The 115343-nt window shown below is 56.3% G+C and carries 105 protein-coding genes, 1 tRNA gene and 5 pseudogenes (1 of these 111 running past the window's edge); 56 read left to right on the forward strand and 55 right to left on the reverse strand.

The window, feature by feature from the left end; genetic code table 11:
• Positions 1-326: 326 nt before the first annotated feature.
• Positions 327-2360 (reverse strand): choline BCCT transporter BetT, encoded by a 2034-nt coding sequence (gene betT / locus ACOTXR_RS06660; protein WP_045281641.1) that lies wholly within the window; start codon positions 2358-2360, stop codon positions 327-329.
• A 128-nt stretch (positions 2361-2488) separates the two neighbouring features.
• On the opposite strand from betT, the gene betI reads away from it, so the two are divergent.
• From betI to ACOTXR_RS06700, 8 genes are all read left to right on the forward strand, one after another.
• Positions 2489-3076, forward strand: a complete 588-nt coding sequence (gene betI, locus ACOTXR_RS06665) for a transcriptional regulator BetI (RefSeq protein ID WP_058690370.1) — start codon at positions 2489-2491, stop codon at positions 3074-3076.
• Positions 3077-3089: 13 nt separating this feature from the next.
• Entirely contained in the window at positions 3090-4562 is a 1473-nt protein-coding gene (gene betB, locus ACOTXR_RS06670; RefSeq protein ID WP_421767005.1) for a betaine-aldehyde dehydrogenase, read from the forward strand.
• A 13-nt stretch (positions 4563-4575) separates the two neighbouring features.
• Entirely contained in the window at positions 4576-6240 is a 1665-nt protein-coding gene (gene betA / locus ACOTXR_RS06675) for a choline dehydrogenase (RefSeq protein WP_421767006.1), read from the forward strand.
• A 150-nt stretch (positions 6241-6390) separates the two neighbouring features.
• Positions 6391-6954, forward strand: coding sequence for a fasciclin domain-containing protein (locus ACOTXR_RS06680; protein ID WP_014882930.1), 564 nt, complete (start codon positions 6391-6393; stop codon positions 6952-6954).
• A 43-nt stretch (positions 6955-6997) separates the two neighbouring features.
• Positions 6998-7552, forward strand: a complete 555-nt coding sequence (locus ACOTXR_RS06685) for an RNA polymerase sigma factor (protein WP_023332333.1) — start codon at positions 6998-7000, stop codon at positions 7550-7552.
• Complete coding sequence (locus ACOTXR_RS06690; RefSeq protein WP_058690372.1) at positions 7549-8196, forward strand: anti-sigma factor; 648 nt, start codon at positions 7549-7551, stop codon at positions 8194-8196. The genes ACOTXR_RS06685 and ACOTXR_RS06690 overlap by 4 nt, the downstream gene beginning before the upstream one ends.
• Before the next feature lie 274 nt (positions 8197-8470).
• A complete protein-coding gene (locus tag ACOTXR_RS06695; RefSeq protein ID WP_058690373.1) occupies positions 8471-9211 on the forward strand; it encodes an SDR family oxidoreductase in 741 nt (246 codons plus the stop codon).
• Positions 9212-9280: 69 nt separating this feature from the next.
• A complete protein-coding gene (locus ACOTXR_RS06700; RefSeq protein WP_200923840.1) occupies positions 9281-9505 on the forward strand; it encodes a hypothetical protein in 225 nt (74 codons plus the stop codon).
• A gap of 33 nt (positions 9506-9538) precedes the next feature.
• Here ACOTXR_RS06700 and ACOTXR_RS06705 read toward each other — a convergent pair whose 3' ends face one another.
• Positions 9539-10237, reverse strand: coding sequence for a GNAT family N-acetyltransferase (locus ACOTXR_RS06705; RefSeq protein WP_032637241.1), 699 nt, complete (start codon positions 10235-10237; stop codon positions 9539-9541).
• 201 nt (positions 10238-10438) lie between these two features.
• On the opposite strand from ACOTXR_RS06705, the gene ACOTXR_RS06710 reads away from it, so the two are divergent.
• From ACOTXR_RS06710 to ACOTXR_RS06730, 5 genes are all read left to right on the forward strand, one after another.
• Entirely contained in the window at positions 10439-12007 is a 1569-nt protein-coding gene (locus ACOTXR_RS06710) for an ABC transporter substrate-binding protein (RefSeq protein ID WP_014882925.1), read from the forward strand.
• Positions 12008-12104: 97 nt separating this feature from the next.
• Positions 12105-13118 (forward strand): ABC transporter permease, encoded by a 1014-nt coding sequence (locus tag ACOTXR_RS06715; RefSeq protein WP_058690374.1) that lies wholly within the window; start codon positions 12105-12107, stop codon positions 13116-13118.
• On the forward strand, positions 13118-13951 hold the full coding sequence (locus ACOTXR_RS06720) for an ABC transporter permease (RefSeq protein ID WP_058690375.1): 834 nt from the start codon (positions 13118-13120) through the stop codon (positions 13949-13951). The genes ACOTXR_RS06715 and ACOTXR_RS06720 overlap by 1 nt, the downstream gene beginning before the upstream one ends.
• Positions 13944-14780 (forward strand): ABC transporter ATP-binding protein, encoded by an 837-nt coding sequence (locus ACOTXR_RS06725; protein ID WP_014882922.1) that lies wholly within the window; start codon positions 13944-13946, stop codon positions 14778-14780. The genes ACOTXR_RS06720 and ACOTXR_RS06725 overlap by 8 nt, the downstream gene beginning before the upstream one ends.
• Positions 14767-15471 (forward strand): ABC transporter ATP-binding protein, encoded by a 705-nt coding sequence (locus tag ACOTXR_RS06730; protein WP_014882921.1) that lies wholly within the window; start codon positions 14767-14769, stop codon positions 15469-15471. Before ACOTXR_RS06725 ends, ACOTXR_RS06730 begins: the two co-directional genes overlap by 14 nt.
• Before the next feature lie 108 nt (positions 15472-15579).
• Here ACOTXR_RS06730 and ACOTXR_RS06735 read toward each other — a convergent pair whose 3' ends face one another.
• The 4 genes from ACOTXR_RS06735 to budA all read right to left on the reverse strand — a co-directional run bounded on the left by ACOTXR_RS06735 (position 15580) and on the right by budA (position 19448).
• Positions 15580-16053, reverse strand: a complete 474-nt coding sequence (locus ACOTXR_RS06735; protein ID WP_014882920.1) for a cold-shock protein — start codon at positions 16051-16053, stop codon at positions 15580-15582.
• Between the two features lie 131 nt (positions 16054-16184).
• Complete coding sequence (locus ACOTXR_RS06740) at positions 16185-16955, reverse strand: (S)-acetoin forming diacetyl reductase (RefSeq protein ID WP_014882919.1); 771 nt, start codon at positions 16953-16955, stop codon at positions 16185-16187.
• Positions 16956-16975: 20 nt separating this feature from the next.
• The gene (gene alsS, locus ACOTXR_RS06745) at positions 16976-18655 is read right to left on the reverse strand and encodes an acetolactate synthase AlsS (RefSeq protein ID WP_222834799.1); all 1680 of its coding nucleotides are present in this window, start codon (positions 18653-18655) and stop codon (positions 16976-16978) included.
• Positions 18656-18668: 13 nt separating this feature from the next.
• A complete protein-coding gene (budA, locus tag ACOTXR_RS06750; RefSeq protein ID WP_014882917.1) occupies positions 18669-19448 on the reverse strand; it encodes an acetolactate decarboxylase in 780 nt (259 codons plus the stop codon).
• A 105-nt stretch (positions 19449-19553) separates the two neighbouring features.
• Between budA and ACOTXR_RS06755 the strand changes: the two genes are divergently transcribed.
• Together ACOTXR_RS06755 and ACOTXR_RS06760 are read left to right on the forward strand one after the other, a co-directional pair.
• Complete coding sequence (locus tag ACOTXR_RS06755) at positions 19554-20435, forward strand: LysR family transcriptional regulator (RefSeq protein WP_014882916.1); 882 nt, start codon at positions 19554-19556, stop codon at positions 20433-20435.
• A gap of 291 nt (positions 20436-20726) precedes the next feature.
• On the forward strand, positions 20727-21182 hold the full coding sequence (locus tag ACOTXR_RS06760) for a hypothetical protein (RefSeq protein WP_023332323.1): 456 nt from the start codon (positions 20727-20729) through the stop codon (positions 21180-21182).
• A gap of 229 nt (positions 21183-21411) precedes the next feature.
• Here ACOTXR_RS06760 and ACOTXR_RS06765 read toward each other — a convergent pair whose 3' ends face one another.
• The 5 genes from ACOTXR_RS06765 to ACOTXR_RS06785 are packed head-to-tail and all read right to left on the reverse strand — an operon-like array spanning position 21412 to position 25537.
• A complete protein-coding gene (locus tag ACOTXR_RS06765; protein ID WP_058690376.1) occupies positions 21412-22617 on the reverse strand; it encodes an MFS transporter in 1206 nt (401 codons plus the stop codon).
• A 4-nt stretch (positions 22618-22621) separates the two neighbouring features.
• Positions 22622-23650: an alcohol dehydrogenase catalytic domain-containing protein gene (locus ACOTXR_RS06770; RefSeq protein WP_058690377.1), complete on the reverse strand. Its 1029-nt coding sequence runs from the start codon at positions 23648-23650 to the stop codon at positions 22622-22624.
• Positions 23651-23676: 26 nt separating this feature from the next.
• Positions 23677-24195, reverse strand: coding sequence for a carboxymuconolactone decarboxylase family protein (locus tag ACOTXR_RS06775; RefSeq protein ID WP_058690378.1), 519 nt, complete (start codon positions 24193-24195; stop codon positions 23677-23679).
• A 37-nt stretch (positions 24196-24232) separates the two neighbouring features.
• Positions 24233-24715 carry an OsmC family protein gene (locus ACOTXR_RS06780; protein ID WP_014882907.1) on the reverse strand — a complete coding sequence of 161 codons (483 nt, stop codon included), beginning with the start codon at positions 24713-24715 and terminating at the stop codon, positions 24233-24235.
• A gap of 45 nt (positions 24716-24760) precedes the next feature.
• The gene (locus ACOTXR_RS06785) at positions 24761-25537 is read right to left on the reverse strand and encodes an SDR family NAD(P)-dependent oxidoreductase (RefSeq protein WP_058690379.1); all 777 of its coding nucleotides are present in this window, start codon (positions 25535-25537) and stop codon (positions 24761-24763) included.
• Positions 25538-25713: 176 nt separating this feature from the next.
• Between ACOTXR_RS06785 and ACOTXR_RS06790 the strand changes: the two genes are divergently transcribed.
• From ACOTXR_RS06790 to ACOTXR_RS06815, 6 genes are all read left to right on the forward strand, one after another.
• The gene (locus tag ACOTXR_RS06790) at positions 25714-26628 is read left to right on the forward strand and encodes a LysR substrate-binding domain-containing protein (protein ID WP_045268095.1); all 915 of its coding nucleotides are present in this window, start codon (positions 25714-25716) and stop codon (positions 26626-26628) included.
• A 205-nt stretch (positions 26629-26833) separates the two neighbouring features.
• Positions 26834-27118: a hypothetical protein gene (locus ACOTXR_RS06795; RefSeq protein ID WP_058690380.1), complete on the forward strand. Its 285-nt coding sequence runs from the start codon at positions 26834-26836 to the stop codon at positions 27116-27118.
• Between the two features lie 33 nt (positions 27119-27151).
• On the forward strand, positions 27152-27496 hold the full coding sequence (locus ACOTXR_RS06800; RefSeq protein WP_007712977.1) for a carboxymuconolactone decarboxylase family protein: 345 nt from the start codon (positions 27152-27154) through the stop codon (positions 27494-27496).
• A 39-nt stretch (positions 27497-27535) separates the two neighbouring features.
• The gene (locus tag ACOTXR_RS06805) at positions 27536-28219 is read left to right on the forward strand and encodes a cupin domain-containing protein (RefSeq protein ID WP_081046938.1); all 684 of its coding nucleotides are present in this window, start codon (positions 27536-27538) and stop codon (positions 28217-28219) included.
• On the forward strand, positions 28216-29001 hold the full coding sequence (locus ACOTXR_RS06810; RefSeq protein WP_226856260.1) for a flavin monoamine oxidase family protein: 786 nt from the start codon (positions 28216-28218) through the stop codon (positions 28999-29001). The genes ACOTXR_RS06805 and ACOTXR_RS06810 overlap by 4 nt, the downstream gene beginning before the upstream one ends.
• Positions 29002-29420: 419 nt before the next feature.
• Positions 29421-30335 (forward strand): LysR family transcriptional regulator, encoded by a 915-nt coding sequence (locus ACOTXR_RS06815; protein WP_023338151.1) that lies wholly within the window; start codon positions 29421-29423, stop codon positions 30333-30335.
• Here the strand turns inward: ACOTXR_RS06815 and ACOTXR_RS06820 are convergent, their stop codons facing one another.
• Positions 30336-32030 (reverse strand): thiamine pyrophosphate-binding protein, encoded by a 1695-nt coding sequence (locus ACOTXR_RS06820; RefSeq protein WP_014882900.1) that lies wholly within the window; start codon positions 32028-32030, stop codon positions 30336-30338. It abuts the gene before it with no gap.
• Between the two features lie 346 nt (positions 32031-32376).
• Positions 32377-32690: pseudogene (locus ACOTXR_RS06825) on the reverse strand (IS110 family transposase); the annotation flags it as partial.
• A gap of 352 nt (positions 32691-33042) precedes the next feature.
• On the opposite strand from ACOTXR_RS06825, the gene ACOTXR_RS06830 reads away from it, so the two are divergent.
• From ACOTXR_RS06830 to ACOTXR_RS06840, 3 genes and pseudogenes are all read left to right on the forward strand, one after another.
• The gene (locus tag ACOTXR_RS06830; RefSeq protein WP_058690596.1) at positions 33043-33600 is read left to right on the forward strand and encodes a nucleotidyltransferase family protein; all 558 of its coding nucleotides are present in this window, start codon (positions 33043-33045) and stop codon (positions 33598-33600) included.
• A gap of 80 nt (positions 33601-33680) precedes the next feature.
• Positions 33681-33973 (forward strand): annotated as a pseudogene (locus ACOTXR_RS06835) (type II toxin-antitoxin system HigB family toxin).
• A 14-nt stretch (positions 33974-33987) separates the two neighbouring features.
• Positions 33988-34388, forward strand: a pseudogene (locus ACOTXR_RS06840) (helix-turn-helix domain-containing protein).
• Positions 34389-34695: 307 nt separating this feature from the next.
• Here ACOTXR_RS06840 and ACOTXR_RS06845 read toward each other — a convergent pair.
• The 9 genes and pseudogenes from ACOTXR_RS06845 to ACOTXR_RS06885 form a co-directional block, all read right to left on the reverse strand.
• Positions 34696-35400, reverse strand: coding sequence for a hypothetical protein (locus tag ACOTXR_RS06845; protein ID WP_226856258.1), 705 nt, complete (start codon positions 35398-35400; stop codon positions 34696-34698).
• The gene (locus tag ACOTXR_RS06850; RefSeq protein ID WP_226856269.1) at positions 35397-36614 is read right to left on the reverse strand and encodes an AAA family ATPase; all 1218 of its coding nucleotides are present in this window, start codon (positions 36612-36614) and stop codon (positions 35397-35399) included. The genes ACOTXR_RS06845 and ACOTXR_RS06850 overlap by 4 nt, the downstream gene beginning before the upstream one ends.
• A 78-nt stretch (positions 36615-36692) precedes the next feature.
• Positions 36693-36908 (reverse strand): annotated as a pseudogene (locus tag ACOTXR_RS06855) (tyrosine-type recombinase/integrase); the annotation flags it as partial.
• 387 nt (positions 36909-37295) lie between these two features.
• Complete coding sequence (locus ACOTXR_RS06860) at positions 37296-37841, reverse strand: SMI1/KNR4 family protein (RefSeq protein WP_058690598.1); 546 nt, start codon at positions 37839-37841, stop codon at positions 37296-37298.
• 493 nt (positions 37842-38334) lie between these two features.
• Positions 38335-42164 (reverse strand): annotated as a pseudogene (locus tag ACOTXR_RS06865) (RHS repeat-associated core domain-containing protein); the annotation flags it as partial.
• 17 nt (positions 42165-42181) lie between these two features.
• Positions 42182-42619, reverse strand: coding sequence for a DcrB-related protein (locus ACOTXR_RS06870; protein ID WP_058690600.1), 438 nt, complete (start codon positions 42617-42619; stop codon positions 42182-42184).
• A gap of 51 nt (positions 42620-42670) precedes the next feature.
• Complete coding sequence (locus tag ACOTXR_RS06875) at positions 42671-43555, reverse strand: HlyD family secretion protein (protein WP_058690601.1); 885 nt, start codon at positions 43553-43555, stop codon at positions 42671-42673.
• Positions 43552-43767 carry a DUF1656 domain-containing protein gene (locus ACOTXR_RS06880; RefSeq protein WP_058690602.1) on the reverse strand — a complete coding sequence of 72 codons (216 nt, stop codon included), beginning with the start codon at positions 43765-43767 and terminating at the stop codon, positions 43552-43554. Before ACOTXR_RS06880 ends, ACOTXR_RS06875 begins: the two co-directional genes overlap by 4 nt.
• Positions 43760-45742, reverse strand: coding sequence for an FUSC family protein (locus ACOTXR_RS06885; protein ID WP_421767007.1), 1983 nt, complete (start codon positions 45740-45742; stop codon positions 43760-43762). Before ACOTXR_RS06885 ends, ACOTXR_RS06880 begins: the two co-directional genes overlap by 8 nt.
• A 76-nt stretch (positions 45743-45818) precedes the next feature.
• Here ACOTXR_RS06885 and ACOTXR_RS06890 point away from each other — a divergent pair, with 76 nt between their 5' ends.
• A complete protein-coding gene (locus ACOTXR_RS06890) occupies positions 45819-46613 on the forward strand; it encodes an AraC family transcriptional regulator (protein ID WP_058690604.1) in 795 nt (264 codons plus the stop codon).
• Here ACOTXR_RS06890 and ACOTXR_RS06895 read toward each other — a convergent pair.
• Positions 46610-47500: an oxidoreductase gene (locus tag ACOTXR_RS06895; protein ID WP_047626822.1), complete on the reverse strand. Its 891-nt coding sequence runs from the start codon at positions 47498-47500 to the stop codon at positions 46610-46612. The two genes, ACOTXR_RS06890 and ACOTXR_RS06895, sit on opposite strands and share 4 nt — an antisense overlap.
• Before the next feature lie 105 nt (positions 47501-47605).
• Here ACOTXR_RS06895 and ACOTXR_RS06900 point away from each other — a divergent pair, with 105 nt between their 5' ends.
• Complete coding sequence (locus tag ACOTXR_RS06900) at positions 47606-48727, forward strand: YbdK family carboxylate-amine ligase (RefSeq protein WP_014882882.1); 1122 nt, start codon at positions 47606-47608, stop codon at positions 48725-48727.
• Here the strand turns inward: ACOTXR_RS06900 and ACOTXR_RS06905 are convergent.
• The 3 genes from ACOTXR_RS06905 to ACOTXR_RS06915 all read right to left on the reverse strand — a co-directional run bounded on the left by ACOTXR_RS06905 (position 48678) and on the right by ACOTXR_RS06915 (position 55699).
• Complete coding sequence (locus ACOTXR_RS06905) at positions 48678-51812, reverse strand: efflux RND transporter permease subunit (RefSeq protein WP_058690605.1); 3135 nt, start codon at positions 51810-51812, stop codon at positions 48678-48680. The genes ACOTXR_RS06900 and ACOTXR_RS06905 overlap by 50 nt on opposite strands.
• A gap of 9 nt (positions 51813-51821) precedes the next feature.
• Positions 51822-52883, reverse strand: a complete 1062-nt coding sequence (locus tag ACOTXR_RS06910) for an efflux RND transporter periplasmic adaptor subunit (protein WP_058690606.1) — start codon at positions 52881-52883, stop codon at positions 51822-51824.
• 107 nt (positions 52884-52990) lie between these two features.
• Entirely contained in the window at positions 52991-55699 is a 2709-nt protein-coding gene (locus ACOTXR_RS06915; RefSeq protein ID WP_023336856.1) for a cation-transporting P-type ATPase, read from the reverse strand.
• A 488-nt stretch (positions 55700-56187) separates the two neighbouring features.
• Here ACOTXR_RS06915 and ACOTXR_RS06920 point away from each other — a divergent pair, with 488 nt between their 5' ends.
• The gene (locus ACOTXR_RS06920; RefSeq protein ID WP_023332302.1) at positions 56188-56436 is read left to right on the forward strand and encodes a DUF1158 domain-containing protein; all 249 of its coding nucleotides are present in this window, start codon (positions 56188-56190) and stop codon (positions 56434-56436) included.
• A gap of 57 nt (positions 56437-56493) precedes the next feature.
• Here ACOTXR_RS06920 and ACOTXR_RS06925 read toward each other — a convergent pair whose 3' ends face one another.
• Together ACOTXR_RS06925 and ACOTXR_RS06930 are read right to left on the reverse strand one after the other, a co-directional pair.
• A complete protein-coding gene (locus ACOTXR_RS06925; RefSeq protein ID WP_014882877.1) occupies positions 56494-56835 on the reverse strand; it encodes a RamA family antibiotic efflux transcriptional regulator in 342 nt (113 codons plus the stop codon).
• Between the two features lie 32 nt (positions 56836-56867).
• The gene (locus ACOTXR_RS06930; protein ID WP_023332301.1) at positions 56868-57971 is read right to left on the reverse strand and encodes a RomA family MBL fold metallo-hydrolase; all 1104 of its coding nucleotides are present in this window, start codon (positions 57969-57971) and stop codon (positions 56868-56870) included.
• Positions 57972-58161: 190 nt separating this feature from the next.
• Here ACOTXR_RS06930 and ACOTXR_RS06935 point away from each other — a divergent pair, with 190 nt between their 5' ends.
• The 3 genes from ACOTXR_RS06935 (at position 58162) to nfsB (ending at position 59884) form a co-directional block, all read left to right on the forward strand.
• Positions 58162-58752 carry a TetR/AcrR family transcriptional regulator gene (locus tag ACOTXR_RS06935; RefSeq protein ID WP_014882875.1) on the forward strand — a complete coding sequence of 197 codons (591 nt, stop codon included), beginning with the start codon at positions 58162-58164 and terminating at the stop codon, positions 58750-58752.
• Positions 58742-59110: an MmcQ/YjbR family DNA-binding protein gene (locus ACOTXR_RS06940; protein WP_058690607.1), complete on the forward strand. Its 369-nt coding sequence runs from the start codon at positions 58742-58744 to the stop codon at positions 59108-59110. The genes ACOTXR_RS06935 and ACOTXR_RS06940 overlap by 11 nt, the downstream gene beginning before the upstream one ends.
• A 120-nt stretch (positions 59111-59230) precedes the next feature.
• Entirely contained in the window at positions 59231-59884 is a 654-nt protein-coding gene (gene nfsB / locus ACOTXR_RS06945; RefSeq protein WP_014882873.1) for an oxygen-insensitive NAD(P)H nitroreductase, read from the forward strand.
• 27 nt (positions 59885-59911) lie between these two features.
• On the opposite strand, the gene ACOTXR_RS06950 is transcribed toward nfsB, so the two are convergent.
• Both ACOTXR_RS06950 and ACOTXR_RS06955 read right to left on the reverse strand, forming a co-directional pair.
• The gene (locus ACOTXR_RS06950) at positions 59912-60514 is read right to left on the reverse strand and encodes a hypothetical protein (protein ID WP_058690608.1); all 603 of its coding nucleotides are present in this window, start codon (positions 60512-60514) and stop codon (positions 59912-59914) included.
• A 153-nt stretch (positions 60515-60667) separates the two neighbouring features.
• Entirely contained in the window at positions 60668-61537 is an 870-nt protein-coding gene (locus ACOTXR_RS06955) for a helix-turn-helix transcriptional regulator (RefSeq protein WP_063434030.1), read from the reverse strand.
• A 107-nt stretch (positions 61538-61644) separates the two neighbouring features.
• Between ACOTXR_RS06955 and ACOTXR_RS06960 the strand changes: the two genes are divergently transcribed.
• Both ACOTXR_RS06960 and ACOTXR_RS06965 read left to right on the forward strand, forming a co-directional pair.
• On the forward strand, positions 61645-63081 hold the full coding sequence (locus ACOTXR_RS06960; RefSeq protein ID WP_023336854.1) for an MFS transporter: 1437 nt from the start codon (positions 61645-61647) through the stop codon (positions 63079-63081).
• 66 nt (positions 63082-63147) lie between these two features.
• Complete coding sequence (locus ACOTXR_RS06965; RefSeq protein ID WP_023336853.1) at positions 63148-64392, forward strand: mechanosensitive ion channel family protein; 1245 nt, start codon at positions 63148-63150, stop codon at positions 64390-64392.
• Here ACOTXR_RS06965 and ACOTXR_RS06970 read toward each other — a convergent pair.
• From ACOTXR_RS06970 to ACOTXR_RS06985, 4 genes are all read right to left on the reverse strand, one after another.
• Entirely contained in the window at positions 64342-65364 is a 1023-nt protein-coding gene (locus tag ACOTXR_RS06970; RefSeq protein WP_058690610.1) for a LacI family DNA-binding transcriptional regulator, read from the reverse strand. The two genes, ACOTXR_RS06965 and ACOTXR_RS06970, sit on opposite strands and share 51 nt — an antisense overlap.
• Before the next feature lie 75 nt (positions 65365-65439).
• Entirely contained in the window at positions 65440-66582 is a 1143-nt protein-coding gene (locus tag ACOTXR_RS06975; protein WP_058690611.1) for a Gfo/Idh/MocA family protein, read from the reverse strand.
• On the reverse strand, positions 66575-67600 hold the full coding sequence (locus ACOTXR_RS06980) for a sugar phosphate isomerase/epimerase family protein (RefSeq protein WP_032637265.1): 1026 nt from the start codon (positions 67598-67600) through the stop codon (positions 66575-66577). The genes ACOTXR_RS06975 and ACOTXR_RS06980 overlap by 8 nt, the downstream gene beginning before the upstream one ends.
• A gap of 15 nt (positions 67601-67615) precedes the next feature.
• Positions 67616-68851 carry an MFS transporter gene (locus tag ACOTXR_RS06985; RefSeq protein WP_023332295.1) on the reverse strand — a complete coding sequence of 412 codons (1236 nt, stop codon included), beginning with the start codon at positions 68849-68851 and terminating at the stop codon, positions 67616-67618.
• A gap of 205 nt (positions 68852-69056) precedes the next feature.
• Between ACOTXR_RS06985 and ACOTXR_RS06990 the strand changes: the two genes are divergently transcribed.
• The gene (locus ACOTXR_RS06990; protein WP_222834795.1) at positions 69057-69419 is read left to right on the forward strand and encodes a type II toxin-antitoxin system RelE/ParE family toxin; all 363 of its coding nucleotides are present in this window, start codon (positions 69057-69059) and stop codon (positions 69417-69419) included.
• Positions 69407-69706, forward strand: coding sequence for a helix-turn-helix domain-containing protein (locus ACOTXR_RS06995; RefSeq protein ID WP_014882863.1), 300 nt, complete (start codon positions 69407-69409; stop codon positions 69704-69706). The genes ACOTXR_RS06990 and ACOTXR_RS06995 overlap by 13 nt, the downstream gene beginning before the upstream one ends.
• A 110-nt stretch (positions 69707-69816) precedes the next feature.
• On the opposite strand, the gene pheP is transcribed toward ACOTXR_RS06995, so the two are convergent.
• The 7 genes from pheP to ACOTXR_RS07030 all read right to left on the reverse strand — a co-directional run bounded on the left by pheP (position 69817) and on the right by ACOTXR_RS07030 (position 79819).
• A complete protein-coding gene (pheP, locus tag ACOTXR_RS07000; RefSeq protein WP_058690612.1) occupies positions 69817-71205 on the reverse strand; it encodes a phenylalanine transporter in 1389 nt (462 codons plus the stop codon).
• Positions 71206-71307: 102 nt separating this feature from the next.
• Entirely contained in the window at positions 71308-73281 is a 1974-nt protein-coding gene (locus tag ACOTXR_RS07005) for a PhoX family protein (RefSeq protein ID WP_078310105.1), read from the reverse strand.
• 127 nt (positions 73282-73408) lie between these two features.
• The gene (locus ACOTXR_RS07010) at positions 73409-75592 is read right to left on the reverse strand and encodes a TonB-dependent receptor (RefSeq protein ID WP_058690613.1); all 2184 of its coding nucleotides are present in this window, start codon (positions 75590-75592) and stop codon (positions 73409-73411) included.
• A gap of 177 nt (positions 75593-75769) precedes the next feature.
• Positions 75770-76792 (reverse strand): ABC transporter ATP-binding protein, encoded by a 1023-nt coding sequence (locus tag ACOTXR_RS07015; protein ID WP_200923839.1) that lies wholly within the window; start codon positions 76790-76792, stop codon positions 75770-75772.
• Position 76793: 1 nt separating this feature from the next.
• Positions 76794-78368, reverse strand: a complete 1575-nt coding sequence (locus ACOTXR_RS07020) for an ABC transporter permease (RefSeq protein ID WP_058690615.1) — start codon at positions 78366-78368, stop codon at positions 76794-76796.
• Between the two features lie 24 nt (positions 78369-78392).
• On the reverse strand, positions 78393-79409 hold the full coding sequence (locus ACOTXR_RS07025) for an iron ABC transporter substrate-binding protein (RefSeq protein ID WP_014882857.1): 1017 nt from the start codon (positions 79407-79409) through the stop codon (positions 78393-78395).
• A 333-nt stretch (positions 79410-79742) separates the two neighbouring features.
• Positions 79743-79819, reverse strand: a tRNA-Arg gene (locus ACOTXR_RS07030).
• Between the two features lie 278 nt (positions 79820-80097).
• On the opposite strand from ACOTXR_RS07030, the gene ACOTXR_RS07035 reads away from it, so the two are divergent.
• The 3 genes from ACOTXR_RS07035 to fimZ all read left to right on the forward strand — a co-directional run bounded on the left by ACOTXR_RS07035 (position 80098) and on the right by fimZ (position 82982).
• Complete coding sequence (locus tag ACOTXR_RS07035; protein ID WP_047344456.1) at positions 80098-80796, forward strand: EAL domain-containing protein; 699 nt, start codon at positions 80098-80100, stop codon at positions 80794-80796.
• A 24-nt stretch (positions 80797-80820) separates the two neighbouring features.
• The gene (locus tag ACOTXR_RS07040) at positions 80821-81537 is read left to right on the forward strand and encodes a helix-turn-helix transcriptional regulator (protein WP_023336844.1); all 717 of its coding nucleotides are present in this window, start codon (positions 80821-80823) and stop codon (positions 81535-81537) included.
• An 812-nt stretch (positions 81538-82349) separates the two neighbouring features.
• Complete coding sequence (gene fimZ / locus ACOTXR_RS07045; protein ID WP_200923838.1) at positions 82350-82982, forward strand: fimbria biosynthesis transcriptional regulator FimZ; 633 nt, start codon at positions 82350-82352, stop codon at positions 82980-82982.
• Between the two features lie 51 nt (positions 82983-83033).
• On the opposite strand, the gene sfmF is transcribed toward fimZ, so the two are convergent.
• The 6 genes from sfmF to fimA form a co-directional block, all read right to left on the reverse strand.
• A complete protein-coding gene (gene sfmF, locus ACOTXR_RS07050) occupies positions 83034-83555 on the reverse strand; it encodes a fimbria assembly protein (RefSeq protein WP_023332275.1) in 522 nt (173 codons plus the stop codon).
• A 9-nt stretch (positions 83556-83564) separates the two neighbouring features.
• Entirely contained in the window at positions 83565-84572 is a 1008-nt protein-coding gene (gene fimH / locus ACOTXR_RS07055; RefSeq protein ID WP_101706467.1) for a type 1 fimbria D-mannose specific adhesin FimH, read from the reverse strand.
• A complete protein-coding gene (locus ACOTXR_RS07060; RefSeq protein ID WP_078309387.1) occupies positions 84565-87126 on the reverse strand; it encodes a fimbrial biogenesis usher protein in 2562 nt (853 codons plus the stop codon). Before ACOTXR_RS07060 ends, fimH begins: the two co-directional genes overlap by 8 nt.
• Before the next feature lie 14 nt (positions 87127-87140).
• Positions 87141-87833, reverse strand: coding sequence for a type 1 fimbria chaperone FimC (gene fimC / locus ACOTXR_RS07065; RefSeq protein ID WP_078309385.1), 693 nt, complete (start codon positions 87831-87833; stop codon positions 87141-87143).
• A 34-nt stretch (positions 87834-87867) separates the two neighbouring features.
• The gene (gene fimI / locus ACOTXR_RS07070) at positions 87868-88413 is read right to left on the reverse strand and encodes a type 1 fimbrial protein subunit FimI (protein ID WP_014882843.1); all 546 of its coding nucleotides are present in this window, start codon (positions 88411-88413) and stop codon (positions 87868-87870) included.
• 67 nt (positions 88414-88480) lie between these two features.
• Positions 88481-89044, reverse strand: coding sequence for a type 1 fimbrial major subunit FimA (fimA, locus tag ACOTXR_RS07075; protein WP_014882842.1), 564 nt, complete (start codon positions 89042-89044; stop codon positions 88481-88483).
• 309 nt (positions 89045-89353) lie between these two features.
• On the opposite strand from fimA, the gene folD reads away from it, so the two are divergent.
• The 5 genes from folD to ACOTXR_RS07100 all read left to right on the forward strand — a co-directional run bounded on the left by folD (position 89354) and on the right by ACOTXR_RS07100 (position 93920).
• A complete protein-coding gene (folD, locus tag ACOTXR_RS07080; protein WP_014882841.1) occupies positions 89354-90220 on the forward strand; it encodes a bifunctional methylenetetrahydrofolate dehydrogenase/methenyltetrahydrofolate cyclohydrolase FolD in 867 nt (288 codons plus the stop codon).
• Between the two features lies 1 nt (position 90221).
• On the forward strand, positions 90222-90434 hold the full coding sequence (gene ybcJ, locus ACOTXR_RS07085) for a ribosome-associated protein YbcJ (protein ID WP_004143016.1): 213 nt from the start codon (positions 90222-90224) through the stop codon (positions 90432-90434).
• Positions 90435-90716: 282 nt separating this feature from the next.
• The gene (locus tag ACOTXR_RS07090) at positions 90717-92216 is read left to right on the forward strand and encodes a PTS transporter subunit EIIC (protein ID WP_014882840.1); all 1500 of its coding nucleotides are present in this window, start codon (positions 90717-90719) and stop codon (positions 92214-92216) included.
• Between the two features lie 86 nt (positions 92217-92302).
• The gene (malI, locus tag ACOTXR_RS07095) at positions 92303-93319 is read left to right on the forward strand and encodes a Mal regulon transcriptional regulator MalI (protein WP_014882839.1); all 1017 of its coding nucleotides are present in this window, start codon (positions 92303-92305) and stop codon (positions 93317-93319) included.
• Positions 93320-93392: 73 nt separating this feature from the next.
• Complete coding sequence (locus tag ACOTXR_RS07100; RefSeq protein ID WP_045134738.1) at positions 93393-93920, forward strand: metal-dependent hydrolase; 528 nt, start codon at positions 93393-93395, stop codon at positions 93918-93920.
• Positions 93921-94009: 89 nt separating this feature from the next.
• Here the strand turns inward: ACOTXR_RS07100 and cysS are convergent, their stop codons facing one another.
• Positions 94010-95395, reverse strand: a complete 1386-nt coding sequence (gene cysS, locus ACOTXR_RS07105; protein ID WP_058690578.1) for a cysteine--tRNA ligase — start codon at positions 95393-95395, stop codon at positions 94010-94012.
• Positions 95396-95570: 175 nt separating this feature from the next.
• Between cysS and ppiB the strand changes: the two genes are divergently transcribed.
• The 6 genes from ppiB to mnmH all read left to right on the forward strand — a co-directional run bounded on the left by ppiB (position 95571) and on the right by mnmH (position 100046).
• The gene (ppiB, locus tag ACOTXR_RS07110; RefSeq protein ID WP_014882836.1) at positions 95571-96065 is read left to right on the forward strand and encodes a peptidylprolyl isomerase B; all 495 of its coding nucleotides are present in this window, start codon (positions 95571-95573) and stop codon (positions 96063-96065) included.
• Positions 96066-96068: 3 nt separating this feature from the next.
• Positions 96069-96791: a UDP-2,3-diacylglucosamine diphosphatase gene (gene lpxH, locus ACOTXR_RS07115; protein ID WP_045134737.1), complete on the forward strand. Its 723-nt coding sequence runs from the start codon at positions 96069-96071 to the stop codon at positions 96789-96791.
• 136 nt (positions 96792-96927) lie between these two features.
• Positions 96928-97137, forward strand: coding sequence for a YdgH/BhsA/McbA-like domain containing protein (locus ACOTXR_RS07120; RefSeq protein WP_023336837.1), 210 nt, complete (start codon positions 96928-96930; stop codon positions 97135-97137).
• Positions 97138-97307: 170 nt separating this feature from the next.
• Positions 97308-97817 (forward strand): 5-(carboxyamino)imidazole ribonucleotide mutase, encoded by a 510-nt coding sequence (purE, locus tag ACOTXR_RS07125; protein WP_014882834.1) that lies wholly within the window; start codon positions 97308-97310, stop codon positions 97815-97817.
• A complete protein-coding gene (gene purK / locus ACOTXR_RS07130) occupies positions 97814-98881 on the forward strand; it encodes a 5-(carboxyamino)imidazole ribonucleotide synthase (protein ID WP_014882833.1) in 1068 nt (355 codons plus the stop codon). The genes purE and purK overlap by 4 nt, the downstream gene beginning before the upstream one ends.
• 94 nt (positions 98882-98975) lie before the next feature.
• Positions 98976-100046, forward strand: coding sequence for a tRNA 2-selenouridine(34) synthase MnmH (mnmH, locus tag ACOTXR_RS07135; protein WP_058690576.1), 1071 nt, complete (start codon positions 98976-98978; stop codon positions 100044-100046).
• Between the two features lie 87 nt (positions 100047-100133).
• On the opposite strand, the gene ACOTXR_RS07140 is transcribed toward mnmH, so the two are convergent.
• The 3 genes from ACOTXR_RS07140 to ybbA form a co-directional block, all read right to left on the reverse strand.
• Entirely contained in the window at positions 100134-101279 is a 1146-nt protein-coding gene (locus tag ACOTXR_RS07140) for a porin (RefSeq protein WP_014882831.1), read from the reverse strand.
• Positions 101280-101461: 182 nt separating this feature from the next.
• Positions 101462-103876 (reverse strand): putative ABC transporter permease subunit YbbP, encoded by a 2415-nt coding sequence (ybbP, locus tag ACOTXR_RS07145; protein WP_058690575.1) that lies wholly within the window; start codon positions 103874-103876, stop codon positions 101462-101464.
• The gene (ybbA, locus tag ACOTXR_RS07150) at positions 103873-104559 is read right to left on the reverse strand and encodes a putative ABC transporter ATP-binding protein YbbA (protein ID WP_421767008.1); all 687 of its coding nucleotides are present in this window, start codon (positions 104557-104559) and stop codon (positions 103873-103875) included. Before ybbA ends, ybbP begins: the two co-directional genes overlap by 4 nt.
• Here ybbA and tesA point away from each other — a divergent pair.
• From tesA to ACOTXR_RS07165, 3 genes are read left to right on the forward strand one after another with little or no spacing between them, the layout of a single operon-like run.
• The gene (gene tesA / locus ACOTXR_RS07155; protein ID WP_014882828.1) at positions 104530-105153 is read left to right on the forward strand and encodes a multifunctional acyl-CoA thioesterase I/protease I/lysophospholipase L1; all 624 of its coding nucleotides are present in this window, start codon (positions 104530-104532) and stop codon (positions 105151-105153) included. The genes ybbA and tesA overlap by 30 nt on opposite strands.
• A 28-nt stretch (positions 105154-105181) precedes the next feature.
• Positions 105182-105952 (forward strand): SDR family oxidoreductase, encoded by a 771-nt coding sequence (locus tag ACOTXR_RS07160; protein ID WP_014882827.1) that lies wholly within the window; start codon positions 105182-105184, stop codon positions 105950-105952.
• Between the two features lie 58 nt (positions 105953-106010).
• Complete coding sequence (locus ACOTXR_RS07165) at positions 106011-106865, forward strand: co-chaperone YbbN (protein WP_014882826.1); 855 nt, start codon at positions 106011-106013, stop codon at positions 106863-106865.
• Positions 106866-106951: 86 nt separating this feature from the next.
• Here ACOTXR_RS07165 and fetB read toward each other — a convergent pair whose 3' ends face one another.
• Both fetB and fetA read right to left on the reverse strand, forming a co-directional pair.
• Entirely contained in the window at positions 106952-107734 is a 783-nt protein-coding gene (fetB, locus tag ACOTXR_RS07170; RefSeq protein ID WP_058690574.1) for an iron efflux ABC transporter permease subunit FetB, read from the reverse strand.
• A complete protein-coding gene (gene fetA / locus ACOTXR_RS07175; RefSeq protein WP_014882824.1) occupies positions 107727-108398 on the reverse strand; it encodes an iron efflux ABC transporter ATP-binding subunit FetA in 672 nt (223 codons plus the stop codon). The genes fetB and fetA overlap by 8 nt, the downstream gene beginning before the upstream one ends.
• A gap of 136 nt (positions 108399-108534) precedes the next feature.
• Between fetA and ACOTXR_RS07180 the strand changes: the two genes are divergently transcribed.
• Both ACOTXR_RS07180 and ACOTXR_RS07185 read left to right on the forward strand, forming a co-directional pair.
• Positions 108535-109449 carry an SPFH domain-containing protein gene (locus ACOTXR_RS07180; RefSeq protein ID WP_008499312.1) on the forward strand — a complete coding sequence of 305 codons (915 nt, stop codon included), beginning with the start codon at positions 108535-108537 and terminating at the stop codon, positions 109447-109449.
• Entirely contained in the window at positions 109446-109898 is a 453-nt protein-coding gene (locus ACOTXR_RS07185) for an NfeD family protein (protein ID WP_023332259.1), read from the forward strand. Before ACOTXR_RS07180 ends, ACOTXR_RS07185 begins: the two co-directional genes overlap by 4 nt.
• Here the strand turns inward: ACOTXR_RS07185 and cueR are convergent.
• A complete protein-coding gene (cueR, locus tag ACOTXR_RS07190; RefSeq protein WP_014882822.1) occupies positions 109895-110305 on the reverse strand; it encodes a Cu(I)-responsive transcriptional regulator in 411 nt (136 codons plus the stop codon). The two genes, ACOTXR_RS07185 and cueR, sit on opposite strands and share 4 nt — an antisense overlap.
• A gap of 108 nt (positions 110306-110413) precedes the next feature.
• On the opposite strand from cueR, the gene copA reads away from it, so the two are divergent.
• From copA to ybaK, 3 genes are all read left to right on the forward strand, one after another.
• Positions 110414-112912, forward strand: coding sequence for a copper-exporting P-type ATPase CopA (gene copA / locus ACOTXR_RS07195; protein WP_058690573.1), 2499 nt, complete (start codon positions 110414-110416; stop codon positions 112910-112912).
• Positions 112913-112962: 50 nt separating this feature from the next.
• Entirely contained in the window at positions 112963-113757 is a 795-nt protein-coding gene (locus ACOTXR_RS07200) for a TraB/GumN family protein (RefSeq protein WP_058690572.1), read from the forward strand.
• A gap of 199 nt (positions 113758-113956) precedes the next feature.
• Positions 113957-114436, forward strand: a complete 480-nt coding sequence (gene ybaK, locus ACOTXR_RS07205) for a Cys-tRNA(Pro)/Cys-tRNA(Cys) deacylase YbaK (protein ID WP_014882819.1) — start codon at positions 113957-113959, stop codon at positions 114434-114436.
• 89 nt (positions 114437-114525) lie between these two features.
• Here ybaK and ushA read toward each other — a convergent pair whose 3' ends face one another.
• A protein-coding gene (gene ushA / locus ACOTXR_RS07210) for a bifunctional UDP-sugar hydrolase/5'-nucleotidase UshA (RefSeq protein WP_045269147.1) crosses the window boundary here: on the reverse strand, positions 114526-115343 show its final stretch. Its footprint extends 835 nt past the window's final position; only the last 818 of its 1653 coding nucleotides appear in the window; the start codon falls outside the window, past its right edge; the stop codon is at positions 114526-114528.

Consider the following 115343-nt stretch of genomic DNA (forward strand, 5'->3'; position numbering starts at 1 on the left):
ATCCGCGAAATTTTAATCAGCGAGTCAGCTTGGGAAGAAATGACCTGCTTATTCGCACCTTCCCTAGGATTTTTCGTGACATCTTTTACGATTTTCCCAAGTGAAAACTGACAAACACTGAACATTCTTTACATTAAAAACAGTCCAGGCAGTTCCAAAACTCGCAGTTAAATAAATAAAATCAATAACTTGAGTTATTAACCGTTCCCAGATCAATTTTCTCGTCGCAAATTAACAATAATGGTCGCGGCTTCATGCAGGCAAAAAAAAGGGCAAGGTTTGCTAACAACCTTGCCCGTAGATCATCGGAAGACGTTTGAAGGAAATCAGGTATCCGGGAACATCACGCTATTCCCCGGCGCTTCCCTGTGCAGATGGATAAAGTTCAGGTGGCGTTCGTACTGGTCCAGAATGTCCGTAATCACCTGCTCCTTGCTGTAGTCCATCAGGTCGTTCCCCTGGCTACCTTCCAGCAGGAAGGTCTCCAGCCGGTAATAGGTCGACTTCCCGCTGCGCGCCCGGTAGGTAAACCCGGGCACGGAATACTGCTGCGGCCAGATCTGGTAGACGAAGTTTTGCTCGTCGCCCATGTGCACCAGCAGATCCAGGTGCCCCAGATTTTCGCCTTCATCCGGCGGCAGATTTTTCAGCTCCACGTAGGCACCCCGCAGGCGCAACTCCTGTGCGACTTCCTCCATCGCCGGGAAGCAGACCGTCTCCATCATCTGTTTGGTGTAGCGCGTGCCCGGGTAGTTCATCAGGCGCGACAAGCGCTTTTTCCAGCTCAGCCTGTCCTGCGCGCCCATCGGACGCGGCGCGGTATCACGGCTGGCGCTGACGCGGCGGTAGTCTTCCACTTTGAGCGATTTATACAGCCCAGCCATCACGAAGAAGATGACGAAGCTAAACGGCAGGCCCATGATCACCGTCGTGTTCTGCAGCGCCGAAATACCGTTGGTCATCAGCATACCGAGCGTCAGAAGACCGATGGCGACCGACCAGAAGATGCGCAGCCAGTTCGGCGCGTCGCTGTTGATGTCCTTCAGCTTCGAGGTGAAGTTGCCCAGCACCAGCGCGCCGGAGTCCGCTGAGGTGACGTAGAACAGCAGCCCGGTGATGGTCGCCACGGAGGCGCTAAAGGTGAACGCCGGGTACTGCGCCAGCAGGCTGTAGAAGCCGCGCTCCGGGTGCGCCATCGCTTCCTGAGCAAAACCCGCATTGCCGTGGATGATCTCGTGCAGCGCGCTGTTGCCGAAAATCGACAGCCACAGCAGGGTAAAGGTGAACGGGATAATCAGCGTGCCCATCACGAACTGGCGAATGGTGCGCCCGCGCGAAATTCGCGCCAGGAACAGGCCGACAAACGGCGACCACGCAACCCACCACGCCCAGAAGAACAGCGTCCAGTTATTCATCCACTCCACCGGACGGTCGAAGGCGAAGCTATTGAGCGTCATCCCCATAAAGCGGTTCACGTAGTCGCCCACGTTCAGCACCAGCGCGTTGAGCAGGAACGAGGTGTCCCCCATAAACAGCACAAACAGGATCAGGCCCAGCGCCAGCGCGACGTTCAGTTCGGAGAGCACGCGGATGCCCTTGTCCACGCCGGAGGTCACCGAGATGGTGGCGATAATCACGGAGAGCGCAATCAGCGCCGCTTTCGCCGCCATTGAATCCGGAATATCAAACAGCACGCTTAGCCCGTAGTTGAGCTGCACCACGCCGATACCGAGCGTGGTCGCGATGCCGAAGATGGTGCCAATCACCGCTGCGATATCAACGGTGTGACCAATCGGCCCGTTAATTTTTTTGCCAAAAATCGGGTACAGCGCAGAGCGGATAGTGAGGGGCAAATTATAACGGTAGCTAAAGTATCCGAGCGCCATCCCCATCAGGGCGTACATCGACCAGCCCGTCAGGCCGTAGTGGAACAGCGTCCAGACCATCGCCTGGCGCGCGGCCTCCATCGTCTGCCCTGCCCCTTCCGGCGGCTGCATATACTGCGTGACCGGTTCAGCCACGGAGAAGAACATCAGGTCGATGCCGATACCCGCAGCAAACAACATTGCGGCCCAGCTCAGCAAACTGAACTCGGGCTTGGACTGCTCTGGCCCAAGCTTCACCGAACCGAAGCGCGAGCAGGCGATGCAGACCACGAAGACAATATAGAGCGTCGCCGCCAGCAGATAGTACCAGCCAAAGGTCTTCGACACCCAGTTCAGGGTGCGCCCAATCCACTCGGCGGAAAAATCACGAAAGAAGATCGTCGTCAGGGAAAACAACAAAATCAGCCCGGCGGAAGTATAAAAAACGACCGGGTTGATTTTGTCTTTTTCTCTGTCTTGTGAAAGGTCTGTCATCCAGTATCCCCACTGTTTTTGTAACTATTAAAATCCAAATCAGCAACAATTAAGACACATTTTATATTGAACGTCCAATCAAAAACCGCTTTAATGTATTACCAACGCTGATGAATGGAGTGGCAACAATGCCCAAAGTGGGGATGCAGCCGATCCGGCGCAGGCAGCTTATTAACGCCACGCTGGAAGCAATAAATGAAGTGGGAATGCACGACGCAACCATCGCACAGATCGCCCGTCGGGCGGGCGTTTCCACGGGGATCATCAGTCACTATTTCAAAGACAAAAACGGTCTGCTGGAAGCGACCATGCGCGACATCACCGGGCAGTTGCGCGATGCGGTATTAAGCCGCTTGCACGCCCTGCCGGACGGCAGCGCGGAGCAGCGATTACAGGCGATTGTCGGCGGCAATTTTGATGAAACCCAGATCAGCAGCGCGGCAATGAAAGCCTGGCTGGCCTTCTGGGCGAGCAGCATGCACCAGCCGATGCTCTACCGTCTGCAGCAGGTCAGCAGCCGCCGCCTGCTGTCGAACCTGGTGTACGAGTTCCGCCGCGAACTGACGCGCGAGCAGGCGCAGGAAGCGGGCTACGGGCTGGCGGCACTGATCGACGGGCTTTGGCTGCGTGCCGCACTGAGCGGCAAACCGCTGGATAAAACGCTGGCCCAGTCGCTCACCAGCCACTTTATCAGCCAGCATTTACCGACCGAATAACCGAGGAGAAAGTATGTCCCGAATGGCAGAACAGCAGCTTTATATCAATGGTGGTTATACACCCGCCACCAGCGGTCGCACCTTCGAGACCATCAACCCGGCCAACGGTGAAGTCCTGGCGAGCGTTCAGGCCGCCGGGCGTGAAGACGTCGACCGCGCCGTGGAAAGCGCAACACGCGGGCAAAAAATCTGGGCGGCGATGACCGCCATGGAGCGCTCACGCATCCTGCGTCGCGCCGTGGATATCCTGCGCGAGTGTAACGACGCGCTGGCGAAGCTGGAAACCCTCGATACCGGTAAAGCGTATTCCGAAACCTCGACAGTGGACATCGTCACCGGCGCGGACGTGCTGGAGTATTACGCAGGGCTGATCCCGGCGCTGGAAGGCAGCCAGATCCCGCTGCGCGACACCTCATTCGTCTACACCCGCCGCGAGCCACTGGGCGTGGTGGCGGGCATCGGCGCGTGGAACTACCCGATCCAGATCGCCCTGTGGAAATCGGCCCCAGCGCTGGCGGCGGGCAACGCGATGATCTTCAAGCCGAGCGAAGTGACGCCGCTCACCGCCCTCAAGCTTGCCGAAATCTATACCGAAGCGGGTCTGCCGGACGGCGTGTTTAACGTCCTGCCAGGCGTAGGCGCGGAGACCGGCCAGTACCTGACCGAGCATCCGGGCATCGCGAAGGTCTCCTTTACCGGCGGCGTTGCCAGCGGCAAAAAGGTGATGGCCAACTCGGCGGCCTCGTCCCTGAAAGAGGTGACGATGGAGCTGGGCGGCAAATCGCCGCTGATTGTTTTCGACGATGCGGATCTGGATCTGGCGGCAGACATCGCCATGATGGCCAACTTCTTCAGCTCCGGTCAGGTCTGCACCAACGGCACCCGCGTGTTCGTGCCCGCGAAATTTAAGGCCGCGTTTGAGCAGAAAATCGTTGAGCGCGTGGGCCGCATCCGCGCGGGCGATCTGTTCGATGTGAAAACCAACTTTGGCCCGATGGTCAGCTTCCCGCACCGCGACAGCGTGCTGCGTTACATCGCCAAAGGTAAAGAAGAAGGCGCGCGCGTGCTGTGCGGCGGCGACGTGCTGAAGGGCGAAGGGTTTGATAACGGCGCGTGGGTGGCCCCGACCGTGTTCACCGACTGCACCGACGAGATGACCATCGTGCGCGAGGAGATCTTCGGGCCGGTGATGTCCATTCTCACCTATCACACTGACGAAGAAGCCATTCGTCGCGCCAACGACACCGACTACGGCCTGGCGGCGGGCATCGTCACCGCCGATCTGAACCGCGCCCACGGCGCGATTCATCAGCTCGAAGCGGGCATCTGCTGGATCAACACCTGGGGTGAATCCGCTGCGGAGATGCCGGTCGGCGGCTATAAACACTCCGGCATTGGCCGCGAGAACGGGGTGATGACGCTCCAGAGCTATACCCAGGTGAAGTCCATCCAGGTTGAGATGGGTAAATTCCAGTCCATATTTTAACCGGGAGGTTTATTTGCAATTTGACTACATCATTATCGGCGCCGGCTCTGCCGGCAACGTACTGGCAACACGACTGACTGAAGATCCGAATACCACCGTGCTGCTGCTTGAGGCGGGCGGACCGGATTACCGCTTTGACTCCCGCACCCAGATGCCTGCCGCGCTGGCGTTCCCGCTGCAGGGCAAGCGCTACAACTGGGCGTATGAAACCGAGCCAGAGCCGTTTATGAACAACCGCCGCATGGAGTGCGGGCGCGGTAAAGGGCTGGGCGGTTCGTCGCTGATCAACGGCATGTGCTACATCCGCGGTAACGCGATGGATCTCGACCACTGGGCGAAAGAGCCGGGTCTGGAGCACTGGAGCTATCTCAACTGCCTGCCGTACTACCGCAAGGCAGAGACGCGCGACGTGGGCCCGAACGACTACCACGGCGGCGACGGTCCGGTGAGCGTTACCACCTCCAAACCGGGCGTGAACCCGCTGTTTGAGGCGATGGTGGAAGCGGGCGTGCAGGCGGGCTACCCGCGCACGGACGATCTCAACGGCTATCAGCAGGAAGGCTTCGGCCCGATGGACCGCACGGTCACGCCGAAGGGCCGACGCGCCAGCACCGCGCGCGGCTATCTGGACCAGGCAAAGCAACGCCCGAACCTGACCATCCGTACCCACGCCATGACCGACCGCATCCTCTTTGAAGGCAAGCGCGCGGTGGGCGTCGAGTGGCTGGAAGGCGAAAGCACGATTCCGTCGAAAGCGACGGCGAACAAAGAGGTGCTGCTGAGCGCAGGCGCCATTGCCTCCCCGCAGATCCTCCAGCGTTCCGGCGTGGGCAGCGCGGAGCTGCTGAAGCAGTTCGATATCCCGCTGGTGCACGACCTGCCCGGCGTGGGCGAAAACCTGCAGGATCACCTGGAGATGTACCTCCAGTACGAATGCAAAGAGCCGGTCTCCCTCTACCCTGCCCTGCAGTGGTGGAACCAGCCGAAGATTGGCGCTGAATGGCTGTTTGGCGGCACCGGCGTGGGGGCGAGCAACCACTTCGAAGCGGGCGGGTTTATCCGCAGCCGCGAGGAGTTCGCGTGGCCGAACATTCAGTACCACTTCCTGCCGGTGGCGATTAACTACAACGGTTCGAATGCGGTAAAAGAGCACGGCTTCCAGTGCCACGTCGGCTCCATGCGCTCGCCGAGCCGCGGCCACGTGCGCATCAAGTCGCGCGATCCGCATCAGCATCCGGCGATCCTGTTCAACTATATGTCCCACGAGCAGGACTGGCAGGAGTTCCGCGACGCGATCCGTATCACCCGCGAGATCATGCACCAGCCTGCGCTGGACAAGTACCGCGGTCGCGAGATCAGCCCGGGCGTCGAGTGCCAGACCGACGAACAGCTGGACGAGTTCGTGCGCAACCACGCCGAAACCGCCTTCCACCCGTGCGGTACCTGTAAGATGGGCTATGACGAGATGGCGGTTGTCGACGGCGAAGGCCGCGTTCACGGGCTGGAAGGGCTGCGCGTGGTGGATGCGTCGATCATGCCGCAGATCATCACCGGTAACCTGAACGCCACCACCATCATGATTGGCGAGAAGATTGCAGACGCCATTCGCGGGCGCGAACCGCTGGCGAAGAGCACGGCCGCGTATTATGTCGCGAACGGGGCGCCGGTTCGCCGCTGAGGGTGCCCCCTCACCCTTACCCTCTCCCCTGTGGGGAGAGGGTATAAACGTCTCCTAAATTTATTTTCATTTCCCTGCATCCAGTTTCCACCCTGCCTTCGTATATGGGTATGTGAGCAACCCCTTTGCTCCCCAATCCGAGGAATGATGATGAAAAAGCTAACCCGTGTTGCATTCGTAACCAGCGCTTTACTCTTCTGTGCAGGCGCATCAGCAGCCATGACGTCTGACACCGTGATGGTGGGCGGAGCGGCAATGTTCCCGAGCAAAAATATTGTTGAAAACGCCGTGAACTCGAAAGATCACACGACTCTGGTGGCCGCTGTCAAAGCTGCCGGACTGGTGGATACGCTGCAGAGCAAAGGACCGTTCACCGTATTTGCGCCGACCAATGCGGCGTTTGCAAAATTGCCCGCTGGCACGGTCGATAACCTGGTCAAACCCGAAAACAAAGCACTGCTAACCAGCATCCTGACCTATCACGTGGTTGCCGGTAATTACGATATGAAAGCGCTGGAGCAGAAAATTAAACAGGGTGGTGGTCGCGCGGAGCTGAAAACCGTTAACGGTCAGCCGCTGTGGATCATGAGCAACGGCCTGCACAATATTCAGCTTAAGGATGGTCAGGGCAATGTGGCAAACATCAGCACCTACGACGTTCATCAAAAAAATGGCGTTATCGATGTCATTGATACCGTTCTGATGCCTAAGTAGTTGTCTATACTTCGGAAGTGTGCCGTTGCCTTTCGGGAAAAACATGGATAACGCGCTGGCTGAACAGCAGCAGAAATTAATGCAGGCGGTCGCGAAAGGCGATCGCCGTGCATTTGAACAACTCTACCGACTCACCTCGCCGCATCTGTTTGCCGTCGCGCTGCGCATGTTGCGTGACCGGGCATGGGCAGAAGAGATCCTTCACGACTGTTTTCTCACGGTCTGGAGTAAAGCCGAAACCTATAACGCCGCCCTCAGTTCCCCGATGACCTGGCTTACGCATATTGTTCGCAACCGCTGTATTGACTGGCTGCGTTGCGGGCAAACCCGGGCAGCCGACCGCGAGACGCCGTATACCGACGCGCTTCTGCCGAGCGAGAATGACGAGCAGAACAACTGGCACGACGATGTGCAGGCAGAACGGCTCAGGCATTGTCTCGAACATTTGAGTAGCGAGCAGCGCCAGAGCATTACGCTCGCCTACTATCAGGGGATGTCTCACAGCGATATTGCCGACTGGCTCCAGCAGCCCGTAGGCTCAGTGAAAAGCTGGATACGTCGCGCAATGGATCATCTTCGGGAGTGTGTGGGGCTATGAATGACGCAGAAAAACGCGACGACATGCTGGCAGCAGAATATGCCCTCGGCACCCTGCGGGGAGGCGCGCGGCTTCAGTTCCAGAAAAGGCTTGCCGCGGAACCAGCGCTGGCTGCGCGCGTAGCGTACTGGCAGGAGATGTTCAGCACGCTCGATAGCCACCTCGTCCCCATCACGCCTCCTGAGTCGGTGTGGAAAAAAATTGCCCTCGAACTGCCGCCCAACCGGCCGGTGCGCAACTGGCGACCTTACCTCGGCTGGATGGTGGCCGCCGGCCTTGCCGCCTTTAGCGTCGTGACGTGGTACTCCACCCGCACGCCAGCGCTCGCACCGCTGATTGTGCTCAACGATGCCCAACAGCGCGGGCAGTGGGTAGTGAGTGCGGACAGCCGCCGTCAGCAGCTGAGTATTGCTCCTCTCGGACCTGCCGCCGTCCCGGCGCAGCGCAGCCTGCAGTTGTGGCTGATCCCGACCGGACAGAACCCTGTCTCGCTGGGATTGCTGCATAGCAACATACCGACGAAGATGACCCTCAGGAACATAACGCTTCCTCCTGGCGCCACGATAGCGATAAGCCTTGAACCAGAAGGCGGCTCACCCACTGGCCTGCCGACAGGCCCGGTGCTTTATAGTGGCAAAATCTAATCCTTAGGCCTTGTTCGCAGGGCCTCCAGCGTCACCCCATTTCTTTTTATACTATTCTCGCTTACATATAAGAAATAAACATTAGGCATGCAATCCGTTTAAATATTAAAAATATGATATTGACAGAATCTTCCACACTCCATTAAGTTTTAAACAGCCATCATTTTATTTCCGATACACAATATATCAAAAATCCGCGTTAATGAATTTGTCATTATTCATTAACACCTCCCTGCCTTTTATTTTTTGCATTACTCAACAGCGAGATAAGATCATGAATAACAGTGCAAACAACGTTGTCGTTATCACCGGCGCCAGCAGCGGCATCGGTCAGGCCATTGCCCTGTATTTAGCGAACAAGGCCTTTTCGCTGGTGCTGGTGGCGCGCCGCCTCGACAGAATTAATGCCCTGGTGGATCAGATTATCCAGCAGGGCGGCAAGGCGATTGCCGTGAAGGCCGATGTCACCCGTCAGGAAGAGGTTCAGGCCGCGATCGACGCCGCTATGACGGCCTACCAGCGCGTGGACGTATTGATCAATAACGCCGGTTACATGGCGATAGCCCCCATCAGCGAGCGCAAAACCGATGAGTGGGACAAGATGATTGATACTAACCTGAAGGGCGTACTGTACGGCATCGCCGCGGCGTTACCGGTGTTCCAGCGTCAGGGCAGCGGACACTTTATTAACGTGGCTTCCGTCGCGGGTATCAAAGTGCTTGCCCCCGGTGGCGTCGTTTACAGTGCCACTAAATTTGCCGTTCGCGCCCTGAGCGAAGGGTTACGTCAGGAGGCGGGGAAAACCATCCGCACGACGCTTATTTCCCCCGGCGCCGTCGAAAGCGAACTGCAGTTCGGCAGTTCTGATAAAGACAGCCTGGCGTTTTTGCACGAATTCTATAAGCAGGCTATTCCGGCTGACGCCATTGCCCGAGCCGTTTTATTTGCCATTGAACAGCCTGGCGACGTTGATATTAATGAAATTGTGGTTCGTCCGACGCAGGAAGAATTTTAGCATGCCTTAAATAACGCTAAATGAGGTGTCATCATGATTAAATCATTAACGTCTATATCAGATTGAAATATGCGGACGGGTGCCGATATTTTCCTTGAACTTCTGGAAAGAGAAGACGTAGAAAATATATTTGGCACTCCAGAAGAGCAGCGTGGTTGCCATTGCCGACGGCTATGCCAAAGCCTCGGCAAAACGGGCTTTATCAATTTGCATACCGCCAGCGGTCCTGGTCACGCCATGGGTGTCCAGTCCGGAGAAAACAACCTGATTGAAATTGCCATTTCCTCAGAGTAATTATCCATTCCAGCTGTACCCTACATACAAGACTTATAACCTAAATGCCTCAAGCCGCTGAATCTGCCGCCCTTCTGCGTCAAAATTCTCCGAAGCCAGCCATGCGCACAGCTCCGCGTTTCTTTGCGGCCATTCGCCATCAATAATGGAGAGCATATCGCTGTCGCGGTTACGCCCTTTGCGCACAAGTTTCTGACGCAGGCGACCTTCCCAGACAAAACCCAGCCGCTCCGCCGCATTGCGCGAGGCAATGTTCATTGAATCGCATTTCCATTCCAGTCGACGGTACTTATGCTCAAAGGCATTTTTCAGCAGCAGCCACACCGCCTCGGTACCCAAACGCGTGCCCTTCATTTTGCGCGACCAGGTGACATGCCCGATTTCCACCGAGCCGAGAAACCGCTCAATCGCCATGTAACTCACCAGCCCTACCGCCTGTTCAGTGCGTAAATCGATTACGGCAAAGGGCACCAGATCGTCATCCATCACCTTTCCCAGCACCCAGTGCGCAGTGGCCTCAACGCTTTCCGGCTGAGTGCTGGCAAGCCACGTCCAGTCACTGTCATCACCCAGCGCGTAGGCTTCGTATAAATCAGCCGAATGGCGATCGGTATCCAGCGGCTCCAGTCGGCAATACTGACCGGTAAGTGGGGTGCGGGTTAAGATCTGGGCGCATTTCCAGTCTGGAACAATATCGTTAACGGTTTGACCATGTTGATTGATTTCGGGCACGGCGGTGACTCCCTGAAAGGTAAGGAGTTTGTTATAGCAGGTTAAAAAGCGGACGAAAAGCAGCGCATTCTAATAGCCTTAGCGTATGCGTTATTCCCGGAAGGCATAAGCAAAGCTGAATTTCGACTTTGCGGAATGTCTTAGTCGACCTAACGTAGCGGAGCATAAAACAATCACAATAGAGTTATTTCAGGGATCGCTATGACAAAAAAACTGTTGCCGTTACTGGTGCTGGCCGCGCTCTCAAACGCAGTCCACGCCGCTACTCCGCCGAATACGCTGGTGGTTGCCCAGGGGCTTGATGACATCGTAAGCCTAGACCCGGCCGAAGCCAACGAGCTCTCCAGCATCCAGACCGTACCGAGCCTGTATCAGCGTCTGGTGCAACCGGACCGCGATAACCCGGAAAAAATCACGCCGATTCTGGCGGAAAGCTGGGAAGCCGACGCGGCAGCAAAAACCTTGACCATCAAGCTTAAGCCCGATGCGAAATTCGCTTCCGGAAACCCACTGCGCCCGGAAGACGTGATCTTCTCGTATACCCGCGCCGTGACGCTGAACAAATCCCCGGCGTTTATCCTCAACGTGCTGGGCTGGGACGCGAGCAACATCGCCAGCCAGCTGAAAAAAGTGGATGACCATACCCTCCAGCTTCACTGGACGGCGGACGTTAGCCCGTCGGTGGCGCTGAATATTCTCTCCACGCCGATTGCCTCCATCGTCGATGAAAAGCAGGTGGTGGCGAACGTGAAGGACAACGACTTCGGCAACGCCTGGCTGAAAATGCACTCGGCAGGCAGCGGCGCGTTCAAAATGCGCGTTTATCAGCCGCATCAGGCTATCGTGCTGGAAGCCAATGAATCGGCTCCCGGCGGCGCGCCGAAGCTTAAAAGCATCATCATTAAAAACGTTCCCGATCCGGCTTCCCGTCGCCTGCTGATCCAGCAGGGTGATGCCGACGTGGCGCGCGATCTGGGTGCAGACCAGATTAGCGCCCTGGAGGGCAAGCCGGGCGTGAAGGTGCTGAGCATTCCGTCCGCCGAGCAAAATTATCTGGTGTTTAACACCGGCAACAGCGCTAACCCGCTGCTCAACAACCCGGCGTTCTGGGAGGCTTCACGCTGGCTGGTTGATTATGAAGGCATTACCAAAAACCTGCTGAAAGGCCAGTATTTTGTGCATCAGAGCTTCCTGCCGGTCGGTCTGCCGGGCGCGCTGGAAGCGAATCCATTCACGTTTGACCCGGCTAAGGCGAAAGAAATTCTCGCCAAAGCGGGCATTAAAGACGCGCACTTCACGCTGGACGTGGAGAACAAGCCGCCGTTTATCACCATCGCCCAGTCCATGCAGGCGAGCTTTGCTCAGGGGGGCGTGAAGGTCGATCTGCTGCCCGCTGCCGGGAGCCAGGTCTATGCCCGCGTGCGCGCAAAGCAGCATCAGGCGGCGATTCGTCTGTGGATCCCGGACTACTTTGATGCGCACTCTAACGCCAGCGCCTTTGCGTGGAACGATGGCAAATCCAGTACCGTAGCCGGTCTGAACAGCTGGAAAATTCCCGAGCTTAACAAAGCCACGCTGGCGGCGGTTGCCGAGCCGGATCCGGCGAAACGTCTGGATCTGTACAAGAAAATGCAGGAACAGCTGCAACATAGCTCGCCGTATGTGTTCGTCGATCAGGGCAAAACCCAGATCGTGGTGCGCGATAACGTGAAGGGATATCAGCAGGGCTTGAACGCGGACATGGTCTGGTACGATCGCGTCACGAAGTAGCCTTTGTTGCCGGGTGGCGCTGCGCTTACCCGGCCTGTGTTCTCGGTTTTGTAGGCCGGGTAAGGCGAAGCCGCCACCCGGCATGAAGAGATTTCCCATGCCACATCTTTCCACCCGCGTGCTTCAGGCTCTGCTGACTCTGCTGCTCACGCTTTTCGGGCTGCTGCTCGTCACGTTTGCGCTCTCGGCATTTTCACCGGTCGATCGCGTGCTGCAGATCGTCGGCGATCACGCCAGCCAGTCCACCTACGATCAGGTTCGCCACCAGCTCGGGTTAGATCGCCCCCTGCCCGTGCAGTTCTGGTACTACCTGCAAGACCTTGCCCACGGTGATCTGGGCACTGCCAGCGCCACCGGCCAGCCGGTGTTGCAGGACTTGCTGCACGCTTTTCCCGCCACGCTCGAACTGGCTACGCTGGCCTTAATCATCGGCGCCGTGCTCGGCGTGATTGCCGGAGTGCTGTGCGCCCGCTATGCCGGTTCGCCGCTTGATTTAACGCTCAGAACGCTCACCCTGCTCGGCAACTCGGTGCCGATTTTCTGGCTTGGCCTGCTGATGCTGGCCCTGTTCTACGCGAAGCTGCAGTGGAGCGCGGGTCCCGGCAGGCTGAATGACATCTGGCAGTTCACCGTAGAACCACGCACCGGCTTTGCGCTGGTGGATACCTGGCTTTCTGGCGATCGCGAGGCGTTTCGCAACGCCCTCAGCCACCTTGTGCTGCCGGTGCTGCTGCTGGCTTATTACTCGCTCGCAAGCATTACCCGCCTGACGCGCTCCGCCTGTCTGAGCGAAATGAACAAAGAGTACATCCTGCTCGCTCGCGCCAAAGGGGCCGGGGAGATGACTATTCTGCTGCGCCACGTGCTGCCGAACATTCGCAGCACCCTGCTGACGGTGATTGCGCTGGCCTACACCAGCATGCTGGAAGGTGCGGTATTAACGGAAACCGTCTTCTCCTGGCCAGGCATCGGACGCTACCTCACCACCGCCCTGTTCGCCGGAGACACTACCGCCGTCATGGGCGGCACGCTGCTGATTGGCATCTGTTTTGTGCTGATCAATAACCTTACCGACCTGCTTGTGCAGGCAACCGATCCCAGGGTGCGCTGATGCCGTTTTATCTCTTTATACGTCGCCTGCACCGTTCGCCTGCCGCCTTTTGCGGGTTGATTGCCATCGTGCTGCTGATGGTGATCGCCCTGTTCGCCCCCTGGCTTGCACCGGTTGACCCGAACTGGCAGGACGCCGCCTCGCGCCTGCAGGCACCGAATAGCCAGCACTGGCTCGGCACCGACAGCTACGGGCGCGACCTGCTCTCGCGCCTGATTTACGGTACCCGTCCGGCGCTCGGGCTGGTGGCCTTAGTGACGGTCATTACCCTGCCCACCGGGCTGCTGGTGGGGATCCTGTCCGGCTACTACGGCGGCTGGATGGAGCGCCTCCTGATGCGCTTTACCGACGTGGTGATGTCGATGCCGCGCCTCATCCTTGCATTCGCGTTTGTGGCGATGCTGGGTCCGGGGCTGGTCAACGGCGCGCTGGCGCTGGCCTTAACCACCTGGCCTGCTTATGCACGTCAGGCGCGAAGCGAAATTCAGCGTCTGCGCCACAGTGATTATCTGGCCGCTGCCGAGATGATGGGAATTCGCGGCCCGCGCCTGCTGGTCGGCCATATTCTGCCGCTGTGTCTGCCGTCTGCGATTGTGCGTCTGGCGCTGGATCTGGCCGGCATTATTCTGGCCGCCGCCGGGCTCGGTTTCCTCGGCCTTGGCGCCCGTCCGCCAATGGCTGAATGGGGGGCAATGATTGCTGACGGCATGCAGGTGATTTTCGACCAGTGGTGGATCGCCGCCATTCCCGGCGGAGCCATTCTGTTTGCCAGCCTGGCCTTTAACCTGCTAGGCGATGGCCTGCGTGACGTACTGGAGCCGCAACATGACTGAACACCGCGTTATCGTCGATGCGCTGAATATCGACTACCCCGCCGCACGCGTGGTCAACAACCTGAGCTTTACGCTTGGCAACGAGCGTCTGGCGCTGGTGGGTGAATCCGGCTCGGGTAAATCGATGTCTGCCCGCGCCCTGATGGGGCTGGTACGTAAGCCCGGCATGGTGAGCGCCCGGCAACTTAACGTGCTGGGCAACGATCTGCTGACCCTGAACGCCCGCCGCTGGCAAGCGCTGCGCGGCAACGGGATTGCGATGGTTTTGCAGGACCCGCGCTACGCGCTCAATCCGGTGAAAAGCGTTGCCGCCCAGCTTGACGAGGCGCTCACGCTGCATCAGCGCCTGCCCCGTTCAGAACGCGTGGCGCGCATTCACGACATCATTCGCGCTGTCGGACTGAGCGAACATGTGCTTCAGCGTTATCCCGGCGAACTTTCCGGCGGCATGGGCCAGCGGGTGATGATTGCGATTGCGCTCATCAACAACCCGCAGGTGCTGATTGCCGACGAACCGACCTCAGCGCTGGACGCTCGCCTGCGCAACCAGATCCTCGAACTGCTGGTGCAGCAGTGTGAAGCGCGCCAGATGGCGATGCTGTTAATCAGCCATGACCTGCCGCTGGTGGCGGAACACTGCGACCGCGTGCTGGTGATGTATCAGGGCGAAAAGGTAGATGAGATGGCGGCAAGCCAACTCCCTCAGGCAACGCATCCGTATACGCGCACCCTGTGGACCTGCAGGCCAAATGCCAATACCTTTGGGCAGATGCTGCCGACGCTCGACCGTTCGCAGCCGTGGAAGGAGGCGAACGATGGCGCTCGTTGAGGTTAACCAGGTTCAGGTCACCTTCGGGGAAAAGACGGCGGTCTCTGCCGCCAGCTTTACCATCGCGAAAGGCGAAACCTTCAGCCTGATCGGGGAATCCGGCTGCGGGAAATCGACCCTTCTGCGCGTGCTGGCGGGGCTGCAGCGCGAGTGGCGCGGGAACATTACGCTACTGGGAGAGACGTTAACGCCCGGGCGACGTTTTCAAGGCACGCTGCGTCGCAACGTGCAGATGGTGTTTCAGGATCCGTGGGCGTCTTTGCACCCGAACCACACCATTGCACGCACGCTGTCGGAGCCGTTGAACATCCATGGCGAAACGCAGATTGCGGAAAAGGTGGCGGATGCGCTTAAACAGGTGGGCCTGTCTGCCGATGCGGGGAAACGTTATCCGCACCAGCTTTCCGGCGGCCAGCGTCAGCGCGTGGCGATTGCCCGTGCGCTGCTGTTGCGCCCGCAGCTTCTGCTGCTGGATGAACCGACCTCGGCACTGGATATGTCCGTGCAGGCGGAAATTCTGAACCTGCTCAACCGCCTGAAAGCCGCCCACGACATGACCTATCTGCTGGTGAGCCACGATGCGGACGTGATTGCCCATATGTCCGACCGGGCGGCATTTATGGCACACGGGGAGATCCAGAAGGTGTTTGATCGGGAGGCGATGTTACGGGGCGAGCACAGGATGGGGTAAACGGGTGCGGCTGTGCCCGGTGGCGCGATGCTTACCGGGCCTACGTTTCGTGCCGCGTTGAGGGTTTTTCGTAGGCCGGGTAAGGCATCGCCGCCACCCGGCAACAAATCACTTCAGCAGCTTGACCGTAGCGTCAATGTCAATTTCATCTTCGGTAAAGATCAGCGTCGTGTTCTGGAAGGTCGTGATCGCCAGCTTCTTCACGGTGCGCATTTCACCCGATTTTACCTCGGATTTTGGTTTAATGCTGTTCATCAGCAGACCCACCGACAGCACCGCGTTTTCTTTGTCGATTTTGGTTTCAACCGGCTCTTCTTCGCTGAACACCACGAAGGATTTGATCGAGGTGAGCTTCACGCGCTCGCCCGCAATATAAAGGTGTTTACTCTCGGGGATCACCTTCACCGCATAGGCGGAAAGGCCTTTATTATTCGTCGTCGGTTCGAACGTCACCGCCGCATCTTTCTTAATCAGATCAGGGTTGGCGACCTTAATCACATGAAAATAGCGGTTATCGCCGTTTTCATCTTTGATAAATCCAAAGCCTTTATCTTTAAACCACGTTGTGATTGTTCCGTTCATCGCTGTTACCGCCTGTCAGATCGTAATGACTAAAGTTTTGCAGCGCGCAGTGTAATGCACAATGGCTAAGGAGACAAAAAAAAGCCCCTGCACGGGGGCAGGGGAAAACTCATGTCAGAGCTTATTAGTATTTAGTTGAACACCATCCCACCATCAATCAATAAGGATTGCCCGGTCATGTAATCAGAATCCGGCCCGGCGAGGTATGAAACGCAGGCGGCGACATCTTCCGGCTCGGACAAACGACCCAGCGTGATGCGTTTGGCAAAAGTTTCCGTCCCGTAGCCAAGCGGTTTGCCCGCCGCCTCGGAGACCTGACGGTCGATTTCCGCCCACATCGGCGTTTTGACGATGCCCGGGCAATAGGCGTTAACGGTGATGCCCAGCGGAGCAAGGTCTCGCGCTGCGGTCTGGGTTAAGCCGCGAACCGCGAACTTGCTGGAGCTGTACACGGCCAGTTCCGGGTTGCCGGTGTGGCCTGCCTGGGAGCAGGCGTTGATGATCTTCCCGCCGTGCCCCTCTTTGCGAAACGCGTCGATGGCAGCCTGAATACCCCAGATCACCCCTTTCACGTTGATGTTGTAGACCTTGTCGACAATCTCTGGCGTGATGGATTCGATAGGCGTGGACGGCGCAATCCCGGCGTTATTAACGATGACGTTAAATCCGCCCAGCGCGGTGCGCGCTTTTTCCACCGCCGCAAACACCTGCTCGCGGTCAGAGACATCCACCTTCACGGCGACGGCCTTGCCGCCGTTGCGGATGATTTCATCGGCGACGGCTCTTGCCGTCTCATCGTTATAGTCGGCAATGGCAACGGCAAAGCCATCCTTCACCAGGCGCAGCGCAATCGCTTTACCAATCCCCTGGCCTGAGCCGGTTACGAGAGCAACTTTTTGCATTTCTCTGTCCTTATATTGAGTCACAAAATCTGACTGAGATGGAGCTGGCCAATCAGCAGCGGGTTATCGCTGTAGTCGACGGGAATGGCCACCACGGCCGGGCCATCGACATCCATCGCCGCGCGCAGCGTCGGTTCGAGCGCTTCAGCACTCTCCACGGCAAAGCCTTTCGCGCCGAAGGCATCGGCATAGACTTTGAAATCGACCGGGCCGAACTCGACGCCGGAAAGGCGCTGGTATTTTTTCTCTTCCTGGATCGCCACCATGTTGTAGGCGTTATCCACCCAGATGATGTGCAGCACGTTGGCGTTCAGGCGCACCGCGGTTTCCAGCTCCATGCTCGACTGCAGGAAACCGCCGTCACCGGAGACCGATACCACCTTGCGGCCCGGGTTCACCAGCCAGGCACCAATCGCCCACGGCAGGGCAACGCCCATGGTTTGCTGGCCGTTGGAGATCATCACCTGACGCGCGCGGAAGCTGTAGAGGTAGCGGGCGATCCAGATGTGGAAGCTGCCCATATCCACGGTCAGGGTCACGTCGTTATTGACGATGTCCTGCATGGCGCGCACGATGCGCAGCGGGTGCAGGGCAAACTGGTTGAGCGAGGCGCCGCGACGATCGAGCAGATCCCGCTGATGCTGACGATCGACCAGGATTTCAGAGGCGCGCTGGCTCAGCTCCAGCTTATGCTCGATCCGGCTGGCAAGCAGGTTCAGCGTTCCGGCGATATCCCCCACCAGCTCAAGATCCGGCACGTAGTTACGCTCTTCATAGGCAGGCAGCACGTCAATGTGCACCAGTGTGGCGTCGCCGCTGTTCCACATAGACGGCTCGTACTCCACCGGGCTGTAGCCGATGCAGATAATCAGATCCGCCAGATGCAGTAGTCGGTCGCCCGCCTGGTTATTGAACAGGCCGACGCGTCCGGCAAAGCGGGTAAAGTTCTCCTGGTTCACCGCCCCGGCGGCCTGATAGGTGCTGGTGACAGGGATACGGCTTTTCTCCAGCAGCTTACGCAGGGCATCGCTGTTCGCGGGCTGGCTGGCCATCAGGCCAAGTAAAATGACCGGGTTTTTAGCGTTTTCGATAAGCTTCGCCACGTCGTTAATCACAGACTCCGGTGCCGGCCCCATCAGCGCCGCACCGCTGGCGGGTAAAATCGCCCCCGTCGCAGGCTGGTCGACGATATCCTGCGGCAGGCTGACGAACGCGCCCCCCGGCCTGCCGTGCTCGGCAGCGCGAAACGCGTTCGATACCACCTCGGCAATCGCGTCCGGCGAGCTGACTTCGACGGCATATTTGGTCACCGGGCTGAACATGGCGACGGTGTCCATGCTCTGGTGCACGAGCTTCGCTTTATCCGCGCGTTTGACCGCCCCGCCCAGGGCGACCACCGGGTCGCCCTCGCTGTTGGCGGTGGCAATGCCGGTGATCAGATTGGAACAGCCGGGACCGGAGGTCACCAGCGCCACCCCGGCTTTACCGGTCAACCGCCCTACCGCTGCCGCCATAAACGCCGCATTCGCTTCGTGACGCACGGGAATGATCTCGATGGAGGAGTCCAGCAGGGAGTCAAACACTTTGTCGATTTTCGCCCCCGGGATCCCGAACACCTGCTTCACGCCCTGCGCTTCCAGCTGGCCGACAACCATATCGGCGCCATGCGCCCACTGACGTGACTGTTTCTCACTGTTCACGGTAGTTCTCCTGTTAGTTTTCGACGGAACGGATCGCTGCATCCAGATTGCTGGGGTGAAGGTTGGCCTGTAAAAATGCGCTGTCGGCGGGCAGGTCAATCATGAGCTTGTGAATTTCGCCGAAGGTGAGCACACCGCTCTCAAGCTGATAGTCGAGCAGGTGTCCCCCGCCCTGACGGTCGTCAGTAATAAAATGCTCGTGATAACCGGCCACGTTAATGCCCTGCATATGCTGCGGGGTGCGGAACCCGACCAGCACGCCCTCGCGCTGGTTGAAGCGGAACACCGGCTGGTCATCCAGCACGTCGGTCATCGCCCGGTACGGCGGCGTCTGGCGCGGTACGGTGCGGGTGTGGGCGTGGCGGAAATTACCGTCGATACGCAACGCACAGAACAGGTTATCGGACGGGATTTGCTGGTCGATCACATCGTGGATCTGCTGACGGCTGACCGGCGTATCAAAGGTTTTACGGTACTGCGGCTGAAACCAGGTCATCACCGCGAACGGCGTTTTCTGCTCCGGCTTCGCGGCCCGGGCGCTGCCGTCGGCACGCAGCTGGTATACCTGGCTGCTGAAGGCAATCATTTCGCCATCCAGTTCGTTGAACGTACCCAGGCCAAAATCACCGTGTGCCAGCAGATCGGCGATGGTGGTCTCACCTTCGTATACGCCGCTTAGCAGGGCGCTCATTAGCGATGTTTGATAGATCACGCTGTCAGGATGCTGGGCGGAGAACCCACGCAGGGTCTCGCACAAGCTGGCCTCACAGTCGCAGGCAGATGAATGCATCATCATGCTCGTCCTCTTCAACTTTATTTAGAAAGGTTAAATAAATGTTGACCCGATTCAGCAGAGAGTTCCAATATAGAAACCATGCTGGTTTGAGACGTTTTAGATATGGAACTTCGTTATCTGCGGTATTTTGTCGCGGTTGCACGCGAGCGACACTTCACCAAAGCAGCCAAAGCGCTGGGCATTTCACAGCCACCTCTGAGTCAGCAGATCAAACGGCTCGAAGAGGAAGTGGGCACCCCGCTGTTCAGGCGTCTGACGCGAGGCGTAGAGCTGACCGAGGCGGGAGAAGCCTTCTATGAGGACGCCTGTAAGATCCTGGCGCTGAGCGACGCCGCGCTGGAGAAAGCGCGCGGCATCGCGCGCGGACTGAACGGCAGCCTGTCGATAGGCATCACCAGCTCCGACGCTTTTCATCCTCAGATTTTCGCGCTAATCCGTCAGTTTCAGGTGCAGAACATGGCGGTGCAGGTTCATCAGGTAGAAGCGAATATGTCGTCGCTGACGACGATGCTGGCGGACGGTGAACTGGATATCGCCTTCGTGCGCCTGCCGTGCGAAAGCAGCAAGATGTTTGAAATCAAAATTCTCGACCGCGAGCCGATGGTGGTGGCGCTGCATCGCGACCATCCGCTGGCGGAGAGCGATTCGCTGGCCTTAGAGCAGCTGCGGGATACACCGGTGGTGCTGTTCCCGCAGGAGGTCGCGCCGGGATTGTATGACAGGGTTTACAGCTACTGCGAGCGGGCCGGAATCGACGTGCAGCACGCGCTGCAGGCGTCACAGCTTTCATCTTCGCTGAGCATGGTTTCCGCGGGCGGCGGATTCGCGCTGGTGCCGAAATCGATGGCGGCCATTTCTCCGCCGAATGTCACCTATCATGCGTTGAACTCACCGGAACTTTATACCGATATCGCGCTCTGCTGGCGTCGGTTTGAGCGTTCGCGGACGGTGAAGCGGTTTTTGACGATGATGAGTGAGGGGTAGCTCGGTGCGGCTGTGCCCGGCGGCGCTGCGCTTGCACGGGCCTACGGTTCGTGTCGCGGTGGGGGTTTTTTGGTATTTTGGTTTTGTAGGCCGGGTAAGGCGTAGCCGCCACCCGGCAATACCCTTCTGGAAGCCGCCTCGCAAACCTGCAAGCAACCTTATGTAATTCAGGGGCATCGCTTTTCATCCATTCTTCACGGTCGTAAAGTGCCTGCGTTGCGGCACATCCGTAACCGGGCGTAGGAACCCGTTAGCATAACATGACGTTTTTTTGCACATAGAGGATGCTAAATGGCGACTACCCCTGGATTTTCTTATGCGCTTTCTGAAGAAAGTGTTGTTCATCATCTCATCAATAACCCAATTCCCGATTCTGTGGATCTTTTCGCACTGGCAGATGCTTGTGCCGCCTATGTGAGCGTGCTTGTTGAAACTGACGACTCGGTAACGTTTGCCACGCTCTGTAAGCGATTGCTGGCTGCGCTTAAGCAACTACGGGAATGCTGTGAAGCTGAACTTCCAACGTATCTCGTTGAACAGTTGATTGCGGGAGAAAAGATTAACTCCTGCGTGCCGGACTGCTGGCAGGAGACGACGCTACAGGTGGACTATGCCGTGGCGTTAACGCTGGCGGTTATGGGTGGGACGTTGCCTGCGAACGTGGCGAAAGAACTCACAGGGCTACTGCATGATATGGTCTGGCTGCTGGCGGAGTTTGTGAAGGAGCCTTATATTACGGCGCACTGAGGCGGGTGAAGGGAGGTCGGGGTTCTGCTGGGTAAGAAGCAGGATTTCGGCCTTATGCAAAATACAACGGTGTATGTTGAATGTCTGTTAAGAGCGAGAAACGGACGTTGATTAGATTATGGGGCTAGTGAACATCGAGAAATATACCCAAAATCATGCTCGTTGATTTTGGGCTTTGGATACCTTTCACATCAATATAAACCGCTTCCAGGCCGCAAATATAACTGCTTCAGAAGCTTAATTTATCCTGCTTTTTTGTCCGCAACCCGTTAATAATACCTAAAAATGCAAGCCCAACGGGAACAAGGGATCCCCACAGGACGGCGTTCCAGCCGTAGAGACTGAGCAGGGCCCCTGAAGAAAATGACCCAACAATCATCACCCCAAACACCACAAAATCGTTCAGGGACTGGACCTGGGTTTTCTCTTCGGGTCGGTGATATTCAATGATCTTCGCCGATGCGCCGGTGAAGCCAAAGTTCCAGCCCAGACCCAGCAATATTAACGACAGCCAGTAGTGGAAAATATCGGTTCCACCGAGTCCGGCCAGCACAGAGCATGCCGTGATAAGCAGACCCGCAGCGGCGATACGCATAGCCCCAAAGCGGTTAATTAATTTACCGGTGAAAAAACCGGGACCGTACATGGCAATAACATGCCACTGGATACCGAGATTTGACGCCTGCTGAGAAATGCCGTGCATGTGCATCGAGAGTGGTGCTGCCGTCATCAGGAAGTTCATCACCATATAGGTTACCGCACCGCTGAATACGGTTCTGGCAAACCCCGGCTGTCGGACTATTACGCTCAGAGGTCGTCCACCTGTTCCAACCGTGCTGACGGAATCTATCGTTTTCACGCCTTTAAGAATGAACGCTGATATAACGGCCACGAGCGCCTGGGCGATGAACGTGACGGCAAAGGTATGAGGCGGCCAGAGGTGCATCGTTCCGGAAACCAGCATAGGACCAACCACGCCAGCTATCACTCCTCCCCCCATAACCAGCGACAGGGCCCGGGCCCGGCGTTCGGGCGTAACGCCATCCGTTGCGGCAAAACGAAAGCTTAGCGCGACCGCCGCATAGGCACCGCCCATAAATGCAGCAATGCAGAACAGCAGGAATGAGCCGATGAAGACGGCCAGAGCAGCCGTCAGTCCGGTAATGACGCCTGCCCCGGTGCCGACCATAAAGGCGGCCTTACGACCATTTGTCCGCGCCAGTGAACCTAACGGCAAGATACAGGCCGCCATCCCCAGAACAAACATGGTGATGGGAAGAGTGGCCAGCGAACTGCTGGGAGCCAGTGCGTTACCAACAATCGCGCCTGTCGCATAAAAGACGACGGAGTTAGCACCGGCGAGAGCCTGTGCGGCCGACAGGCGGATGATATTGTTTTTCTGATCTGCTACGGGCAGGAAATGTTCTGCGGACATGTGATTAATTATCCTGATTCATGGTGAGCACTATCCGGTATCGCGCCAGACCCTGTTTCAGTCTGCTGAGCGCCTCATTTGCCCTTTCAAATGGCAGTCGCTCTGTAACAGGCAAAGCCTGAAAGAGGTGGCTGAACTGTAGTGCGCGCTCGGTTTGCGCCGGTGTGCTGACGAAGGATCCTGTCAGGGTGCGTTCAGCGCCGATCATCATACCCGGCGCGACCTGCACCGGCGTTTGTCCGGTACCCAGCAGGATCCCTTTTCCCCGTGGAGCCAGCGCGGACAGAAGGGCTGATACCGTTTCTGAAGCCGGTGCCGTTGCCACAATAAAATCCACACCGCCGTCATTTTTCAGACGTTCTGATGCGCTTTCCTTAAGTGTATCGATGTAGTGATGCGCACCCAGCTCAATGGCCGCTCGTTCTTTTTCATTACCCCGCGCAATTACGGTCACCTCAAAGCCCATTTTACGGGCGTACTGAACGGCCATGTGGCCAAGGCCACCCATTCCGAGAACCGCCACTCTGTCACCCGCTCTGGCGCCAGAATTACGCAGTGCGTTGAAGGTTGCGGTACCGGCGCAAAGGATCGGCGCTGCATGTACGGAAGAGAGCGCGGAGGGGATGGCTATCAGCGCGGTATGCCGCATGACAACGTACTCTGCGTAGCCGCCATCGCAGCTGAGTCCTGGCGTAAGCTGGTTTTCACAGAGGTGAAAAAGCCCGCTGCGACAGGGTTTGCAGTGCTGACAGTATCCCCCCAGACGCCCGATGCCAACCCGCTGACCGGTTTGCCAGATATCGGGTACCCTGTTCCCCTTCCGGGCAATAAATCCGACAATTTCATGTCCCGGTATACGGCCGGGCTGGCCCGCCTGCGGCGCTTTTTCCGCGTCCCGGAGATCGGCACCGCATACGCCGCATGCTTCAATTCTGATGAGCACCTCATCCGGGCCTGGAGCGGGTACCGGCCGCTCTGTCATTTCCAGCACCCCGGGGGCAACGATCTGCATAGCGTGATATTTTTTATTCATATATTGCACCGGAAAAATTAGGGATATCAGATGGCAAGGGCGACGAGAAAACGGGATACCATGTTATAGGCGGCGACAGTGGCAACCGCTTCCACGGTCTCTTTTTCACCTAACAGGCTTTTCAGCGCCCCGATGATGTTCTCCTCAACCACGACGTTCCGTGTGGACTGGTCCGCAAGATGTATCAGCAACGTTTCGGTGTCATTAAAGATGTGTGGCGCGGAGGATAACCGCAGGGCTTCTGCTTTTTCAGCCGTTCCGCCTGCATCCAGATAGGCAGGGTAGTGCACGTTCCATTCAAATTCTGCTTTATTCAGCCAGGCAACACGCAGCATGATCAGTTCCCGATATTCAAGGCTGAACGAAAATTCCTGACGTACCCGTACCATCAGTTCGTTCCAGCCCGTGGCCATGGGGGCACTCTTCAGTAATACCCGGTCAATAGCTATCAGTTTTCCGCCGGGCCGACGGGCCTTTATCGCGTTGAGAAGATTGGCGTCAACGGGCTCTTCATCCTGCCAGGGGGTTACTCTTGGTGTGGTCATATCATTTTTTCCTGTTGAACAAAACAATCCAGCCGCGTCAGCTCAGTATTAAGTCACCTTCGATCAGCATATTCTGGGCCAGTAACCACCGGTTCAGGGAGGAGTCAATCACCCGCTGATGGACCCCTTCAAACTGATGCACCGTGCCGCTACCGCTTACGTGGATGACATACACAAGCCTGCCGGAGGCATCCTCTGCAGGTCTGTCACCGGAGGCAGGTATACCCTTCGGAAGGTGCCCGTCAGTGTGAATTTCAAGATGCGTAAGGGCGAGACCTTCAGCCCTGGCTTCGAGAATAAAGGCGGCCATTATGCAGGCGTTAAACGCAGCGAGCATCAGCTCCTGGGGGTCAGGAGCCAGCCCTTCTCCACCCAGCGAAACCGGTTCATCGGAATCGATAACATGACTTTGCAGGGCAGACGGAGCGTTGTCTGCGGAAAAGGACTGGCAGAGCGTCCGGCTGGCCATGCCCCCCTGCCACGAGGTGACAAGGTCATAATGCGCGGTCTGGATTTGCATAATTACTCCAGTGCCGCACGCGGGTAAGCGCGTGCGGCATGGTCATCAGGCGTTACGGCCAGCCATCACGCCGCCATCGATATCCCAGATAGCGCCGGTGACCCAGCCAGTCTTGTCAGAAAGCAGGAAAGCAACAGTTTCCGCGATATCGACCGGGGTACCCACGCGGCCGATCGGGTGGAAGCTGTCAAAGCTGCTCATTACGTCCTTCACGTCGTCTTTCGGAATGAAGCCTTCGTAAATCGGCGTGTGAACAACGGCCGGAGAAACTGCATTCACGCGGATCCCTTTTTCACCCAGCTCAATGGCCAGGTTTTTGGTCAGCGCGTGCAGACCCGCTTTTGCCATTGAGTACGCTGAAGACGGAGTGGCACCGATGGCCTGCTGTGCCCACATGGATCCGATATTAACGATGGAGCCTTTAATGCCGGCCTCGACCATATTGCGCACCACGTCACGGGTAATAAAGAACGTCGCGCGGTTAATGTTCATGTACATGTCATAGTCTGACGCTTCATGTTCGGTGAACGGTTTCGGGAAAAATACGCCAGCAGCATTGACCAGCAGGCTGATATCCTTGTGTTCGGCATTAATGGTATTCACCACGTGCTGCATACCTTCTTCTTTCATCAGGTCGGCAACGATGATGGAAACCTGACCATCTGCAGCCAGCGCCTGGCGGGCCTGCTCGGCTTTGTCCTGGCGATTGCCAACCAGCACAACGCTGCCGCCATTTTTCAGAACCAGCTTCGCCGTTTCGAAGCCCATACCGCTTGTACCACCGACCACTAACAGTTTTTTACCGGCAAAAGATGCGTTCATCGCTAACCTCTTTAAATTCATATGGTTGTCATTGATGAAAAGCTGCGCTCCTCATCGTGTGAAATCAGAATGCCACCCGGGCCCCTGATTGACGACTGAGAAGAAATTGCGACTCAGGAAAGAAAATCTTTCTCGCTGGCGTATACTGAGGAAAATTATGAATCAGGATGACCACAATGCGATCGCTAAACCGACTTAAATGGCTGCACGCTTTTGAAGCCACCGCCAGGCACGGCAGCTTTACCGGCGCGGCTCAGGAACTTGGCGTTACGCCCGCCGCAGTAGGCCAACTGGTGCGCTCTCTGGAAGACTGGGTCGGACACCCGCTTCTTCACCGCACCCGTTCAGGAAAAGAGCGGCTGACGCTGGTCGACGAAGCGCAGGAGGCACTGCAGGACATCACGCAGGGACTCGACAAACTGGAAACCGGATTAAACAAGCTTCGCGGCCGCCGGTCGCGCTCGGTGGTGGTGGTGACGGCTTCTCAGGTACTGATGATGAACTGGCTGATGGACCGCCTGAACCGGTTTGCGGAATCGCATGAGAATATCGATTTGCGGCTTAACGTGACGGAAAAGCTAATGGACGTGTCGCACGGCGAGGCGGATATCGGTATTCGCTGTGGACAGGGCGACTGGCCCGGCGTGAATAAAACCTGGCTGATGGATGAGGAAGCCGTGCTGATCTGCAGCCCGCACCTGGTGCCACCCGGGAAAATGGCCTGCAGTGAATGGCTCGCCACGCAAAAACTCATTCACGATGACACGCCGCATCCAGGCGCGGATTTTCCATCATGGGATGATGTCCTGAGAACGGTCGGTGCCCCCGAAGCGCTGGAAAGCGGGCTGCATATTAATTCCACTTCAGCTGTGATTCTGGCGACGCTGAGTGGCAGGGGCGTAGCTATCGTGCGATACGCGCTGGTGAAGCAGCTCATCGAAACCGGGCAACTGGTCCAGCTACACCCCAACCATCGCTGGCCGCTCAAATGGTCCTATTATCTCGTCACCCCGCAGCAAAAAGTCATGCGGGATGAAGTAAAAGTTTTCCATGACTGGCTCCTTCAGGATGTTGTCTCGGACCGTTCATAAACTTTCCCCTCAGGCATTACGCTGCCCCGGCAATCACTACGGGCGCGTAATGCTTCTTCAACGACATAGAATTTCTTTTCTACTCCGCAAGTTTATCTGAGTTGTTGAAGCTGTCTGGCTTTCTGATAATCGTCCTCAACGAAAGGTAATACAGACCGTTTGTTAAACGGGCGTATTACGTCAACCCTGAGCGAAGGAGAGAACGATGGCTTATCTGCAAATCACCCTGGATATCAGTAATGAAAACCGTGCGGCAGCCGCAGGGGTATACCAGAAATACAAAACCCCGTTTCTGACCACCATCGAGGGTGCCACCTCTAAAGAACTGCTTGTCCGCGACGAGGACGTCCAGGTGCTACACGGTTTTAATACCGTGGCACAGGCGGAGGCTTACCTTAACAGCCCGCTGTTCACGCAGGATGTCGTAGCCGGATTAAAACCTTTTTTAAACAGTGCGCCTGACGTGCGTATTTTCGACGTCATGAAATGACTTTTCTGAAACAAACAACAACCGGAGTTTTCAATGTTCTTGAACTGGAATGAATATCGCAGTGGCCTGCTTGCCACCATCGGCAAATTTGCCAAACTGCAGCCAGAGTTTATGAAAGGCTTTCAGCAAATGGATAAGGGGGCGTCAGAAAACAAGCACCTCGATCCCAAAACCCATGAACTGATTGCCCTGGCGGTGGCCGTCACCACCCGCTGCGACGGTTGCCTGGCCGTACACGTGGACGCTGCGGTCAAGCACGGTGCCACGCGCGAAGAGATCGCCGAAGCGCTGGCCGTTGCCATTAACCTGAATACCGGCGCAGCGTTGACGTACACCGCGCGTGCTCTGGATGTGTACGATAATCTGCCGAACAAATAGGCCTTAGACGGCCCCCTGTGGGCCGTCTAATCACTGACTATGATGTTACTGAATTCTGATTTTTCGCAGCGTGCGATCGTCACCCCGGATGATTATCAGTGGATACCTTCTCCCCAGCCCGGCGTTGAGCGCGTGATGCTTGACCGGATTGGTCGCGAGCAGGCCCGCGCAACCAGCCTTGTCAGGTATGCGCCCGGATCCAAATTTCCCGCACACAGCCATCCCGGCGGAGAAGAGATTCTGGTGCTCGACGGTATTTTTACCGAAAACGGGGTCGACTATCCTGCCGGCTGGTATCTGCGCAGCCCGGACGGTTCTTCTCACCAGCCCTCAAGTCGCGACGGCACAACCATTTTCGTCAAGCTGCGCCAGATGTCTGCCGATGAGCGCCAGCCGGTTAGGATAAATACGCAGGAGGCAGCTAACTGGCACGGTCAGCCGCAAAGACAAGTCTGCCCTTTATTCTCCGGTGCTTCAGAAACCGTTCAGCTTCAGAAGCTTGCTCCGGGCGAGCGGATCTTCTGTGCACCGCTTGTTGGCGGAGCAGAGATCCTTCTTCTGCAGGGGGAACTCCATGCGCCGGAAGGTTGCTATGGGGCAGGAAGCTGGCTGCGGTTTCCACCGGGTGATATGCCTGCTCTTATGGCCACCGCCTCTGGCGCACTTTTTTATCTGAAAACGGGACATCTCAGCCCGACAACCCTGACCGGAGCGACATTATGAAGCAGAGCGCTGTTATCATTGGTGCGGGCATAAGCGGCCTTTATGCCGCCACGCTGCTTGAAAAAGCGGGTGTTGATTATGTGATCCTTGAGGCTCGTGACAGAACGGGCGGGCGCGTGCTGTCTGGCCTGGAACTGGCGGGCACCTCCGCTGGCATTCATGTAGATATGGGAGCAGCGTGGGTCTGGCCTGATATTCAACCGGACTTCGCGCAACTGATCGAGCGGCTTAATCTTCCGGTAATGTCGCACGGCCGTCCGGGTGACATGCTCTACGAACGCCAGCTGGATTCGCCCCCCGAACGCTACCCGGCATGGGAGAGCTCCCCGGCGTCTTTCAGGCTTAAGGGAGGAATGCAGGCGCTGACGGCGGCACTTAAAAGTCAGATCCCGGCTGAGAAGATTAAAACCGGCCATCAGGTGGTGGCGGTTTCCCGGGCTGGCAAGGAAGTGCAGATCCATACCCGGTCCGAAGGCAGTAAAAAAGCCGTATTTTCCGGTGAGCATGTCTTCCTCGCTTTGCCTCCTGCCCTGGCAGCTAAAATAGATTTCAGACCGGCGATGCCGGAACAGGTACTGTCAAACTGGCGGAAAATCCCGACATGGATGGCTCCCCATGCAAAATATGTCGCTGTATATAAAACAGACATATTGCATGAGCGGCAGCTTTCAGGGAATGCAGGAAGCCGCGTGGGGCCAATGGTACGTTCAACGTTTAGAAAGAGCGAGAAACAGCGCCGGCCGTTAAGAGCGCATCTATGGAAGAACGCGCCATCAAGTTAGCCAGGCAAAAAGCGCACTATAAGCTGCACAATGCCGAACATAAAGTATATGAAGGCTACAGGGATTTGTTACGCCGCCAGATCGCCGCTACGGCCGTTTCCTGACGATCTGCGAGGCGGCAACTACTAACGCACCAAAACAGCATCAGATTACAACTGCGCTGCTTAATTAATATTCAAAAAAGTGAGCGGCGCGTTAAAAAGCTTGGGATAAACTGCCTTTTTTGGGATAACTGGGATAAACTCAGTTTTATAAGTAATTGATAATATTGTTTTATTTTGAGGTTATCCCGTTATCCCAAGAAGAACGGTACTTTTCTGCTTATATAGAAAATTGAGGAAGACAGGGTAGATGAGTCATCTTCACATAAGAAATTAATGATTTACCATGAGAGGATGATTTTCATTTAAGAAAACTACATGATGAAACCGACTTTTAATCAATTAATAAGCTTTTGTACTGTGGCAGAAGTGGGGAACATTGGTCGTGCGGCGGAGAGGCTGAGCATTTCACAGCCTCCCTTGAGCAGGCAGATCGCACAGCTTGAAAGCAACGTAGGGGCGAAACTTTTTACCCGGGATGCGAAAGGCGTGAGGCTGACAATTGCCGGTGAACAATTTTTAACAGACGCTCACGCAATCTTGGCCCTTATGCAACAGGCCTGTAATAACGTGCGAGCAGTAGCGGATGGACAACAGGGATTTTTGAAGCTTGCGGCGACTATGTACGCGTCCTACAGCGTGGTACCGCAGGTCGCCATGCGACACAAAGCCAGTTACCCCGACGTTAAGTTGCTATTTAAAGAGCTGGTGCCAACGGACTTAATTAGCGCCTTACAGGATGGGAGCATTGATGCGGCAATCTCATTTGGAGAGCCCACCACGTCAGATATTAATTCTCTTGTGATTTTGCAGGAGCCATTAATAGCAGCTTTACCGGCCAACCACCATTTCGCTGATAACGAAGCGTTAAACCTGGCTTGCTTGGGGGACGATCAGTTTATTACCGTGCCTCGAGCTATGGCACCCATGCTGTACGACACTATTCTAAGCCAGTGTCAGAAAGCGGGTTTTAGCCCTCATATCGGATTAGAGGTATCAAGCCAGCAGACGATCGTTAATTTCGTGGCTAACGGATTTGGGGTAGCGCTTATTCCGGCAAGTATGCAGCATGCGCAAATACGAGGAGTGGTTTACAAAGAACTCGCAGGAGCAAATACGGTACAGAATGTTTTAATGTGGAATGCGAGAAACAAAAACCCGAGCCTAAAGCGGTTTTTAAGCCTGTGCCGCGAAATCCGTGACGAACTGAACACAGCACAGGCTGGAGAGTAATTAACCTTTGCTGATCATGATTTCAATCAACCCGGGCTTGCCGCTGGCAATCGCGGCTTCGACTGCAGGAGCTATATCACAGGCGCGATGAATTTTGCAGGTTTCCAGCCCCATCGAAGCGCCCAGAGCCTGGTAATTAATGGCAGGTGCGATTAAATCCATAGCGATGAACCGATCTGTCTGGGCTGAAGTGTATTCATCCTGCGAGCGCATGAAGTTTTTAAGAACGTTATATTCAGTATTATTCATCACGATAAACGTGACGGGTAATTTCTCATGCGCAGCTGTCCACAGCGCCTGTGGGGAGTACATGGCAGCCCCATCGCCGACAAAACACACCACCGGAGCTTTACCTAATCCCAGGGAGTAACCAACCGCTGCAGGCATGCCCCAGCCCAGACCGCCGCCACGCATGAAAGCATATTGATCGGCTTTAGGACTGTTCAGTGCTTTACGTAAGCCCCCCGACGTCGAAATAGCTTCATCCACGATCGCCACATCTGGCCCGATTGCACGCGCAGCCTCGAACGCAGCCACTACCGGAGTGATTACAGCTGCGTTGTATTGTTCGTTAACCAGCTCCTCATGATTCGCTTTGTCAGCGTTAAATTTTGCCTTGGCCTCATCAAAACGGCGCAGGTAATCAGAGCGACGATCCGCGGTGGTTTTGTGCAGGTGAGGTAACAGCGCATCGAGAGAAAGCGCAATATCACCCACAACAGACAATTCACTAACGTAAGTGCGCCCCAGATCGCCAGAATCGGCGGATAGTTGGAACACCTGACAGGATGCTGGCACCGCGTCACCTTCTGAATACAGGATAGTGATAAGGGATTTTCCACCCAGCGCAAAGATCGCATCATATCCGGAGAGCGCCTTATTAAGTTCCGTTGCTTTCGTCGTGAGGTTCCCACGCCATAGTGGATGGGCGGTAGGGTATGGAATACGGCTAGGCCACGTTGAGCCGTACACGTCAGCCGCGAGCATTTCAGCTAGATCGACAACCTGTTTAGCCGCCTGGGACTGGCTGATCTCGTCGCCTGCAATGATTGCCACTTTACCAGGGGCAAACGCCGCGAGTTTTTCAGCTAGCAGAGGCAGAGAACTCGCAACAGATTTATGTTCGATATTAGACGGAGAGCCGATGTTAACAGTGCTCAATTCCTCCATTACATCCATTGGCAGCGACAGGAAGGCCGCGCCTTTCGGGGCGGCGTCGGCATCATGAAATGCACGACGCAGCAACACGGGAAGCTGATCCGCGCTGGTCACTTCACGCGCCCATTTAACGGCAGGTTTTGCGATATTACACAGATCGCCAAGCAGCAGGGGATCGGTCATAAAGTGCCGCGTATCCTGCTGGCCAGCCGTGACCACTAAAGGAGTTTGAGAGCAGGCCGCATTAAGTAAAGCGCCCATGCCGTGACCCAAGCCGCCCGCCGTGTGGAGGTTGAGGAAACCAGGCTTGCCGGATGCCTGGGCATAACCGTCAGCCATTGCTACGGCACTAGCCTCCTGGAGAGCCAGAATATAGGACACTTTAGGGCGGCGTAAAAGTGCATCCATTAACGGTAATTCCGTGGTGCCCGGGTTGCCGAAAATGTATTCAACTCCTTCACTTTCAAGAACTTCTAATAGTACATCACCACCACGGCGAGCGTTTGCATCCTGTACTTTTGTTAATGTATTGGACATTTTAATTCACCTGTTCATTCAGTTAGTTCATTAACCCTTTTGTCGTGTGGAGCAATGTTAATGACAGGCTGACTTCCGTATCAAATGCTATAAAAGTAGTGGCTTATACCAAAAAAGGTATGGTTGCTGTTACTGGTACTCACTAGGCACAACCAGCGTTATTTTCCCGCTTGCCCTGTGAACTGAAAGATACGGTAGATAGATGAGTTAGCAGATGGCAAGCGGGGCCAGAAATTGCCCTAACAGAGATCTAATGTGTATAGGAATGTGTATAGTTCTTGTTTTTAAAACTCAAGAATTGGCTTTATAGCTGGTTTGGTCTTGGTTTGTTATAAGCCAATGCCGGCGGATCATTTTTCGCACCACTGGGCCAGAAAGCATGTCGGTAGCGGGCCAGTGACAAAGCGTGTACTGGAAAACAGTGACAAATGGGTACTTCTGGAGTGCATACACCACCGGGCCTTTCTTCAGCTCAACGGCAATAGCAATCCTGCCTTTCGCTCTCTGGTGTAACTCATTGAGCCAGATATCAAGTGTCTCAGGCGTATGTTCAATCATATGAAATATGCGATCACCGTTTTTAAACTGAACGCAGGTATATTGTTTTTTATCCGCCCAGTCCAAACCAACATGAGCAGCAAACTGATCTTTCGCAGTCATCACCAACTCCTTTTTATCGGGGATTGGTATGCATTCCACGCTCTTCGAAAGAAATATAGTCAGCAGTTTTTCTGCATGCCCTGAGTATTCGTTAGCGAACGTGGAGCACTTACTGGCTCGAAAGCAAAGCGGCAATCATCAAATCACATGATTCTGGCACAATATTCCTAACCAATACGCGCATACCCTGAATCACTTAATAGTGTAAATCTCAGGGTGTGAATGACTATATCTGGCACAAAGCGGACAAGCTCACTGGGCCAAAGGTCTGCTGTGAGCGAGGAGCGGACATGGACATGAGAATGCTGATAATATTTCCCGCAGTGAATTACTGTTTCCAACAGGGGTACGAATGAAATACCAAACGTCATTGCAGAAAATATTGTCAGATGACCCTGTAAGAATGAAGATCCTATATGCAGTTCGAGAACTGGAACTCAATGATGGTTGGATTGGAGCGGGATTTGTACGAGACGCTGTTTGGGATCACTTACATGGGTATGGGTTAAGTCCTGTTTCTGGTGATGTAGATGTCGTCTGGTTTGACTGTGAGTACTGCAACCCAGACCATGATCGCTACCTGGAAGACAGGCTTAGGCAACAATTACCTTCGTTAGACTGGTCGGTGAAGAATCAAGCCAGAATGCATCAACGTAATGGTGATCATCCCTATACCTCAACGGGAAATGCTCTACTGCACTGGCCTGAAACAGCTACGGCCGTAGCTGTCAGATTGGGGAAGGAAGGTCTCGATATCGCCGCACCTTATGGACTTTCTGACTTATTTGAACTGCGTTTACGACCGACTCCTGCATTTGAACGTGAAAAGCTGGACTCTTTTAAACAACGAGTCACTGCAAAGCAATGGTTGGAACGTTATCCCAGGTTACAGCTCATCGTTTCCTTATAACCACAATATACACATATCTCGTTTCTTGCGGTTCGATTGTATGATTGACAGTCCGCTACTGGCACAAAGCGGACATATCTATCACAGTCACCTCATTCAGTGTTTGTACTCTGGCCACCAGACAATTTCCAAATCAAGCAGTCGCCGCAAACGATCTTTATCGGGTACTAAAAATGGAGCACTACCGACACCAGACTATATGCGAAAGCGCTTCTCCAACCTGGACAGGATAAAGTATCGGGAAAACTGGCAGGTCATCGATATAAGTGGCAGGCCCTTTACGGATAATGTTTTTGTTGATTTTGAACGGGGAAATATCGTCATCAAACACATCAGCACACACGCAGAGTATGACAAGCTTACGGACCTCTAGCGGAGAACGAAAGAATGAATTATGCAGCAGCCATCAAAGCGGCAAATGATCTGACAAACGCGCTCCCTTTCCTGGGGTCAAGTCCGTCGCGACAAGATTACGAGAATGCTCTGGTGTTGGTGGAGTATCTGATTGAGCATGACCCCGATAGCCCGCTGGTAGATATGCTCACTGTGAAAATCTATAAATGCGAAAACGAGTCATAGGAGTTTGCAGAATTTAACGCGCACGTTGCCAGCATTCCATCTGGCGTTGCGCTGCTGAGAGCGAGATTGGCAAGAAGTCTCTGGTGAGTCGGAACCTCAACGGACAGCGCACGTTAACGCTGGATCATATGCGCGAGCTGGCGAAGCGTTTTTGCGTGACGGTGAATGCGTTTATGGGAATTGATGAGGGTGATATTTTTCTATATTAAGAAAAAAGTGAAGCAGCCAAGCTAGCGATATCGAGGTTAAAACCTTACGGTAATTGTAGCGGCACATCACTGCCTTCAAACACTTCCCTCAAACACTTTTAAAGCGATTTAGAGTTTCTTCATAAACAACCGAAAATCAATACCTTGCGTTATTTACACACTGATATAGAATGACATTTTATGCCATTAATTACCCGTCATTCACCACTTCTATTGCCATAACCCTAAAATGTACTACCAGGTTCTACTGCAAAAAATTAATGAAGAGTGCACTTCCCCCTTTACGAGATCATAAGGGGGAAGTTATTTATTCAAAGAAGTGCTTTATCTCTTCAATCCAAGATGGGGTAGGCGTGACTTTTCCTTTTTTCTCAACAAAATAATTAACAAGGCGAGTATATCTCTTGGCAAATTCGTATTTGATACCTTCTGTATTAAAAAATTTGTCTAAAATTGCTTCTTCACGAGGGCGTAAATCCATAGTGTAAAATGAATTTAAATTCATATCATCTGTTGTTTTTCCAGCTACAATATCATCAAGATATTCAAATTCTGGATATTTGTGCATAAAAACAGTTAATGTGCGTAAAAAAATAAAGCCATTCAGGCAGTTTTCAATTTCCGTTGGGGGTGATACTTTGTTTGAATTTATATCAACGAGAGTTGTAGCGCTGGTAACCGGATCGTTAATGATACGTTTACATTTAATTTTTTCAATATTATTAACTTGATAATGGACCAATTCACGGTCAGTATCAGATAATAAAAACACTTTTCCATTTATATCTTTGCGAAGATCATCATGGCTGGCCTCTAAAAGTTGGAATATTTTTTTTACTTCTTTAGCTCCTCCGGCAGGGACAATTCTCAATTTCTTTTTCTCAACCAATTCACGCAAATAATATCCAAGATAAAGCTTTTCGGTTGAGCCCTCACAAATCAACCAATTATATGGTTCTTCTGCTAAGGTGCTAGATATTATAGATTGAATAAGATCATTTGTGCTTTTCAACCTAATATCATAGGGTATTTTATTACCAGATTCCTTGTTTTTTTCTTTATTTCTTCACGATATCCAGCTAAATCATATAAAGTAAAGTGATGTGTTTGATTTTCCTTTATGATTGAAGTTGAACATCCATTCTCAACAGTTGGAAGATATCCATACCAATGTGTGGTAAATATCAACTGGCAGCAGTTCCTACTAATATTATATAAATTTTCAAATTGTTCGAAACATGCTGACATATGAAGTGAACATTCGGGTTCGTCAATCGCAATTAATAAATGATCTCCGTTTTCACGATGATTTGTAAGAAAGCCATGGGCAATATCAATGATTGCTTTTTGTTTCTCACCTGAACTTAATGAACTAATTTCAATCCAAGTACTAGAATCTCTTTTATTCAGCTTCCTAATTCTGAAGTAAGCGTCAATAATAAGCTTATAAATATCTCTTCTCTTCAGGTTTTGCTGACGATCTCCTGAAGTTCTATAGCTATACACCTCAAGTTCACTCTCGATTTGAGTGATGAAAGCATTCAACTCGCCATTTATTTTTGTTATGGTTTCATTAGGGATTTTTTCTCTGATAATTTCTTCTAAACTTTCCCCCATTAATTTTTGTATTTCGTTTGTTTCAAGCTTAGTGAAAGTTTCAGGATCAATATCTTTTGGTATGTAAATGTACTCATACTTATCCCTTAAGTAAGAAAGAAAGCCCTGAAAACGATTAATTAATGAAGATGTGGATAATCTGTTATTTTCAATTTCCTCTGCCGGAGGGTTAATGATTTCGGTAAGAAGCTTACAATTAAGTATTGACAGATTGACTATGCCAGAATTGTCACAGCCTATAGGAAGTAGAAAATAATTGTCAATGTCATTGTTTCTTCTGATTTTTTTAATGTGATCCATAAACGAAACAATTGGTGGCCTTGTAGTTGGTGTCATTGGAACTCCGCTACTACGCTCATCAAAGTTGAGTGACAGTTGAGTTAGCCAATGCGCAGCCTCATGGTGACGTTCTGGAATATCTTCTTTTTTAATCATAAAGACAGGAACAATATTTGGAGAAATTGTTCCTGTGGATGCCTTTTTGAAACCAGTGTTTAAATTCCAGCTTTTTCCATTAAAGAAAGAATCAAGAGATTCCAGAACAGAGCTTTTCCCAATACCATTATTTCCAATTAATCCACAAAAATTACTTCCACTTGATAAAGGTATGTAGTTATTGCCACCATATGTCTTGAAATATCTTAAAAAATTCCGATTATAATTTTAAGCCCCGAGCATTTATAAAGTTTAAGTTTTTTTTAAGGTTGAGTTGACATAATCCACCGGATTGAAGTTTACCGCCTCTTCTAAATGTTCTGGTGCGAAGTGAGCATATCGCATCGTCATTTTGATATCGGTATGGCCGAGCACTCTCTGCAAGATAAGAATATTACCTCCATTCATTGTAAAGTGGCTGGCGAATGTGTGGCGTAACACGTTGGTAAGTTGCCCTCCGGGTAATTCATCTTCGTCGAATCGTCCGATAATGATAAAAATTTTTTATCATGATTTCTAACCCTATTCCGATGGTGAAGACATCATTTTTTCATAGCAGATAATACAAACAGCAATAAGATTTTTAACATTACTCATCAGTTCTCCTTATCTTGCACCGTTTTGCTCCTGACAGGTTTTATCGGAAGTCTGGCGTTCATTAAGATGGCTAGTATCCTAAGAGGAACCGAAGATAGTACCCGCACCAATCTTTTATAGATTGCTATTTTTAAAAGGCAAATTATATATTTCCAGCATAGCGAAGCGGCTGTTGCTGCTGTAATATTTACTACACCAGCTACGCCCACCTTACATCAATGGATGGGCTTCGCCAGGATCACCGCAAATACCCCTTTATTAAAAATCAAGATCGACTTTAACTACACCTGATGCATCTATTTTATCATCCTGAACAGTAAGCATTTCAACAAACTCATCGAAGGAGTTTGCTATCTTCGTCAGCCCGGAGATTACTGTTGAATCATTGAATATCGGATCAGACTCATGATCCCAAAACCAAATCTCTCCCGACATATCTCCCTTGAGGCAAAGACAGATTTGATTATCACCTGACGAGGCTCCTATCGGTAACCATTGATCGCGAAAATCATTCCGGTATGTATCAGCCATTTCAGACACAGTATATTCTTTACCCGATTCTGCAAGGCCGTACAGAGACTCAAGCGTATCGTTTCCTTGCTCATCAGACCATGGAGATGGTTGTAATGCTTTGAAAACAACATTTACATCAAAAAGAACAGAAACGCCAAAATGAAGTAAATAGGTACGATAACTTTCAGGAAGTGGCCCTATTGATGTTTCTAATGTATTTAAACTCTTTTTCAGTTTATCTAATGGTAATGATGTCGATTTCGCTCCAAAGCGCTCTAATTTTTTCAACATTTTCCTTTCCTTCTCATATCTGATGCGGAGCCAATATGTGGCACATTGCCATGAAGATCTCTCGGGACAAGAATTATAGGGAAGGTGCGAATAAGTCACCAAACGCAAAAAAACGCCTATGTAAGTGATTGAATTTAATTGACTAAAAGTTTCATTTTCGTTGCGGAGGGTACTTATTCGCACCCTCCATAGTATTCGCACTCAGATGATGTGGGGTAAGCATTTTTTCCCTTAACAAATTCTGAGCCACTTTCTGTGTAATACCTTTTTTCTCTGCAATGGCACTATATACTTTTGAAAAATCTTTATCCGTCCCATTCAGCACACCATCTTCGAAAGTAAGTGTACCTTTTGACCACGCAGAAAAATCAGGCCTTCCTTCACTGAAAGGTATAGGCTGGTTCGATGTAACTGCATTGACTTTGTCATTATATGAATACCAGTTACTTTCTCCTGGTATACCGTCCCAATGGCCATTATTTCTTGGAAGCCTGACACCTGCTAACCCCCACGGATCAATCCACCCCAGCGGATTCGGCGCATACTGATAAAGGTTCCACCCACCATTCAACCCAATCGGATCCTGCACAATAAACCGCCCGACCTGCGGGTCGTAGTAGCGGAACAGGTTATAATGCAGGCTCGTCTCACCATCAGCATACTGCCCGGCATAGCGAAGCGGCTGGTGCGCCATCGCCGTGCGATTCACAAGCCGTGAGAACCCTTCGCTCTGATGGCGCACCTCGCCAAAGCTGCCGTACTGGCCGCTCCAGCGCACCGCGCCGCGCTCGTCGGTCACTTCCAGCGGCGCGCCGTTCAGATCGGTGTTAAACCAGTAAATCTCACCGCTGTTCTGGTCACGAAGATGATCCACCCGCGCCAGCGGGCTCCAGGCTTCATTCGGGTCGTAGATATAGGTGTTGCACAGCCCACTCTCCTGCTGCTCCTGCAGCAGCCGGTAGCCCTGCCACAGGAAGCGCGTTTCGGTGGTGCGTGCGTCGTAGTGACGATTTTACGCGTGCGGCGGCCCAGCGCGTCGTAGTGATAGCGCGCCTCAAACCGCCCTTCCGGGCCGGTTCCGCGGGCGGATACCAACCGGTTCTCGGCGTCATACGCATAATGGTGTTCATACAGCCCGTTGCGGCGGCTGACCAGGTTGCCCCAGTGGTCGTATTTCATAAACAGCGCCTGCCAGTGCTGCAGGCGGTTATCCGTGACCGGTACCGCATCATCATTGGCGGCGAGGTTATCCGCGGCGTCATAGCTGAACTGCGCGCGGCTGTGCCCCTGTCGGGCCTCGTAGTGCTTCAGCAGACGACCTTCGGCGTCGTAGCCGTAATCTACCTCACCGCGCAGGGTGTCGCTGGCGCCGGAAAGCTCGCCGCGCGCGGTGTAGCGATACAGGCGTTCCAGGAGCGCCTTCTCCGGCAGGGTCACGTCCGTACTCAGCTCACTGCGCTGAAGGGTGCGTCTGCCGAGGCTGTCATACTGACGGAACTGCTCGCGCGCGCCCTGGGTGCGGCGCACCTCGCGATGCAGGCGGTCGCGGGTGAACTCGGTCACCAGCTGCTGCCCGAAGCGGATGGCGCTGACGTGGCCGGAGCCGTAGTGCAGCCAGGCCAGCTTTTGCTCGCCGGGCAGCGTCAGGCCGGTCAGGTTGCTCAGGGCATCCCATTCGTAGCCCACCGCGCCGTTAATACCGGATTCGTTCAGCACGCGCCCGTTGGCATCGTGCCGGTAAACAATCTCATCGCTTTCGATACCCAGGGCAACGCCTTCGGCCGTCGGCGTGCGGCGGATGCGGGTAATCTGGCCGCTCAGGTCGCGGAAGTAACGGTACTCCGCGTGGCGCTGAGTGCGCCCGATCAGCAGCCCGCTGTCGTCATAGCTGAACTGCTGGACGCGACGGGCGATGCCGCCGTCGGCGGCAGGCCGGCCGTTCTCTTCGAGCGCGCAGAGGAACCCTCGCGCGTCCCATTCCATATGGCGCACGGTATCGTCCGGGCGCGTTTCGCTGAGCGGGCAGCCCACGGCGTCGTAGGTGAAGCGGTATTCCGCCCCGTTGCCGTTATCGAGTCGCAACAGGTTACCGCGCGGGTCATAGCGCCACTGGCGCACGCGGCCAATTCGGTCGGTAAGGCTGACCGGGAGGCCGAGCGCGTTATAGGCCCAGCTCACTTCGCTTTCCAGCGGGTCGCGCCAGCCCGTGAGCTGGCCGCGTTCATTCCACACCAGCGACTCACGGCTGCCGTCCGGGTGGATCACGGCGCTCAGCAGCCCGGCACGGCTCCATTCCCGACGCGTAATATTCCCTTCCGCATCCTCGCTGGCAATCAGCTGCCCGAATCGGTCGTAGGTAAAGCGGGTCACGCTGCCGGAGCAATCGGTGCGCTGCGTCAGCAGCCCCTGGTGGTTCCAGACCAGACGCACCACGCCGCCAATGGCGTCGGTGATGCTCTCCGGCAGGTTTTCTTGATCGTCGGGATAGTCATACGCGGTGGCGTTACCGGCCGGATCCGTTTCCGACAGCAGGCGACCGCGAAGGTCGTACATGGCCTGCGATGAGGTACCGTCCGGATACACTGTCCGGGTGATGCGGTCGGTCAGGCGATACCAGTGATACTCCGTACGGCGGCCCGCCGGGTCCGTCTCGCTGATCATGCGGCCGTATTTGTCCCACGTGCTGCGGCGCATCGCGCCGCCGGGGAGAATGACGTCGCTGAGTTCGCCGTCGCGGTAAACAAACGTCGTCTGACGACCGTCGTAATCCGTGAAGCGCGCAACGTTGTCGTCGTCGTCCACCAGCCAGTGCGCCTGCGCGCCGTCATCGCGGGTCGCACGGCGGGTGCCGTTATCAAAATCGTATTCGAACGTCAGCTGTTCGCCGCCGCTGTGGCGGAAGCCGACCACGCGCGGCAGGCCGTCAATCTCCTGCCAGCGGTATTCGCTCAGCAGGCCGTTGGCGTCCTCATGGGCGCTCATTAGCCCGTCCTGCCAGCGGAAGCGTCGGCGCACGCTACCGCCCCGGCCGGTCACACAGACCAGCTGGCGCTGTTCATCATAAGCGTAACTGACCAGGCAGATCTCGTCATCCAGCCAGGCACCGGCAAGCCTGTCACGGTCGTAGCGGCAGACTACGCGCTGGCCCGCGTTGTCGGTCAGGGCATGCAGGGTATTATTCGCATTCCACTCGAAGAGGATAGCGTTGCCGCAGGGTTCAGAGATGCGCTGAAGCAGCGACGGGGCATCATCCTTAAGTGGCGCATAGTGCCAGCGCTCGCCGCTGACGTCATACACCGACCAGCTGTCGTCAGAGTGGTGCTCAAGCCAGTTTTTTTCGCTTTCGCAGTAGGTGCGCATCCCTTTCGGGACATTCGGGAAGGCGATGTAATCACCGGACGGCGCACGCCACACCAGCCCGTCCTGATACGGCTCCAGGCGGCTTTCCCAGAACAGGCTCCACCCGCGGCCCAGCACGCTGTCGCCAGGGTTGCCGCTGCGCCAGTAGCGCTGCCAGCGCACCGGCAGACGGGAAGGCAGGACGAAGTCCAGCTCGTCATCCCCGCTGAGAAACTTCTGTCCGCTGACGATATCCACCGGGCGGGCGATGATCCCCGCGGCGGCAACGCCGGTCATCAGCGTGCCGGCGCGGCAGGCGATACGGGCCAGCTTATTGATACCGGGAATTTTCCCCAGCAGCTTAGACAGCGCCCCAACTTTGCCAGCGGCACCGCCCCACCCGCCGAGCAGGCCGGCGAACAACAGGGTAAGATCGGAGACTTTATACAGCCACTCGGGGACTTCAGACTGAATGGGCAGGGTTTGCTGCGGGTCGCCGCCGATGATGACGTTGTCCGAACCGGTCATCACCTTCGCGTCGCAGGTGGTACGATCCCCGATGCGGGACGCAGGCTGGCTGTTAATGAAGACTCGCTTAGAGCCTTCGGCCATCTGCTGCGAGCCGTCGTCAGAACAGTCGACGGTGCTATCGGTGGCAAGCGCGGCGGGTTTACCGTTGATAAACACATTGGGCGAGCCGGAAGTGATGACGCCTTTCTTCGTCATACTGGATGCCCCGGCGTCCGCGATGCTGTCGCGGGCGGCGGTCGCCAGCTCCCCGGTGTAGTACCCCACGGCCAGGCTCGCGCCGACGAGCAGGACGCCCACGCCCAGGCAGGATGCGCCAAGTCCGGCAATAAACATCGCCCCCGCCAGAATGCCCCCGGCGGCGGCAATCAGGCCGCCGACAATCGTTCCGGCAATCATCCCGGCAAGCGCACCGGAGTGGCCGATATCATCACCTACGCGTGCAGCTTCAAACATAACAACGGTCCCTGATGTTAATGGTGGAAGCGAAAGCTCCTGAGAAGATCGCCAAACATCGCGCGGTCAGCATCGCCCGGCGCGCGGGTGCAGGTCATGGTGAAGACCAGAATTTTATTGCCGTCGACGTTAAACACGGCCTGCTGCTGCCAGATGCGTTTGCCGTCGCGCAGGTAGCTGGCATGGACGGTTTCACCCTGTGAAAGGCCGTCACCCAGCGTAGCGGCGCTACGTCCCCCCTGCTTCCATCCCTTGATGTGTTTTTCCATCAGGGCGAGCTGGCGATCGATGTACGCGGCAAGCGCTTCGCCAGCGTTGAGGGCATCACGGGAGAGGTTGAACGCTGGCGCGTCCGCTGCGGGCGGCGCGAAGACGTTGACGGTACGATCCTGATAACCTTCAGGAAAATCGATCAGACCTTCACTGAAAAGGCACTGCGAAGTTGGTTCTGACATTGAGCGGGTCCCACCACATATTTTCAGAAGCGGTAAGTTTCGCATATGTGTTTAAGGCTGACTATCCCCAGATTTCCGCCCCACCGCCACGCTCGCCGACAGCCCCGCCACCAGCTCAACCCCCTCCGGCAACCTGTCGATATGAATACGCACCGGCACGCGCTGCGCCAGCCGCACCCAGCTAAAGGTGGGTTCGACGTCGGGCAGCCCCAGCCCGCCCGTTTCGTCGTTGCTGTCCCCGATCCCACGCCCGATGCTCTCCACGTGCCCCGTGATGACCGGATCGTATCCCATCAGCACTATCTGCGCGGCATCCCCGACGCGAATATGGCGCAGTTTAGTCTCCTCAAAATACCCCACCACCCAGAAGCTGTGGGCATCGACGATGGTGACCTTTGTCTCCCCCGCCGTCGCGTAATCTCCGGGCCGAAGCCGCAGGTGCGTAACGTACCCCGAGACCGGCGAACGCACGGTGGCGTGCGCCAGATTCAGCTCTGCCAGATCCAGCGCGGCCAGCGCGCCGTGATAATTGGCCGCCGCGACGTTCGCCGCGCTGCCGGTTTGCTGCACATCCTCGCTCGAAATGGCGTTTTTAATCAGCGTGCGGCGATGGGCCGCGTCCTGGCGCATCACCATCTCATGGCGTTTCGACTCCACATCCGCCTGCGCGCTGGCCACCGCCAGCCTGAGCCAGCGCGGATCGATGGCGTAGAGCACATCGCCCCGGTTCACCCACTGGTTGTCCCGCACGGCCACGCTGATGACGGGCCCGGAGACGTCCGGCGCAATCTGCACCACGTCCGCCCGGACGCGGCCGTCGCGGGTCCACGGCGTTTGCGCGTAGTGTTTCCACATCATAAACGCCAGCAGCGTGGCCGCTGCGACGGCGCTTAACGTCAGCGCATAGCGAGCCAGTAAAGAGAGCAGTGATTTCATGACAATAACCCCAACGCGATCAGGCCCTGCATCAGCAGGTAAAAGATGACAATCCAGATTGAAACATCCATCAGCGGGCCAAACGGCAAGCGCCGGTAGACCCTGCTGAGAGAGAAAAGCGCGACGAGGCTCAGCGTGCAGACCAGCGTCGCGAGGGCGGCCATCAGCAGCCCCGGAATAAAAACGCCGCCGATATTAATATCGTTAACCATGGTCTGGCCCCCGTAATGCACAGTGAAAATCCACCAGCCTGAAGACAAACTGGCGCGTCGGTTCATCTGCGGCAGGCAGGTTTTGCTCGATGATGGCGGTAATGCGTTCGCCTAAGGCGTGGCGGTCCGCGGCGTTTATCCGATGAAATAGCGCGTCAACCTCCCTGCCGGGCGGTGTGTCACTGCGGCGTATATGCATGACTGAAAGCCCCAGGCGCAGCGCGTGCAAAAGCCTTTCAAGCGCCTGCTCTGGCGCACGCTCGCTGCGCTGCAAACGCGGCAGCAACAGGGCGGTTCGGTCCATCATCAGATTGATCCAGTGCGTTTCGTCGACCCGCAGCGTGCCTTTCACGCTGCGGCGAATGTCGCGCTGGCAGAGGTTCAGCAGACGCGTGATGGCGGCGTCCGCCTGCACGGTTTGCATCAGGCTCATGCTGATGACGGCAAAGCCGGTCGCTGCAAAGAGCGCAATGGCGGTGTTAGCCGCGACGGCGAAGTCGCCGCTGTAGTGCGCACCCAGCTCGCACAGAATGGGCAGCGTCAGGGTGATACCCATCGCCATAAACGTGGTTGGCGGGCGCGCCTGAAGCGACCCGGCCAGCAGATACGCCGGAGCAAGCACCGCCACAAGCACCGGGAAATCGCTTACCTGCGGCAGCAGCGCAAAGCTGTAGAGCAGGCTAATCACCACGCCCCAGAACGAGCCAATGATGTATTTCACGATGTGGGGCGCCGGCGTGTCGAAACTGCCAAACAGCGTGCAGCAGACGCCAAGGATAGAGACCGCCGTACCGCCATCCGGCCACGCAGAGAAAATCCAGACCAGACAACCAATCAGAATGATGACGAAAGCCCCCAGCGCCGTGCGGGCGGCGGTAAGTGGATCGCGGTGGAAAACGTAGCCTTTTGCCGCGCGGGTTTGCATCTCCCCAAACGCAGGTTTTGCGTGGTGGATAGCCCCGGAAAGACGCTCGCACTGCTCCAGAAGCGCGATAGCCTCTGAGAGGTAGCGAATAAAACTGACCTGCAGCGCGTCGTCAATCGTCAGCGCATGCGCGGCATACCGATCGATAAGAAGCGTACAGCGGAGCCGCAACGCCTCAGCCGCGCTGCTGGCACCCGCCTCTTCAACGGCAAGCCAGGCCTGAACATCCTCCCGCAATGCCTGCATGTCGGCGGGCAGAATTCCGGGCGTCAGCAAGCGATCGTGTAGTTCACAGTTGACGATCGCGAGCCGTGCCAGCCGATCGTGAATCGCTTTTCTTGCCTGCCGCACCGGAGCGGACAGGGCAAAATCATACGGAACATGGTGGCTTATCCCTTGCAGGAACTGCAGCGCCAGGGCCAGATGCAGGGGGCCGGAAGCCGCGCCGGGTTTACCCGCCAGGGTGTCCGCCACCCGACCGCGCGCGGCCTGTAGCGTCTGGGATAATTTCGCGTTGAATAGCCCTGATACGCGTGCGGGCAGCACGTAGCGGTGAATCAGCCCCGCACAGAAAATCCCAATCGCGATCTCCTGCACGCGGACGAGGGCAACGTTAAAAATGCCACCCGGATCGGATACCGCGGGAAAACCAATCAGGCTCGCGGTGTAACCGGCCAGCACGAAGGCATAGGCCCGGGGCGTGCGCTCCAGCAGGGAGAGCCACAGGCAGAACGTGATCCAGCCCGTCAGCACCACGCTGCACAGGATCGGCATATTCGCGAAGATGGGCACGATCACAACGGTCGCGCTGGCCCCCGCCACGGTCCCGGCCAGCCGGTAGAGGCTCCTGCTCAGCGACGCCCCGACCGACGTCTGCGATACGATGTAAACCGTAATAATGGCCCATGAAGGACGTTCGAGACCTATCGACAGCGCGAGGTAGTAAGCCAGCATCGCCGCGGCAAAACTCTTCGCGGAGTAGATCAGCGCGCCCGCATCGTTTCGCAATGTGGCGGGGAGACGCACGTGATGAGAGAAGATTTTATTCATGCCGGGATTATTACCGGCTTGCAGACCCGCTTAAATACTCTATTCTGTCAAAAAATACCTAAATGTTGCCAGAATCATGAAGCCGCAATCCGCTAATACGCTGTATGACCCTGACTCTACCGCCTCTCCTGCCGTGGCGCGTCATCTGGACTTTGTGGACTACGCTGCGGAAGTGCCGGTGCATACCCATCGCAAGGGCCAGCTGATTATTGCCCGTTACGGCGCGGTCAGCTGTTACGCGGAGAATGACATCTGGATCGTGCCGCCAGACTGCGCAGTCTGGATCCCCGGCGGGATCCCGCACAGCGCGAAAGCGACGTGGAACGCGCACCTGAACTATTTGTTTATTGAGCCCGGCGCGGCGGCGCTGCCGGAGAGGTGCTGCACCCTGGCGATCTCGCCGTTGATTACGGAGCTGGTCGACCGCCTGACGCGCGAAGGCGTGGATTATCCTCCCGACAGCCACGCCGCCAGACTGACCCGGGTCACGCTGGATGAGCTCGCCAGCATGCCGCAGCAGAAGCTCAGCCTGCCGGTCTCGACCGACCCGAAAATTCGCGCCATGGCCGACGCGCTGGTCAGCCGCCCTGAGGACAGAAGCACCCTGAAAGACTGGGCGAAACGGCTCGCCCTCAGCGAGCGCTCGTTTGCGCGCCTGATGCAACGCAAGACCGGGCTGAGCTTCGGACGTTGGCGCCAGCAGCTGCATTTGATTATTGCCCTGCGGGAGCTTGCCAGCGGCGTGCCTGTCCAGAACGTGGCGGCAACGCTTGGGTATGAATCCGTGAATGCGTTTATCACCATGTTCAGAAAAGCGATGGGCAGCACACCCGCGCATTATTTTGCCGAACGGAAAAACAGCGGCCGTTAACCCGGCCCTTCGCTCCCCGCCGCCAGCAGCGGCACCACCACGTCGCTGATGGGCACCGCAATCCCGTGTTTGCGGCCATAGCGCGGGATCACGCCGTTGCGGATATCCCACTCCATTGGACGGTTGGCCTGACGATCGGCCAGGATCGACGTGCCCAGGTCTTCAGGCGCACGCTGAAAGTTCGCCAGGATCTCCCCGGCCACCGCATCGTCAAGCTTCGCCCCCTCGGCGCGGGCAACGGTAAGCCCCTCGCGCAGATAGGCCAGCGCAAGTTCGCTGATGTCCTCACGCCTGAACATCCCGGCGCGGCGGTTAGCCAGCACCATCAGCCCGGCGACCGCGTTTTGCAGCAGCTTGCGCCAGGCGACCGTGGCGAAATCTGCCGAGAGTTCCACTTCACAGCGCGTACCGCGAAGCGCATCCACCACCCGCTGCGCCTGCGGCACCTCCGGCAGCGTCAGGCGCGGTTTGGCACGCAGCCACACGGAGGCATCCGGCTCGCGCTGTGCCGGGAACCAGACCACCGACGGCAGCACCGTTGCGCCGTTGACCCACGGCTCAAGCTGGGCTTTCTGCTCCACGCCGTTTTGCAGGGCGCAGACCACGGTGTTTTCATCGCACAGCGTGCGCAGCCATCCGGCGCTGTCGGCATTTTGCGTCGTTTTTACAGCGATAAAAACCAGATCGGCGGGACGCGTAATGACGGCAGGATCGGTTAAGACCGGACCGGGTACCACCGTTTCGCCCTCGTCATAACGCAGGCGTAATTCCGGATGTGCGGTACGTCCGCACAACAGCGGCGTGCGGCCCACCTCATGCAGCACCGCGGCAATGGTGGTCCCAATCGCACCGGGACCTATCAGCGCAATCACTGGATTGTCAGACATGATTAACTCCCCTGTTCGCTAAGCCTGCTAACAGTTATACCACCCTGAAAAGTGAGCGCCACGTCGTTGTCTATACTCAACACACAACTGACAACGGAGTGCGCCATGCCTTTACCCGATTTCACGTCCTCTGAACCGTTCACCCTCGGCATCGAACTCGAACTGCAGGTGGTTAATCCGCCCGGGTACGATCTGAGCCAGGACTCCTCCGCACTGATCGCCGCCGTCAAAGACGACATCAAAGGCGGAGAAGTGAAGCACGACATCACCGAAAGCATGCTTGAAATCGCCACCGGCGTATGCCAGACCATCGACCAGGCAGCGGCGCAGTTCTCGGTGATGCAACAGAGTATTCTGCGCGCGGCGGCGGAGCAGCATATCCAGATCTGCGGCGGCGGGACGCATCCGTTCCAGAAATGGCAGCGCCAGGAGGTGTGCGATGACGAGCGCTATAACGTCACGCTGGAGCGCTTTGGCTACCTGATTTTGCAGGCCACGGTGTTCGGCCAGCACGTACACGTCGGCTGTCGAACCGGGGACGATGCCATTTACCTGCTGCACGGTCTGTCGCGCTTTGTGCCGCACTTTATCGCCCTCGCCGCCGCGTCACCCTACATGCAGGGCACGGACACGAAGTTCGCCTCATCGCGTCTGAATATTTTTTCGGGATTTCCGGATAACGGCCAGATGCCGTGGGTCAACAACTGGCAGGCGTTCGAGGGGCTGTTCCGCCGCCTGAGCGCCACCAGCATGATCGACAGCATTAAAGACCTGCACTGGGACATTCGCCCCAGCCCGCACTTTGGTACCGTGGAAGTGCGGGTGATGGATACGCCGCTGACGCTCGGCCACGCGATAAACATTGCCGGGCTGATCCAGGCAACCTCCCACTGGCTGCTGACCACGCGGCCCTATAAGCATCAGGAGAAGGATTTTCTGCTGTACCGATTTAACCGTTTTCAGGCCTGTCGCTACGGGCTGGAGGGGATTCTGACGGACGTGCATACCGGCGAACAGAAAACCGTGGCGGAAGATATCGCCTGGCTGCTGGAACAGGTTGCGCCATCGGCCGAGAAGCTCGGCGCGACAAGCGCAATCACTGAAATTGCCCTGCTGTTAAAGCAGGGCAAGAGCGAGGCGCAGCGCATGCGGGACTTTATTGCCGACGGCGGCTCGCTTATTTCTCTCGTTCAGAAGCACTGCGAGCTGTGGGCGACGAGTCCGTAAGGCCGTGGCCCCACTCACGCAGACGCTGGAACAGCACGAACAGCGCGGGAATGAACACGATCCCCACGACGGTCGCCACCAGCATACCGCTGAACACCGTGGTGCCAATGATGCGACGGCTCTGGGCACCCGCCCCGGTCGCCAGCATCATTGGCATGACGCCGATAATAAACGACACGGCGGTCATCATCACCGCGCGGAAGCGGCGCGATGCCCCTTCCCTCGCCGCATCGACAATCGTCATTCCGTCCATACGCCGGGCGCGGGCGAACTCCACGATAAGAATCGCGTTTTTGGCCGCCAGCGCGATCAGCAATACCAGACCAATTTGCACGTAGACATCGTTGGCGTAGCCCGCCATCCACAGCCAGACCAGCGCCCCGCCGAGGGCGAAGAGCACCGAGAGCATCACGCTCGCCGGGAGCGTCCAGCTCTCATACTGGGCGACGAGAAACAGCCACGCCATCACCACCGCTGCCAGCACAATCCATATCGCCTGATTGCCGGTCTGCTGCTCCTGATACGACATGCCGCTCCAGGCGTAGTCGTATCCGGCAGGCAGGCTCTCTGCCAGAATTTCGCTCATCACCGCCATCGCGGTGCTGCTGCTCACCCCTTCCGCCGCCGAGCCGCTCACCGACACGGACGGAAACTGGTTGTACTGCTGCAGGAACGGCGCGCCAACGCCCGGCGTGATGGTGACGAGGTTGCTCAGGCGCACCCGCTCGCCGCTGTTGCTGCGCACAAACAGCTCGCTGATTTGCTCAGCGCGCTCGCGCCACTGCATTTCGTTCTGCATGACAACGTGGTAGACGCGGTTGTTGATGCTGAAATCCCCGGCGCGCGTGCCGCCAAAGGCGGTTTGCAGGCTACTGAAGATGCGCGATACCGGCACGTCGAGACGGGCCGCACGCTCGCGATCGACGGTCAGCGTCAGCTGCGGGACGTTGCTGCTCCAGGTGGTGAACACACGGCTTAGCTGCGGGTGCTGATTGGCTTTCATCAGCACCCCGCGCGTCACGCGCTCCAGCTCCGCCGGGCTTTGCCCCGCCTGCGCCTGTATGCGCAGATCGAAGCCGGAGGCGTTGCCCAGCCCCGGCAGGGTCGGCGGCGCGAAGGTCATGATGGTCGCTTCCGGCAGGGCCAGCAGCTGACGCTGCAGGGTAGCCATCACCTCGTCCAGCGGCGGGCGCTCGCTCCAGTCTTTGAGCATGATGGAGATAAACCCGCCGTTGGAAGCGCTGGTGCCGTTAAGAATGTTAAAGCCGGAGACCTGAATCACGTCTTCCACCGCCGGATTTTTAGCGATTAATTCGCGTGCGGTGGTCATTACCGCTTCGGTGCGCTCCAGCGAGGCGGCTTCCGGCAGCTGAACGCTGGCAAAGAAGTAGCCCTGGTCCTCCTGTGGCAGGAAGCCTTTTGGCATCGACGTAAAGCTGAACGCCACCACGGCCGCCGCGCCTGCGGTGGCCAGCAGCGCCAGCCACGGGCGCAGGGTGAATACGCTTACGATCCGGGTATAGCGATTGCGCGTGGCATCCAGCCCGCGGTTGAATCCGCGAAAAATCGCAGCGGGCTGTGCCGGACGCGGGCGCAGCAGCATTGCACAGAGCGCGGGCGTCAGGGTCAGCGCCACCAGGCTTGAGAGCGTGACCGCCGTGGAAAGCGTGACCGCGAACTGGCGGTAAAGCTCACCGACAATCCCCGGCAGCAGCGCCACCGGCACAAATACCGCCAGCAGCACCAGCGTCGTGGCTATCACCGGCCCGGCAATCTGGCGCAGCGCCAGCGTGGTCGCCGCCGTGCGGCTCTGCCCTTCGGCCATCAGCGTTTCGACGCTCTCCACCACCACGATGGCATCATCCACCACCATCGTCAGCGCCAGAATGATGGCGAACAGGCTGAGCGTGTTGGCGGAGTAGCCCAGCGTGTACAGCACCGCAAACGTGCCCACCAGCGACACCGGAATGGCGAGCGCAACAATCAGCGTCGCGCGCCAGCTTTGCAGGAACAGGGATACAACAACAACGACCGCCAGCATCGTCAGCGCCAGCGAGACGCCGATCTCCTTGATGGTGGCCGCAACGAAGGTGGTGGTATCGAATTTCACCTCGTAGACCAGGTCGTCCGGGAAGCGCGACGCGAGGCGCTCCAGCTCGGCGCGCACCGCGTCGGCCACGCGCAGGGCGTTGGCGGACGGTGTCGGGTAGATGCCGAGGTAGGCGGAGTCGTGTCCGTTCAGCTGCGCGCCGGAGCTGTAGCTACGCGAGCCAAGCTCGATGGTGGCGACGTCCTTCAGGCGCACCAGTTGGCCCATCTCGCCGGCGCGGATAATGATGTCAGCAAAATCATCAGCCTGGTTCAGGCGCCCCAGCCCGTTGATGGTCAGGGTCTGCTGCTGGCCGTTAAACACCGGCGGCGTGCCGACCTGGCCCGCCGCTCCCTGCACGTTCTGCTCGCGCAGCGCCTGCGCCACGTCGTCCGTGGTAACGTTCAGGGCGTTCATGCGGTCCGGACGCAGCCAGATGCGCATGCTGTAGTCGCGCGCGCCAAACATCTGCACCTGACCGACGCCCGGCAGGCGCGACAGCGCCTCACGCACCTGGGTGCTGGCGTAGTTACTGACGAACAGCGGCGTGTGGGTATTGTCAGGTGAGTAAAGACTTACCCCCATCATCAGATTGGTGGCGCGTTTGCGCACCTGCACGCCGTTTTGCTGCGCCTCCGCTGGCAGTTGCGCCACGGCCTGCGCCACGCGGTTTTGCACGTCGATGGCGGCTAAATCCGGATCGGTCCCCGCGGCAAAGGTGATGTTAAGGCTGTAGGTGCCTTCATCCGAACTCGTGGACTCCATGTACAGCATGTGATCCACGCCGTTAAGCTGCGTCTCCAGCGGCGTGGCGATAGCCTCCGCCACGTCAGCCGAACTGGCCCCCGGCCAGCTGGCAGAGACATTCACCACCGGCGGCGTGATCTGCGGATACTGCTCCACCGGGATAATCTTCAGCGCGATGGCCCCCAGCAGGGTAATGACCAGCGCTATCACCATCGCAAAGCGCGGGCGTTTGATGAAAAACGTCAGCATGATGGCTCCTTAATTCAGTATCTGGACGGCAGCACCGGGCTGTACACGCTGTGCACCGTCAGTGATCGCTCGCTCACCAGGCTTAACACCGGAAGCAATCTGGAACTGCTGCCCAACCTGCCCGGCAATTTTTAGCGGGCGTTTTTCGGCGTTTCCGTCGGCACTCACCACCCAGGCAAAGAATCCATCGCCATTCTGCTGGACCGCAGCGGCAGGGAGCGTCAGTACCGGCTGCTCGCTGGCCGGGCGCAGCGTCACATTTACGTTGCCGCCGGGCAACAGCTGATGGCGCGGGTTGGCAAACCCGGCGCGCAGCATCACGCTGGCGGTGCGCGGGTCGATGCGGTTATCCACCGAGGTCAGTTCACCCCGGATACGCTGTCCGTTGCTGTCAATGAATACCTGCCACGCCTGTTTCATGGCGCTGATATCTGCATGCTGTCCGGCTTTGGTGGCAAAGGCGCGCTCTTCCAGCGCAAAAGCGATGCGGATCGGATCAAGCTGTACTACCTCCACCAGCACGCCGCTTGCGGGGTTGACCAGGCTACCTGCGTGGAAGTTGCTGTGCCCCACGCGACCGTCAATCGGCGAGGTGATGCGGGTGTAGTTCAGGGTGACGTTGCGTGCGTCGAGCCGGGCTTTGGCCTGCTCCAGCGCAGCGCGGGCGACGTCGCGCTGCATACGCGCGTTGTCCACGTCATGACGGCTGATGGCCTTGCTGCTGCCCAGGCTTTCAAAGCGGGAAAGCTGCTGCTGCGCCTGGCGCAGCGTGGCTTCAGCGCTGTTGACTTCGGCCTGCGCCAGACGCACGGCGGCACGCGGCTCGGCATCGTCCAGCTCAAACAGCACATCCCCTTTTTTCACATACTGCCCGTCGCGAAAGTGGATTTTAGTGATAACACCTTCCGTGCGGGCGCGCAGCTCAACGGTGTGGATGGCTTCAATGCGCCCCGGGATCTGACGCTCGGCGGCGTGGGCGGTCTGCTCCACGTTGGCGACGCGCACGGGAATGGCGGCGAAGACGGGTTGCAGGGTGCAGGCAAGGAGTGCGAACAGAAGTGGGAATTTCATGGAAGTACCTCAGCGTGATTTCCCCCTCACCCCGCCCCTCTCCCACAGGGCGAGGGAGGTCAGAGTTCCCTCTCCCTGTGGGAGAGGGTTAGGGTGAGGGCAAAAGGTTATGCAGCCTTACGGAACCTGCGGGTCAGTCGCTTCTCGATTTCGACGACGAAGAACATTCCCATTGCAACCGCCAGCGTCACAAACCAGTAGCGGAGCGGCAGCGCTTCGGTGCCAAACAGCATCTGCATAAACGGCAGGTAGATGATGGCAGCCTGGAGCAGGAACAGCACGCCCGTGACCAGCCAGATGCCTTTATTCGCCAGCAGACCACGGTTCAGGGAGAACCCTTCAGTGTTGCGGCAGTTAATCATGTACACCCACTGGGCGCAGACCAGCATCTGCAGCAGTACGGTGCGGATGAACTCCGCGCTGTGGCCGCGCGGGGCCAGCCAGGCCTCCAGCGCAAAGGCGGCAATGGCAATCATGGTGCCGACAAAGGCCACGCGCCACACCGCGTAGGCGTCCATCACGTGCTGCCCGGTCTGACGTGGTGGACGGCGCATGATATTGCGCTCGGCGGCTTCAAAGGCCAGACCGAAGGAGAGCGTGGCAGAGGTCGCCATGTTCATCCACAGAATCAGCACCGGCGTCAGCGGAATGATGTTCCCCGCCAGCAGCGCAATCACAATCAATAGCCCCTGCGCCAGGTTGGTCGGCATGATGAACAGAATAGTCTTCTTCAGGTTGTCGTAAACGCGACGCCCCTCTTTCACCGCACTGGCGATGGTGGCGAAGTTATCGTCCGTCAGGACCATGTCCGCCGCCTCTTTGGTCACTTCCGTGCCTTTGATGCCCATTGCGATGCCGACATCCGCCTGACGCAGCGCCGGGGCATCGTTCACGCCGTCGCCGGTCATACCGACGATTTCACCTTTCTCCTGCAGCGCTTTCACCAGGCGCAGCTTATGCTCCGGGCTGGTACGGGCAAAGATGTCATAGGTCACCGCCGCATCCGCCAGCTCGGCATCGTTCATCTTCTCAAGCTGATAGCCAGTCACCGCCTGCTCGCTGTTGGTGATCCCCAGCATCTGGCCGATGCTCATCGCCGTCTGCGGGTGATCCCCGGTGATCATCTTCACGCGGATCCCCGCCTGCTGACAGGCGTTAATGGCATCAATCGCCTCCGGGCGCGGCGGATCCATCATTCCGGCAATGCCGAGGAAGATCAGGCCGTGGCTCAGATCGTCGTGCGTGAGCGCCGTTTCGCCATTGGCTGGCTTAAACGCCGCCGCAACCATGCGCAGTCCCTGACGCGCATAGCGCTCCATCTCGTTTTCCCAGTACGCGCGGTTGAAGGCGTCTGCACCGTGGCGGGTTTGCTGCTGCGCGCACAGGGCGAAAATGACGTCCGGCGCGCCGGTGATCAGGATCTGCTCCTCGCAGCCAATCTGATAGTGGGTGCTCATGTACTTGTACTGCGAGTCAAACGGGATCTTGTTAACCAGCGTCGTTGTTACCGGCGCGAGGTTGGCTTTCGCCGCCAGCACCTTCAGCGCGCCCTCGGTTGGCCCCCCGGTGATGCCCCACAGGCCGCGCTCGTCCTGAATCAGCTGGCTGTCGTTACAGAGGTCAATAGTGCGCAGGTACTGCTCCAGCACGGTGCCCGGCTGGATCTGCACTGGCTCATCGCTGCCTTCCAGATAAATGTTGCCCACCGGCTCATAGCTGTTGCCGTCCACGCGGTAGCAGGTGTCGGCGGTGATGATGGCTTTGACCGTCATCTCGTTCATGGTCAGGGTGCCGGTTTTATCCGAGCAGACCACGGTCATCGCGCCCAGGGTTTCAACCGTCGGCAGCTTGCGGATGATCGCCCGCTTGCGCGCCATCGCCTGCACGCCCAGGGAAAGGATAATGGAGATAATTGCAGGCAGACCTTCCGGTACGGAGGCGACCGCCAGGCTGATGAGGGAGAGCAGCAGCTCGCCCATTGGGATCTCGCGGAATGCCAGGCTGAAGACAAACAGCGCGGCCATCATCGCCAGAATAATCGCGAAGATCGCCTTACCCAGCTTGTCCATCTGCACCAGCAGCGGCGTGCGGTGTTTTTCAATGCCCGCCATCATCTGATTGATATGGCCAAGCTCGGTCTCCTGCCCGGTGGCAATAACCACGCCCACGCCACCGCCCGCGCTCACGGTAGTGCCGGAGAAGACCAGGTTGGTGCGATCGCCCAGCGGCAGCTCACCGTTCAGCGGCTGAGTATGTTTATCCACCACGGTGGATTCACCGGTCAGAATCGCCTCTTCCACGCGTAAATTATGCGCCTCAATTAAACGCATATCCGCCGGAATACGATCCCCGGCGCGTAATACAATAATATCGCCCGGGACTATTTCAGTTGTGGGGAGCGTTTCATGATTGCCATTACGAATGACGCGCGCTTCGCTGGAGAGCATGTTACGAATACTCTTCAGGGATTTTTCCGCGTTGCTTTCCTGAATATGACCAATTAAGGCATTGATAACCGCCACGCCTAAAATAACCAGCGTATCAACCCAATGCCCCATGACCGCGGTTAATACCGCGGCGGCAAGCAGGACGTAAATCAGTACATCGTTAAAATGCGCGAGAAAGCGCAGCCAGCCCGGCTTGCCTTTTTTCTCCGGCAATGCATTCGGGCCATGTTTTTGCAGACGCGCCTGCGCCTCTGCGCGGTCCAGACCGCTCACCTGGCTCTGCGTATGAGCCAGCACCTGCTCTACGGTCTGCTGGTATGCCAGCCCGCCGGAAGGCGGCATGTTTGGGGATAATTTTTTTTCGGTCATCGTATTTTTCCTTCAATATCCGGTGAACAGAAGCCTGAATTCCTTTCGGGCTTTAATTTATTCATTTTTAAGTCTTGCGGCTAAAATTGATCTACCGCAATATATTTACCGCTGGGTTATTCAAAATTAATTACGATTATTTCGACAAGCTGATTTTTACAAAATATTTCTAAACCAACGCTAAACGAGGGGGAAGCATGTTTGGTATTTATCGCGGACGACGCCTGGCGTTATACATTGTCGCAGCCATTGTTATTGCGACGTTAATTGGATATAGCACATATAGTTTTGTAAAATTACTTTCATGATGCAGACATTTATTTACATGGCATAATATTAATTTAATCACCACGATTAAATCATTCTCCTTACGCGCTTTATTTGCCGGAGAAGGTGATTATTTCATTAAAAAAGCCCAGGCAGGTTGATATTGCTTTACGTTAAAGGATGCCGGACAATGACATTTTTAACTGACGATTAACATTACGATGAAACACCCGTTAGAATCGCTGCTGACTGCCGGGGGCATTTTATTACTGGCGCTGATCTCTTGCCTACTGTTACCCGCGCCGTCGCTGGGTCTGGTGCTGGCGCAAAAGCTGATGACGACCTTTCACATGGTCGATCTGAACCAGCTTTACACCATTTTGTTTTGCGTGTGGTTTTTACTGCTTGGCGCTATCGAATTCTTCGTGCTGCGTTTCGTCTGGCGCCGCTGGTTTTCACTGGCGTCCTGAATACATAAAAAAAGCCGGGTAGCAGCTTCGCCTTACCCGGCCTGTGTGTTGTCAGTTTCAGTGCGTCCGACTGTGGTTTTCCTTGCGGTACGCCCCTGGCGGCTGATGGAAGGTGCGGGTAAAGATGCGCGTGAACGTCTGCTGCGATTCAAACCCGTAGCGCAGGCAGATCTCATAAACGCGCTCGTCCGATTCACGCAGATCCCGTGCCGCCAGCAGCAGCTTGCGTTCGCGAATATAGCGCCCCAGGCTTTCACCTTTATACTGCATAAACAGCCGCTGCAAATGCCATTTGGAGTAACCCGCATGGCGGGCAATGTCTTCAATGCGTAACGGCTGGTGCAGGTTGTCGTCGATCCATTCGACGATCGTATCAATGACTTGAGCGGAAATGGTCATACTGCTCTCCCCTTCTGCTTCTTGCTTAAACATTATTCCCACCACTGACGAAAAGTTTGTGTGGTATCACTCACCCGAACGGGCTCGCCCAGTTCCGGCGTGAGCAGTCGATAGTTTTTATCCTTGCTGGCTTTTGCCAGCTGGATCAGTGGGTCGTTCCAGGTGTGTTTTGCCAGCACAAAACGACCGTTATGCCCCGGCACCACCGCCTTTGCATTCAGGTCGACCGACGCCTGAGCCGTCTCCTCTGGCAGCATGTGGATGTACTTCCAGTCCTGGTCATACTGGCCGTTTTCCATGATGGCTAAATCCACATCACCAAACTGCTCGCCGATTGCCTTAAAGTGCGGGCCGTAGCCAGAATCTCCGCTGTAGTAGATCTTCTGCTCTGGGGTGACAAACATAAAGCTGCCCCACAGCGTCTGGTCACGTTTAATGCCTCGCCCGGAGAAGTGACGCGCGGGCAACAGGTGAACCGTCAGCGCATCGCTGATGTGCACCGACTGGTTCCAGTCGCGTTCGTCGATAATCTCTGGCTTCATCCCCCAGTAGCGCAGGTGTGACCCTACCCCGAGCGGCGTCACCACGCGTTTCACCTTCGGCAATAACGCCCTGATAGTGGCGTAATCCAGGTGGTCGTAGTGATCGTGAGAGATAATCAGCAGGTCGATCTCCGGCATGCTCGCCGCGCGCCACGGATACTCGCCCGCAAAGGCTTTATTGAGAAACGAAAACGGCGCGGCATAGTTACCAAGGACCGGGTCGATCAGGATGCGTTTTCCCGCCAGCTGCAGATACCAGGAGGAGTGGCCGAGCCATACCAGCGTGTCCTGCTCCAGCGGCAGGCTCGCCAGATCGGTTTTCACCAGCGGCAGCGGCTGAGCCGGGCGGGCATTTTCGGTTTTACGGGTCAGGAATTGCCACCACGCCACCAGCATATTTTGTTGGCCGGTAAAGCCAGGCGTCGGGAGCGTATTGTGGAATTTCCCCTCGTAGTAGTGCGGAGACGCTTCCACTTCCGTGAGCTGCGCACCCTGCGGTGGCTGGCCAAAACCGGCATTCAGAACAAACGGTAAACTCGCAGCTGAAGCAATAATCATGACGAACACCACGCAGATGAAGAGAGTTTTTTTCATATCCTGACCCGAAAACGCGAGCCATCCGATGGTTTGCGTGGGGTAAACTTGATTATGAGTGAGTAAGCACTCATTATAGATATGATGAGAAAGTCGTCAAGACGTTTTCGATCTTTGACATTCCGCGTTGCAGCGTGTCAAAGCACGTGTTTCAATCAGGGTTTTTATCAGTGAAAGGGGGAAAAATTTAGTGGCACGTCCGAAGAGTGAAGATAAAAAACAGGCCTTACTGGACGCCGCAACGGCGGCATTTGCACAGTCAGGTATTGCCGCCTCAACGGCGCTCATTGCCCGTAAGGCGGGTGTCGCCGAAGGCACCCTGTTCCGCTACTTTGCTACCAAAGACGATCTGCTGAATGCCCTCTATCTGCACCTGAAGCAGGATCTCTGCCAGACCATGCTGGCGAACCTCGATCGCACCATCACGCTGCCGAAAGAACATACCCGCAATATCTGGAACAGCTATGTGGACTGGGGGATTCGTAACCCCGTGGCGCATGCGGCTATTCGCCAGATTGGGGTCAGTGAAAAGCTGAGCGCCGAAACGGAAATGGCGGTGAAAGAGATGTTCCCGGAACTGCATGAACTGTGCCGTCGTTCGGTGCGCCCGGTGTTTATGTCGGATGAATTCAAAACGTTTGGCGATGCGCTGTTTTTATCGCTGGCCGAAAGCACGATGGAGTTTGCCACCCGCGATCCGTCCCGCGCCGTCGATTTTAAAGCCCTGGGTTTTGAAGTCATGTGGCGTGGACTGGCTCAGGAGGAGAGCGATGGACAGTAAATCCTTGCAGGCACACGCGAAGCGCGTCGCGCTGGAAATGCCTTTTACCGAACACTGCTGGCCGTTCGGCCCGGAGTACGACGTCTTCAAGGTCGGCGGGAAAATTTTCATGCTGATGGCAACCGCACACGGACGGCCGCACGTTAGCCTGAAATCCGATCCGGAAACGTCGCTGTTAAATCAGCAGATCTACCGGGGCGTTGAGCCTGGTTACCATCTGAATAAAAAACACTGGATTTCCCTTTACGGCACCGAGGACATCACTCCGGAACTGGTTACCGACCTGATTGCAGATTCCTGGAATCTGGTCGTTGATAAACTGCCTAAGAAAGACCAGAAGTGGATACGCCCCGCCTGATTGTTCGTCTGAGACGAACAGATTAAGCGCTCGAAATGCACTTATCTTTTGCCGCTTTGCGCGGTAATCTGCTCTCCTTTCGCGCCCGCGTACGGGCGAATTTCATTACCAGGAGTAGTTATGGATATCATTTCTGTCGCCCTGAAACGCCACTCCACCAAGGCGTTCGACCCGACTAAAAAACTGACCGCTGAAGAAGCAGAAAAAATCAAAACCCTGCTGCAGTACAGCCCGTCCAGCACCAACTCCCAGCCGTGGCACTTTATTGTGGCCAGCACCGAGGAAGGTAAAGCGCGCGTGGCGAAATCCGCCGCAGGTACCTATGTGTTCAACGAACGCAAAATGCTGGACGCCTCTCACGTAGTGGTGTTCTGCGCGAAAACCGCGATGGATGATGCCTGGCTTGAGCGCGTCGTGGATCAGGAAGAAGCCGATGGTCGTTTTAACACGCCAGAAGCCAAAGCCGCGAACCATAAGGGCCGGACTTACTTCGCCGATATGCACCGTGTGGATCTGAAAGATGATGACCAGTGGATGGCGAAACAGGTTTACCTGAACGTCGGTAATTTCCTGCTGGGCGTGGGTGCCATGGGTCTGGATGCAGTGCCAATCGAAGGTTTCGATGCCGCGATCCTCGACGAAGAGTTTGGCCTGAAAGAGAAAGGCTTCACCAGCGTAGTGGTGGTGCCGGTTGGCCATCACAGCGTGGAAGATTTCAACGCCACGCTGCCGAAGTCTCGCCTGCCGCTGAGCACGATTGTGACCGAGTGCTAATCCCGACGGGCCGCCGCGCGCGGCCCGTTACGTTTTACTGATGACCAGTCTGCGATGCGGATGGACGTCACGATCGTTTCCCCAGGCAAAAGCAATCCAGCGTTCTTCCAGTTCAGCGTATGAACTCACTGGTGTTAATTCCCACTCTGCGCCTACCGTACCGTCCGCCACGCTTATCTGGTAATTCATGCTGAACGCCCAGTCTATCATCCGCAACCAAAACCGCTGCCCGTCTCCCGTTTGCTCGCTGTCTGAGACCACGATATCGTATTCGCTGAGCACCCACTGAAAGAAAAGTTGTGGCAACCCGCTGATAACGGATTGATGGACCGCGCGGGGCGTACGCCAGACCATCACTTGCGTGGCGGCACCGTGAGGAAAGGTAATTTCTTTATGAAACATCAGCTTCACGGCATATGCCGTATAAGGCTTACCGTCGTCGGTAGTCACGAGACGGTATTCATCGCTATAGCGCGACTTCAGAAGCCGATACCCCACAGGCAACAAAAAACCTGGCAGATGAAAATCCACCGTGCCCCGCAACAGAAACGCTTCGGTATGTTCAACGTTTTGAGTGATAAGCCCAAGTTTTTGGCTAAATTCTGCGGAATCAATCATCAGTGGCGACATCGGTGGTTTCTCATCGCGTAAGTATAGTCCACTTCACTACTCATCTAAATGATGTAGATTCAGCAGGTTGGTCTCATTCAGACCTTATCTTACGCAATGTGAACCGACACGGCAGGATCCGTGCTGATTCCCTGAAAACGTCTCGCAAAAAAATTATTTAGCCTGTTCCGCCAGCCATGCCATCGCCCTCTCCCCCGCCTCGTCCACCGGTAAATAGACCAGCAGCCGCGACCCGTTTCGCGGTGCGGAGTACCAGTACATCTGCTGCAGCGTAAAATCCCCCAGCTCGGGATGGGTAAACAGCTTGAGCTGGTTCTCCACGCCGCGCACGTCGTTGCGCTGGTGCCACAGCGTTTTGAACTCCTCAGACACCGCAAAGAAGCGCGCCAGTTTGGCTTCCCACAGCGGGTCGCCCCGGTGCTCGGCCATCGCCGCGCGGAAATAGGAGACAAAAATCGGCAGTACATCGTCGCGTCTGCCGAGCCGCGCGCGCCACGCGGGATGGGTGAGAAACAGGTAAATACAGTTGCGGTCCTCCGGCGGGATTGCATTGAAATCAACGCCCATCAGATGCCCAAAACTGTCGTTCCACGCCACGATATCGAAATTGGGTTTCTGGATGCTGGCAGGTTTTGGCATCAGCGTATCCAGCAGGCGACGCGTGCCTTCGCTGATCCCCTCGCAGCAGACCGCCTGCGGTGCTTCGCCCGGCGGCAAACCGGCGAGCACGAAAAGATGCCGGGCTTCGGTCGGAGTACACTGCAGGGCTTTCGCTATGGCTGCCATCACCGCGCTGGACGGATTGACGTCCCTGCCCTGCTCAAGCCAGGTATACCAGGTCACACCCACGTCGGCGAGCATCGCCACCTCTTCGCGGCGCAGACCCGGCGTGCGGCGGCGTCCGCTGCGCGGCAAACCGAGACGCTGCGGATCGAGGCTTTCACGCCGGGCGCGTAAAAATGCGCCAAGCTGTTTTCGCGTGTCATCCTGAAGTGAGGCGACGGGTTCAGACATCAACGCCATAAATCCCCCTGCATGGTAGTGCCAGTACCAGTATAAGCAAGAACTGGTACCCGTTTATCAGATGGTTGATGCTACGACCATCTGATGAATGACGCAATGGAGTTACCATGAATACGTCAGTTGTTTCACCGGGTCGCGCAGGCCTGATATTGCTGTTAACCGGCCAGATGCTACCCATGATTGATACCTCAATCACTAACGTGGCGCTGGACGCCATTACCCATTCACTGCACGCTACCGCCACCGAGCTGGAGCTGATTGTCGCGCTTTATGGCGTGGCGTTTGCCGTCTGCCTCGCGCTCGGCAGCAAGCTGGGAGATAATCTTGGCCGCCGTCGCCTGTTTATGTGGGGTGTGGCAATCTTTGGCCTGGCCTCGCTGCTGTGCGGAATGGCGGGGAACATTGAACAACTGCTGGCCGCGCGTATTGTTCAGGGGGCGGGTGCCGCCCTGATCATGCCGCAAATTCTTGCCACGCTGCACGTCACGTTAAAAGGCACCGCCCACGCGAAGGCGATTAGCCTGTTCGGCGGCATTGGGGGGATTGCGTTTATCGTCGGCCAGATGGGCGGCGGCTGGCTGGTATCGGCGGATATCGCCGGACTGGGCTGGCGTAACGCCTTCTTTATTAACGTCCCTATCTGCCTGGTGGTGCTGGCGCTGAGCCGTCGCTACGTGCCGGAAACCCGCCGTGAAACGCCGTCGCGCATCGACTGGGCAGGGACCGTCTTGCTGGCCATCATGCTCTGCTGTCTGCTGTTCCCGATGGCGCTCGGCCCACAGTGGCACTGGCCGTGGTCGCTAAAGGTTATGCTTCTCGCCATTATTCCGCTGGCCTGGCTGATGGCACAGAATGCGCGCAAAAAAGAGCGTGGAAATGCCCATCCGCTGATCCCACCGCGTCTGCTTCAGCTCCGCAGCGTTCGCTTTGGCATCGTGATTGCGCTGCTCTTTTTCAGCGTCTGGTCCGGGTTTATGTTCTGTATGGCGCTGACCATGCAAACGGGTCTGGGAATGGCGCCGTGGCAGTCCGGGAACAGTTTTATCGCCCTCGGGGTGACCTATTTTATCTCCGCGTGGTTCGCGCCGCGGCTGATTGCGCGCTACAGCACCAGCACGATTCTGCTCACCGGCCTGGCAATCCAGATAATCGGCCTGCTGGCGCTGATCGCCACGTTCCGCTACTGGGGAGTGCAAAATACGGCGCTGACGCTGGCGCCAGCCACCGGGCTGGTAGGCTACGGTCAGGCGCTGATTGTGAACAGCTTCTACCGCATCGGGATGCGCGATATTCAGCCTGATGACGCAGGGGCCGCCAGCGCCATCTTAAGCACCCTGCAGCAGGCCGCGCTGGGGCTTGGCCCGGCCATTTTCGGGGCGATTTTGCTGCACGGGCTGCAACATCATCACGGGGATTACGCCCAGGCGATTAACCTTTTCCTGACGGTGGAAACCGGCCTGATGGTCATCCTGGCGCTGGCAACGCTGCGCATCCGTCATCGGCTGTGTTTACCCGTCGTGAAGGTCTGCCAGGCAAGCAAATAAGCCTGAGGTATTTGCATAATAGATCCGCAGCCGCCATTATGGGGCTGCATCAATACAGGAGACGTTATGCAGGAATTAATTGCTCAGGTTGAAGAGTTAGGCATTGAAATTAATCACACCACCTCTTTAGTGATTATCTTTGGTATTATTTTTCTTACTGCCATCATCGTTCATTTTATTCTGCACAAAGTCGTGCTGCGCGCATTCGAGAAACGCGCCCGGGCCAGCAGCCATTTATGGTTGCAGATCATTACCCAGAATAAATTATTTCACCGTCTGGCATTTACCCTTCAGGGGATAATCGTCAACGTTCAGGCCGTTCTCTGGCTGCAAAAAGGGAGCGAAGCGGCAGAAATGCTCACCACCTGCGCGAAGCTGTGGGTGATGGTGTATGCCCTGCTCTCCTTCTTCTCGCTGCTGGACGTCATATTCAATCTGTCGCAGAAAATGGCGACCGCCTCACAGCTGCCGCTGAAAGGGATCTTCCAGGGCATCAAGCTGGTGAGCGCGATTCTGGTGGGGATCTTAATTATCTCTCTGCTGATCGGTCAGTCACCGGCCATTTTGATTAGCGGCCTGGGTGCTATGGCCGCCGTTCTGATGCTGGTCTTTAAAGACCCGATACTGGGACTGGTCGCCGGGATCCAGCTTTCCGCCAACGACATGCTCAAGCTTGGCGACTGGCTGGAGATGCCGAAATACGGTGCCAACGGCACGGTTACGGACATCGGCCTGACCACCGTTAAAGTGCGCAACTTCGATAACACCATCACCACGATCCCAACGTGGGCGCTGGTCTCTGACGCCTTTATCAACTGGAGCGGCATGTCGGCCTCCGGCGGCCGACGCATTAAGCGCAGCCTGAATATCGATACCACCAGCATTCACTTCCTGGACGAGCAGGAGCAGCAGAAGCTGATTCAGGCGAAACTGCTCAAGCCGTATCTGGCCGCACGACATGAGGAAATTAGCCTGTGGAATCGGAAAAATGGCGAAGGTGAATCGGTATTAGACCTGCGCAAAATGACCAATATTGGTACCTTCCGCGCCTACCTGAATGAATATCTGCGTAACCACCCGCGCATTCGCAAAGATATGACGTTAATGGTGCGTCAGCTGGCACCGGATGCCAACGGCCTGCCGATTGAAATATACGCTTTCACCAACACGGTGATCTGGGCAGAATATGAGGAGATTCAGGCTGACATCTTCGATCATATTTTTGCGGTGGTGGAGGAGTTTGGTTTGCGTATTCATCAGTCACCTACCGGGAACGATATTCGCTCCCTGGCAGGGGTTATAGCGCAATAATCCGGTACTGGCGCGGGAAATAAAGCGCCAGTCCATCATCACTCTTTCCGTGGGCGCCTCGGGGTTGTCGATTTTATTTAAGAGCAGGTCGACCGCCTTGCGCCCGATATCCCGCGACGGCTGTTCGATGGTGGTCAGCGAAATCATGTCCGCCAGCTCGGTGCCGTCAAATCCCACAACAGCAATATCCTCCGGCACCCGCAGCCCGGCCTGCTGAATGGCGCGCAGTGCGCCCGCCGCCAGCGTATCGGAGACGGCAAACACCGCATCCGGTGGATTATCCTGCAACAGATTTTGCATCGCCACCATCCCCGCGCGGAAGCTGAGATCGCTGGCGTATTCAACCGCCTGATACTCCAGATCTTTCAGGTGGATCACGCTCTTATAGCCGCGCTCGCGCAGACGGGCATATTTATAGCTCAGGTCGTGGTTGATCATCGCGATGCGTTTGCGTCCACCGTCGGCAAGCTGGCTGACGGCATGCTGCGACGCATCAACGTCGTTAATCCCCACGCAGGAAACCGCGCCGGCATCGGCATATTCGGCACACTGCACCCACGGTGCGGAGCCAATCAGCGCGGCCAGTTCCGGCAGCTTTGAGAAAGCGTCCATGGTGATAATGCCGTCGACGATTTTGCCCGACAGCAGGCTTAAGCCCGAACGGGAACGTTCGATGTCCGACCCGGAGTTACACAGCAGGATCCGATAGCCGTTTTTCTCCGCCTCTTCTTCAATGCCCTTCACCACTTCGGCGCAGAACGGGTTGGCAATGTTTGAGACCATCACCAGGATCATATAGCTCCGGGCAGTACGTAACTGACGGGCCAGTAAATTAGGCTGGTAGTTGCTCTCTTTGATGGCCTGCAGGACGCGCTCGCGGTTTTTTGCCTTCACGGTGTCGCTGTTATTAAGCACGCGGGAGACCGTCGCCACGGAGACCCCGGCCAGCTGAGCGATTTTCTGAATTGACATAGCGACGACACATCCTGCGGTTAGCGTTTTGTGCAGGCTACCATAAATTTGTTGCCCGGCGAACCGGGCAACACGTCATTGCGCCACGCGTACCCAACGCTGCTGCTGATGACTTTTCACTATGGCATCAATGATATACATCACGTTTGCGCCATCGTGGAAGGTCGCAAACTGCGGCGCCTCCGGCATCGCTCCCGCCTGCACGGCGCGGTAGAACTGCATCATCATATTTTTAAAGGCGTCAGGCCAGCCTTCGATGTGCCCGCCGGGGAAGTGTGCGCTGCTGGCCACGTCAGGGTTCATCAGGCCTGGATCATCGGTGAGCGTCTGATTTGCCAGCGCGCGATGGCCGATCCACAGCTGTTGCGGCACCTCCTGATCCCACGCCACTGACTGCTCGCTGCCGTTAATCTCAAACGTCAGGCGATTTTTACGCCCGGCGCTCACCTGCGAGACGCTAAAGCAACCTTTGCTGCCATCGTCAAAGCGGAACAGCACTGAGCCAAAGTCTTCGGTACTGACCGGTGTGTTGGTATACGTCGCCGCCTCATCGTGGGAGAAAGTCTGATGACCGCCCATGCTGGCCTTACGCGTCGGCCAGACGATGGAGAGATCGGCCATGACCTCGGTAATGCGCCTGCCGGTCACAAATTGCACCGTATCGCACCAGTGGGAGCCGATATCCGCCACCGCGCGCGAAGCCCCGCCAAGCGCGGCATCCACCCGCCAGTTGTAGTCGGTTTCCAGCAGCATCCAGTCCTGTAAATAACTGCCGTGTGAGGCGAATAGCCGCCCGAGGCTGCCCGCGCGCATCATGCTCGCCGCCTGGCGCACCATCGCAAACTGGCGATAGACAAAGCTCACGCCGTGCACCACGCCAGCCTGCTCCGCCCGCGCCACCAGGTCACGCGCCTCGTCCGAGGTCATGCAGAGCGGTTTTTCAGAAAAGACATGTTTTCCCGCGCGCAGGATCTGACGGTTAATCTCCGCGTGCAGATGATTGGGCGTGCAGTTGTGCACCACGTGCAGGTCAGGAAGTGCGAGCAGTTCCGCCACGCTGGCGCAGGCGTGGGGCACGTTAAGCTGGCGTGCTTTTTCCTGCGCGTTGGCAAGCGTGCCGTCGCAGAGCGCCACCACCTGCACAAACCCGAGACGCCGCAGCGCCTCGATATGCGCCGGGCCGATAAACCCGCTGCCGACAATCCCGACATTAATCATGGCTGCCCCCTGCCGCGAAGTCATCAAACGCACGCCCGGATACGGGGATGATGTGGCGGCGGATAAACTCGCTTCCCTCACTTGCGCCGGTATCACCGTCTTTCAGGCAGCACTCCCACTCAAGCACCGCCCAGCCGTCATAATCGTACTGGGTCAGCTTGCTGAAAATGCCTTTGAAGTCGATCTGTCCGTCGCCGAGCGAACGGAAGCGCCCGGCGCGGTTGATCCACGGCTGGTAACCACCGTACACGCCGCTGCGCCCATTAGGACGGAACTCGGCATCTTTGACGTGGAAGGCTTTGATGCGCGCGTGGTAAATGTCGATGAAGGTCAGGTAATCCATCTGCTGTAACAGCATGTGGCTCGGGTCGTAAAGGATATTGCAGCGCGGGTGATTATCCAGAAGCGCCAGAAAACGCTCAAAGCTCACGCCGTCGTGCAAGTCTTCGCCCGGATGCAACTCAAAACAGACGTCCACGCCCTGTTCGTCAAAGGTATCCAGAATCGGTCGCCAGCGGTTTGCCAGCTCCTCGAATGCCGCCTGAAAACGCTGCTCGTTATGCGGCGGCCATGGATAGAAAAACGGCCACGCCAGCGAGCCGGAGAAGGTGGCGTGCGCTTTCAGGCCGAGTCTGGCTGAGGCGACTGCCGCCTGCTTTAGCTTTTCCGTTGCCCATGCCCGACGAGCCGTATCATTACCGCGCACGGCGGCGGGGGCGAAGTGGTCAAACGCGTCGCTGTAGACCTCGTTTACCGCCACAAGCTGCCCCTCCAGATGGGTCGACAGCTCGCTGATGACCAGCCCGTGCGCGCCCAGCTTGCCGGTAATGTCATCGCAGTAGGCCTGGCTCTCTGCCGCTTTTTCGACATCAAAAATGTGCGGATGATTGCAGGGGATCTGCACCGCTTTGTAACCCTTCGCCGCCGCCCAGCCTGCCAGTCCGTCGAGCGTGTTGAACGGCGCTTTCTCGCCAATAAATTGCGACAGAAAAATGCCCGGTCCTTTCATCGTCCTCATAGCCCCTCCTGAACATTACGCCTTGTCATCGTCATACCTGAACGTGAGAAGGAAAATCAGCGCGATCGCCGCGGCAGCCACCGCCGGGATCCACCAGAATGTCACCCATGCCTGCGGCACGGTCTGCCCGGCCACCAGACGGTTATAAAGCGCGCCGGAAATCTGAGAGCCCAGCAGCATGCCGATGCCGTAGGTGAACATGACAATCATGCTTTGCGCCTGTCCTTTCACCTTTTCACCCGCCACGCGGTCGGTGTAGATAAAGCCGACGACGAAGAAGAAATCGTAGCAGACGCCGTGCAGCAGGATCCCCAGGTACAACAGGATGCGTCCTTCCTCGCTGACGCCCAGCGCGAACATGGCATAACGCACGAACCACGCCAGCATGCCGATCAGCAGCATGACTTTCACCCCCAGACGGCGGAACAGCAGCGGAATGACCAGCATGAAGAAGATCTCTGACATCTGCCCGAAGGACATGGCGGTGCTGACGTCTGCAATACCCGCATCCGCCAGATACGAGGCGGTATAGGCGTAATAGGTGCCAAGCGGGACGGAGATCAGCATCGCGCAGACGGAGAAGACAAAGAAATGGCGGGTTTTGAGTAGCGCAAAGGCATCGGCACAAAAGAGATCGCGCACCTGCACCGGTAGCCCTTTCGCTGGCGCTGGCGTGTGCGGCAGCGTCAGGCTGTAGAGTGCGAGCAGCAGGGAGCTGGCTGCCGCCACCTGGAAGATGGTGACGCTGGACGCCACGCCGGTCACGCCGATGAAAATTCCCGCCACGATCCAGCCGATGGTGCCGAACACGCGCACCACCGGGAAAGTTTTATCCACGTTCGCCAGGCTGTGAAATGCGATGTTGTTGGTCAGCGCCAGCGTTGGCATATAGCAGAGCGTGTAACCAAACAGCAGGCCAATCAGCAGCGCGCCGTTTTCGGCAATCAGCGCCCCCGGCACGAACCAGAGGATTGCCGCGCCCGCCAGGTGCATCACCGCCATCACCTTCTGCGAGGCAAAGAAACGATCCACCAGCATGCCGAGCACAAACGGCGAGAGAATGGAGGCGATGGGCCCGGCGGAGAACGCATCGCCAATTAACAGAGACATGTTGTGCCGGGTCATCACCAGGCCAAGCGTGACTGACCAGCTACCCCAGATGAAAAACTGCAGAAACATCATTAACGACAGACGCGGCACCAGCAGCCGGTGCTGTGTTATCGCCTTTTCACTACTTTCAGTTGACACCATGATAAGCCTCACCCGGAAAAAGTAATCGATTACAAATGACAGCAAATAAAAAGTAATCGATTACAAAATAAAGATCCTATGGATCGAAACAGAATTGGGAGGGGGGTCACGATAAAGGTCGATGTATGACAAAACGAGGCGTTCTGATTGTCACTATAGCCTAAAGGCTATAAAATAATATAGCGAGGAAGCTAAAGGAGAAACGATGTGGAATGTCGAGACAACGGACAGATTTGATCAATGGTACTTCGAACAAACAACAGCATTAAAAGAAGATGTGCTAGCGATGATGCATATTCTTGCTGAGTTTGGCCCAACGCTTGGGCGGCCATACGTAGATACCGTGAATGCTTCAGCCTATGCGAACATGAAGGAATTACGGATTCAACATGCGGGAAATCCCATCAGAGCTTTTTTTGCTTTTGATCCTGACCGTAAGGCAATTGTGCTCTGTGCTGGAGACAAAACCGGTTGCAATCAAAAACGGTTTTATAACGAAATGATTACGCTGGCTGACGTTGAGTACAGCAGACATCTGGCGGATAAGGAGGCCATATGGCAACGCTAAAAGAACTCATGGCACAACAGAGTGCGGAAAGTCAGGAGCGTATTGCGGCTAAAGTTGATGTAATACGCAGAATTGTTGCCCTGAACCAACTGCGGGAAGAGCTCAATATTTCGCAGACAGAACTGGCCGCGGCAATGGGGGTAAAACAACCAACTGTGGCAAAAATCGAACAGCCGGGAAACGATCCCCGGCTTTCAACACTCAAACGCTATGTCAGTGCGCTCGGCGGTGAAATGAGCATTGATGTGACGTTACCGAATGGGAAACGAATAGCGTTTCAGATTTGATATTGCACATTCAAAGCCGGGTGGCGGCTTCGCCTGACCCGGCCTACAAAATAATAACGGCCCCGAACATGTAGGCCCGGTAAGCGCAGCGCCACCGGGCGAAAAACGTACTACTTTTTACGGGATAATTTAAACGCAATAAACAGGAACACCACCCACACTGGCAGCAGCATCGCTGAGAGACGCATCTCATCCATCGTGCACATCAGCACCAGAATCAGCCCCAGGAACGCGATACAGATATAGTTTCCTGCCGGGTAGAGCAGCGCTTTAAACTGCGTCTCGCGTCCCTTGCGTCGCATCGCCGCACGGAAGCGCAGGTGCGCGAGGCAGATCATGATCCAGTTCAGCAGCAGCGTGGCGACAACCAACGCCATCAGCAGGCCAAATGCCGCTTTCGGCAGCAGGTAGTTGATCAGCACCACTAATGACGTAATCGCGCCGGAAAGGAACAAGGAATTAATCGGCACACCGCGACGGCTGACGCGGGTCAGGAACTTCGGCGCGTTCCCCTGTACGGAAAGGCCAAACAGCATACGGCTGTTGGAGTAAACGCCACTGTTATAGACCGAAAGCGACGCCACCAGAATGACGAAGTTCAGCGCCGACGCCACCACATTGCTGTTCAGATCGTGGAAAATCATCACGAACGGACTGCTGTCAGATTTCACTTCCCCCCATGGATAGAGCGCCAGCAGAACCACCAGCGAGCCGATGTAAAACAGCAGAATACGGTACACCACCTGGTTGACCGCTTTTGGGATACTTTTATGCGGGTCGCGCGCTTCGGCAGCGGTAATACCAATCAGCTCCAGCCCGCCGAAGGAGAACATGATCACCGCCAGAGAGAGAACCAGTCCTTTCCAGCCGGTTGCCAGAAAGCCGCCGTGCTGCCAGAGGTTATCAATGGTTGCCCGCTCGCCGCCGTGACCGGAGAACAGCAGCCACAGGCCAAAGCCGATCATCCCGATAATCGCCAGTACCTTGATCAGCGCAAACCAGAACTCAGTTTCGCCATACAGGCGCACATTGACGAGGTTAACGGCATTAATGATGATGAAAAAGGCCGCCGCCCAGATCCACGTCGGGACATCCGGGAGCCAGTACTGCATGTAGATGCCTGCGGCGGTCAGTTCGGCCATCCCCACCAGCACGAACATCACCCAGTAGTTCCAGCCGGAGAGGAAGCCTGCAAACGGGCCCCAGTATTTGTAAGCAAAGTGTGCGAAGGAGCCTGACACCGGCTCTTCAACGACCATTTCGCCGAGCTGGCGCATGATCAGGAAGGCGATAATCCCGGCGATGCCGTATCCCAGCAGTACTGCAGGGCCAGCCATTTGAATGGCGGGGCCGATGCCGAGAAACAACCCGGTACCAATCGCGCCGCCGAGGGCAATTAACTGAATATGTCGATTTTGCAAACCACGTTGCAGCGTCGGATTCTGATCCGACGAGGCTTCAGCGCTACCATGGCCTGAAGCGGATGACGCGTCTTTCACGCCCTACCCCTGTCTCTTTTTTAGAAGGGGCACGTTTTAACACTTCATGCTGGTGGTAGCAAGTTTAACGCCGGGCCAGCGCATGCGCCCGGCGGATTAACGTCACGACCCGATGATCCCGCCGTCCGCTTTGACGATCACCACCGTTGACGAACGCGGGCGTCCGTTCGGGCTGGCGTCTGGCCAGTTAGAGACGGCACGCGGATTGGCCGGGTCGGTAATATCATCCCCGCCCTCTCCCGGATGCTGAATATTGATAAACAGCGTCCGGTTGTCCGGCGTAAACGCAATACCGGTGATTTCACACCCACGCGGGCCCGTCAGGAAACGACGAAACTCATTGCTGCCCGGAATGGTGGCCACCATCTGGTTATTGCCCATCCCCTCATACGCTTTTTTGTTGATCGTGCTGGAAGAGACGTCGGTCTGGATCCACAGAACACCCTGATGATCGAACGACAGACCATCCGGGCTGCCGAATGCCGCGCCCTGCATAGAGCCTTTGGCCTTCGGATCGTCGCTGTCTGTGCGCCCGCCCATGACCAGAATATCCCATTTAAAGCGTGCGGCAGCAGGATCGTCCCCCTCTTCGTGCCAGTGCATAATATGGCCAAACACGTTATTAGCACGCGGGTTGGCGGCATCGACCGGGGCTTTCCCCTCTTTCCCGCGATCGCTGTTGTTGGTGAGCGTACAGTAGACGCTGCCGCTGGCGTGCGGATCGACGGCTATCCACTCCGGGCGATCCATTTTCGTCGCCCCCACCACGTCAGCCGCCAGGCGGGTTTTTATCAGCAGATCGCCCTGGTTTTCAAAACCGTGGCTTTTATCCAGGCCATTCTGCCCGAAGATCAGCGGCAGCCAGTCGCCGCTTCCCTCTTCATTGAACCTGGCAACATACAGCGTACCCGAGGTCAGCAGCTGCATATTGGCCTCACGGTTCGCAGGATCGTATTTTTTGTCAGAGACGAATTTATAAATGTACTCAAACTTCTGATCGTCCCCCATATAGACCACCACGCGATTATCGGCGGCGAGCGTAACGGCGGCCCCCTCGTGCTTGAAGCGGCCAAGTGCGGTGTGCTTGCGCGGTGTGGAGGTCGGGTCGTAGGGGTCAATCTCTACCACCCAGCCGAACCGGTTAGGCTCGTTAGGTGTTTTATCGACGCTAAACCGCTCATCCACCTCGTTCCAGCGGTAAGATTCGTCGCTGTCGCTGATGCCATAGCGCTTTTCCAGCGGATTACGTTCGGCTTTTTTCACGAAAATATCCGACCAGTTCTCCTCGCAGGTGAGGTAGGTGCCCCACGGAGTGTGGCCGTTGGCGCAGTTTTGCATGGTGCCCAGCACGCGCTCCCCCTGCGGGTCGGCGGCGGTTTTCATTAAGTCCTGATGCCGTGCCGGACCGGTAAGCTGCATCGGCGTATTGACGGTGATACGGCGGGCATAAGAAGACGGGCGAACCACCTCCCAGTCGCTGCCCGCTTTTTTCACTTCCACCACCGACACGCCCATCGCGTTCTGCCCCTTGCGGGCTTTGTCGAGGTTCCAGTTCGCCATACCGTCCGTAAACAGCATCCCGTTATCGATGTATTCATGGTTCAGCGCCAGCAGACCATGTTCCGGGTTTTGCTCCCCCTGCGGCAGGCTAAACCACGCCATACCGTCGTGGTGCATCCCCGCCTGCACGGCCTGTTCGTCGGTCGTGTTGCTGGCATCCGGCTTAAATGCCGGCATGTGGTCTTTGATGCCCGTCGGGTCACCCCAGCGATAAAACGGGCGGGCAATATAACCTTCCGGCACCCTCACCGTATCGTCCGTGGAAACGGGAATACTGGTAAACCCAAGCGACACCGCTTTTGCCAGCGCGGACGGCTTCGATACCGCGGCAATGGCGCTATCAGGTTTGATCAAAAAGGGAAAGGAAACGGCAGCACCCGCCACGGCGCCCATCTGGAGAAAACGACGGCGGGAGAGGAAAACCTCTGCAACCTCGGAGAAAACCGGATTAGCGCTGCGGTTAGTGATGTCGTCGCGATGTTCTTTTTTAAAAACGGATTTGAGGGGTCTGCCCATAGCGGCTTCCTGTCATTGGCCAAGAGGTAAGGAGTTGGCGAACAGTGTAAGAAGCTTTTGTTACAATTTTATAACAGGATAACGGCGGGATTGGGGCGTCCCTGCCCCGGATAACGAGGTGGAACGCTTAGAACTCGTAGCCCACCGAGACCTTAAAGGTTCGCGGTTCGCCCTGAGTGATGTAGGTACCGGAATCGTCCACGCTGGCCCAATAGTTTTCATTGGTCACGTTGTCGATGCCTGCGCGCACGGTCATCTGGTTTGCATTGTGGTTCAGCGCGAAGCGGTAGCGCATGCCCAGATCCAGCGTGGTATAGCTGTCCAGCTTTTTGCTGTTCGCGAGATCGGCATACTGCGTGCCCGAGTGGTTCACGCGTGCGGTGGCGGTCAGGCCGTCAACTGGCTTGATGTCGTACTCTGCCCACAGCACGGCATAGAAGTTCGGCACACCAATCGCATCGTTGCCTTGATTCACGCCGTTTTTGGTTTTGGTCAGCTCGGCCTGCAGCCAGGTGGCGCTGGCGTTCAGGCGCATCCCGAGCATGGGCTCGCCAAAAACGTTGAGCTCTACGCCACGGTTACGCTGTTCAGCGTCCAGGCCGTAGTGATTGTCATCGTCGAGGATCGCCGATGGCATTTTGATCTCAAACAGCGCCAGAGAGCCGCCCACGCGTCCAAAGTCTGCCTTCATGCCGATTTCATTCTGTTTAGAGTGAACAATACCGGTACTTTGGCCGTAGTTGGTGGCGGTGTCCGGCGCGGTTTTTCCCGGCTGCAGCGCTTCGGTGTGGTTGGCGTAAAGGGAAATCTGCTCCCACGGTTTATAAACCACGCCGTAGGTTGGCATCCAGCGGCTACCGTCGAAGCCGTCCGCGTCGTTTTCCGCACCGGTAATTTTGTTATACCCGCGGATGACCACTTTCTGATGACGCGCCCCCGCGGTGAACAGCAGCTTGTCGTCCAGGACGCCCAGCGTATCGCTCAGCAGCCAGCCCTGAGTACGGGTGCGCCCGCTGGTTAGCGGATCGCTGTATTTGCCACCTGATCCATTGAAGTTGGAGCTGTCCGGCATATCAACGCCGGTGTTGTGGTAGATGTTGGTGGTCGGGTTATCCTTCGTCGCAGACATTTTCCACGCTATTTTTTCGTTTTTGGTCGTCGCCGAGTAGCCGACGTTCACCTTGTGCGACACAAAGCCGGTATTGAAATTCCCGCGAATGCCCGCCATGCCGCTAACGGAATCGCTGATGCGGTTAGTATCCAGACGGCTGACCGTGGCTTTGCCGCTTTTGTCCAACAGCTTCGGCGCGCTGTAGATCCCTTCTTCGTGCGCGTGCTGCGCGCCCAGGCCGGTATAGGCGGTCCAGTTATCGGTGATGTCGTATTCGCTGCGCCACATCCCAAATTCGTTTTCGATGTCGCTGTAGGCCCACTTCTGCGAGAAGTTACGATCGTTTTTCGGCGGTTCAGGCACGAAATCCACTGCCGAGATGTTGACGCTGGTCGGGCTGCCGTGGAAGGTTTTCTTCTGATAGCCCAGATCCAGCGAGGTGCGGACGTTGTCGCCGTTGTAATCGAGACCGGTGGAGAGCAGCGTGGTGCGGCGACGGTCGTTCGGTACGCCTGTTTCCCCTTCACGGTGGACCAGGTTCACGCGCGCGCCGAACTGGTCGCTGTCGCCAAAGCGACGGCCTGCATCCAGCGTGGTGCCAAACTGCGAATCTGAGGTGTAATCCACGCCCACTTTTGCCTGCGGGGTATCGCCCGCATGTTTCGGCTCAAGATTGATCATCCCGCCCACGCCAGAGCTTGCCGCACCGTTCATCAGCGCGTTGGCGCCTTTGAAGATCTCAATACGGTCAACCATCTGCGCATCCACCACCTGACGCGGCAGTACGCCGGACAGCCCGCCAAACGTCATGTCGTCGCCGTCAAACTTCAGGCCACGAATGCGGTAGGTCTCCGCGCTGTTACCGTATCCCTGAACGTACTGCACGCCCGCATCGTTGGCGACCACGTCAGCGATGGTTTTCGCCTGCTGATCTTCCACCAGCTTCGAGGTGTAGCTGATGATGTTGAACGGCACGTCCATGGCGTTCTGCTGGCCCAGCATCCCCATGCGCCCGCCGTTCGCCACCTGCCCGTCAAGAAAGGCCGGTACCAGCTGGTCGCCGCCGGGTTTAAAGTCGCTGGCAGGTGCAGCCTGCACAACAAGCGTATCTTCTTTTTTATCATCCGCCGCCTGGACGGAATGTGTCACCGCCCCAATGGCGAGCGCCAGCAGCGTTTTGTGTATTTTGGTGTTGTCCATCGTTAACTCATTTGAAAGTGCGCGAAAAAATGACCCGTTGTCGGGCCTTAGAATGTATTAACTGCAATGCAAATGAGAACTATACGCATTATCTATGCATTGGCAAGCGTCACGCGTTCATGAAGGGAGGTAATGAGGACGATGGGGAACAACCACCCCGTTTTGGGGTGGTTATGATTATAAAACGCGCGCAGTGCCCGTCACATCAATGCGTACCGCCGCGCCCGGGTGCCAGCCCGGCTGACTGATGGTCCTGAGGATAATGGGCTGTTCATGCCCGGCTAATACCAGCGTCAGCGTAGACAGCTGACCGGTGAAGTCGACATCAAGAATGGAGACCGGGCTTTCATGAGGCGCACATGCCGTCACGCGCAATTGTTCAGGACGCATCATTACCCGGCCCTCTCCTGTTGCATGCGGATTGTCCGTCGGCACCTCGCCCAGTGCACACACGGCGTAACCGCCAGCGAGCTGAGCAGGTAGGATCACGGCATCGCCAAGAAACAGCGCCGTCTCTTCGTCAACGGGACGGGTATAGACGTCATAAGGCGTTCCCACCTGCGTGAAGCGGCCAGAACGCATCACGGCAACCTGCGTGGCAAAAGACAACGCTTCGTTCTGATCGTGGGTGACCAGAATTGAGGCCACGCCCGCTTCCGCCAGCAGATCGGCCGTTGCTTTACGCGTCATGGCGCGCAAGCCGGTATCCAGCGCCGAGAACGGTTCATCCAGCAGCATCAGCGAAGGACGTTGGGCCAGCGCACGGGCAAGCGCCACGCGCTGCTGCTGTCCGCCGGAAATCTCATGGGGCCAGTGCGTCGCCAGCTGCCTGTCGAGAGAGACCATCTCCATCAGCACCTCAACGCGCTGGCGCTTCTCATGGCGGGTACCGTTCAGCCCCCAGGCAATGTTATCTGCCACGTTGAGATGGGGGAACAGCGCGCCCTCCTGGGGCACAAAACCGATCCCGCGCAGGTGAGCAGGAACAATATGATTTTCATCAAACAGCGTTTTTCCCTGCATGACAATGCGGCCGGTATCCGGCGTCTCAAACCCGGCGAGAATACGCAGCAGCGTGGTTTTCCCCGACCCGGAGGGGCCGACAATCGCCGTGTGGCTCCCCGGCGCAACGCTCAGGTTTAAGCTGTCGAGCACCTGCACGTCCGAAAACGATTTTGAAATGGCGGTTAATTCAAGCATGTCATAGCCCTGCAATTTTTTTCGACTGCATATAGAGAATGGCGGTCAGCGGGAGTGAGATCAGAATCATCAGCATCGCGTAGGGCGCGGCGGCCACATAATCAATTTCACTGGTCAGCGCCCAGAATCCGGTGGAGAGCGTGCGGGTTCCCAGCGGCGAGAGCAGCAGCGTGGCGGTCAATTCGTTGCTGACGCCAAGGAATACCAGCGCGGCGCCTGCCGCAGCGCCCGGTGCGGCCAGCCGCAGGGTAACGCTCCAGAGCGCTTTCGCAGGCGTGCTGCCCAGGCTGCGCGCCACGTTTTCCAGCTCAACCGGCGCCTGGGCAATCCCTGCCCGCAGGTTAATGAGCGCGCGGGGCATAAACATCAGCAGATAGGCCAGGAACAGGGTGATTTCCGTCTGATAAATGGGGCGAGCGTAATGAATAGTGACCGTGACCAGCGCCAGCGCGGTGACAATGCCCGGCAGCGAACTGGTGATGTAGATGCACCCTTCCAGCATCCGGAAAATACGGTGCGGGTAGCGGATCCCAAGCCACGCGATGGGGATGACGCACGCCGTCGTCAGGAGCGCTCCGCCCACGCCGAGCATCAGCGTCTGGCGCAGGGAGTGCCAGAGATCGGCGTTCATCCAGTTTTGCACGCCGCCGAGCCAAATCCAGCGGCACAGGACAATAAGCGGCACGCCCAGCGCCAGCATGACCAGCGCGAGGAAAAACAGCTGTCCCAGCGCAGCCGCCGCAGGCTTCAGCGGCCAGCGTTTCTGTTCACGTGCCGCGCCAGCGCCAATGCGTGCATAGCGCGCTTTCCCGCGCGTCACGCCTTCCAGCACTAAGATCGCCAGGCAGCATAAGGCCAATACGCCCGCCAGCATGTTCGCTGCCGGGCCGCTGAAGGTGGACTGAAACTGGTCATAGATGGCCGTTGTGAAGGTATCAAAACGGATCATCACGTACAGACCGTATTCCGCCAGCAGGTGCAGCGCCACCAGCAGCGCGCCGCCGCAGATAGCCAGTTTTAGCTGCGGCAGCACCACGCGGAAAAAGACCCGCCACGGCGGGGTGCCGAGCGAGGCGGCCACATCTTCCAGCGTCGGGTCAAGACGACGCAGCACCGCCGCAACCGGCATATAAATAAACGGATAGTAAGCTAAAACGGAGAGGAACACGCCCGCGGAAAGGCCATGCATCGAGGGAACCACGCTCACCCAGGCATAGCTTTGCACAAACGCGGGGATCGCCAGTGGGGCGACCGCCAGCGCGGACCAGATCCCTCGCCCGGCAAGCTGCGTGCGCTCCGTGAGCCAGGCGATCGCCACGCCCGTCACGATACACAGCGGTACCGCCAGCGCCGTCAGCCACAGCGTGTTACTGAGCAGTTCAGCAACACGTGGGCGAAATACCAGCGCCCTAATCGTTTCCCAGCCCGTCTCAACGCCTATGGCAATGATAAAACCCAGGGGCAGAAGTGCCAGTAAAGAAAAAAGGACAGCTAACGCTACCATCGGCAGTGCAGGACGCCTGCGGCCAGGCTCCCGCACGCTGTTTTTGCCGAGGTCGAGACTCAGACCAGACATAAGACCTTCACTTCACTCTCAGGATCACAGCAGACCGGCTTGCGTCATCAGCTCGATAACTTTTTTACTGTTGAGCGTTGAAGGTTCAACTTTCGGTGCATCCAGATCGTTCAGCGGGACCAGTTTCGGGTTAGAGGCCGCGTTCACGCCCACCGCATATTCAAAGGCATTGTTGGTGCGTAGGCTTTCCTGGCCCTCTTTACCGGTAATGTATTTGATGAACGCCTGGGCCTGGGCTTTGTGTTTGCTGGACGCCAGAACGCCACCACCGGAAAGGCTGACGAACGCGCCCGGATCCTGGTGTTTGAAGTAGTAGAGTTTGGTGTTTTTGCTGTTCTCACCCGTTTTGGACTGATCGACAAAACGGTAGTAGTGATAAATCACCCCGCCATCAATCTGGCCGGCGTTGACGGCTTTCATCACGGTGCTGTTGCCTTTATAGGCCACGAAATTCGCTTTCATCGCCTTCAGCCATTCCAGCGTGGCTTTTTCGCCTTTAAGCGCCAGCATTGCGCTCACGATGGCCTGGAAATCCGCGCCTGACGGTGATGCCGCCCAGCGGCCTTTCCACTCGGGTTTGGCCAGATCCATCAGCGACTTAGGCAGCTGCTGTTCGCTCAGTTTTGCCGGGTTATAGACGAATACGGTGCTGCGGGCGGCAATGCCGATCCAGCGGCCATGCGCCGGGCGGTACTCTGCCGGTACCTGCTTCAGGGTGTCTGCATCCAGCGGGGCAAACAGGTTAGCGTTATCCACCAGTACCATGGACGGCGAGTTTTCCGTCAGAAATACGTCTGCAGGTGATGCGCTGCCTTCCTGAACCAGCTGGTTACCCAGCTCGCTGTCATCGCCGTTACGCAGCGTGACCTTAATGCCGGTCTCTTTGGTAAAACCGTCAACCCACGACTTCACCAGGTTTTCATGCTGCGCGTTGTATACCACAATGCCTTCGCTGTTATCAGCGGCAACGGATTGTGTGGAAAGGAAAAGCGATGATGACAACAAGGCAAGCGAGAAGCAGGACAGCAGGCGAGAATTCATGAACATATCCTTAATAGAGCAACGGGAATAACGACGCATAGCGTTGTGGGACAGGATTAAAGCATACAAAAACGCTAATGATAATTAGTATCAATCCAGTTTAAGCGTAAAAGTGTAAAATTTCTTTTTTGCGGGGGGTGAAGTGATAAAAATCCAGATTTTAAAAACGGATTAATTAAAGATTAAGAAAACATTAAGACCAGCCCGAATGGATTTTAATTAGGCTTCTATTTATTAAGCGGTTATTTATCTGAAACGGGAAAATAATAGAGCTCGTTGCAGATCTAAGGGGAATAGTGAGAAGAGGAAGAGGCGTTAACATCTGAAACTAAATGGCACGCCCTGTAGGATTCGAACCTACGACCTACGGCTTAGAAGGCCGTTGCTCTATCCAACTGAGCTAAGGGCGCACTGAGAAGAGTGAACTTCGCGGCGGTGAAACGCGAAGAATTATACGGTCAATGGCAGGTGAGTCAATGCCTTTTCCGCTTTCAGAGGCAATTACCGCTAGCCGATTGTAAATACGGCTATTTTCTCAACATTTCTCGCTGTTTCACCTTAAAATTTAGCGCTGCGAAAAGGCTTAGTTGCATTTAAGTAACGCCTGCTGTTTTCCTGAACGTCAGCTCGTCACACTAGAGCGAGGTATCCCGGCCGCCTGGAGGCTGACAGACAACAGGACAATGGAGTGACAGCGCAAAACCCGTTCGATACGCCCCCCCGATTACAGTCTATTTCTCAGGACATCGTCGGCATCAAACTGGAGCCTATCGTCGCCCTCAACGCCCGGCGCCGGGTCGGCGTGGAGGTCCTGAGCGTCTTGTCCGACACCGGGCATAGCGAGGACTTCTTCCGCCATCAGTCGGCAGACGCGTCTTTGACGCTGCTTGAAGCGCAGCTGGCCGCATTAAAAAATACCCCGCACGGCAATAATCTTTTTATTAATCTGCCGATAACCGTGTTGACAGCATCTGCGCCTTTTGTGCGGCTCATCAATATGAAAACCGCGCCGCTGAATATTGAGATTGTCGACCTCCCTCTCTTTCTGACGCTTTCCGCCGCACAGAAGCAGAGCGTCGTTAACAACCTGCGGCAACTTCAGGAACGGGGACACACTATCTGGCTGGATGATATCGACGAAACTATCATTCAGCCGTTTTTATTTTGTCGATTACCGTTGAACGGCATCAAAATCGATAAGAACGCATTCTGGCGTTTACGCGCCACACCTGCACTGAGGAAACTGGTTTCACTTTGCTTTCAGCTGGTCGGAAGCGTACTCATCGAAGGTATTGAGACTGAACGCGATCGTATCTGGGCACTGCAGGCGGGTGCCGATCTCGGCCAGGGATATTACTGGCCGTCCTGGACATGGCCGGAGGATTAACACGCCATTTCCAGGAGGGAGGCCATGCGAATGACAGTGCGCCGTTACCGGCGGCGGCGTACAGGAAGTGATGCACTGGGATTTACGCACTCACCTTTTGCCCCCCCCTTTTTCGACCGACTCGAGTTTTTGAGCCAGTCCATCAACCAGCCCCGAAAAACCGATGCCCCGTTTATCATCCTGGTAACGGAGGACAATTTTTTGCGCTCCGGTTTTCTCAATGGGCAGTTTCCGCTAAGCAGCTGTTGCGACTTCACGTCGCTGGACGATGCGCTGGGTGCGCAGAGCCAATGGCCCTCGGCCCGTCTGGTAGTGGATATTGAAAGCCGTTCCACGGGGCTGATTGATCAACTGGATCAGTTAAGAAGACATAGTCTGTATCCCCCCTTCCTGACGCCGTGGCTGCTGATCCGGGCTGATAATTATGACGCGCGTCTCTTCTGCAAAGCGGCAGGTCCTTTTCATGTGCTCGAACGTCAGATGAACGCAGCAGGGTTTCAGCACAGCCTGATGGAACCCCGCCCCCTTCAGGGCTCCGATAGAGACTGGTTCTCGCGCAACGAATGGCCCATTTTGCAGGAACTTGCCCGTGGCAAGACGTTACGACAGATTGCCCTTCTGCAGAATCGTCCCTATAGCCGCATTATCTATCGCCTCAGCTGCATCCTGATGAAGCTCGGGCTGAGCCATCGCCAGGAATTGTTACACCTTCTTAATAACCTCTCAGACTGCTCGTTTTAACTTACGTCCTAACCCCTTATTTCCTAAAGCGCTTTAAGAATTTACTTAGCCATTATGTTAATTTAATGTTAAATATTAACAATAAAGTCGATTTTATAACTATTCTTAATTTATGGCCTTGAACCATGTGAAATGTCACAGATTGAATCAACTGCAGCACTTTCCTCCATCCGTTAAGTGAATGCAGAAGGCGTTAACGAGATGATAATGATGTAAAAACAAGCAGCTTCCCTTTACGCACCAGGAGCGGGAAGCGAAGCTGGCAGCACGTTCTCCTGTACGATCCTGGAGCGACGTTGATATCGCTTAAGGACTTTCAGATGAAGGTCTGAGGCCCTGAGAGGGCACTTTTTCGCCTCCTCTTCTCAAGATCCCGCCTGAAATCGAGACGCCATTTCATTAACATTTTTGCAACATAAAGAGACATCTGTTATTTTTTGTTATTACATAAAGATGAAAAGATGCGGTAAATGGGATACCAGGATAATTCCGCTAAATTTAAAAAGGAGGCCATTCAGATCCAGAAGATAATACAAACCAATAAGCGGAACGTAATTTACAGGGTTTTCGGAAAAAACTTACCCTGTATAATAAGATGCGTATCAAAATTGAATAAGAAAAACCTTTTTGCCAACACCAGCCAAATGAGACGACCGCGCTGAGGCAGAGTTCTTTTCATTACGTAAACAGGGATGCTTTCGCTCTTTCCAGGGAAATACTACGGTATAGGGATCTGCTCATTATATCCTTCCGGCATTTCGAGAGTTTTACAAAACTCTACATAACGCTTTTAACAATCTGAGGCATTAAAAATGAAACCGGCATCCGTTATCATTATGGACGAACATCCTATCGTCAGAATGTCGATAGAAGTCCTGCTACAGAAAAATAAGAATATCATCGTCAAGCTTAAGTCTGGCGATAGCCATGAAGTTCTTGACTGCATCCGCAATCACCCTATCGATTTGGTGATCCTTGACATTGAACTTACGGGCACAGATGCCTTTGCTTTACTTAATAGAATCAAAAACTTAAATAAAGACATTAAGGTTCTTTTCTTATCATCTAAATCAGAACTGTTTTACGCCGGACGTGCCATTCGCGCCGGGGCCAACGGCTTTGTCAGTAAACGAAAAGATTTGGGTGAGATCTACAACGCCGTAGAGATGATCCTGATGGGCTATTCTTTTTTCCCGTCGGAGACGCTGAATTTTATAAATCATATGGGGTCGGGAAAGGGAGAGCTGGCAGATATGCCGTTATCGAATCGCGAGGTTACGGTATTACGTTATCTGGCGAATGGACTGTCCAATAAGGAAATTGCGGAGCAATTGCTATTAAGCAACAAGACCATTAGCGCGCACAAATCCAATATTTATTCCAAGCTGGGGGTGCAAAGCATCGTGGAATTAATTGATTACGCTAAAGCACACGAACTGCTATAACCTGAATTCACTCCCTGCAGTTTATCTGAGCTGCAGGGAGTGCGGTCAGTGCTAATTATAATTAATCATGAAGGTCGCATCAGCATCAGCCTTTCCGGGCTGAGGGTTATCGGCAGTAGCAATATAATTGGCATAAAATGACAGTGTCGCATTCCCCTGCGCATCGACCGTGACCGGCTGGCTGGCCTGCTGGAGATCCAGACGCGATTTATCCGCATCCCTGATCTCGACGGCGACGCGGCTTGCCGTGCTGGCGTCGTTCAGTGCCAGCAACCCGTTGTTGCTCCCGTCAGCTTTACCAGAAAACGTAATGGACGCGGCCCCTGGCGGACAGCCGGTCAGTTTCAGCGTAAAAGGCATGGGCTGCGTGCGGCTCCCGGTAGTGCTGAGCTGCTTCGTGGGCCAGGTGCCCAGCGTGACGGTTTTGTCACTGTCGTTCCCCTCGGCCACGCAGGTAAAATCGACGATATTGCCGTAGAGCTGAATGTTAATTTCGCCCAACGCGGTTTCCGCCTGAGCCTGTGTGCAAAGCGCAAAGATCGCTACGGTGATAAAACGGATCCCGTTTCGCATATCGGCTCCTTAGTCGTAATCCACACGCAAATACCCGCGCGAGGTAAAGCGCCCTTCCGCGGGCTTATTGCCCGTCACGCTCACTGGCCAGACCCGGATCCCCACCTGCTCCTGCGCGCTGTCGTCCAGACGGAACGGAATTTTGCTCGTCAGGTTGTTAGGCGTTAACGGCGTACCACTCTCGTTGGCAATGATGAACCCCACATCCGGGTTATCCGATACCAGTGCATTACTGGAGACCTTTTCAGCCTCAACGCGCATCGTCAGCATGGCATTCGCCTCGACGTTAGTGCATTTAATCGCGATGGTTTTACTCTGCGATGAAACCCCTTCCGGCTTGTTACCCGCGCCCGCTTTGCTGAACAAGGAGGCGCCAATGTCCCCGAAATCAAACTCAACCACATTACCGGCATTGATTGCGCAGCTTTGCGGTACCTGAATGGTTCCGCTGTAGCTGATGGTATAGACCGGTGTGGTTAACGGGTCAGAGGCGGTCGTAGTCACGTAAACACGGAACATCGTGGCACGCGGGATCACCACCATGTTGATAAAACGCCGGGTCACCTTAAGACGGAAAACCAGGTTGGAATCCTTAACGCCAAACGGTTTGTTTTTTGAGACGTTCGGATGGCTCCCCATCTGGATATAGTTTTGCGGGGGGTAAAACTCGCCAGCATAGCTGTCCGTGATTTTCATGGCCCCATCCAGATAGTCGTTAAGCTTCAGATACTGGTAGCGATCGCTGGTCCCGGTGATCGGGTAATCCGTGACGTAGCTGCGTCTGGTGGTATTGCCGGTCGTGCCCTTCGGGCAGACGGCATTCACCCCCACCCATTGCGATTTTTCGCTGAGGGTCACAATCTGACCCACCTGGTTATTCGAGCTGTTGAATTTATCCGTCAGGTCGTAGTACACCTCTGTCGGCACGCCATTTTCGTTGACGCACACGGTCGCCAGTGCGTGTGACGCGGGCAGTAAAGCCAGAAGTGATAAAGCAAAAATGTGGATTTTAATCACAGCGGATCCCCTTAAGTGTGATTGCCTGTTGCAGGCTCTTTTCAGGCAAGCTGTAAGGCGCACGGCACTGGGACTGTGCCCCGTTCCCCCACTGGATCAGCAGTTCGCCTTCGAGCGGCAGCCCACTCAGGTAAATTTGCCCGTCATCCCCCACCATGCTGGTCACGCCACTCTGGGTTTCACGCACCACGGCGCCGAACGGCACGGGCTGGTTACCACGTGTGACGGTCAGCAGGGCACGCACGCCAATACGGGTGTCAAAGCTGGCGCGCACCAGTGCGCCTTTGGTCGGCACCACGCTGCTCACGTTATTTTCAATATCGGTGTTGTTGCTCATGGTATTGGTATCCAGCGCCACGCGGTTATAGCGATAGACGGTGGCATACGGCATCACCGCATAGCCGCGCCAGTCGGTCTTCACGCCGGTCTGGTTTTCCACGCTGACGCCTGATGCCCCCGGGGCTTTGATCAGCACGTTGGTGTCGCCCAGCGGCTGGCTAAAGGTCACGCCATCAGCATGGCCGACCACCCCGCCGGAGAGCTGCCAGTTGAAATCGTGCTGATCGCGGGAATAGTTGTAGCCCACCCCCAGCGTGCCGTAGGTTGCCTGCCAGTTGGCGCTGGCGCTTCCGCTTGAGCCGTTGGTGCTGGCGTGTCCCTGGGTCACGCTGTAGTTCAGGTTGCGGTCCTCCAGCAGCGTGCCGCTGACGCCGGTTTGCCAGCTGGTATCACCCTCACTGTTTCGGCTGGCGGATGCCGTGGCGTAGGCGCGGTCAATCGCGCTGTCCCGGCGATAGCCCTGACGGGTAAACAAGCTAAACGGCACGGAGACGTTGAACGACGCGATCCGGTCAGTCCCGTCGATACCGACGGATTTGTTCCACGACCACGAGACGGAATAGTTGATCCCCTTCACGCCCCCCGCGTAACCCAGCTGATACCAGAGGTTCGTTTCGTCCGTCCCCCAGTAGGTTTGCTCACTCCCGGAAATATAGACCGAGCCGTAATCCCCCAGTGACTGAGAGACGTTGAGCTGAAAGCGGCCTTTTTTGTTCCACGTCAGATTGTGATAACTCTGTACGTCAGGCACATCGTTACCGTCCTGATTATCGGCATACTGATAGCCTTCCATTGAGCGCCAGGCGACATCATCCAGGGTGTAAAACCCTTTGGTGGAGTAGCGGTAGCCCAGCAGCTGGAAGTTGGTGCCGAAGCCGTTGAGCGATTTGGCATAAAGAAAACGCAGCGACTGCCCTTCGTGCTTGCTGTCGTCCGCGAGCTGGCTGCGGGCATGAGTGATATCGACCGATACCGCGCCCCAGTCACCGAGGTTTTTCCCGGCCCCGACGGCCAGCGCGGTATAGCGTGACGCCAGCTGCGTACCGCCATACAGGGTAAAGCCGTTGGCAAGACCGGTCACCAGGGTGCCCTGGGTGAAGAACGGCGTATCCTGGTCGCTGTTACCGCTGCGATAGTCCCCCGCCACGAGATCGTATTTCCAGCGCCCTTCTCGCTGCAGCAGCGGGACGGTTGAATACGGCACGGTGTAGCGCTGCTGGCTGCCGTCTTTCTCTTCCACCGTCACCTCCAGGTCACCGCTTGAGGAGGTCGGGTTAAGATCGGTGATGGCAAAGGCACCAGGCTGAACGTAGCTTTGATAGATAACGTAGCCGTTTTGACGCACCACAACTTTGGCTGGCGTCCTGGCAATACCGCGCACGGTCGGGGCGTAGCCCTGCAGGCTGTCCGGGTACATGCTGTCGGACGAATAGAGTCGTCCGCCGCGAAAACCGACGCTGTCGAAAACATCATTCCCGGTATTGCTGTCGCCCAGCACCAGTTCGCTTTTGAGCGGGATAACGGTGCGCTGCGCCCAGGTGCCAATATTCTCCCACTCACTGTGCCGCTGCCCGTTATTCTGGGTGTAACGCCATGCGCCGTTGTTACGTAAACGCCAGGCACCATAGTTCAGCCCGCTCTGTAGGTTGAGATAGTAGCTGTCGTCTTCGCTTCCCCGGTTGCCCGTGAAGCTGTAGTTCACCAGGGCGGCGGGAATACCTTCATCCCACTGTTCGGGCGGGATGTAGCCGCGCGCACTGTTTTGCATCGCCACCTGCGGCAGGCTGACGTTCAGACGCTGTGAGGCAAAGTTAAATACCGTTTCGCTGCCGGGAATGGCCGTGGTCAACGGAACGCAGGTTTCGCCCTGCACGTTAGCCAGTTCGGGAAACGCCGCAACGTTGACGCCAAAGCGATCGAGCATCGCGCGCGTAATGCACGGGGTCAGACCGCCCGCCACCGGTGGCGTATTCTCAGCCTGCTCAAAACGCACGTCCTGAGTGCCGATAAACTCATCGTTACGCCAGATATCCACGCGATAAACGCCGGGTGCCTGCTGGTGTCCTTGTTCAAAACGCGACAAATCCGCCACGCTGGCAGTATCGTCAGACAAGAAGGCCGGGTTGAAGTAGCTTTCGCTCCAGCCAGCCTGGGGCCAGAGCGTGGCCATCAGCGCCAGCGCAACCGGGCAGTAACGTCCCTGATGGTTTTTCATCGCCCTGTCTCTACTCACAGGTTGACGCTACGCGCCGGTGTAATGGCACCATAGTCGTTCACGCTCTGCCATGAGAGCGTACCGCTGGCACCGGCTGGCAGCACCTGCTGAGCCGAGTTTTTCGGTGCCACCATCAGGTTCTCCAGCGTCTGACCGCCCAGCTTCAGGTTGACCAGGGTGATGTAGTAAGGAGACGCATTGCTGACCTTGAGATGGTTACCAACGCGCTCAAAACGCAGTTGAGAGAGTGCCTCTTCTGGCTGCATCGCCAGATTATTCGGGCGTACAAACAGTTTGATACGCGAAAGGATCGCCAGCTGCAGCACGTTATTGTTTTCTGTTTTTGCTTTGTTCACTGACGGGATCGCCTTCACGTTCATGTAAAAGAGCGACTCGCGATCGGCGGGCAGCGCTGGCCCGGCGTAAATAATACGCAGCGTGTTTTCACTGTCCGGCTCGCTAACAAACAGCGGCGGCGTGACGGCAAAGGTTTTCTCCTTCTGCCCGTTTGCATTTTCGATCCACGCGTTAATTAAATAGCGTTCTTGTTTATTGCTGTTGGTGATCGCCAGCGACGTTTGCTTTGCATCAGCCGGGTAAATAACGCGTGTGGCCCCCAGCGCAATACCGCCGGAAGCATTCGCGCAAGTAGAAACCATCATTAAAATAAACGATAACATCAGTCCTGGTTTAATTTGCATATTCATCAAAACCGTACCTTTAATAATGTGTTCGCAGGTGTTATGGATAAATCAACGTAAACCAGACATCCGACTGAATATTGCCTGGCACGAGGTGTTCGGAAATAGCGCGATAGCGGGCGCTAAAATGAAATGCGAGCTCGCTGGTATTCACCGGCAACCAGCTGACGGCCGTTGCATTTGGGATAATCTGACGCTGCTGTTCATCAAAAAGCGCCAGTCCCACGCCGCTGCTGACAGGTGTTTCGCCTGGCCGCGATGTCGCCAGAAAAACCTGCGGATCTTCCTCTGGTGTAACACCCTGAAACTGGATCCCTACGGTGCGCGAGACATCCACGCTGCAATCCAGCAGTCGCACGGTGAAGGGCACGTTAACCGTTGAGAAACTGCCCACACCGGAAAATGAATTGGTTCGGTACTGCCCCATGTCGATGCGCATATTCTGGCTGTCGGGCGCCACGGCGCAGCCGCCGTTTACCAGCTCCCCGCGAAGATGCACTTTGCCACCGTCGATCACCACGGTATGTGCCGATGCCGGGCCAGCCATCGCAAGGGTTAACAGCAGTAGTGTTCCAGTCCTTGTCATCCTTCATTCCTGGCATTTGCGTATGACGGCCTCATCCCTGAGGCCTGAACATCCTTGTGCGAGGGAATTATTCGTATTTCATTACGAAGGTGGCGTCAGCGTTCGCCTGGCCTGGCTCGGTGGTCGCAGCCGTTGATTTATAACGCGCGGTGAATTTCAGGGTGTTAGTCCCTTCAATCAGCGTCTGAGCGGCAGAGAAGGTCGCACCGTCTGGGGTCAGCACGCTGGATTTGCTGTCGAGGATCTCGATACCCACGCCTTTTGCGGTGTTGTCGTTGTTACCGGACGTCACGGCCAGCAGGGTTTTGTCGGTTGGGTCGATCTGACCGGTGAAGGCAACCGCAGCGGTTTTAGCGACCAGCGGATCGCAGTCATTCAGCTCAATGTTGAATGGAATATTAGAGGTGGTGTCGCCCACTTTGGTGAATTTCGCGGTACGATACTGACCGAGATTAACGGTCTGCTCGGAAGAATCAGTATTTACTGAACAAGCAGCATTAACCAGTTCACCTTTAAAATGCACGGTACCGCCATTTACGGTTACCGGCGTGGCTGGATCTTCAGCATGAGCGGCACCCGCGACCAGGGCCAGTGTAGCAATAACAGTAGAAGCAATGTTGCTGAGTTTCATGTCTATTCCTTTAAAATGTAAATAACCCTTCCCGCGAAAATCGGGAATAAGAAATACGTTCAATTGATTAATTGAAAGCTTATTTCGGAGGAGACAAAGTAGCGCAGGAATAGGTTTTTAAATATGTCAAAACGCTGCCATTTCGCCAGGTCACATCCTAATACTGCCTAAGAAATTGACCACCCACTAAGAAGGGTTTTTGCGTCTCGCTGATAAAAACGCGTAAAGGGTGACTGACAGCGGCGCTCGCTTCTGACAAAATACAGGCAATCCCCCCTTTCAAACGTTACAGACGGAATCATCTCTCTGATGGCAGCAAAGATAATTGACGGTAAAACGATTGCGCAGCAGGTGCGCTCTGAGGTCGCGGAAAAAGTGAAGGCACGTAAAGTTGCCGGAAAACGCGCTCCCGGGCTCGCCGTTGTGCTGGTTGGTAGCAACCCGGCATCGCAGATTTATGTCGGTAGCAAGCGCAAAGCGTGTGAAGAGGTGGGGTTCGTCTCCCGCTCTTACGATTTGCCTGAAACCACCAGCGAAGCGGAACTGCTGGAACTGATTGACACCCTGAACGCCGATAAAGAGATCGACGGTATTCTGGTTCAATTGCCGCTGCCAGCAGGCATCGACAACGTGAAGGTGCTGGAGCGTATCGCTCCGGATAAAGACGTTGACGGTTTCCATCCGTACAACGTGGGTCGTCTGTGCCAGCGCGCGCCGCGTCTGCGCCCATGCACCCCGCGAGGTATCGTGACGCTGCTGGAGCGCTATAACATCGACACTTACGGTCTTAACGCCGTTGTCATCGGTGCGTCCAACATCGTGGGCCGCCCGATGAGCATGGAGCTGCTGCTGGCTGGCTGCACGACCACCGTGACCCACCGCTTCACCAAAAACCTGCGACACCACGTCGAGAACGCCGATCTGCTGATCGTGGCGGTTGGCAAGCCGGGCTTTATTCCTGGAGAGTGGATCAAAGAAGGCGCAATTGTCGTGGACGTCGGTATTAACCGTCTGGAAAACGGCAAAGTGGTCGGCGACGTGGTATATGAAGATGCGGCGGCACGCGCCTCTTACATCACGCCAGTACCGGGCGGCGTAGGCCCAATGACCGTAGCAACACTGATTCAGAATACGTTGCAGGCATGCGAAGAGTATCACGACGTAGAGGACGCGTAAGATGGCGACATTTTCATTAGGTAAACACCCGCACGTAGAGCTGTGCGATCTGCTGAAGCTGGAAGGCTGGAGCGAAAGCGGCGCGCAGGCCAAAATCGCCATTGCCGATGGACTGGTAAAAGTCGACGGCGCGGTGGAAACCCGCAAGCGCTGCAAAATTGTCGCGGGCCAGACCGTGAGTTTTGAAGGACAGAGCGTGACGGTTACGGCCTGAGCCGTCTGATGCCCGGTGGCGCTGCGCTTACCGGGCCTACGTACTGTCTCCATTTGTAGGCCGGGTAAGGCGAAGCCGCACCCGGCAATTTCTCTCACCATCCCCCCACAATCATCACGGTTAATTATCGATCAACTTCAAATAATCACTATTTCATCTGTTGAAAGGTGAGAATTCAGTTGCGCGTTTTTCAGGCTTTCTCCACGATAAGTAGAACGTTCTACTAAAACGTTCTACTTACAATAACAGCGCCAAAAAAAGCGCTACTCGGGGGAAATCAGCATGGGTCTGATATCAGGGTTTGTTAAATCGCTGTCTAAGTTATCGATGATTGGTCGCGCCTTAATGCTGCCAATTTCACTGCTTCCCGCTGCGGGCCTGCTGCTGGCCTTCGGCGACAAGTTCCATCTGCCGCTGATGATGAACGCGGGCGGGGTGATTTTTGACAACCTGCCGATGCTGTTCGCCATTGGCTCCGCCGTGGGCCTGGCGTCAGAGTCCGGTATTGCGGCGCTCTCTGCGGCGGTCTCGGTGTTTGTCACCAACATCACCATCAGCACCGTGCTGAGCATCACGCCGGAAATGGCCTCGCAGGGCGGGAAATACGCCATGGTGGTCGGCATACCCACGCTGCAGATGGGCGTCTTCGGCGGCCTGATCTGCGGTATCCTTGCGGCCTGGTGTTTTAACCGCTTCCACACCATGCAGCTGCCGGAGTTCCTTGGCTTCTTCTCCGGTAAGCGCTTCGTGGCGATTGCCACCGCGTTCCTCTCGTTCCTGATGGGGCTGTTGCTGCCGTACGTCTGGCAGCATATTCAGGCCGGTATCGACGCACTCTCGGTGATTGTTAACGGCGATAACCAGGCGGCCTCGACCTTTATCTTCGGCCTGGTGGAGCGTGCGCTAATCCCCCTCGGTCTGCACCATATCTGGTATCCGTCGTTCTGGTATTCGTTTGGGGATTACACAACTCAGGCAGGCCAGGTGATTCATGGCGACCAGACCATCTGGTTCAAGATGCTGGAAGAAGGGGTGAAATCCTTCAGCAGCGACACCTACCAGAACGCCGGTAAATTCATGCAGGGTGAATTCCCGCTGATGCTGTTCGCGCTGCCTGCGGCGTGCCTGGCGATGTATCACGAAGCCCACACGAAAAACAAAAAGATTGCGGCCGGTATTCTGTTCTCGGCAGCGCTCACCTGCTTCCTGACGGGGATCACCGAACCGGTAGAGTTTACCTTTATCTTCGTGGCGCCGATTCTCTACGTCTTTAATGCCATCATGGCGGGCCTGGCCTACATGACCATGTACCTGTTGCATGCGCATATCGCCAAATCGTTCTCGGCGGGCTTTATCGACTACCTGTCGTTTGGGATCCTGCCGTCCTTTAACGGTTACAAGACCAACTTCCTGAATGCCATTATCATCGGCATTCCAATGGGGCTGATTTACTACTTTACGTTCCGCTTCGTGATCCGTCGCTTCGACGTCAAAACCCCGGGTCGTACCGATGTCACTGCCAATGCAAATGACAAGTCCGATTCCGAACTTGCCACAGAGATTATCAGCCTGCTGGGCGGCGCGCAGAATATTGATTCCGTTGGCTCCTGCATTACCCGCCTGCGTCTGGAAGTGGCGAAAAGCGAGGCAGTGGATAAAGACGGCCTGAACGGACTCGGCGCCCGCGGCGTAGTCTTCGTTGGCGACAACGGTATTCAGGTGATTTTCGGTGCCAGAGCACAGTTTATCGCCCAGACCATGTCCACCATGATTGGCAAATAATAAGATGCCGGCGTGATGCGTCTCCTGTACGCTGGGGGACGCATTACTTTATCTGGCTGATAATCGGTTAATTTCAGGGAGCGGTTTTGAAGAAAGTCAGCATTATTGATGTCGCAAAGCACGCGGGCGTCTCGGTCTCAACCGTTTCGCTGGTGCTGCGCCAGAAAGGGAAAATCTCAGAGGCAACGATCGGGAAGGTCAACGCCGCCATCACGACGCTGGGCTATGTTCATAACGTCGCCGCTGCCAACCTTCGCGCCAACACCTCTAATTTAATTGGCCTGATCCTGCGGGACTTCAGCGACAGCTTTTCCATCAAGGTGATGGCGAGCATTGTTCAGGAGCTGGAGAAGCAAGGCTATATGGTGTTTCTCGGTCAGCCACTGAATGACCGTGAGCATCTTGAACGCACCCTGCTCTCGTTTAAGCAGCAGGGCGTGGCGGGTGTCATCTATCTGGCGTCCGACACCCGCACCGCAACGCTGCCGGAACACATTCGCCACTGCCCGCTGCCGTTGGTGGTCGTTTCCCAGTCGTTGCTGGATGAAAAATGTAACCTGGTCATGCGCGATAACCGCCAGGCCGCGAACCTGGCCGCGCGCTATCTTATCGAGCGCGGACATCGCAATATTGCCTACATTGGCGGGCGCGACGGCTGTCTTCTCCGCGAGCAACGCCTGCTCGGTTTTCGCAGTGCCATGACGCAAAGCGGGCTGGTCTGGCGTGACGAATATTCTCCCGCCTGCCCCGATGATACCCAGGCGGCGGCGATGGCAACGCGCCAGTTGCTTGAGAAGAACAACACCATCACCGCCCTGCTCTGCCACTCCCCGGATGCCATGCTCGGCTCCATCTCAGGCATTCACCAGGTGGGGCGTACGGTGGGTAAAGATGTGTTCCTTACGCAGCAGGTCGCGCTGGTCGGTTTTGAAGATATGCTTCACGTTAACCTTACCTCACCGTCGTTGACCTATGTCTCCTCAGCAAGCGATGAAACCGGGCGTCAGGCGGCAGGGCTGATTATCCGTAAGCTGAAAGAGCCAGATCTGCAAACGCAACGCATCACCCTCTCCGGGCAGCTTATCGCACGCGAGTCGGCGTAAAATCAGAATATAGCACAGCGTATTTTCCGCCATTACCCTGCTATATTTCCATGATTTGCCATGGATAAATGCAATGCCTACCGTTATCACTCACGCAGCTGTTCCCCTTTGCCTGGGCTTAGGCCTGGGAAGTAAAGTCATCCCTCCCCGCCTGTTATTTGCCGGAATTGTCCTCGCCATGCTGCCGGACGCCGACGTGCTGGCGTTTAAGTTCGGCGTCGCTTACGGCAATGTTTTCGGCCATCGCGGCTTTACCCATTCCCTGCTGTTTGCCTTTGTGGTGCCGATACTTTGCGTGCTGATTGGCCGACGATGGTTCAAAACTCCTCTGACGCGCTGCTGGCTTTTTTTGACCGTGTCACTGCTGTCTCACAGCCTGCTGGATTCCGTGACGACCGGCGGAAAAGGGGTCGGCTGGCTGTGGCCGTGGTCAGATGAACGCTTCTTTGCCCCGTGGCAGGTGATAAAAGTCGCGCCGTTTGCCCTGTCGCGCTATACCACGCCGTACGGACATCAGGTGATCATTTCAGAGTTGCTGTGGGTCTGGCTGCCGGGAGTGGTGCTGATGGGGTTGCTGTGGTGGAGAAAACGTGCGCGCTGATGCCCTCACCCCGGCCCTCTCCCACAGGGAGAGGGAGAAAACCTAACAATTCCCTCTCCCTGTGGGAGAGGGTTAGGGTAAGGGGAAAATTACTTACGACGCCAGGTGGTGCCCTGCGGGCCGTCTTCCAGAATAATCCCCATCTCGGTCAGACGGTTACGCGCCGCATCTGCCGCCGCCCAGTCTTTCGCCTGACGCGCTTCCAGACGTGCCTTGATCAAGGCTTCAATTTCCGCCACTTCGCCGTCGTCCGCCTGCGCACCGCTCTGCAGGAAGGCGTCTGGCTCCTGCTCCAGCAGGCCGAGCACGGAAGAGAGCTTACGCAGATGAGAGGCCAGCGCATTCGCCGCCGCCATATCTTCTGACTTCAGACGGTTCACTTCGCGCGCCATATCGAACAGCACAGAGTAGGCTTCCGGAGTATTGAAGTCGTCGTTCATCACCTCAACAAAGCGGGCTTCGAAGGCGTCGCCGCCTGCGGCAGGAACAGACTTGTCGGTACCGCGCAGCGCGGTATACAGACGTTCCAGCGCCGAACGCGCCTGCTTCAGGTTCTCTTCGCTGTAGTTCAGCTGGCTGCGATAGTGGCCGGACATCAGGAAGTAACGCACGGTTTCCGCATCGTAATACTTGAGCACGTCGCGCACGGTAAAGAAGTTGCCCAGCGATTTTGACATCTTCTCGCGGTCAACCATCACCATTCCGGAGTGCATCCAGTAGTTCACGTACTCGCCGCCGTGGGCACAGGTGGACTGCGCAATTTCGTTTTCGTGGTGCGGGAACATCAGATCCGAACCGCCGCCGTGAATGTCGAAGTGTTTGCCCAGCTGTTTGCAGTTCATCGCGGAACATTCAATGTGCCAGCCCGGACGCCCTTCACCCCAGGGAGATGGCCAGCTTGGCTCACCCTCTTTGGACATCTTCCACAGCACGAAGTCCATCGGATTACGCTTCACGTCGACCACGTCCACGCGGGCCCCAGCCTGCAGCTGATCCAGATCCTGACGGGAAAGCGCACCGTAGGTCGGGTCCGTTGGCACGGAGAACATCACGTCGCCGTTATCCGCCACATAGGCGTGACCGCGTGCGATCAGCTTCTCGGTGATCTCAATGATTTCGTGAATATGGTGAGTTGCACGCGGCTCGCTGTCCGGACGCTGAATGTTTAAAGCGTCGAAATCTTTGTGCATCTCGACAATCATGCGATCCACCAGCGCAACAAAACTCTCGCCGTTTTCATTCGCGCGTTTGATGATTTTGTCGTCGATGTCGGTGATATTGCGGACGTACTTCAGGCTGTAGCCTAAAAAACGCAGGTAACGTGACACCACGTCGAAGGCAACGAAGGTGCGCCCATGGCCGATGTGACAGAGATCGTAAACGGTAATACCACACACGTACATGCCGACTTCCCCGGCATGAATAGGTTTAAATTCCTCTTTTTGGCGCGTCATTGTATTAAAGATTTTTAACATCGAAGATTCCATGTAAACACGTGTGTGGGTTGTTTGTTCCCTATAATACCTATAATTCGGAATAGGATCAGCACACAATGCAAGGTGATCGCGTCCTGTGGTTATGCTATAACAAGCCCCTATATGTGACCCGAACGCGGGTCGACGTACCACAATAACGGAACAGGATGCAAAAATGGTTACTTTCCACACTAATCATGGCGATATCGTAATCAAAACCTTTGATGACAAAGCGCCTGAAACAGTTAAAAACTTCCTGGACTACTGCCGCGAAGGTTTCTACGACAACACCATTTTCCACCGCGTGATCAACGGCTTTATGATCCAGGGTGGCGGTTTTGAACCGGGTATGAAGCAGAAAGCGACGAAAGAAGCGATCAAAAACGAAGCCAACAACGGCCTGAAAAACACCCGTGGCACGCTGGCAATGGCCCGTACCCAGGCGCCTCACTCCGCGACGGCGCAGTTCTTCATCAACGTGGCTGATAACGACTTCCTGAACTTCTCCGGCGAAAGCCTGCAGGGTTGGGGCTACTGCGTGTTCGCAGAAGTGGTTGAAGGTATGGACGTGGTCGATAAGATCAAAGCCGTCTCTACTGGCCGCAGCGGCATGCACCAGGACGTTCCTAAAGAAGACGTTGTGATTACAAGCGTGACCGTCAGCGAGTAATTCGTGGCGACACTCTTTATTGCGGATCTGCATCTGCAAACAGAAGAACCGGCGATCACCGCCGGTTTTCTGCGTTTTTTACGCGGTGAAGCGAAAAGCGCCGATGCGCTGTACATCCTGGGCGACCTGTTTGAAGCCTGGATTGGCGACGATGATCCTGACCCGCTGCATCGTGAAATCGCCTCCGCCATTAAGGCGCTGGTTGATTCCGGAGTCCCCTGCTATTTCATTCACGGCAACCGTGATTTTCTGCTCGGCAAGCGCTACGCCCGCGAAAGCGGCATGACGCTGCTGCCGGAAGAACAGGTGCTCGACCTCTATGGCCGCAGGCTGCTGATTATGCACGGCGATACGCTCTGCACGGACGATACCGGCTATCAGGCGTTTCGCGCCAAAGTTCACACCCCCTGGATCCAGACGCTGTTTCTTGCCCTGCCGCTCTTTATCCGTAAACGCATCGCAGCCAGAATGCGTGCGGGCAGTAAAGCCGCTAACAGCAGTAAATCCATGACCATCATGGACGTCAATCCGCAGGCCGTAGTGAGCGTAATGGAAAAACATGGGGTTCAGTGGTTAATCCACGGTCATACCCACCGCCCTGACGTTCATTCCCTTCTTGCCAACGGCGAACCGGCCCATCGTGTCGTACTGGGTGCCTGGCACAGCGAAGGTTCCATGGTCAAAGTGACGCCTGAGGGTGTTGAGCTGATTGCGTTTCCGTTTTAACCCTCACACTATCATTCTATTTTTTTGAACAATATCGGCAAATTGTTTCGATTTTAATCAGCCCGTGGTCGGCCTATTATTTATCACATCAGGGCAACACGCCCTATCACAGATAAAATACTTAAGGAATACGACTATGAAATCCATCAAAACTTTCGTTGCAGTTGCCGCTCTTTCCCTGGTTTCTTTCGGTTCTTTCGCTCAAAGCGTGAGTGCAACCGCCTCTACCCTTGACCGTGCAGAAGCGAAAATTGCCGCGCAGGCTGCTGAACAAGGCGCGTCTTACAAAATCACGAGCGCCCAGTTCAACAACCGCGTACACATGACGGCAGAACTGACTAAATAATGATTGCCCATCGACGAAAACAGACCGCCAGATGCGGTCTGTTTTGTTATGCCTTACGGCCTACAACGACTCAAGATTTAACCGCGCAACCGTTTTCCTTGCCCGCATAACATGCTATTCTCTGTGCCCTCGAAAGCAGTGTGTTTCGCACCACAGGAGTTTTAAGACGCATGTCTTCCCGCAATAATCCGGCGCGTGTCGCCATCGTGATGGGGTCCAAAAGCGACTGGGCTACCATGCAGTTCGCCGCCGAAATATTTGAAATCCTGAATGTTCCGCACCACGTTGAAGTGGTCTCCGCGCACCGTACACCGGACAAACTGTTCAGCTTCGCCGAAAGCGCCGAAGAGAATGGCTATGAGGTGATCATTGCCGGTGCGGGCGGCGCAGCACATCTGCCCGGCATGATTGCCGCTAAAACCCTGGTACCGGTTCTCGGTGTCCCGGTCCAAAGCGCCGCGTTAAGCGGTGTGGATAGCCTCTACTCCATCGTCCAGATGCCGCGCGGTATCCCTGTCGGCACGCTGGCGATTGGTAAAGCGGGTGCGGCTAATGCCGCCCTGCTGGCGGCGCAAATTCTTGCGACGCACGATAAAGCATTACACCAGCGTCTGGCGGAGTGGCGTAAAGCCCAGACCGATGAGGTGCTGGATAATCCAGACCCGCGGGGTGCGGCATGAAGCAGGTTTGCGTCCTCGGTAACGGCCAGTTAGGCCGCATGCTGCGCCAGGCCGGTGAACCGCTGGGTATTGCCGTCTGGCCTGTCGGGCTGGATGCCGAACCGGAAGCGGTACCGTTCCACCAGAGCGTGATCACCGCCGAGATCGAACGCTGGCCGGAAACCGCGCTGACCCGCGAGCTGGCCCGCCATAACGCCTTCGTTAACCGCGACGTGTTTCCGATCATTGCCGACCGTCTGACGCAAAAGCAGCTGTTCGACAAGCTCGGTCTGGCGACCGCGCCGTGGCAGCTGTTGTCCGATAAAGGCGAGTGGAATGACGTGTTCGCGATGCTGGGCGAGCTGGCGATCGTGAAGCGCCGCGTCGGCGGCTACGACGGCCGCGGCCAGTGGCGTCTGCGTGCGCACGAAACCGCGGAGCTGCCGGACGACTGCTACGGCGAGTGTATCGTTGAGCAGGGCATCAACTTTAGCGGCGAAGTGTCCCTGGTTGGCGCACGCGGGCATGACGGACACACCGTCTTTTATCCGCTGACGCATAACCTGCATCAGGACGGCATTCTGCGCACTAGCGTCGCCTTCCCTCAGGCAAACGCCGACCAGCAGGCGCAGGCGGAAGACATGCTCTCAGCCATAATGCACGAGCTGGGTTACGTGGGCGTGATGGCGATGGAGTGTTTTGTTACCCCATCCGGCCTGCTGATCAACGAGCTGGCGCCGCGCGTGCATAACAGCGGCCACTGGACGCAAAACGGTGCCTCCATCAGCCAGTTCGAGCTCCACCTGCGTGCCATCACCGATTTGCCACTGCCGCAGCCGGTCGTGAACAGCCCGTCGGTAATGATCAACCTGATCGGGACCGATCTGAACTACGACTGGCTCAAGCTGCCGCTGGTGCATCTGCACTGGTATGACAAAGAGGTCCGCCAGGGTCGTAAAGTGGGTCACCTGAACCTGAACGACAGCGACACGGGCCGCCTGAGCGCCACCCTGGAAGCCATGATCCCTCTCCTGCCGCCGGAATACGCGAGCGGCATTGTCTGGGCTCAGTCAAAGCTTAAATAAGCGATAAGTGCCGGGGAGTTGATCTTCCCCTTCCCCGGCCTCTCCTCTCGCGCGTAAAATCCCCGCCATTGCTGGTTTTATTTCTGGAATACCCATGAACGATGGAACGGACTATCGCGCGATCCTCGCGTCTGATACCCCTTTAATCGACGTTCGCGCGCCGATAGAATTTGCTCAGGGCGCGATGCCCGCCGCCCTTAACCTGCCGCTGATGAACGACGACGAACGCGCCGCCGTGGGCACATGCTATAAACGTCAGGGCCCCGAGGCCGCACTGGCGCTCGGCCATAGTCTGGTCAACGGCGAGACGCGTGAGGCGCGCATTAACGCCTGGCGTGAAGCCAGCCTTGCTCACCCTGAAGGTTATCTCTGCTGCGCGCGCGGGGGCCAGCGTTCACATATCTCACAGGCCTGGCTGAAAGAGGCCGGTGTCGATTACCCGCTGATCCGCGGCGGCTATAAAGCCCTGCGCCAGACGGCGATTCAGGTGACGATTGAGCAGTCGCAAAAGCCGATGGTGCTTATCGGCGGCTGTACCGGAAACGGGAAAACCCTGCTGGTGAAGCAGCATGCGCAGGGTATCGATCTGGAAGGGCTGGCGCACCACCGCGGTTCGTCCTTTGGCCGCACGCTCACTCCGCAACTGTCCCAGGCCAGCTTTGAAAATCACCTTGCCGTCGAGCTGTTAAAAAAAGATGCCGCGCGCTGGGTGCTGGAAGATGAAGGTCGAATGATTGGCTCCAACCACCTGCCGGAGTGCCTGCGCGACCGCATGAATGAAGCGCCCATCGCGGTTGTCGAGGATCCGTTTGATATTCGTCTTGAGCGTCTGCGCGAAGAGTACTTCGACCACATGTGGGCGGATTTTTCTGCGGCTTATGGTGAAGAGGCCGGCTGGAAAGAGTACAGCGCGTATCTGCACCACGGACTGTTCGCCATTCGCCGCCGCCTGGGGCTACAGCGCTTTGCGGAATTTACAGCGCTGCTGGATTCTGCACTTATTGAGCAACAACGCTCTGGCAATACCGAGGCGCACTTTAGCTGGCTTGTGCCGCTTCTGAAGGAGTATTACGACCCGATGTACGGCTATCAGCTTGAGAAGAAAGCGGAGAAGATTATTTATCGCGGCACGTTCGCAGAGGTTGCGGGCTGGTTGAATCGCTGAAAAAAGCCGGGTGGCGGCTACGCCTTACCCGGCCTACGCGTGCTTTTGTAGCCCCGGTAAGCGCAGCGCCACCGGGGAACAGACGACTTAGAAGTCGTAACGCAGACGCACCAGGTTCATGTCGCCCAGGTTGTCGGTGCTGGAGGTGAACACGTGTTCGTAATCCACGCGGAAACCGTAATCCAGCTGGAAGCTGATACCCACGCCATTGTCGATGCGCTGGTAGTTACGGCCATTCACATATTCAATGCGGTCGCCCATGAAGTAAGGCTGGATGGATTTCACCGCATACTGGCCGATCGGGAATTTATACCCTGCGAAGTATTCAATACCCCACGCGTCGCCCGCAAAGTAGTCGTTAACAGACACTTTTTTGGTGGTCAGGAAGTTCTGATACCAGCCGCCGCCTGCGGAGAAGGTCCAGTTGTCCGGCGTCCAGCTCAGCGCGGTACCGAGGATGTTCTGGTCGTAGGTTTTGCTGTCGCCGTTGTCCGGGTTACGCATGTCCGCACGGGTGTAGTTCCACGCTGCGCCCCAGGTCAGGTCGGTGGTCAGGTGGTAATCCAGGCCCAGTGAACCGCCGCCTTTACGCTTATAGCGCAGGCCGTTACCCGGCAGGTATTCGCTGTCTTCAAACAGGTAAGATGCATAGATGTCGGCATCACCCACGGTTTTCTTGTATTTCAGCATCTGGCGTGAACGGTAAGAACCGTCGTAGTCGCCGTTGATCCCGTTACCTGGTGCCTGAGCAATCATGTCGTAGTCCCAGATATCGGTTTTCGCGCCCACCACATCATAGTAAACGCTGTTCTGTTGACCGAAGGTCAGCGTACCCCAGGTATCGCTCTTCAGGCCGGTGTAGAGCATACGGCGAGTGGTATCGTGTGCGCCGTCTGCATAGTGATGATCCCAGTTAAACTGGGCAGGGATGTTCACACCCAGTTCGTAGTAGCTTATCCAGCTAATATCATCAAACAGGTAGTAATCAGCCGCGAAACGGAAACGGGTACCGCCGTCAAAACCGTTACGTTTGTAGCTGTTTTTACCGTCGTCGCCGGTCATGTTCTGGAACTGAGGACGAATGCTGCCGCCAACGGTAAAGTTCAGACGGCTCAGCGGGTTACCCGCCTGCGGATCCTGTTTAAGAACGGTGATTTCCGCCTGAGAAGCGAAGGTCGTTAATGCCACTGCCGCGCCAATCGTTACCGCCAGCGCTGATTTTTTTATAGTCATTATTTTTCCTTAATAGACACGCTGCTAAATATTTAGCGGGTGAATATTAACTGGAAATAATCGGGCCGTGTGGACGGGTTTTTAATGTTTTGTGCTACTAAATACGTGGGTATTATCACTTTGTGCTTTTAAAATATTGCACACCGGCATAAAAACCGGCGTGCAATTATCACGGAGCTGGATTACCCCATAAACTGCCGGAACAGCGCTTTGCCCCTTAACAGGCGCGTTCCGAGCCAGCCCCCGCAGAGGGAGAGCAGCACCGCGCCGCAGAGAGGCAGAATCAGCCAGAGACGCCAGTCAGGCTCCCACGGGAAGTCGAAGACACGTGTCTGCAACACCGCCAGCGCCGTCTCGGCGCCAATCGCGGCCACCAGACCGGCCACCAGCCCCAGCAGCGCAAACTCGCTCCAGAGCGTCATCCGCAGCAACCGCTTCCCGGCCCCCAGCGTGCGGTAGACCACCAGCTCCTGATGGCGCTGACGCATGCCCACCTGCACCTGGGCCAGCAGCAACAGCACGCCGCAGATGGTCACCAGCACCACCATGACCTCCAGCGCGCGGCTCACCTGCTCCAGCACCTGTCCCACCTGCTTCAGGATCGCCCCAATATCCAGCAGGCTGACCGTCGGGAATTCCCGATTAAGCTGCGTCAGCATGCCGTTGCCATTTTCCCAGCGGAAGCTGGTCAGCCAGCTTTGCGGCTGTCCATCCAGCGCCCCCGGCGGGAAGATAAAGAAGAAGTTGGGCCGCAGACTTTCCCAGTCCACCTTTCGCAGGCTGGTGACTTTGGCGGTAAAGTCCTGGGTATCGCCGGTGAAGGTCACGCTGTCCCCGAGCTTCACGTTCAGGCGCACCGCCAGCCCTTCCTCCATTGATACCTCCCCCGCTTTCGGCGGCCAGGTGCCTGCCGCGATCGGGTTATGGTCGGGCCGTTTCTCCTGCCATGTCAGGTTAAGTTCGCGGTTCAGCGACTCGTCCTTGTTCCCCTCCGTCGACTGCCCGTTGATTTGCGTCAGACGGGCGCGAACAATCGGATAAAACGACTCCGGGACAATATGATGCTCAGAGAGGAAACCCTTCAGCGGCGTAACCTGCTCAGGCGCGATATTGATCAGAAAATAGTTCGGACTTTCCGGGGGAAGCTGCTGCTGCCAGCGATCCAGCAGATCGCCCCGCAGCACCAGCAACAGGGCCAGCAGCATAAACGACAGTGAAAACGCCGACAGCTGGCTGAGCGTAGACCAGGGCTGATGCAGCAGACGATTAACGGCCAGGCGCACGGGCAGCGATTTCACCGTCAGCCTCTTCAGAACGTTGAGCAGTATCCAGCCCAGTACGCCGCACAGCAGCGCCAGCACAACCGCACCGGCCAGCACCGCCCACAGCAGCGTGCTGCCGCCCATCAGCCAGGCCAGCAGCCCCACCGCGACCGCAATAATCACCGGAAGGTAGAACTTCAGCGGCCAGACGTTCGCCACCACATCATTACGCAGCACGCGCAGCGGCTGCGTCGCGAGCAGCAGCCGGTAGGGCCGCAGCCCCACCAGCACCGAGATCACGACCATCGCGCCAATCGCCCACAGCCACGGCCAGAAGCTGGCGGGTGGCAATGCGGACGGAAGCACCGGTTTTAACATCACCATCAGCAGTTTTTCAAACAGCAGCCCTATGATTCCGCCAGTGAACACTGACAAAACCAGCAGCATTAGCCACTGGCCGACGATCAGCTTGCGCAGCTGCGGCCGTCCCGCGCCGAGGGTTTTAAGGATCGCCACCCGATCGTAGCGGCTGCGGCAGTAATGCCCCATCGCCACCGCCACTGCCGCTACCGCCAGCAGCAGGGTTAAGAGCGCCGAAAGCAGCAGGAACTGCTGAGAGCGCTCCAGAGATTTACCGAGCGCCCCCTCGTCCTGCTCCAGCCCGTACCAGCGGTGCTCCGGTTTAAGCTGCGGGAGCAGCCATTTTTCATACCCATCAAGCTGGGCTGGCGTGCCGCCAAACTTGTAGCGCCAGGTGACGCGGCTGCCCGGCTGGACAGCATGGGTTGCCGGAACATCCGCCGTGTTCATCAGCAGGCGTGGCGCAAGCTGGAAGGGGTTAAAGCCGGAGTCGGGCTCCTGCACCACCTCCCCGGCAATTTTCAGCGTGGCATCGCCCACGTCAATACTGTCACCGGCTTTCAGGTTCAGAAGCGCCATTAAACGCGATGCCAGCAGCACCGTGCCGGGCGTTGGTTTTAACCCCGGCGGACTGGTTTGTAAGTCACCGTACATCGGGTAGACATCATCCACGGCTTTCACGCTGGCGAGCTGCGGCGTGTCCCCCGCAAAGGTCATGGTCTGGAAGGTGATTTGCTCTCCCACCTTCAACCCTGCTTTGTGCGCTTCCTCAATCCAGCCCGGCGGAACAGGACGCGAGCTTTGCAGCGCCCGGTCCCCGGCCATAAATTCCCGGCTCTGCTGGCTGAGCCCTTTTTCCATACGGTCGCTGACGCTGCCGAGCGCCAGCACGCAGGCCACCGCCAGGCTTAACGCCAGCCAGACAATCAGCAGCGAGGGCGAGCGCCACTCGCGCCAGAACCAGCGGGCAATCATGCTTCCTCCTGAAGCGTACCGTTGACCAGCCGCAGACGCCGGTCGCAGCGGGCGGCCAGCTGCGGATCGTGGGTCACGAGGATCAGCGTGGTTCCGTGTTCACGGTTAAGCGAGAACAACAGATCCGCGATTTTGTCGCCGGTTTTACGGTCAAGGTTGCCGGTGGGTTCATCAGCAAACAGCACTTCCGGACGGCCATTAAAGGCGCGCGCCAGCGCCACACGCTGTTGCTCCCCGCCGGAAAGCTGTGCGGGAAGATGGCTGAGGCGCTTGCCCAGACCGAGCTGTTCCAGCAACGCCTTCGCATGGGCGCGGCTTTCGCGACTCTTTTCACCGCGCAACAGCGCCGGGAGTTCGACGTTCTCCAGCGCGTTCAGCGTGGGGATCAGCATAAAAGACTGAAAGACAAACCCGATGTGGCGCGCACGCAGCGCAGCACGCCCCTCTTCATCAAGCTGGTGCAGCGGCTGCCCGACAAGATGAACCTCGCCGCTGCTCCCGTCGTCCAGACCGGCCAGAATCGCCAGCAGCGTGGACTTGCCGGAACCGGATTCGCCAATCAGCGCGATGGTTTCAGCGCGTTTGACAACGAGTTCAACTCCAGTAAGGATGGAAAGCTCGTGTTCCCCCTGACCGACGGACTTCTTAAGACGATGAACTTCAACACTGTTTTCCGCTGGCATTTGCCCTTCCTGTTCTTGATTCTGATGACCTTCCGCGCGGCGGCAGCGGACACGTTACTGATTCTCGGCGACAGCCTGAGCGCGGGCTATCGCATGGCGGCCAGCGCAGCCTGGCCCGCTCTGCTCAACGATAAATGGCAGAGCAAGACGACGGTTATCAACGGCAGCATCAGCGGCGATACCTCGCAGCAGGGCCTGTCGCGCCTGCCAGCGCTACTCAAACAGCATCAGCCGCGCTGGGTGCTGGTTGAGCTTGGCGGCAACGATGGATTGCGCGGTTTCCAGCCTCAGCAGACGGAACAGACGCTGCGCACCATTTTGCAGGACATCAAGGCGGCAAACGCCCAGCCGCTGCTGATGCAAATTCGCCTGCCCGCTAACTACGGTCGTCGGTATAATGAAGCCTTTAGCGCGATCTACCCTAAGCTTGCCAAAGAGTTTGATATTCCGCTGCTGCCATTTTTCATGGAAGAGGTCTATCTCAAACCCCAGTGGATGCAAGACGACGGGATCCACCCCAATCGCGATGCGCAGCCGTTTATTGCCGACTGGATGGCAACGCGGCTGGCTCCTTTAGTTAAACATGACTCCTGATTAAGCGGAGATCCTGACAGGTAAAGTTATGCAAAAATCGGTCTTAATTACAGGATGTTCCAGCGGAATCGGTCTTGAAAGCGCGCTCGAATTAAAGCGTCAGGGATTTCGGGTGCTGGCGGCCTGCCGCAAACCCGACGATGTCGAACGCATGAACGGGCTGGGCTTTACCGGCGTGCTGCTGGATATGGACTCCCCGGAAAGCGTCGAACGCGCCGCCGATGAGGTGATAGCCCTGACCGACAATCGTCTGTACGGGCTTTTTAATAATGCCGGTTACGGCGTGTATGGCCCGCTGGATACGCTCTCGCGCGAAACGCTGGAAAAGCAGTTTTCAACCAACTTCTTTGGTGTCCACCAGCTCACCATGCGTCTGCTCCCCGCCATGCTGCCGCACGGCGAGGGGCGTATCGTGATGACATCGTCAGTTATGGGTCTGATATCAACGCCCGGCCGCGGCGCCTACGCCGCCAGCAAATATGCGCTGGAGGCCTGGTCCGACGCCCTGCGCATGGAGTTACGTCACAGCGGCATTAAGGTCAGCCTGATTGAACCCGGCCCGATCCGCACCCGCTTTACCGAAAACGTTAACCAGACGCAGGCGGATAAACCGGTCGAAAACCCCGGCATTGCCGCACGATTTACGCTCGGGCCCGAAGCGGTGGTTGCCAAAGTGCGCCATGCTTTTGAGAGTGAACATCCCAAAATGCGCTACCCGGTAACGCTGGTCACTCATGCCGTTGGCTGGTTAAAACGTCTGCTACCGGGCCGGATGATGGACAAAATTTTACACGGTTGAGTTGAAGCGACAGCGCTCACCCCCATGTAAATAACAAACCGATAAAAGAGAAGGCCGCATGTCCGTACAGAATATCGTCAATATTACTGAAGCAAACCTGCAACAGATCCTCGAACAGTCGATGGCAAAACCCGTGCTGTTCTACTTCTGGTCTGAACGCAGCCAGCACTGTTTACAGCTGACGCCGGTGCTGGAAAGCCTTGCCGCGCAGTACAACGGTCAGTTCATTCTTGCCAAACTGGACTGTGACGCAGAGCCGATGGTGGCGTCTCAGTTTGGTTTGCGCGCCATACCTACCGTCTACCTGTTCCAGAACGGTCAGCCTGTTGATGGCTTCCAGGGGCCACAGCCGGAAGAGGCCATTCGCGCCCTGCTGGATAAAGTGCTCCCGCGCGAAGAAGAGCTGAAAGCGCAGGAAGCCATGGCGCTGATGCAGGAAGGCAAATACGACGAGGCGCTGCCGCTGCTTAAAGACGCGTGGCAGCTGTCGAATCAGAACAGTCAGATTGGCCTGCTGCTGGCGGAAACGCAGATTGCCCTGCACCGTTCAGAAGACGCCGAAGCCGTGCTCAAAACGGTTCCCCTGCAGGATCAGGACACCCGTTATCAGGGGCTGGTCGCGCAGATTGAACTGCTGAAACAGGCGGCAGATACGCCGGAAATTCAGCAACTGCAGCAGCAGGTCGCTGACAACCCGGCCGATGCGGCTCTGGCAAGCCAGCTGGCGCTGCAGCTGCATCAGGTGGGGCGTAACGAAGAAGCGCTTGAGCTGCTGTTTAGCCATCTGCAAAAAGACCTCGCTGCCGCAGACGGTCAGGCGCGCAAGATGTTCCAGGAGATCCTGGCCGCGCTGGGCACCGGCGATGCGCTGGCGTCGAAGTATCGTCGTCAGCTGTACGCGTTGCTCTACTAACAAAAAAATGCCCGGTGGCGCTTCGCTTACCGGGCCTGGAAAAGTGCGGATCGTAGGCCGGGCAAACGCAGTGCCGCCCGGCATAATCACCGCACGTTTTTCAACTGCGTCACCACCAGCTGATGGCGCGCGTTGTAAAACTTCCGATAGGTCAGGTAACAGGCAATGATGGTGGACAGGCTTGCCGTTGAGAGCAGCATAAACGTCACCATAATCTGATACTTAATTGCTTTTACCGGATCGATACCGGCAAAAATCAGCCCCGACATCATGCCCGGCAGGCTCACCAGCCCGACCGTTTTGGCTGAATCTACCGTGGGGATCAGCGATGAGCGAATGCTCTCACGAATCAGCCGCGCGGAGGCCACTTTAGGCGTCGCTCCCAGGCTTAATTTCTCCTGTAGCTGCTGCTGTTCACTGCTGAAGCGCTGGCCGAGATTGTTATAACACAGCCCGACGGCCACCATGGCGTTCCCGGCAATCATCCCTGAGATAGGGATAACCTGCATCGGCGTAAACTCAATTGAGCCGGAAAGCACCAGTACCGCCAGCGTTAATGCGGTTCCGGTGGTAATGGCGATAAACGACGAGATAAACGCCTTATCGATGTATTTACTGCGCTTTTGCGCGTTCCACGCCGCATTGAAGCAGATAAACAACACCATCAGCAGCGTCAGCACCGCGTGGTTGACGTTGAAAATATACTTCAGCACATAGCCGACAATAATGAGTTGAATCACCGCGCGGCAGATACTCCACACAATGTCCTTTTCCAGCCCCAGCTTTTCACGGTAGCTGACGACAATCGCGATCAGCACCAGCACCATCGAAAACGCCAGAGATTCGTTCGTAATATTGTGCTCACCCACGGTTTGCCTCCTGCATTTTTCCGCCATGCGGCTGGAGCGTCAGTACGTCATCCGCATGGGTAATTTCGTTAGCGTCATGCGTCACCCACAGCACGGCAATATTCTGCTCGCGGACGTAACGATGAATGATTTCATTGACGTTGCGCTTGTTGGCATCATCGAGCGCGCTGGTGATCTCATCGAGCAGTAACACCTTCGGTAAGAACTGCAGATTACGGATCAGCGAGACGCGCTGCTTTTCGCCGCCCGACAGTTCGGAAACGGACTTTGTCAGGGTGTCCGGCGGCAGATTGAAGCGTGCCAGGTCGGCGGAAAACCGTTCAGGATCGGGCGTCTTATGTCGGATCTGCCAGGGGAAAAGCAGGTTATCGTACACCGTGCTGTCGAACAGGCTCGGGGTTTGCACCGAATAAGAGACCTGCTGGCGGTAAGCCTCGGGTGAAAGCGTTGAAATATCCTTCCCCTCAAAGAAGATCTTTCCCGACGTTGGCGTGAGCAGCGACGCAATGATTTTAAGCAGCGTACTTTTCCCGCAGCCTGAGGGGCCGGTAATCAGTCGAAACTCGCCCGGCAAGAGGCTAAAACTGACATTATTCAGAATGGTGGTACCGCCTGTGCGGTAGCCCACGTCCTCGATGGTTAATACCGCGCTGTTATCCTTCATGTGATCTTCTGCCTTTATCCCAATAATGAGCAGTAGTTTACGGCGATGAGTGATAATAAAGCGACTTTCCTCGTATACTTAGGATCAACAAAAAGTGATTTCATTTCTGCCATAGCATGCAAAACAGGAGGTTTTTATGCTCATCGTTGTTCCTGTCCTTATCTTCGTTGCGCTGGTTATCGTCGGCGCAGGCGTCAAAATTGTCCCTCAGGGTTATCAGTGGACCGTCGAGCGCTTCGGCCGCTATACCAACACGCTACAGCCTGGCTTGAGCCTGATTGTCCCATTCATGGACCGCATCGGTCGCAAGATCAACATGATGGAACAGGTGCTGGATATCCCTTCTCAGGAAGTGATCTCCAAAGATAACGCCAACGTTACCATTGATGCCGTCTGCTTTATTCAGGTGATTGATGCGCCGAAAGCGGCCTATGAGGTGAGCAACCTGGAGCTGGCGATCGTTAACCTGACGATGACCAACATCCGTACCGTGCTTGGCTCGATGGAGCTGGACGAGATGCTCTCCCAGCGCGACAGCATCAATACCCGCCTGCTGCACATTGTCGATGAGGCCACGAACCCGTGGGGGATCAAAGTCACCCGTATCGAGATCCGCGACGTGCGCCCGCCGGCAGAACTGATCGCCTCCATGAACGCCCAGATGAAGGCTGAGCGAACCAAGCGTGCCTATATTCTGGAAGCCGAGGGGGTGCGTCAGGCCGAAATCCTCAAAGCAGAAGGGGAAAAACAGTCGCAGATCCTGAAAGCGGAAGGCGATCGTCAGTCCGCATTCTTACAGGCAGAAGCGCGTGAACGTTCTGCAGAGGCGGAAGCCCGCGCGACCCAGATGGTATCCGAGGCGATTGCCGCCGGTGATATCCAGGCCGTGAACTACTTCGTCGCGCAAAAATATACCGATGCACTGAAAGAGATCGGCTCCGCGAACAACAGCAAAGTGGTGATGATGCCGCTGGATGCCAGCAGCCTGATGGGCTCTATCGCAGGGATTGCCGAACTGATTAAAGACAGCGGAAACGAGCGTAAAAAATGATTGAACTGATCGTCGCACATCCTCATGCGTTCTGGCTAAGCCTCGGTGGCTTACTGCTGGCCGCCGAGATGCTGGGCGGCAACGGTTACCTGCTGTGGAGCGGTGTTGCCGCGGTCATTACCGGCCTGGTCGTCTGGCTTCTGCCGCTTGACTGGGCGTGGCAGGGGGCGCTGTTTGCCGTGCTGACGCTGGTGGCCGCCTGGCTGTGGTGGCGCTGGCTGAACCGACAGGTAAGCGAACAGAAACCGCTGGATGCCCACCTTAACCAGCGCGGACAGCAGATCGTCGGCAAGCGTTTTACGCTCGACACCCCGCTGGTGAACGGGCGCGGGCATATGCGCGTAGGTGACAGCTCGTGGCCGGTGGTGGCCGACGACGACCTCAGCGCCGGAACACGGGTTGAGGTCATTGCGGTAGAAGGCATTACCCTGCGGGTAAAAGCCTGTTAAGCGTGGGTTTTGCGGTGGCAGCAGCCGGCAAGATTGTCGATAATCGGGCAGTCGGCGCTGTCATCACCCGGACAGGAATCCGCCAGCTGTAACAGCTGTTCACGCATCGACTGTAATTCGATGATATGGCGTTCGATCTCCGCCACTTTTTCCAGCGTGCGTTTTTTCACGTCGGCACTGTGGCGCTTCGGATCGTTAAACAGGTTTACCAGCTCGCCGCACTCTTCCAGGTTAAACCCCACCTGCCTTGCCTGGCGCAGTAACGTCAGTTCATCAAGATGCCGTTGCGTGTAGCTGCGGTAACCGTTTTCACTGCGCAACGGCGGCGTTACCAGCCCTTTCTCTTCATAAAAGCGAATGGCTTTGCTGGTTAAGCCGGTTTTTTTTGCCACGTCACTGATATTCACATTTCCCCCTTGACCTTCCCCTTGATGGAAGGTTTAACCTTCATAACAGTTAGCGAAAAGCGTTACTCCGGTCAACAACTGACCAGTTCATTATACGGGAGTTTTGTTATGTCTCACACTATTGACCTGACGCTGGACGGCCTCTCCTGCGGCCACTGTGTCAAACGCGTTAAAGAAAGCCTGGAACAGCGTCCTGATGTTGAAAGCGCTGAGGTGACTATCGACCATGCCGCCGTGACCGGCAGCGCCAGCGCGGATGCGCTGATCGATACCATTAAACAAGCGGGTTATGGGGCGGAGCTGAGCCACCCAAAGGCTAAACCGCTGGCAGAGTCATCATCCCCGTCGGAAGCACTGACAGCGGCCACTCCTGAGCTTCCGGCAGCGGATGATATTGATGACAGCCAACAGCTGCTGATCAACGGTATGAGCTGCGCCAGCTGCGTCTCCCGGGTACAAAATGCCTTACAGGCGGTACCGGGCGTCGCACAGGCACGGGTAAACCTTGCGGAGCGTACTGCGCTGGTGATGGGCAGTGCCTCCGCCGCAGAGTTAGTGCAGGCCGTGGAGAAAGCGGGCTACGGCGCAGAGGCCATCGAAGATGATGTCGAACGCCGCGAGCGCCAGCAGGAAACGGCTATCGCCACCATGAAGCGCTTCCGCTGGCAGGCGATTGTCGCCCTGCTGGTGGGGATCCCGGTGATGGTGTGGGGCATGATGGGTGACAATATGATGGTCACCGCCGACAACCGCACGCTGTGGCTGGTGATTGGTCTGATTACCCTTGCGGTCATGGTGTTTGCAGGCGGGCATTTCTATACCAGCGCCTGGAAGAGCCTGAAAAACCGCACCGCGACGATGGATACGCTGGTCGCACTCGGTACCGGCGCGGCGTGGCTCTATTCAATGAGCGTTAACGTCTGGCCGCAGTGGTTCCCGATGGAAGCGCGCCATCTCTATTATGAAGCGAGCGCGATGATTATCGGCCTGATTAACTTAGGCCATATGCTGGAAGCCCGCGCCCGTCAGCGCTCCTCCAAAGCGCTGGAACGATTACTCGATTTAACCCCACCGACGGCCCGCGTGCTCACGGACGAGGGGGAAAAAAGCGTCCCGCTGGCGGAAGTGCAGCCCGGCATGACGCTGCGTTTGACCACCGGCGATCGCGTGCCCGTTGACGGCACGATAACCCAGGGCGAAGCCTGGCTGGATGAAGCGATGCTGACCGGGGAATCCATCCCTCAGCAGAAATCCGACGGCGATGCCGTCCATGCCGGCACGGTCGTTCAGGATGGCAGCGTGCTGTTCACCGCCAGTGCGGTTGGTAGCCATACTACGCTGTCGCGTATTATCCGAATGGTGCGCCAGGCTCAGAGCAGCAAGCCGGAGATTGGCCAGCTTGCTGACCGAATCTCGGCCATTTTTGTGCCGGTGGTGGTCGGTATTGCCCTGCTGAGCGCGGCGATCTGGTATTTCTTCGGCCCTGCGCCACAGATTGTCTACACCCTGGTGATTGCCACCACGGTGCTGATTATTGCCTGCCCATGCGCGCTTGGCCTGGCCACGCCGATGTCCATTATCTCCGGCGTAGGCCGTGCCGCCGAGTTTGGCGTGCTGGTCAGGGATGCGGACGCACTGCAGCGGGCCAGTACGCTAGATACGCTGGTGTTTGATAAAACCGGCACGCTGACCGAGGGGAAACCGCAGGTTGTGGCCGTGAACACCGCAGGCATCGCGCAGGAGGACGCGCTGCGTCTCGCCGCCGCGCTGGAGCAAGGCTCCAGCCACCCGCTGGCGCGCGCCATTCTCGAGAAAGCGAATGCTGCGGCCCTGCCGCAGGTCAGTAACTTCCGCACGCTGCGCGGGCTCGGTGTCAGCGGTGAAGCCGAGGGGCATACGCTGCTGCTGGGTAACCAGGCCTTGCTCAATGATAATGGTATTGATACCGCGGCGCTGGAAAGCGAACTGAAAGCGCAGGCATCTCAGGGGGCAACCCCGGTTCTGCTGGCGGTGGATGGCAAAGCCGCTGCCCTGCTGGCCGTGCGCGATCCACTTCGTCAGGACAGCGTGGATGCCCTGGCGCGTCTGCACCGCGCGGGCTATCGCCTGGTGATGCTGACCGGGGACAACCCGACGACGGCAAACGCTATTGCGAAAGAAGCCGGTATTGATGAAGTCATTGCAGGCGTTCTGCCGGATGGCAAAGCGGATGCGATTAAGAACCTGCAACGCCAGGGACGTCAGGTGGCGATGGTGGGCGACGGCATCAACGATGCCCCGGCGCTGGCCCAGGCAGACGTCGGTATCGCCATGGGGGGCGGGAGCGATGTTGCCATTGAAACCGCCGCCATCACGTTGATGCGCCACAGCCTGATGGGCGTTGCCGACGCGCTGGCCATTTCAAAAGCCACGTTGCGCAACATGAAGCAGAACCTGCTGGGGGCGTTTATCTATAACTCACTCGGCATCCCGATTGCTGCCGGTATTTTGTGGCCGCTGACCGGCACGCTGCTTAACCCGGTGGTTGCAGGTGCGGCGATGGCGCTCTCCTCCATCACCGTGGTGAGCAATGCCAACCGCCTGCTGCGCTTTAAACCGAAGGATTGAACCTTGTACCCGTACGCGCTAGCATGAACCTTTCCGTTCATGGAGCGCGTATGGGCCTGTTTAATCGTATAAAAACATCGTTTCGCGCCCTCTTTCCCCGCCGCTATGCGTGGCCCGGCCTTGATATCTCCCTGCCGGGCGGTCAGCACCTGCATCTGGTCGGCAGCATCCATATGGGTACGCAGGATATGTCACCTCTGCCCCCCGGCCTGATAAAACGGCTGAAGCGCGCCGACGCGCTGGTCGTCGAGGCGGATATTTCGGGCCAGGAGTCACCGTTTGCCGGGCTTGAAAGCGATCTGACCCTGGCGGAACGTCTGGACGAAGCCCAACTGGCGGAACTGACGCGCGTCGCCGATGAAACCGGCGTGTCGCTCTCAATGATTGACGCCCTGCCGCTCTGGCAAATTGCGATGGTGCTACAGGCCACGCAGGCGCAGCGACTGGGTCTGCGCGGTGACTACGGTATTGATTACCAGCTGCTCAATCTGGCAAGAGCGCGCAATCTGCCCATCATTGAACTGGAAGGAACGGACAGCCAGATTGCGCTCCTGCGTCAGCTTCCGGACGACGGCCGCATGCTGCTGGATGATACGCTGACCCACTGGCACACCAACGCACGTCTGCTGCAAACCATGATTGGCTGGTGGCTGGATGCGCCGCCAGCAGACGGAAAGCTGGCGCTGCCGTCAACGTTCAGCGAATCGCTGTATGATGTGCTGATGAATGCGCGCAACAATGCCTGGCGAGAGACGCTGCATGCATTACCTGCCGGGGAATACGTGGTTGCGGTCGGGGCGTTACATTTGTACGGAGAAGGGAATTTGCCGTCGCTGCTGAAATAAAAAAATGGCCAATATCTCTATTGGCCCGTCAAAGAGGAATTTCATCGTTTTTATTATGCCGAAGGAGACCTTCGGTTGAGCCGATTGTCGCTCAAAGTGACCATCACTGCCAATACTATTGCGCAAGATGGTGCTATTTTTTAGACAAACGTCAGGCGTATGCTGTTGGCATGATTTGTCTGTCGTAAGAAGGATAGCTATGACTCCCGCCGTTAAATTACTCGAAAAAAACAACATTTCTTTCCGGATCCACACTTACGATCACGATCCGAATGAAACCAACTTTGGCGACGAAGTGGTGCGCAAATTGGGGCTGAACGCTGACCAGGTCTATAAAACGCTGCTGGTTGCGGTGAACGGCGATATGAAACATCTCGCCGTGGCGGTCACGCCCGTCGCCGGACAGCTCGATCTCAAGAAAGTGGCGAAGGCGCTGGGGGCGAAAAAGGTGGATATGGCAGATCCGATGGTTGCGCAACGGACCACCGGCTACCTGGTGGGCGGGATTAGCCCGCTGGGGCAGAAAAAACGCCTGCCGACGCTGATTGATGCCCCTTCGCAGGAATTTGACACGATCTATATTTCAGGCGGCAAACGCGGGCTGGATATCGAGCTGGCGGCGGGCGATCTGGCGAAAATGCTGGACGCGAAGTTTGCGGATATTGCGCGCAGGGATTGAGAAAATTGCCCGGTGGCGCTGCGCTTACCGGGCCTACGATTCGCATGTAGGCCGGGTAAGACGAAGCCGCCACCCGGCAAAATACCAGACTACTGCCAGCTCACCTCACCCTTCGGCTCATACGCGTTCACGTCAATCGGTGAATTCTGCTCGATGTACTGCTTCAGCACTTCCGCATCAATAAAGCCGGTATTCACATAGCCCGGTTTACTATCAATATGCGGATAACCGTCGCCGCCGGTGGCGTTAAAGCTCAACGTCGCCAGACGGTAGGTTTTTGCCGGGTCGACCGGTTCGCCTTTGATCTTCAGATCATTCAGCTTGCCGTCTTTTGCCACAAAACTGACGTTGGCAAACTGCGGATAGGCCCCGGAATCCGGCTTCATCTGCGCGACGGCGGTCAGGTAGTCAATCGCCTCTTTGCCGGTCATGTCGGCATAGACCACTACGTTACCAAACGGCTGCACCTTCAGGACATCCTTGTAGGTGATATTTCCGCCTTCAATAGAGTCACGAATGCCGCCCCCGCTCATCACGCCAAAATCAGCACCGGTGCGCGCCATTTGCGCCGCCAGCACCAGGTGTCCCATGTTGGTCTGCACGAAGCGGACTTTACTGCGGTCCCCCTCCAGACGACCATTAAGCGTGCCGATTTTCACGTCCAGCTGCGCTTTGCCTTTATTCTGGAACGGTGTCAGCAGGGAGAGCATCTGCGGGTTCTCAGCGATCTCTGGCGTGTAAAGTACGCGCTCACTTTTCCCGTCCGGGTAGGTCACTTTCTTCTTCAGGTTGACCGGAATGAGCTGGTAGTGCACCAGTTTCATCTCGCCGTTACGGAACTCAAAGTCCGCCCGGCCCACGTATTTACCCCATTCGTGGGCCTGCACAATCCAGATACCGTTCTGAC

Source organism: Enterobacter cloacae complex sp. IR53030 (genome assembly GCF_049238365.1).
Taxonomy (GTDB): domain Bacteria; phylum Pseudomonadota; class Gammaproteobacteria; order Enterobacterales; family Enterobacteriaceae; genus Enterobacter; species Enterobacter kobei.

Excerpts from the sequence above, each read along its gene's own strand:
- betT (WP_045281641.1), bottom strand. The coding sequence starts at position 2,360 with ATGACAGACCTTTCACAAGACAGAGAAAAAGACAAAATCAACCCGGTC.
- betI (WP_058690370.1), top strand. The coding sequence starts at position 2,489 with ATGCCCAAAGTGGGGATGCAGCCGATCCGGCGCAGGCAGCTTATTAAC.
- betB (WP_421767005.1), top strand. The coding sequence starts at position 3,090 with ATGTCCCGAATGGCAGAACAGCAGCTTTATATCAATGGTGGTTATACA.
- ACOTXR_RS06680 (WP_014882930.1), top strand. The coding sequence starts at position 6,391 with ATGAAAAAGCTAACCCGTGTTGCATTCGTAACCAGCGCTTTACTCTTC.
- ACOTXR_RS06685 (WP_023332333.1), top strand. The coding sequence starts at position 6,998 with ATGGATAACGCGCTGGCTGAACAGCAGCAGAAATTAATGCAGGCGGTC.
- ACOTXR_RS06690 (WP_058690372.1), top strand. The coding sequence starts at position 7,549 with ATGAATGACGCAGAAAAACGCGACGACATGCTGGCAGCAGAATATGCC.
- ACOTXR_RS06695 (WP_058690373.1), top strand. The coding sequence starts at position 8,471 with ATGAATAACAGTGCAAACAACGTTGTCGTTATCACCGGCGCCAGCAGC.
- ACOTXR_RS06700 (WP_200923840.1), top strand. The coding sequence starts at position 9,281 with ATGCGGACGGGTGCCGATATTTTCCTTGAACTTCTGGAAAGAGAAGAC.
- ACOTXR_RS06710 (WP_014882925.1), top strand. The coding sequence starts at position 10,439 with ATGACAAAAAAACTGTTGCCGTTACTGGTGCTGGCCGCGCTCTCAAAC.
- ACOTXR_RS06715 (WP_058690374.1), top strand. The coding sequence starts at position 12,105 with ATGCCACATCTTTCCACCCGCGTGCTTCAGGCTCTGCTGACTCTGCTG.
- ACOTXR_RS06720 (WP_058690375.1), top strand. The coding sequence starts at position 13,118 with ATGCCGTTTTATCTCTTTATACGTCGCCTGCACCGTTCGCCTGCCGCC.
- ACOTXR_RS06725 (WP_014882922.1), top strand. The coding sequence starts at position 13,944 with ATGACTGAACACCGCGTTATCGTCGATGCGCTGAATATCGACTACCCC.
- ACOTXR_RS06730 (WP_014882921.1), top strand. The coding sequence starts at position 14,767 with ATGGCGCTCGTTGAGGTTAACCAGGTTCAGGTCACCTTCGGGGAAAAG.
- ACOTXR_RS06735 (WP_014882920.1), bottom strand. The coding sequence starts at position 16,053 with ATGAACGGAACAATCACAACGTGGTTTAAAGATAAAGGCTTTGGATTT.
- ACOTXR_RS06740 (WP_014882919.1), bottom strand. The coding sequence starts at position 16,955 with ATGCAAAAAGTTGCTCTCGTAACCGGCTCAGGCCAGGGGATTGGTAAA.
- budA (WP_014882917.1), bottom strand. The coding sequence starts at position 19,448 with ATGATGCATTCATCTGCCTGCGACTGTGAGGCCAGCTTGTGCGAGACC.
- ACOTXR_RS06755 (WP_014882916.1), top strand. The coding sequence starts at position 19,554 with ATGGAACTTCGTTATCTGCGGTATTTTGTCGCGGTTGCACGCGAGCGA.
- ACOTXR_RS06760 (WP_023332323.1), top strand. The coding sequence starts at position 20,727 with ATGGCGACTACCCCTGGATTTTCTTATGCGCTTTCTGAAGAAAGTGTT.
- ACOTXR_RS06765 (WP_058690376.1), bottom strand. The coding sequence starts at position 22,617 with ATGTCCGCAGAACATTTCCTGCCCGTAGCAGATCAGAAAAACAATATC.
- ACOTXR_RS06770 (WP_058690377.1), bottom strand. The coding sequence starts at position 23,650 with ATGAATAAAAAATATCACGCTATGCAGATCGTTGCCCCCGGGGTGCTG.
- ACOTXR_RS06775 (WP_058690378.1), bottom strand. The coding sequence starts at position 24,195 with ATGACCACACCAAGAGTAACCCCCTGGCAGGATGAAGAGCCCGTTGAC.
- ACOTXR_RS06780 (WP_014882907.1), bottom strand. The coding sequence starts at position 24,715 with ATGCAAATCCAGACCGCGCATTATGACCTTGTCACCTCGTGGCAGGGG.
- ACOTXR_RS06785 (WP_058690379.1), bottom strand. The coding sequence starts at position 25,537 with ATGAACGCATCTTTTGCCGGTAAAAAACTGTTAGTGGTCGGTGGTACA.
- ACOTXR_RS06790 (WP_045268095.1), top strand. The coding sequence starts at position 25,714 with ATGCGATCGCTAAACCGACTTAAATGGCTGCACGCTTTTGAAGCCACC.
- ACOTXR_RS06795 (WP_058690380.1), top strand. The coding sequence starts at position 26,834 with ATGGCTTATCTGCAAATCACCCTGGATATCAGTAATGAAAACCGTGCG.
- ACOTXR_RS06800 (WP_007712977.1), top strand. The coding sequence starts at position 27,152 with ATGTTCTTGAACTGGAATGAATATCGCAGTGGCCTGCTTGCCACCATC.
- ACOTXR_RS06805 (WP_081046938.1), top strand. The coding sequence starts at position 27,536 with ATGATGTTACTGAATTCTGATTTTTCGCAGCGTGCGATCGTCACCCCG.
- ACOTXR_RS06810 (WP_226856260.1), top strand. The coding sequence starts at position 28,216 with ATGAAGCAGAGCGCTGTTATCATTGGTGCGGGCATAAGCGGCCTTTAT.
- ACOTXR_RS06815 (WP_023338151.1), top strand. The coding sequence starts at position 29,421 with ATGATGAAACCGACTTTTAATCAATTAATAAGCTTTTGTACTGTGGCA.
- ACOTXR_RS06820 (WP_014882900.1), bottom strand. The coding sequence starts at position 32,030 with ATGTCCAATACATTAACAAAAGTACAGGATGCAAACGCTCGCCGTGGT.
- ACOTXR_RS06830 (WP_058690596.1), top strand. The coding sequence starts at position 33,043 with ATGAAATACCAAACGTCATTGCAGAAAATATTGTCAGATGACCCTGTA.
- ACOTXR_RS06860 (WP_058690598.1), bottom strand. The coding sequence starts at position 37,841 with ATGTTGAAAAAATTAGAGCGCTTTGGAGCGAAATCGACATCATTACCA.
- ACOTXR_RS06870 (WP_058690600.1), bottom strand. The coding sequence starts at position 42,619 with ATGTCAGAACCAACTTCGCAGTGCCTTTTCAGTGAAGGTCTGATCGAT.
- ACOTXR_RS06875 (WP_058690601.1), bottom strand. The coding sequence starts at position 43,555 with ATGAAATCACTGCTCTCTTTACTGGCTCGCTATGCGCTGACGTTAAGC.
- ACOTXR_RS06880 (WP_058690602.1), bottom strand. The coding sequence starts at position 43,767 with ATGGTTAACGATATTAATATCGGCGGCGTTTTTATTCCGGGGCTGCTG.
- ACOTXR_RS06885 (WP_421767007.1), bottom strand. The coding sequence starts at position 45,742 with ATGAATAAAATCTTCTCTCATCACGTGCGTCTCCCCGCCACATTGCGA.
- ACOTXR_RS06890 (WP_058690604.1), top strand. The coding sequence starts at position 45,819 with ATGAAGCCGCAATCCGCTAATACGCTGTATGACCCTGACTCTACCGCC.
- ACOTXR_RS06895 (WP_047626822.1), bottom strand. The coding sequence starts at position 47,500 with ATGTCTGACAATCCAGTGATTGCGCTGATAGGTCCCGGTGCGATTGGG.
- ACOTXR_RS06900 (WP_014882882.1), top strand. The coding sequence starts at position 47,606 with ATGCCTTTACCCGATTTCACGTCCTCTGAACCGTTCACCCTCGGCATC.
- ACOTXR_RS06905 (WP_058690605.1), bottom strand. The coding sequence starts at position 51,812 with ATGCTGACGTTTTTCATCAAACGCCCGCGCTTTGCGATGGTGATAGCG.
- ACOTXR_RS06910 (WP_058690606.1), bottom strand. The coding sequence starts at position 52,883 with ATGAAATTCCCACTTCTGTTCGCACTCCTTGCCTGCACCCTGCAACCC.
- ACOTXR_RS06915 (WP_023336856.1), bottom strand. The coding sequence starts at position 55,699 with ATGACCGAAAAAAAATTATCCCCAAACATGCCGCCTTCCGGCGGGCTG.
- ACOTXR_RS06920 (WP_023332302.1), top strand. The coding sequence starts at position 56,188 with ATGAAACACCCGTTAGAATCGCTGCTGACTGCCGGGGGCATTTTATTA.
- ACOTXR_RS06925 (WP_014882877.1), bottom strand. The coding sequence starts at position 56,835 with ATGACCATTTCCGCTCAAGTCATTGATACGATCGTCGAATGGATCGAC.
- ACOTXR_RS06930 (WP_023332301.1), bottom strand. The coding sequence starts at position 57,971 with ATGAAAAAAACTCTCTTCATCTGCGTGGTGTTCGTCATGATTATTGCT.
- ACOTXR_RS06940 (WP_058690607.1), top strand. The coding sequence starts at position 58,742 with ATGGACAGTAAATCCTTGCAGGCACACGCGAAGCGCGTCGCGCTGGAA.
- nfsB (WP_014882873.1), top strand. The coding sequence starts at position 59,231 with ATGGATATCATTTCTGTCGCCCTGAAACGCCACTCCACCAAGGCGTTC.
- ACOTXR_RS06950 (WP_058690608.1), bottom strand. The coding sequence starts at position 60,514 with ATGTCGCCACTGATGATTGATTCCGCAGAATTTAGCCAAAAACTTGGG.
- ACOTXR_RS06955 (WP_063434030.1), bottom strand. The coding sequence starts at position 61,537 with ATGGCGTTGATGTCTGAACCCGTCGCCTCACTTCAGGATGACACGCGA.
- ACOTXR_RS06960 (WP_023336854.1), top strand. The coding sequence starts at position 61,645 with ATGAATACGTCAGTTGTTTCACCGGGTCGCGCAGGCCTGATATTGCTG.
- ACOTXR_RS06965 (WP_023336853.1), top strand. The coding sequence starts at position 63,148 with ATGCAGGAATTAATTGCTCAGGTTGAAGAGTTAGGCATTGAAATTAAT.
- ACOTXR_RS06970 (WP_058690610.1), bottom strand. The coding sequence starts at position 65,364 with ATGTCAATTCAGAAAATCGCTCAGCTGGCCGGGGTCTCCGTGGCGACG.
- ACOTXR_RS06975 (WP_058690611.1), bottom strand. The coding sequence starts at position 66,582 with ATGATTAATGTCGGGATTGTCGGCAGCGGGTTTATCGGCCCGGCGCAT.
- ACOTXR_RS06980 (WP_032637265.1), bottom strand. The coding sequence starts at position 67,600 with ATGAGGACGATGAAAGGACCGGGCATTTTTCTGTCGCAATTTATTGGC.
- ACOTXR_RS06985 (WP_023332295.1), bottom strand. The coding sequence starts at position 68,851 with ATGGTGTCAACTGAAAGTAGTGAAAAGGCGATAACACAGCACCGGCTG.
- ACOTXR_RS06990 (WP_222834795.1), top strand. The coding sequence starts at position 69,057 with ATGTGGAATGTCGAGACAACGGACAGATTTGATCAATGGTACTTCGAA.
- ACOTXR_RS06995 (WP_014882863.1), top strand. The coding sequence starts at position 69,407 with ATGGCAACGCTAAAAGAACTCATGGCACAACAGAGTGCGGAAAGTCAG.
- ACOTXR_RS07005 (WP_078310105.1), bottom strand. The coding sequence starts at position 73,281 with ATGGGCAGACCCCTCAAATCCGTTTTTAAAAAAGAACATCGCGACGAC.
- ACOTXR_RS07010 (WP_058690613.1), bottom strand. The coding sequence starts at position 75,592 with ATGGACAACACCAAAATACACAAAACGCTGCTGGCGCTCGCCATTGGG.
- ACOTXR_RS07015 (WP_200923839.1), bottom strand. The coding sequence starts at position 76,792 with ATGCTTGAATTAACCGCCATTTCAAAATCGTTTTCGGACGTGCAGGTG.
- ACOTXR_RS07020 (WP_058690615.1), bottom strand. The coding sequence starts at position 78,368 with ATGTCTGGTCTGAGTCTCGACCTCGGCAAAAACAGCGTGCGGGAGCCT.
- ACOTXR_RS07025 (WP_014882857.1), bottom strand. The coding sequence starts at position 79,409 with ATGAATTCTCGCCTGCTGTCCTGCTTCTCGCTTGCCTTGTTGTCATCA.
- ACOTXR_RS07040 (WP_023336844.1), top strand. The coding sequence starts at position 80,821 with ATGCGAATGACAGTGCGCCGTTACCGGCGGCGGCGTACAGGAAGTGAT.
- fimZ (WP_200923838.1), top strand. The coding sequence starts at position 82,350 with ATGAAACCGGCATCCGTTATCATTATGGACGAACATCCTATCGTCAGA.
- sfmF (WP_023332275.1), bottom strand. The coding sequence starts at position 83,555 with ATGCGAAACGGGATCCGTTTTATCACCGTAGCGATCTTTGCGCTTTGC.
- ACOTXR_RS07060 (WP_078309387.1), bottom strand. The coding sequence starts at position 87,126 with ATGAAAAACCATCAGGGACGTTACTGCCCGGTTGCGCTGGCGCTGATG.
- fimC (WP_078309385.1), bottom strand. The coding sequence starts at position 87,833 with ATGAATATGCAAATTAAACCAGGACTGATGTTATCGTTTATTTTAATG.
- fimI (WP_014882843.1), bottom strand. The coding sequence starts at position 88,413 with ATGACAAGGACTGGAACACTACTGCTGTTAACCCTTGCGATGGCTGGC.
- fimA (WP_014882842.1), bottom strand. The coding sequence starts at position 89,044 with ATGAAACTCAGCAACATTGCTTCTACTGTTATTGCTACACTGGCCCTG.
- folD (WP_014882841.1), top strand. The coding sequence starts at position 89,354 with ATGGCAGCAAAGATAATTGACGGTAAAACGATTGCGCAGCAGGTGCGC.
- ybcJ (WP_004143016.1), top strand. The coding sequence starts at position 90,222 with ATGGCGACATTTTCATTAGGTAAACACCCGCACGTAGAGCTGTGCGAT.
- ACOTXR_RS07090 (WP_014882840.1), top strand. The coding sequence starts at position 90,717 with ATGGGTCTGATATCAGGGTTTGTTAAATCGCTGTCTAAGTTATCGATG.
- ACOTXR_RS07100 (WP_045134738.1), top strand. The coding sequence starts at position 93,393 with ATGCCTACCGTTATCACTCACGCAGCTGTTCCCCTTTGCCTGGGCTTA.
- cysS (WP_058690578.1), bottom strand. The coding sequence starts at position 95,395 with ATGTTAAAAATCTTTAATACAATGACGCGCCAAAAAGAGGAATTTAAA.
- ppiB (WP_014882836.1), top strand. The coding sequence starts at position 95,571 with ATGGTTACTTTCCACACTAATCATGGCGATATCGTAATCAAAACCTTT.
- ACOTXR_RS07120 (WP_023336837.1), top strand. The coding sequence starts at position 96,928 with ATGAAATCCATCAAAACTTTCGTTGCAGTTGCCGCTCTTTCCCTGGTT.
- purE (WP_014882834.1), top strand. The coding sequence starts at position 97,308 with ATGTCTTCCCGCAATAATCCGGCGCGTGTCGCCATCGTGATGGGGTCC.
- purK (WP_014882833.1), top strand. The coding sequence starts at position 97,814 with ATGAAGCAGGTTTGCGTCCTCGGTAACGGCCAGTTAGGCCGCATGCTG.
- mnmH (WP_058690576.1), top strand. The coding sequence starts at position 98,976 with ATGAACGATGGAACGGACTATCGCGCGATCCTCGCGTCTGATACCCCT.
- ACOTXR_RS07140 (WP_014882831.1), bottom strand. The coding sequence starts at position 101,279 with ATGACTATAAAAAAATCAGCGCTGGCGGTAACGATTGGCGCGGCAGTG.
- ybbP (WP_058690575.1), bottom strand. The coding sequence starts at position 103,876 with ATGATTGCCCGCTGGTTCTGGCGCGAGTGGCGCTCGCCCTCGCTGCTG.
- tesA (WP_014882828.1), top strand. The coding sequence starts at position 104,530 with ATGAACTTCAACACTGTTTTCCGCTGGCATTTGCCCTTCCTGTTCTTG.
- ybbA (WP_421767008.1), bottom strand. The coding sequence starts at position 104,559 with ATGCCAGCGGAAAACAGTGTTGAAGTTCATCGTCTTAAGAAGTCCGTC.
- ACOTXR_RS07160 (WP_014882827.1), top strand. The coding sequence starts at position 105,182 with ATGCAAAAATCGGTCTTAATTACAGGATGTTCCAGCGGAATCGGTCTT.
- ACOTXR_RS07165 (WP_014882826.1), top strand. The coding sequence starts at position 106,011 with ATGTCCGTACAGAATATCGTCAATATTACTGAAGCAAACCTGCAACAG.
- fetA (WP_014882824.1), bottom strand. The coding sequence starts at position 108,398 with ATGAAGGATAACAGCGCGGTATTAACCATCGAGGACGTGGGCTACCGC.
- ACOTXR_RS07180 (WP_008499312.1), top strand. The coding sequence starts at position 108,535 with ATGCTCATCGTTGTTCCTGTCCTTATCTTCGTTGCGCTGGTTATCGTC.
- ACOTXR_RS07185 (WP_023332259.1), top strand. The coding sequence starts at position 109,446 with ATGATTGAACTGATCGTCGCACATCCTCATGCGTTCTGGCTAAGCCTC.
- copA (WP_058690573.1), top strand. The coding sequence starts at position 110,414 with ATGTCTCACACTATTGACCTGACGCTGGACGGCCTCTCCTGCGGCCAC.
- ACOTXR_RS07200 (WP_058690572.1), top strand. The coding sequence starts at position 112,963 with ATGGGCCTGTTTAATCGTATAAAAACATCGTTTCGCGCCCTCTTTCCC.
- ybaK (WP_014882819.1), top strand. The coding sequence starts at position 113,957 with ATGACTCCCGCCGTTAAATTACTCGAAAAAAACAACATTTCTTTCCGG.